Origin of the sequence: Sphingobacterium psychroaquaticum, from assembly GCF_900177625.1 — a bacterium.
Taxonomy (GTDB): Bacteria; Bacteroidota; Bacteroidia; order Sphingobacteriales; family Sphingobacteriaceae; genus Sphingobacterium; species Sphingobacterium psychroaquaticum.
This window is the reverse complement of sequence record NZ_FXAU01000008.1, coordinates 173,014-275,905: the sequence shown is the minus strand read 5'-3', so window position 1 is coordinate 275,905 and position 102,892 is coordinate 173,014. Positions and strand designations below refer to the sequence as shown.

At 41.0% G+C, this 102,892-nt stretch carries 86 protein-coding genes and 1 rRNA gene; 43 read left to right on the top strand and 44 right to left on the bottom strand.

Annotation, left to right across the window (positions count from 1 at the left end):
* The first annotated feature begins 181 nt into the window (after positions 1-181).
* From rrf to B9Y69_RS18260, 6 genes are all read left to right on the top strand, one after another.
* Positions 182-293 (top strand): 5S ribosomal RNA (gene rrf, locus B9Y69_RS18285).
* Between the two features lie 248 nt (positions 294-541).
* Entirely contained in the window at positions 542-1,612 is a 1,071-nt protein-coding gene (locus tag B9Y69_RS18280; RefSeq protein WP_085474437.1) for an efflux RND transporter periplasmic adaptor subunit, read from the top strand.
* 14 nt (positions 1,613-1,626) lie between these two features.
* On the top strand, positions 1,627-4,704 hold the full coding sequence (locus B9Y69_RS18275; protein ID WP_085474436.1) for an efflux RND transporter permease subunit: 3,078 nt from the start codon (positions 1,627-1,629) through the stop codon (positions 4,702-4,704).
* A complete protein-coding gene (locus B9Y69_RS18270; RefSeq protein WP_085474435.1) occupies positions 4,705-6,012 on the top strand; it encodes a TolC family protein in 1,308 nt (435 codons plus the stop codon).
* Positions 6,013-6,377: 365 nt separating this feature from the next.
* On the top strand, positions 6,378-7,793 hold the full coding sequence (locus B9Y69_RS18265; protein WP_085474434.1) for a Gfo/Idh/MocA family protein: 1,416 nt from the start codon (positions 6,378-6,380) through the stop codon (positions 7,791-7,793).
* A 72-nt stretch (positions 7,794-7,865) separates the two neighbouring features.
* A complete protein-coding gene (locus B9Y69_RS18260) occupies positions 7,866-8,954 on the top strand; it encodes a formylglycine-generating enzyme family protein (RefSeq protein WP_085474433.1) in 1,089 nt (362 codons plus the stop codon).
* Positions 8,955-9,007: 53 nt separating this feature from the next.
* Here B9Y69_RS18260 and carB read toward each other — a convergent pair whose 3' ends face one another.
* Together carB and B9Y69_RS18250 are read right to left on the bottom strand one after the other, a co-directional pair.
* Positions 9,008-11,827 (bottom strand): carbamoyl-phosphate synthase large subunit, encoded by a 2,820-nt coding sequence (carB, locus tag B9Y69_RS18255; protein WP_085474432.1) that lies wholly within the window; start codon positions 11,825-11,827, stop codon positions 9,008-9,010.
* A 171-nt stretch (positions 11,828-11,998) separates the two neighbouring features.
* Positions 11,999-14,251, bottom strand: coding sequence for a glycoside hydrolase family 20 protein (locus B9Y69_RS18250; protein ID WP_085474431.1), 2,253 nt, complete (start codon positions 14,249-14,251; stop codon positions 11,999-12,001).
* A 144-nt stretch (positions 14,252-14,395) separates the two neighbouring features.
* Here B9Y69_RS18250 and B9Y69_RS18245 point away from each other — a divergent pair, with 144 nt between their 5' ends.
* Positions 14,396-15,025 (top strand): porin family protein, encoded by a 630-nt coding sequence (locus B9Y69_RS18245; protein ID WP_085474430.1) that lies wholly within the window; start codon positions 14,396-14,398, stop codon positions 15,023-15,025.
* Between the two features lie 116 nt (positions 15,026-15,141).
* Complete coding sequence (lipA, locus tag B9Y69_RS18240; RefSeq protein WP_085474429.1) at positions 15,142-16,023, top strand: lipoyl synthase; 882 nt, start codon at positions 15,142-15,144, stop codon at positions 16,021-16,023.
* Between the two features lie 25 nt (positions 16,024-16,048).
* Here lipA and B9Y69_RS18235 read toward each other — a convergent pair whose 3' ends face one another.
* A complete protein-coding gene (locus tag B9Y69_RS18235; RefSeq protein ID WP_234991305.1) occupies positions 16,049-17,641 on the bottom strand; it encodes an amidohydrolase in 1,593 nt (530 codons plus the stop codon).
* Between the two features lie 193 nt (positions 17,642-17,834).
* A complete protein-coding gene (locus B9Y69_RS18230) occupies positions 17,835-18,245 on the bottom strand; it encodes a BrxA/BrxB family bacilliredoxin (protein WP_085474427.1) in 411 nt (136 codons plus the stop codon).
* A 218-nt stretch (positions 18,246-18,463) separates the two neighbouring features.
* Here B9Y69_RS18230 and ahcY point away from each other — a divergent pair, with 218 nt between their 5' ends.
* On the top strand, positions 18,464-19,780 hold the full coding sequence (gene ahcY, locus B9Y69_RS18225; RefSeq protein ID WP_085474426.1) for an adenosylhomocysteinase: 1,317 nt from the start codon (positions 18,464-18,466) through the stop codon (positions 19,778-19,780).
* A gap of 58 nt (positions 19,781-19,838) precedes the next feature.
* Here ahcY and asnS read toward each other — a convergent pair whose 3' ends face one another.
* The gene (asnS, locus tag B9Y69_RS18220; protein WP_085474425.1) at positions 19,839-21,284 is read right to left on the bottom strand and encodes an asparagine--tRNA ligase; all 1,446 of its coding nucleotides are present in this window, start codon (positions 21,282-21,284) and stop codon (positions 19,839-19,841) included.
* Positions 21,285-21,437: 153 nt separating this feature from the next.
* Entirely contained in the window at positions 21,438-22,631 is a 1,194-nt protein-coding gene (sucC, locus tag B9Y69_RS18215) for an ADP-forming succinate--CoA ligase subunit beta (protein WP_085474424.1), read from the bottom strand.
* Positions 22,632-22,784: 153 nt separating this feature from the next.
* Between sucC and B9Y69_RS18210 the strand changes: the two genes are divergently transcribed.
* From B9Y69_RS18210 to B9Y69_RS18190, 5 genes are read left to right on the top strand one after another with little or no spacing between them, the layout of a single operon-like run.
* Positions 22,785-23,438, top strand: a complete 654-nt coding sequence (locus tag B9Y69_RS18210; RefSeq protein WP_085474423.1) for an ABC transporter ATP-binding protein — start codon at positions 22,785-22,787, stop codon at positions 23,436-23,438.
* A gap of 1 nt (position 23,439) precedes the next feature.
* Positions 23,440-23,907 (top strand): hypothetical protein, encoded by a 468-nt coding sequence (locus tag B9Y69_RS18205; RefSeq protein WP_085474422.1) that lies wholly within the window; start codon positions 23,440-23,442, stop codon positions 23,905-23,907.
* A 9-nt stretch (positions 23,908-23,916) separates the two neighbouring features.
* Positions 23,917-24,462 (top strand): hypothetical protein, encoded by a 546-nt coding sequence (locus B9Y69_RS18200; protein WP_085474421.1) that lies wholly within the window; start codon positions 23,917-23,919, stop codon positions 24,460-24,462.
* 8 nt (positions 24,463-24,470) lie between these two features.
* Positions 24,471-25,988, top strand: a complete 1,518-nt coding sequence (locus B9Y69_RS18195) for a S41 family peptidase (protein WP_085474420.1) — start codon at positions 24,471-24,473, stop codon at positions 25,986-25,988.
* Positions 25,989-26,023: 35 nt separating this feature from the next.
* Positions 26,024-27,028 carry a LacI family DNA-binding transcriptional regulator gene (locus B9Y69_RS18190; RefSeq protein WP_085474419.1) on the top strand — a complete coding sequence of 335 codons (1,005 nt, stop codon included), beginning with the start codon at positions 26,024-26,026 and terminating at the stop codon, positions 27,026-27,028.
* A gap of 62 nt (positions 27,029-27,090) precedes the next feature.
* On the opposite strand, the gene lpdA (B9Y69_RS18185) is transcribed toward B9Y69_RS18190, so the two are convergent.
* Entirely contained in the window at positions 27,091-28,479 is a 1,389-nt protein-coding gene (gene lpdA, locus B9Y69_RS18185; protein WP_085474418.1) for a dihydrolipoyl dehydrogenase, read from the bottom strand.
* 320 nt (positions 28,480-28,799) lie between these two features.
* On the opposite strand from lpdA (B9Y69_RS18185), the gene B9Y69_RS18180 reads away from it, so the two are divergent.
* Entirely contained in the window at positions 28,800-29,090 is a 291-nt protein-coding gene (locus B9Y69_RS18180; RefSeq protein ID WP_234991304.1) for a DUF3817 domain-containing protein, read from the top strand.
* 5 nt (positions 29,091-29,095) lie between these two features.
* Here the strand turns inward: B9Y69_RS18180 and B9Y69_RS18175 are convergent, their stop codons facing one another.
* The 8 genes from B9Y69_RS18175 to B9Y69_RS18140 all read right to left on the bottom strand — a co-directional run bounded on the left by B9Y69_RS18175 (position 29,096) and on the right by B9Y69_RS18140 (position 39,116).
* Positions 29,096-29,494 (bottom strand): acyl-CoA thioesterase, encoded by a 399-nt coding sequence (locus B9Y69_RS18175; RefSeq protein ID WP_085474416.1) that lies wholly within the window; start codon positions 29,492-29,494, stop codon positions 29,096-29,098.
* A 53-nt stretch (positions 29,495-29,547) separates the two neighbouring features.
* Positions 29,548-30,954 carry a dihydrolipoyl dehydrogenase gene (lpdA, locus tag B9Y69_RS18170; RefSeq protein WP_085474415.1) on the bottom strand — a complete coding sequence of 469 codons (1,407 nt, stop codon included), beginning with the start codon at positions 30,952-30,954 and terminating at the stop codon, positions 29,548-29,550.
* Positions 30,955-31,076: 122 nt separating this feature from the next.
* The gene (locus tag B9Y69_RS18165; protein ID WP_085474414.1) at positions 31,077-31,610 is read right to left on the bottom strand and encodes a plastocyanin/azurin family copper-binding protein; all 534 of its coding nucleotides are present in this window, start codon (positions 31,608-31,610) and stop codon (positions 31,077-31,079) included.
* Between the two features lie 44 nt (positions 31,611-31,654).
* Positions 31,655-33,274, bottom strand: coding sequence for a response regulator (locus B9Y69_RS18160; protein ID WP_085474413.1), 1,620 nt, complete (start codon positions 33,272-33,274; stop codon positions 31,655-31,657).
* Positions 33,275-33,281: 7 nt separating this feature from the next.
* A complete protein-coding gene (locus tag B9Y69_RS18155; RefSeq protein WP_085474412.1) occupies positions 33,282-33,848 on the bottom strand; it encodes a chemotaxis protein CheB in 567 nt (188 codons plus the stop codon).
* Positions 33,848-34,678 carry a CheR family methyltransferase gene (locus B9Y69_RS18150; RefSeq protein WP_085474411.1) on the bottom strand — a complete coding sequence of 277 codons (831 nt, stop codon included), beginning with the start codon at positions 34,676-34,678 and terminating at the stop codon, positions 33,848-33,850. The genes B9Y69_RS18155 and B9Y69_RS18150 overlap by 1 nt, the downstream gene beginning before the upstream one ends.
* The gene (locus tag B9Y69_RS18145; RefSeq protein WP_085474410.1) at positions 34,666-38,109 is read right to left on the bottom strand and encodes a hybrid sensor histidine kinase/response regulator; all 3,444 of its coding nucleotides are present in this window, start codon (positions 38,107-38,109) and stop codon (positions 34,666-34,668) included. Before B9Y69_RS18145 ends, B9Y69_RS18150 begins: the two co-directional genes overlap by 13 nt.
* Positions 38,110-38,531: 422 nt before the next feature.
* Positions 38,532-39,116, bottom strand: coding sequence for a DUF1016 N-terminal domain-containing protein (locus B9Y69_RS18140; protein WP_085474409.1), 585 nt, complete (start codon positions 39,114-39,116; stop codon positions 38,532-38,534).
* A gap of 115 nt (positions 39,117-39,231) precedes the next feature.
* On the opposite strand from B9Y69_RS18140, the gene floA reads away from it, so the two are divergent.
* The 4 genes from floA (at position 39,232) to B9Y69_RS18120 (ending at position 43,111) form a co-directional block, all read left to right on the top strand.
* Complete coding sequence (floA, locus tag B9Y69_RS18135; protein WP_085474408.1) at positions 39,232-40,215, top strand: flotillin-like protein FloA; 984 nt, start codon at positions 39,232-39,234, stop codon at positions 40,213-40,215.
* A gap of 108 nt (positions 40,216-40,323) precedes the next feature.
* Positions 40,324-41,634 (top strand): DUF3472 domain-containing protein, encoded by a 1,311-nt coding sequence (locus tag B9Y69_RS18130; protein WP_234991303.1) that lies wholly within the window; start codon positions 40,324-40,326, stop codon positions 41,632-41,634.
* Between the two features lie 372 nt (positions 41,635-42,006).
* Entirely contained in the window at positions 42,007-42,525 is a 519-nt protein-coding gene (locus tag B9Y69_RS18125) for a KdsC family phosphatase (RefSeq protein ID WP_085474407.1), read from the top strand.
* Between the two features lies 1 nt (position 42,526).
* Positions 42,527-43,111 (top strand): Maf family nucleotide pyrophosphatase, encoded by a 585-nt coding sequence (locus B9Y69_RS18120; RefSeq protein WP_085474406.1) that lies wholly within the window; start codon positions 42,527-42,529, stop codon positions 43,109-43,111.
* 31 nt (positions 43,112-43,142) lie between these two features.
* Here B9Y69_RS18120 and B9Y69_RS18115 read toward each other — a convergent pair whose 3' ends face one another.
* From B9Y69_RS18115 to B9Y69_RS18050, 14 genes are all read right to left on the bottom strand, one after another.
* Complete coding sequence (locus B9Y69_RS18115; RefSeq protein ID WP_085474405.1) at positions 43,143-47,702, bottom strand: efflux RND transporter permease subunit; 4,560 nt, start codon at positions 47,700-47,702, stop codon at positions 43,143-43,145.
* A 26-nt stretch (positions 47,703-47,728) separates the two neighbouring features.
* The gene (locus B9Y69_RS18110; protein WP_085474404.1) at positions 47,729-48,832 is read right to left on the bottom strand and encodes an efflux RND transporter periplasmic adaptor subunit; all 1,104 of its coding nucleotides are present in this window, start codon (positions 48,830-48,832) and stop codon (positions 47,729-47,731) included.
* A 210-nt stretch (positions 48,833-49,042) separates the two neighbouring features.
* Positions 49,043-49,408 carry a hypothetical protein gene (locus B9Y69_RS18105; protein ID WP_085474403.1) on the bottom strand — a complete coding sequence of 122 codons (366 nt, stop codon included), beginning with the start codon at positions 49,406-49,408 and terminating at the stop codon, positions 49,043-49,045.
* Positions 49,409-49,541: 133 nt separating this feature from the next.
* On the bottom strand, positions 49,542-52,193 hold the full coding sequence (locus tag B9Y69_RS18100; RefSeq protein ID WP_085474402.1) for a TonB-dependent receptor domain-containing protein: 2,652 nt from the start codon (positions 52,191-52,193) through the stop codon (positions 49,542-49,544).
* Between the two features lie 137 nt (positions 52,194-52,330).
* The gene (locus tag B9Y69_RS18095; protein WP_144036619.1) at positions 52,331-52,765 is read right to left on the bottom strand and encodes an HYC_CC_PP family protein; all 435 of its coding nucleotides are present in this window, start codon (positions 52,763-52,765) and stop codon (positions 52,331-52,333) included.
* A 295-nt stretch (positions 52,766-53,060) separates the two neighbouring features.
* A complete protein-coding gene (gene trpA, locus B9Y69_RS18090; RefSeq protein WP_085474400.1) occupies positions 53,061-53,828 on the bottom strand; it encodes a tryptophan synthase subunit alpha in 768 nt (255 codons plus the stop codon).
* A 4-nt stretch (positions 53,829-53,832) separates the two neighbouring features.
* Entirely contained in the window at positions 53,833-55,017 is a 1,185-nt protein-coding gene (gene trpB, locus B9Y69_RS18085) for a tryptophan synthase subunit beta (protein WP_085474399.1), read from the bottom strand.
* Complete coding sequence (locus tag B9Y69_RS18080) at positions 55,014-55,631, bottom strand: phosphoribosylanthranilate isomerase (protein WP_085474398.1); 618 nt, start codon at positions 55,629-55,631, stop codon at positions 55,014-55,016. Before B9Y69_RS18080 ends, trpB begins: the two co-directional genes overlap by 4 nt.
* Position 55,632: 1 nt before the next feature.
* A complete protein-coding gene (trpD, locus tag B9Y69_RS18075; RefSeq protein WP_085474397.1) occupies positions 55,633-56,622 on the bottom strand; it encodes an anthranilate phosphoribosyltransferase in 990 nt (329 codons plus the stop codon).
* Between the two features lie 366 nt (positions 56,623-56,988).
* On the bottom strand, positions 56,989-57,408 hold the full coding sequence (locus tag B9Y69_RS18070; RefSeq protein ID WP_085474396.1) for a hypothetical protein: 420 nt from the start codon (positions 57,406-57,408) through the stop codon (positions 56,989-56,991).
* Positions 57,409-57,502: 94 nt separating this feature from the next.
* The gene (locus tag B9Y69_RS18065) at positions 57,503-57,724 is read right to left on the bottom strand and encodes a DUF2795 domain-containing protein (RefSeq protein ID WP_002996718.1); all 222 of its coding nucleotides are present in this window, start codon (positions 57,722-57,724) and stop codon (positions 57,503-57,505) included.
* A gap of 120 nt (positions 57,725-57,844) precedes the next feature.
* On the bottom strand, positions 57,845-58,603 hold the full coding sequence (locus B9Y69_RS18060; RefSeq protein WP_085474395.1) for an ABC transporter ATP-binding protein: 759 nt from the start codon (positions 58,601-58,603) through the stop codon (positions 57,845-57,847).
* A 24-nt stretch (positions 58,604-58,627) separates the two neighbouring features.
* Positions 58,628-59,371, bottom strand: a complete 744-nt coding sequence (locus B9Y69_RS18055) for a lysophospholipid acyltransferase family protein (protein WP_085474394.1) — start codon at positions 59,369-59,371, stop codon at positions 58,628-58,630.
* Between the two features lie 63 nt (positions 59,372-59,434).
* On the bottom strand, positions 59,435-60,805 hold the full coding sequence (locus B9Y69_RS18050) for a dipeptidase (RefSeq protein WP_085474393.1): 1,371 nt from the start codon (positions 60,803-60,805) through the stop codon (positions 59,435-59,437).
* Between the two features lie 339 nt (positions 60,806-61,144).
* Here B9Y69_RS18050 and B9Y69_RS18045 point away from each other — a divergent pair, with 339 nt between their 5' ends.
* The 4 genes from B9Y69_RS18045 (at position 61,145) to B9Y69_RS18030 (ending at position 68,272) form a co-directional block, all read left to right on the top strand.
* Positions 61,145-63,862, top strand: a complete 2,718-nt coding sequence (locus B9Y69_RS18045) for an outer membrane beta-barrel protein (RefSeq protein WP_159451883.1) — start codon at positions 61,145-61,147, stop codon at positions 63,860-63,862.
* On the top strand, positions 63,862-64,650 hold the full coding sequence (locus B9Y69_RS18040; protein ID WP_085474391.1) for a GLPGLI family protein: 789 nt from the start codon (positions 63,862-63,864) through the stop codon (positions 64,648-64,650). The genes B9Y69_RS18045 and B9Y69_RS18040 overlap by 1 nt, the downstream gene beginning before the upstream one ends.
* A gap of 87 nt (positions 64,651-64,737) precedes the next feature.
* Complete coding sequence (locus tag B9Y69_RS18035) at positions 64,738-67,467, top strand: outer membrane beta-barrel protein (RefSeq protein WP_085474390.1); 2,730 nt, start codon at positions 64,738-64,740, stop codon at positions 67,465-67,467.
* Between the two features lie 10 nt (positions 67,468-67,477).
* On the top strand, positions 67,478-68,272 hold the full coding sequence (locus tag B9Y69_RS18030; protein ID WP_085474389.1) for a GLPGLI family protein: 795 nt from the start codon (positions 67,478-67,480) through the stop codon (positions 68,270-68,272).
* A 123-nt stretch (positions 68,273-68,395) separates the two neighbouring features.
* On the opposite strand, the gene B9Y69_RS18025 is transcribed toward B9Y69_RS18030, so the two are convergent.
* Complete coding sequence (locus tag B9Y69_RS18025) at positions 68,396-68,575, bottom strand: histone H1 (RefSeq protein WP_085474388.1); 180 nt, start codon at positions 68,573-68,575, stop codon at positions 68,396-68,398.
* Between the two features lie 122 nt (positions 68,576-68,697).
* On the bottom strand, positions 68,698-70,836 hold the full coding sequence (locus B9Y69_RS18020; protein WP_085474387.1) for a S46 family peptidase: 2,139 nt from the start codon (positions 70,834-70,836) through the stop codon (positions 68,698-68,700).
* A gap of 145 nt (positions 70,837-70,981) precedes the next feature.
* On the opposite strand from B9Y69_RS18020, the gene B9Y69_RS18015 reads away from it, so the two are divergent.
* From B9Y69_RS18015 to B9Y69_RS18000, 4 genes are all read left to right on the top strand, one after another.
* Positions 70,982-72,337, top strand: coding sequence for a DEAD/DEAH box helicase (locus tag B9Y69_RS18015; RefSeq protein ID WP_085474386.1), 1,356 nt, complete (start codon positions 70,982-70,984; stop codon positions 72,335-72,337).
* Positions 72,334-72,570, top strand: coding sequence for a hypothetical protein (locus tag B9Y69_RS18010; RefSeq protein ID WP_085474385.1), 237 nt, complete (start codon positions 72,334-72,336; stop codon positions 72,568-72,570). Before B9Y69_RS18015 ends, B9Y69_RS18010 begins: the two co-directional genes overlap by 4 nt.
* Before the next feature lie 210 nt (positions 72,571-72,780).
* Positions 72,781-73,131, top strand: coding sequence for a gliding motility protein GldC (gldC, locus tag B9Y69_RS18005; protein WP_085474384.1), 351 nt, complete (start codon positions 72,781-72,783; stop codon positions 73,129-73,131).
* Between the two features lie 28 nt (positions 73,132-73,159).
* Complete coding sequence (locus B9Y69_RS18000) at positions 73,160-73,567, top strand: EVE domain-containing protein (RefSeq protein ID WP_085474383.1); 408 nt, start codon at positions 73,160-73,162, stop codon at positions 73,565-73,567.
* Between the two features lie 39 nt (positions 73,568-73,606).
* Here B9Y69_RS18000 and B9Y69_RS17995 read toward each other — a convergent pair whose 3' ends face one another.
* The 7 genes from B9Y69_RS17995 to B9Y69_RS17965 all read right to left on the bottom strand — a co-directional run bounded on the left by B9Y69_RS17995 (position 73,607) and on the right by B9Y69_RS17965 (position 81,032).
* The gene (locus tag B9Y69_RS17995) at positions 73,607-74,134 is read right to left on the bottom strand and encodes an acyl-CoA thioesterase (RefSeq protein ID WP_085474382.1); all 528 of its coding nucleotides are present in this window, start codon (positions 74,132-74,134) and stop codon (positions 73,607-73,609) included.
* Positions 74,131-75,042, bottom strand: a complete 912-nt coding sequence (locus B9Y69_RS17990; RefSeq protein ID WP_085474381.1) for an SDR family oxidoreductase — start codon at positions 75,040-75,042, stop codon at positions 74,131-74,133. Before B9Y69_RS17990 ends, B9Y69_RS17995 begins: the two co-directional genes overlap by 4 nt.
* Before the next feature lie 11 nt (positions 75,043-75,053).
* Positions 75,054-76,001 (bottom strand): M20/M25/M40 family metallo-hydrolase, encoded by a 948-nt coding sequence (locus B9Y69_RS17985; RefSeq protein WP_085474380.1) that lies wholly within the window; start codon positions 75,999-76,001, stop codon positions 75,054-75,056.
* 89 nt (positions 76,002-76,090) lie between these two features.
* A complete protein-coding gene (locus B9Y69_RS17980; RefSeq protein ID WP_085474379.1) occupies positions 76,091-76,741 on the bottom strand; it encodes a lipoprotein signal peptidase in 651 nt (216 codons plus the stop codon).
* A 56-nt stretch (positions 76,742-76,797) separates the two neighbouring features.
* Positions 76,798-77,184, bottom strand: coding sequence for a TraR/DksA family transcriptional regulator (locus B9Y69_RS17975; RefSeq protein ID WP_085474378.1), 387 nt, complete (start codon positions 77,182-77,184; stop codon positions 76,798-76,800).
* 3 nt (positions 77,185-77,187) lie between these two features.
* Positions 77,188-80,604 (bottom strand): isoleucine--tRNA ligase, encoded by a 3,417-nt coding sequence (gene ileS / locus B9Y69_RS17970; RefSeq protein WP_085474377.1) that lies wholly within the window; start codon positions 80,602-80,604, stop codon positions 77,188-77,190.
* A 74-nt stretch (positions 80,605-80,678) separates the two neighbouring features.
* On the bottom strand, positions 80,679-81,032 hold the full coding sequence (locus B9Y69_RS17965) for a HesB/IscA family protein (protein ID WP_085474376.1): 354 nt from the start codon (positions 81,030-81,032) through the stop codon (positions 80,679-80,681).
* Positions 81,033-81,217: 185 nt separating this feature from the next.
* Between B9Y69_RS17965 and B9Y69_RS17960 the strand changes: the two genes are divergently transcribed.
* The 11 genes from B9Y69_RS17960 to B9Y69_RS17910 all read left to right on the top strand — a co-directional run bounded on the left by B9Y69_RS17960 (position 81,218) and on the right by B9Y69_RS17910 (position 90,528).
* Complete coding sequence (locus B9Y69_RS17960; RefSeq protein WP_085474375.1) at positions 81,218-81,751, top strand: DUF7935 family protein; 534 nt, start codon at positions 81,218-81,220, stop codon at positions 81,749-81,751.
* A gap of 95 nt (positions 81,752-81,846) precedes the next feature.
* On the top strand, positions 81,847-83,118 hold the full coding sequence (locus B9Y69_RS17955; protein WP_085474374.1) for a serine hydroxymethyltransferase: 1,272 nt from the start codon (positions 81,847-81,849) through the stop codon (positions 83,116-83,118).
* Between the two features lie 270 nt (positions 83,119-83,388).
* Positions 83,389-83,979, top strand: a complete 591-nt coding sequence (locus B9Y69_RS17950) for an RNA polymerase sigma factor (RefSeq protein WP_085474373.1) — start codon at positions 83,389-83,391, stop codon at positions 83,977-83,979.
* A gap of 183 nt (positions 83,980-84,162) precedes the next feature.
* Positions 84,163-84,855 carry a zinc metallopeptidase gene (locus B9Y69_RS17945; RefSeq protein ID WP_085474372.1) on the top strand — a complete coding sequence of 231 codons (693 nt, stop codon included), beginning with the start codon at positions 84,163-84,165 and terminating at the stop codon, positions 84,853-84,855.
* A 128-nt stretch (positions 84,856-84,983) separates the two neighbouring features.
* Positions 84,984-86,324, top strand: a complete 1,341-nt coding sequence (gene ffh / locus B9Y69_RS17940; protein WP_085474371.1) for a signal recognition particle protein — start codon at positions 84,984-84,986, stop codon at positions 86,322-86,324.
* Between the two features lie 187 nt (positions 86,325-86,511).
* On the top strand, positions 86,512-87,342 hold the full coding sequence (locus B9Y69_RS17935; protein WP_085474370.1) for an AraC family transcriptional regulator: 831 nt from the start codon (positions 86,512-86,514) through the stop codon (positions 87,340-87,342).
* Positions 87,343-87,526: 184 nt separating this feature from the next.
* A complete protein-coding gene (locus tag B9Y69_RS17930) occupies positions 87,527-87,841 on the top strand; it encodes a DUF4834 family protein (RefSeq protein ID WP_085474369.1) in 315 nt (104 codons plus the stop codon).
* Between the two features lie 34 nt (positions 87,842-87,875).
* Positions 87,876-88,979 (top strand): DNA replication/repair protein RecF, encoded by a 1,104-nt coding sequence (gene recF, locus B9Y69_RS17925; RefSeq protein WP_085474368.1) that lies wholly within the window; start codon positions 87,876-87,878, stop codon positions 88,977-88,979.
* The gene (locus B9Y69_RS17920) at positions 88,969-89,286 is read left to right on the top strand and encodes a DciA family protein (RefSeq protein WP_085474367.1); all 318 of its coding nucleotides are present in this window, start codon (positions 88,969-88,971) and stop codon (positions 89,284-89,286) included. Before recF ends, B9Y69_RS17920 begins: the two co-directional genes overlap by 11 nt.
* A 152-nt stretch (positions 89,287-89,438) precedes the next feature.
* Positions 89,439-89,912, top strand: a complete 474-nt coding sequence (locus B9Y69_RS17915; protein WP_085474366.1) for a ribonuclease H-like YkuK family protein — start codon at positions 89,439-89,441, stop codon at positions 89,910-89,912.
* A gap of 79 nt (positions 89,913-89,991) precedes the next feature.
* Positions 89,992-90,528, top strand: coding sequence for an AAA family ATPase (locus B9Y69_RS17910; RefSeq protein WP_085474365.1), 537 nt, complete (start codon positions 89,992-89,994; stop codon positions 90,526-90,528).
* On the opposite strand, the gene B9Y69_RS17905 is transcribed toward B9Y69_RS17910, so the two are convergent.
* Positions 90,511-92,661, bottom strand: coding sequence for an O-antigen ligase family protein (locus B9Y69_RS17905; protein ID WP_085474364.1), 2,151 nt, complete (start codon positions 92,659-92,661; stop codon positions 90,511-90,513). The two genes, B9Y69_RS17910 and B9Y69_RS17905, sit on opposite strands and share 18 nt — an antisense overlap.
* A 133-nt stretch (positions 92,662-92,794) precedes the next feature.
* On the opposite strand from B9Y69_RS17905, the gene B9Y69_RS17900 reads away from it, so the two are divergent.
* A complete protein-coding gene (locus tag B9Y69_RS17900; protein WP_085474363.1) occupies positions 92,795-93,415 on the top strand; it encodes an L-threonylcarbamoyladenylate synthase in 621 nt (206 codons plus the stop codon).
* Between the two features lie 21 nt (positions 93,416-93,436).
* Here the strand turns inward: B9Y69_RS17900 and upp are convergent, their stop codons facing one another.
* On the bottom strand, positions 93,437-94,081 hold the full coding sequence (gene upp, locus B9Y69_RS17895; RefSeq protein WP_085474362.1) for a uracil phosphoribosyltransferase: 645 nt from the start codon (positions 94,079-94,081) through the stop codon (positions 93,437-93,439).
* A 137-nt stretch (positions 94,082-94,218) separates the two neighbouring features.
* On the opposite strand from upp, the gene uvrB reads away from it, so the two are divergent.
* Positions 94,219-96,249: an excinuclease ABC subunit UvrB gene (gene uvrB, locus B9Y69_RS17890; RefSeq protein ID WP_085474361.1), complete on the top strand. Its 2,031-nt coding sequence runs from the start codon at positions 94,219-94,221 to the stop codon at positions 96,247-96,249.
* A 44-nt stretch (positions 96,250-96,293) separates the two neighbouring features.
* On the opposite strand, the gene B9Y69_RS17885 is transcribed toward uvrB, so the two are convergent.
* Positions 96,294-96,698, bottom strand: a complete 405-nt coding sequence (locus tag B9Y69_RS17885; RefSeq protein ID WP_085474360.1) for a hypothetical protein — start codon at positions 96,696-96,698, stop codon at positions 96,294-96,296.
* A 142-nt stretch (positions 96,699-96,840) separates the two neighbouring features.
* Between B9Y69_RS17885 and proB the strand changes: the two genes are divergently transcribed.
* On the top strand, positions 96,841-97,875 hold the full coding sequence (gene proB, locus B9Y69_RS17880) for a glutamate 5-kinase (protein WP_085474359.1): 1,035 nt from the start codon (positions 96,841-96,843) through the stop codon (positions 97,873-97,875).
* Entirely contained in the window at positions 97,875-99,125 is a 1,251-nt protein-coding gene (locus B9Y69_RS17875; RefSeq protein ID WP_085474358.1) for a glutamate-5-semialdehyde dehydrogenase, read from the top strand. Before proB ends, B9Y69_RS17875 begins: the two co-directional genes overlap by 1 nt.
* A 7-nt stretch (positions 99,126-99,132) precedes the next feature.
* Here B9Y69_RS17875 and B9Y69_RS17870 read toward each other — a convergent pair whose 3' ends face one another.
* A complete protein-coding gene (locus tag B9Y69_RS17870) occupies positions 99,133-100,269 on the bottom strand; it encodes an acyl-CoA dehydrogenase (protein WP_085474357.1) in 1,137 nt (378 codons plus the stop codon).
* A gap of 159 nt (positions 100,270-100,428) precedes the next feature.
* On the opposite strand from B9Y69_RS17870, the gene B9Y69_RS17865 reads away from it, so the two are divergent.
* Positions 100,429-101,064 carry a peroxiredoxin gene (locus tag B9Y69_RS17865; RefSeq protein WP_085474356.1) on the top strand — a complete coding sequence of 212 codons (636 nt, stop codon included), beginning with the start codon at positions 100,429-100,431 and terminating at the stop codon, positions 101,062-101,064.
* A 47-nt stretch (positions 101,065-101,111) separates the two neighbouring features.
* Here B9Y69_RS17865 and B9Y69_RS17860 read toward each other — a convergent pair whose 3' ends face one another.
* Together B9Y69_RS17860 and B9Y69_RS17855 are read right to left on the bottom strand one after the other, a co-directional pair.
* Positions 101,112-102,203: a S1C family serine protease gene (locus tag B9Y69_RS17860; protein WP_085474355.1), complete on the bottom strand. Its 1,092-nt coding sequence runs from the start codon at positions 102,201-102,203 to the stop codon at positions 101,112-101,114.
* A 4-nt stretch (positions 102,204-102,207) separates the two neighbouring features.
* Positions 102,208-102,792: an RNA polymerase sigma factor gene (locus B9Y69_RS17855; protein WP_085474354.1), complete on the bottom strand. Its 585-nt coding sequence runs from the start codon at positions 102,790-102,792 to the stop codon at positions 102,208-102,210.
* Positions 102,793-102,892 lie beyond the last annotated feature (100 nt).

The following is a 102,892-nucleotide window of genomic DNA, read 5'->3' as shown; positions in this document are numbered from 1 at the left end:
AGATGACAACGTTGATAGGCTATAGGTGTAAAGGTTGAGAGACCAAAGCCGAGTAGTACTAATAGCCCGAAGCTTTCTACAGCGATAGAAACACTGTTGTTTTCTTACTTGTTTCCCTTCTTTCTTCCTGATATGTTATTTAGTTGTTTGTTTAAATTTTATAGCAAGCATATAAAGATATTCAGGTGCCTATATCGGCGGTGTCTACCTCTTCCCATTCCGAACAGAGAAGTCAAGCCCGCCAGAGCCGATGGTATTGCCGTAACAGGTGGGAGAGTAGGTCGGCGCCTAATTTTATACGAAAGCTCCTTCAGGAAACTGGAGGGGCTTTTTTGTTAATACATGATAGTTCGTAGAGCATAGAGGGTAGTTCATAGATAGTAGTCTGTAGAACTATGAACTATGAACTACCAACTAACATCTAACAACTATCAACAACGAACTGCACCCAACTACTTCCTCCTTCATCATAACATTATTACAATAACCTAGTCTATTATTTGTTAATTTTAGATTGCTAAAAGTCAGACTAAACTGTTGTATGAAAAAGAAATCAATTATTGCTATTACTGTGATGTTATTAGTGATCCTAGGGCTTGTTGGGTATCGTATTACCAAAAACAAGGAGAAGGATGCACAAAATGCAGCCAGTGGTGGGCGAGGAGGAAGTGGTAAAGGTGCTAAAGTGTATGGTATTGTTGTTCGAGGAGAGGAGTTTGCTGATTTTATTTCATTATCGGGCTCTATTGAAGCTAATGAGCAGATCGATATACATTCCGAAGTCTCAGGAATTGTAGAGTCAATCAATTTTTCGGAAGGTAATCATGTAGGACAAGGACAAGTTCTTTTTACGGTTAATGATTCAGAGCTTCGCGCGCAATTAGCGCAAGCAACAACGCGCAGTACGCTCGCTGGAGAAAATGAAAGAAGAGCCAAATTGCTCTTAGAAAAAGAGGCTATCAGTCAGGAAGAGTATGATATTGCAAGTGCAGATTTTAGAACCGCTAAAGCTCAAATTCAACTCATTCAAGCACAATTAAATAAAACGGTTGTACGTGCACCATTTTCGGGGACTATTGGTCTACGTAATATTTCGAAAGGTAGTTATGTTACGCCTGCTACAGTGGTAGCACAGCTCGTTAATCTGGCTCAAGTGAAAATCTTGTTTTCTATTCCGGAGAAATATGCGGGTATGGTAAATAAGGGGACTCGTGTCAGTTTCACCGTGAAAGGAAGCGAAGAAGCATATACAGCACGTGTTATCGCTACCGAGCCAACTATTGAAACGACAACACGGACATTATTAGTCAAAGGAGTCGCTGATAATCCTTCTAGAAAACTTATCCCTGGTACATTTGCTAGTGTTACTTTCCCATTGGAAACACTATCGGATGGTTTACTGGTGCCTGCTGAGGCTTTAATTCCTGTTCAGAATGGCAAGAAGATATTTGTTATGCGGGGTGGTAAAGCGAAGGAGATTATGGTGGAGACGGGAGGTCGAACAGATAGCCACGTGTTAATATCTGCGGGAATTATAGCGGGCGATACGGTGTTGACTTCTGGCGTTATGTCGTTACGTGATGGGGCTTCTGTTCAAGTTAATTTGCGTTAGTTTAGATCAGGAATATGAGTTTATCAACCCTAAGTATAAAGCGTCCCGTTCTAACTATCGTTATGAACTTGATGCTCATTCTTTTCGGAATTATTGGATATACCTTTTTGGGTGTCCGAGAGTATCCCTCCATTGATCCGGCACAGATCTCGGTGCGGACCAGCTATGCTGGTGCTAATCCTGATATTATTGAGTCACAAATTACCGAACCTTTGGAAAAGGCTATTAACTCCATTGATGGTATTCGGAACATCTCTTCTTCCAGTAGTCAAGGAATTAGTAATATCAATATTGAGTTCAACCTAGATAAAAATCTTGAAGAGGCAGCAAATGATGTGCGGGATAAAGTTTCACAGGCACAGCGTAGTTTACCGCAAGATATTGATGCGGCTCCGGTTGTATCCAAAGCAGATGCCGATTCAGAACCGATTATTACGTTGACTTTGCAGAGCTCTACAAAAAATGTATTAGAGCTATCTGACTATGCTGAGAATGTGGTTGCACAACGTTTACAAACTATTCCTGGAGTCAGTTCTGTTCAAATATGGGGACAAAAGAAGTTCGCGATGCGTTTGTGGATAGACCCAAGTAAGCTGGCCGCTTATGGTTTAACCGTGCTGGATGTCCGTACAGCCTTAAATGCGCAGAATGTAGAATTACCTTCCGGTAAATTGACGGGACAGAATACAGAATTAACAGTAAAAACTATTGGCAACCTTGCCACAGAAGAACAATTTAATTCAATCATCGTACGTTCGGATAACGATCGTATTGTTCGTCTTAGCGATATTGGAAATGCTGCGTTGGAAGCAGAAAACTTTGAGACCAAGATGTCTGATTCAGGTTATCCAATGGTTAGTTTAGCGGTTATCCCACAGCCGGGGACAAACTACCTGGATATAGCGAGCAAATTTTACGATGAGTTGGATAAGCTGGAAATCGACCTGCCCGAAGGTTTCGATATGAATGTAGCCATTGATAATACACAGTTTGTAAAGAAGTCTGTGCTGGAGGTGGTTGAAACATTACTTATTGCGGTGGTTCTGGTCGTAATTATTATTTATATTTTTTTCCGGAATTGGTCCATTGCTTTTCGGCCTCTTATTGACATTCCCGTTTCCTTAATAGCTACGTTCTTTGTGATGTACTTATGCGGATTTTCGATTAATGTTCTTACGTTGCTGGCTATTGTTTTGGCCACCGGATTAGTGGTAGATGACGGTATTGTTGTAACGGAGAATATATTTAAAAAGGTAGAAGAAGGTATGTCTCCGATCGAAGCAGCTGTTAAAGGCTCAAATGAGATTTTCTTCGCTGTAATTTCCATATCAGTAACCTTAGCCGCGGTATTTCTTCCGGTTGTTTTTCTGGAAGGGTTCGTGGGACGATTATTTCGAGAGTTTGGTATCGTTATCGGCGCCGCTGTGTTAATATCAGCCTTTGTTTCACTTACATTGACCCCTATGCTTAATGCATATTTGATGAAGGGAGGCGAACAAAAGCGTAGTAAGTTTTATATGCGGACGGAGCGTTATTTTGAGCTTATGAATAAGGAGTATGCCAGTTTTTTACGCGGATTCTTAAAGTATAAATGGCTAAGTTTCGTTGTGCTATTAGTTTGTTTTGGACTAATCGCCCTCTTCTATCAGCTGCTTCCGAAAGAAACAGCTCCATACGATGACCGTAGCTATGTAAGCTTACGTGCTACAGCACCAGAAGGTGTATCATACGACTATATGGATCGGTTTATGACAGACTTGACCCTGCTCATCAACGATTCTGTTCCCGAAAAGAAAGTGAGTTTAGTAATTACATCGCCAGGGTTTGGTTCAGCATCTTCTAATAGTGGTATGGTTCGTTTAGGATTGGTTCCGGCGGAAGAGAGAACCAGATCGCAAGAAGAGATCGCTAACTACCTTTCAAAAATCACAAAATCTTATTCAGAAGCGCGCGTAGCGGTTTCGCAGCAGCCTACAATTTCAGTGAATCGACGTGGTGGTTTACCTATCCAGTATATTATCCAGGCTCCCAACTTTCAGAAATTAGAGGAAAAAATTCCTGAATTTATGGAGGAATTGGCGAAGGATAATACGTTCTCGATGACCGATGTCAACCTTAAATTCAATAAACCGGAAATATATGTTACCATAGATCGGGAGAAAGCCCAATCCTTGGGAGTATCTGTTTTAGATGTCGCGCAAACGTTGCAAATGTCTCTGTCAGGACAGCGTTTCGGCTACTTTATGATGAATGGTAAACAATATCAAGTCATGGGGCAATTTGATCGTAAAGATCGTGCAACGCCAACAGATTTGGCTACGATTTATGTGAAGAATAATAGAGGGGAGTTAATCCAGCTGGATAATATTGTAGAGATGGAGGAGAAAAGCAGTCCGCCACAACTTTATCATAACAACCGGTATATGTCGGCTACAGTATCGGCAGGGTTAGCGCCCGGTCGTAGCATGGGGCAGGGGATTGAGGCGATGGAACGTATTAAAGAAAAAGTGTTGGATGAAACTTTTACAACTGATCTAGGGGGAGAATCACGTGATTTTGTGGAAAGTGGTTCCAATACTATGTTCGCTTTTGGTTTAGCAGTATTGCTTATTTTCTTAATATTAGCTGCCCAATTTGAAAGTTTTGTTGATCCTCTGATTATTATTATCACCGTTCCCTTAGCGGTTGCAGGGGCTCTGTTTTCCCTTTGGTTATTTGGTCAGTCGTGGAATATTTTCAGCCAGATAGGTACCATTATGCTTATTGGGCTCGTTACAAAGAATGGAATTTTGATTGTAGAATTTGCCAATCAGTTACGTGAGCAAGGCTTGGAGAAGTACCAAGCGGTTGTTGAGGCTTCAGAAGCTAGATTACGACCTATTTTAATGACTTCCTTGGCTATTGCCTTGGGGGCATTGCCAATCGCCTTGTCTTTGGGAGCAGCGTCCACCAGTAGGATCGGAATGGGGGTAGTTATTGTAGGAGGAACGTTGTTTTCATTGGTTTTGACACTTTTTGTTATTCCTGCTTTTTATATGATGATGTCCAGAAAAAAAGTGCATCGTCCAGAATTTGATACGATAGAGGATTAGATGAAACATAGAATTATAGGTATTTGTTGTCTGTTTTTGCTACAAGCAACAGCAAGTTTGGGACAGTCGCTATTGAGTGTTCGGACAGCGGTGGAAATTGCACTTGAAAATAATTATGCCGTTCGTTTATCACAGAATAATTTGCTTATAGCAAAAGAAAATGTGACACATGGAAATGCGGGCATGTTACCTTCTGTTACGGCAAACTTAACACAGAATAATAGTGTTCAAAATTCGCGTCAGGTGCAGAGTAATGGTGAAGAACGCTCTTTAGATAATGCGAAAAATAATAACCTTACTTATGGGGTGAGTTTAGGTTGGACAGTTTTTGACGGTTTAGGGATGTTTACCCGTTACGAAAGGTTGCAAGAAATGGAGAAGTTGGGTGATGCGGAACTAAAGCGGACTATGTTAACCACGATCGCAGATGTCATTACCCAGTATTATATGATTGTTGAGCAGGAGAATCTGTTGAGTGCCATGGATTCTAATATTATTATTTCGCAAGAACGTTTACGTACTGCAGAAAATAGATATTCTATTGGTAAGGCATCTAAACTTGAAGTCCTCAATGTACAAGTAAACCTCAATAGCGATGTATCCACAAGGTTGCGACAAGTGGAGGTTGTGAAAAACATGAAAACAAACCTGAATAGTCTTATGGCACGTGATCTGGATGAGCCGTTTCATGTCGATCGGCTAGTAAGTATTGACGAGGGATTGGTTTATGATGATTTGCTAGATAAAGCAAAACAGCTCAATCCAGATTTGCAGCTCATCATGATTAATAAACGCCTTGCAGAACTTGACTTAAAGAATATTAAAGCATCGCGTTACCCTGTCGTACGCGTGAATAGTGGTTATAATTTTTCGCGGTCCGAATCGAGCTTAGGTTTTGTCTCAAGTTCCAATGCTCGTGGCTTGAATTATGGTGTCACAGCCTCTATGAATATCTTCGACGGTTTTAATCAACGTCGGAATGAGCGTGTTGCTAAGCGGCAAATAGATCAGGTAGCGCTACAATTCGAGCAACAACAACTGTTTATAAAAACCAGTATTAAGACCGCTTATGAGACCTATCTAACCAACTTACAGCTAACGAAGTTAGAGGATAAAAATGAAGCTATAGCGCGCCAAAATTTAGATATTACTTTGGCAAAATATACCATTGGTTCTATTAGTGCGGTTGAGTTTCGCGATGCCCAGGAGAACTTTATAAATGCCGTATCGCGCTCCAATGCTGCACGTTTACAGGCAAAGTTGACAGAGATACAGTTGAAAGAGTTAATAGGTCAACTCGAACTATAACGCCTTTTATTGCGGTTTTACACCTCCTGATTTAGATAGTATACAGACATAATCAGCTTTCGTTTTTTTCGGAGGCTGATTGTGTCTTTTTTATATTAAGTCCTTTGTACCAAGTTTGTATCATTTTTGTTTGAAAAAAATTAAGCAAACGTTTGCTTTAGATTTTGGTTTTTTTTTACCTCTGAATACACCTATACTTGTAGAAGTAAAGGGAAAGAGAATCCCTCGAACAATAACCATTTGTGTCCTATTATCAGTGTCAATAGGTTATTTCAAATAGACTGTTTAGTTTGTTTTAAAATAGGTGATTTTAGAGGGGACGCTTATTTGTCCCCTTTAATGTAAAAGTAAATTTATCTAAACTTATGAGTTCTAATAGAAGAGATTTTTTAAAGAAAGCTTCACTATTGTCGAGTGTGGCTATTACCCTTCCGTCTATTAACAATGCTGCGTTTGCTGCAGCTCCAGCGTTCAATATGACGGGTTATGCGGCTCCAAAGATTGATAAAGTCCGTATAGCTGTAATTGGTTTGGGTATGCGTGGGCCAGGTGCGGTAGATCGTTTATCGTATATTGAAGGAGCTGAAATTGTTGCCCTTTGTGATAAACATGCCGATCGCGTAGAGAAAGCACAGAAAATTCTAACAAACAAAGGACTTAAGGAAGCGAAATCTTACTCCGGTGAAAACGGCTGGCAACAGATGTTGAAAGAGGTAGAGTTAGATTTAGTTTATATCTGTACACCTTGGCAATATCATGCTCCGATGTGTATTGCTGCGATGAAAGCAGGTGCGCACGCAGCGAGTGAAGTGCCAATTGGCTTGACAGTAAAAGAATGTTGGGAAGTGGTTCGAGTTTCAGAAGAAACGAAAAAACACTGTATGATGTTGGAGAACTGTTGTTATGACTTCTTCGAGATGCTGACATTAAATATGACACGTCAAGGTTTATTTGGTGAATTAGTTCACGCAGAAGGGGCATATATCCACGATTTATTAGACTTGAACTTTAATAAAAAAGGATATGATGATATGTGGCGTTTACGTCAGAACATCAAAATGAACGGTAACTTATACCCGACACATGGTGTAGGACCAATCGCACAATGTTTGAATATCAATAGAGGTGACCGCATGACACATCTTGTGGCTATGCAATCTGCAGATTTCCAAATGGGTGAAAAGGCAAAGGAATTAGCGGCAAAAGATTCTTTCTTCCAAGAATTTGTGGGACAGAGATACCGCGGAAACATGGATACTACGTTGATCAAGACAGAACACGGTAAGACTATGATGTTACAACATGACGTTACATCACCACGTCCTTACTCGAGACTTCACTTATTGAGTGGAACGAAAGGATTTGCACAAAAATATCCAAAAGAAGGCATCGCCTTTGGACACTCTTTTATTAAAGAAGACGAATTAAAAGGTTTGTACGACAAATATACACCAGAATTGATCAAGTACATCGGTGCACAGGCAAAAGAAGTTGGTGGACATGGTGGTATGGACTTTATGATGGATTGGCGTTTGATCGACTGTTTACGTAACGGTTTACCTCTTGATCAGGACGTTTACGACGGCGCGTCATGGAGTGTTATTGTGCCATTGAGCTGTGAGTCCGTAGCTAAGAACAGCAAAACGGTATTGATTCCAGACTTTACAAAAGGTGCTTGGAAAACCAACAAACCACATGATTTAACATTGAACGGTGGTGGTAATACGGGCATCCGTCCAAAAGTATCAAAAGATCAAAAGAATCAACTGAAAATAGATTAATCTATCTTTCTTAAAATATTAAAGAAAGGCTGTATCTTTAGGGTACAGCCTTTTTTGTTAAGTTCACCTGTTATGCAATTTAAACATCTCCTATACCTATCTCCCTTATTTCTATATGCCTGTCAGCTTCCGACTAATCAAGCTAAGGTCATACAAACGACAGTTTCAGACTCGGTCTCTGTATGTCATGTAGGGGCTATTCCTTCCCGTTTTGCACCACAAGATCGTAATTTGGTGCAGTACGGTGGCACAGGAAAGGATGGGGTAAAAATGGTGTTTATACAGGGAGGAACCTTTAAAATGGGATCAAATAGTTTTCCAGATGCGCAACCTATACATGATGTCGTGGTTTCTTCATTCTACATGGATGAGCATGAAGTGACCAATAGACAGTTTGCTGCTTTTGTAAAAGCAACGGGGTATGTTACTTTAGCTGAACGACCATTGGATCCCAAAGAGTTTCCTGATGCCGATCCAGCGATGTTAGTACCGGGATCAGCGGTCTTTACACCAGTAAGCGACGCCACCAGTTTGTCAGACTATTTGCAGTGGTGGAGTTATGTGCCGGGAGCAAATTGGAAGCAACCCGAAGGACCAGATCGTACGATTAAAGGACGGGAAGATCATCCCGTAACACAACTGGCATACCAAGATGCTGAAGCTTATGCGAAATGGGTTGGAAAGCGATTGCCAACAGAAGCCGAATGGGAGTATGCTGCTAAAGCTGGAAAGCATGTCAATGAAACGTATTATTGGGGCACAGAGAAAAAGGAAAAAGGGAGATGGTTGGCTAATATTTATCAGGGAGAGTTTCCGAAACAAAATAGTAAGGAAGATGGATTTGAAACTACAGCACCTGTTAAATCATTTCCGTCTAATGCTTGGGGACTGTATGATCTAGAAGGGAATGTTTGGGAATGGTGCTCGGATTACTATAAGGCCGATTATTATGCGACTAGTCCTAAAACGAATCCTAAGGGACCTGCTGAATCGCACGATCCACAAGAGCCTGGGATGGTCAAGCGTGTGCAAAGAGGTGGTTCATTTTTATGTAACGATCAGTACTGTGAACGATATAAAGCAGGAAGTAGAGGGAAAGGGGAGGTGAATAGCCCGACAAATAATGTGGGCTTTCGCTGTGTTCAAGATATAAAGCAATAGACATAAAAAAACCTATCCAATTTGGATAGGTTTTTTTATCGTTCTACGACAGCTTATTGTGCGTTTAAGAACATTGATTTTTTAGCTACAAGCTCTCTGAAATAAGGGTCGTGTAGATCCTTGATAAAGCGAATCGCTTCACCTGTTGATTTCATTTCAGGGCCTAACTGCTTGTCAACCTCAGGGAATTTAGAGAAAGAGAATACTGGCTCTTTAATTGCCCATCCGGTCAGCTTGCGCTCAATATTGAAGTCTTTAAGCTTGTTCTCACCAAGCATAATTTTTGTTGCGATCTTGATGTAAGGAACATCGTAAGCTTTTGCGATGAAAGGAACCGTACGTGATGCACGTGGATTGGCTTCGATTACGAATACATTCTCGTCTTTAACCGCAAACTGTATGTTCAATAAACCTTTTACATTTAAAGCTTTTGCTAGTTTAACGGAATACTCTTCCATTTTCTTTTGAACATTTTCGGATAAGCTAAACGGAGGAAGTACTGCCGAAGAGTCTCCAGAGTGAATACCTGCAGGCTCAATGTGTTCCATCATTCCGATGATATGTACATCATCACCGTCGCAGATGGAATCTGATTCAGATTCTTCCGCACGATCCAAGAAGTGGTCAATTAAGATTTGGTTACCTGGTAGTGTCTTTAGTAAGTTCACTACTGCTTTCTCTAGGTCTTCATCATTGATCACAATACTCATTCCTTGTCCACCTAATACATAAGACGGACGTACTAATACCGGATAACCGACTCTGTTTGCGACAACTAAAGCTTCTTCTGCAGAGGTCGCAACTCCGTATTGAGGGTAAGGAATATCTAAATCTTTTAATAGGTCTGAGAAACGGCCACGGTCTTCTGCTAAGTCCATGTTTTCAAAAGAAGTACCAATGATTTTAATACCTAATGCTTCTAATTGTTTTGCCATTTTCAAAGCTGTTTGGCCACCCAACTGAACGATTACACCTTCAGGTTTCTCGAGCTCAATGATTTCACGTACATGTTCCCAGAATACCGGCTCGAAGTATAATTTATCAGCCATGTTGAAGTCGGTAGAAACCGTCTCCGGGTTACAGTTAATCATGATCGCTTCGTAACCACATTCTTTAGCGGCTAACAGGCCATGAACACAGGAGTAATCAAACTCAATACCTTGTCCGATACGGTTAGGACCAGAGCCTAATACAACAATTTTCTTTTTGTCCGATACGATCGATTCGTTTTCATCTTCAAATGTCGAATAGTAATATGGCGTTTGTGCTGGAAATTCCGCTGCACAAGTATCTACCATTTTGTATACGCGGTTGATGCCAAGTTCTTTACGACGATCGTAAACCTCATCTTCACTCACATTACCTAATAACCAAGAGATCTGTGCATCAGAGTACCCTTTTTGTTTCAAGGTCATAAAGAAGTCACGTGGAATATTATTTAACTGATATCTACGTAATTCTGTTTCTAAGTGTACTAATTCTTGGATTTGAACTAAGAACCATTTGTCGATAAGTGTCGCTTTGCGAATAGATTCCAACGGAACACCTAATTCGAATGCATCTTTGATATGGAAGATACGGTCACCACTTGGGTGCTCCAAGCTTTCCATAATATCTTCTAAGTTGCGTAATTGACGGCCATCGGCCCCCAACCCCCAACGGTTTGTTTCCAAGGATTGACATGCTTTCTGTAACGCTTCAATGAACGTACGGCCGATTGCCATAACTTCACCTACAGCTTTCATTTGAAGGCCTAATTCTTTATTTGCGCCTTTGAACTTATCAAAGTTAAAACGAGGAATCTTAACAATTACATAGTCCAACGTAGGCTCAAAGTAAGCCGATGTTGTTTTAGTAATTTGGTTTTGAAGTTCATCCAAGTTGTAACCAATCGCTAATTTAGCGGCAATTTTTGCGATAGGGTAACCTGTCGCTTTAGAAGCTAGTGCGGAAGAACGAGATACACGCGGGTTGATTTCGATCGCGATAATTTCTTCGTTTTCTGGATTAACCGAGAACTGTACGTTACAACCGCCTGCAAAAGTACCGATAGAGCGCATCATGCGGATCGCTTGATTACGCATATCTTGGTAACACTTGTCAGATAAAGTCATACCTGGTGCTACAGTGATCGAGTCTCCCGTATGGATACCCATCGGGTCAAAGTTTTCGATCGTACAGATGATGATTACATTATCATTTGTGTCACGAAGTAACTCCAACTCAAACTCTTTCCAGCCCAATACCGCTTGTTCAACAAGCACCTCGTGGGTTGGTGAAGCGTGTAAACCTCTATTTAAAGCAGCGTCGAAATCCTCTTTGCGGTGCACAAACCCACCCCCAGTACCAGCTAGTGTATAAGAAGGACGAATAACCAGTGGGTAACCAATCTCTTGTGCGGCTTCTTTTCCTTCAAGGAAAGAGTTCGCGATTTTAGAAGTAGCTACACCTACACCGATGTCAACCATCAGCTGGCGGAATGCTTCACGATTTTCTGTTTTCTCAATCGCAGCAACGTCCACACCGATTACTTTTACATTGTACTTTTCCCAAAGGCCAAGTTCAGAAGCTTCGATACAAAGATTCAATGCTGTCTGTCCACCCATCGTAGGGAGAACAGCATCAATCTGTTGTTCTTGTAAAATCTGCTCGATACTTTCACATGTTAGGGGTAACAAGTAAACATGGTCTGCAATAACCTTATCGGTCATAATCGTTGCAGGGTTCGAATTGATGATGGATACCTTAATACCTTCTTCTTTTAAAGAAAGGGCAGCTTGAGATCCTGAATAATCAAATTCACAGGCTTGACCGATAACAATAGGTCCCGAACCAATGATTAAAACTGAATTAATGGAGGTGTTTCTAGGCATTATTTTTCTTTTTCAAAAAATTAACTTTCACTGTGTTGTGTTGGCAAAGCAAGGAAAAATGCCTTTTATTACGAGGAGGTATTCCGACTGCTTTGTCGGAGTGCAAAGTTACATTTTTTTTATTAAATGAGATGTATTTTTTTTACTTTGTTGAAAGTCGATATGACTTTCTTAATATATTATCAGCTCGTCCGTAAATAAATAACCTTTCATAGGATTCGTAGCGACCACTTTTACATAGCGTGCCATTTGTGGTTTATCCAATGTATAGGTAAAGGTTTTAAACCTTAGCTTTGGATCCTGTGTGTCCTCATAATTGGTGATGACACCTACTTCCCGGTAATTCTTGCCATTATCGGAGAGGTATACTTTGTAAACACCAGGGAAATAAACTCCCGGACCAGGCATTTGCATAAAGCGCATAGTTACCGACTTGATTTCTTCTCTGCGTTCAAAATCGACATATAGATCTATATCTTTAGTAAAGCCCTGCCATTGTTTGTCTTGATAGGTTAATCCGCCATTGATACCATTGGTCAAGGTTAGTTCTTTTTGTGCCGGATAACCTTCCCACGGGGTGTTGTAGTAGACTTTCATGCCAATCGCTTTATGGATATCCAGTCGGATATTTTCGACTGCACTGACACGGAATGAATCAATAAATGAAGCTGCTTTTATCGTGTGCGATCCTGCGAGTTCAATTGGATTTGTATAGCGTGTCGATTTACTGGTTGGAATGGCATCATTCGTCGTGTAAAAAATGACAGGGTTTGTCTGTTCTGAAGTTAAAGAGACGGTATTGCTTTTACGATCTGGGTGAAAAGTTACTTCAGATCGAACATCGTAGGAGGGCCTGTAGTAGTTGACATCCAGTTCTTGTAAAATGCGATAATGTTTTTGTAATCGCGCTTTGAAATCCACCCAACTTCTGTTCTCTTGGTTTGTCCAATTGATTTCAGCTAAGGCTAACGCGCGCGGGAATGCCATATATTCTACCTGCTGGTATGTTGGCATATATTCAGCCCATAAGTTCGCCTGCGCCCCAAGAATATGTTTCTCTTTGTCCTTTTCGATTCCTTTTGGAATAGGGTTGTAAGCGTATACCTTGTCAATAGGCAGGTAACCACCAATTGTTTCAGGTTGTGAGCGTGGGTCTGTTTGGTAACTATCAAAATAAAGGTATTCACCTGGCGTCATAATCACATCATGCCCTGCATTGGCCGCTTTGATGCCCCCTTCTTCGCCACGCCAGCTCATAACCGTAGCTCCTTTGGTCAGGCCACCTTCCAAAATCTCGTCCCATCCAATAAGTTTGCGTCCCTTCGCTTGTAAGTATTCATCCATTTGTTTTATGGCGTAACTTTGCAGTTCATGCTCATCCTTAAGGTTTTCTTTTTTCTTTAGACTTTGGCATTTATCACATGATGCCCAGTGCTTTTTTTCAGCTTCATCGCCTCCGATATGGATGTACGGTGAAGGGAAAATGGTTAATACCTCATCGAGGACATTCTTGAGAAAGACAAACGTCTCCGGGTTTCCGATACAAAATTCACCTTGCGTATACGGTTTGCCTGTACAAGCCAGGTGTGGGTATACGGCCAGCACTTCTTCGCTGTGCCCGGGCATTTCTATCTCTGGAATGACGGTGATCCCTTTACTGGCGGCGTACGCGACCAGCTCTTTGGCTTGCTCTTGTGTATAATAGCCGCCATAGGCATTCGGAGCACCCTGCTCTATGTATTGACGGCCATTATTCCACCAATCTTTCCAGGAAGCATGGGTACGCCAGGCTGCTTTTTGGGTAAGTTCGGGATACTGTTTAATTTCCAAGCGCCATCCTGCACCATCAGTCAAATGCCAATGAAACACGTTGAATTTGTACAGCGCCATAACATCGATATACTTCTTTATAAAAGAAAGCGGCATAAAATGGCGAGAAACGTCAAGGTGTAAGCCGCGGTATGAAAAGCGTGGACTATCGTCTATCGTGACCTGCGGTATATATTGAGGTTGTTCCTGCAGTAACCCGATTTGTATTAATGTGTAAAGACCAGAAAGCATAGCTTCCTTGTTGTGTGCTTTGAGTAGGATTCCGCTGTTATCTATAGTGAGCCGGTAAGCTTTAGGGCCAATTTTATCGATATCCTCTGCTTGAAAAAGTCGGATACCTTGATTATGCTTTTTACCTACTTTTTTAAGAATCTCCGTGGTAGATATCTTTAATTGAGGATATTCCGAGAGCAGCACCCCTAAATCGGTGAAGCTTTCCGTTATATAAAGAGGTGTTCCTGTTGTCACAAAGGTATAGGTCCCTTCGCCGTACGTGATTTTATTAGGTACTGGAATAAGGTCTAGCGACTGTTGTTGTGCAAAACCAAAGAATTGAAAACCTAAAAAGGACAATAAAACTAATAAATACCGCATAGCTAAAAAGAGGCTGATAGTGCAAATATCTTAATTTATTTAACATCTCGTTTCGAGAATTGTTTGTAGGATTGGAATTGACTGATGTTGTGACAATAATCTGATCTTTTTGTTATATCTTCGCTCATTATTAATTTACCGATTATGAGAAATTTATTTTTGACGTCTTCGTTTCTTTTTTTATTATTTGGAGGCGCTGTTAGTGCACAGACTACCTTTGGTGTTCGTGCGGGTTTAAACTTACCAAAATTACAGATTACCGCAGACGGTTCTGCTGCAAGCTACACTTCTGATGCTGCGGCTAACTTTTACCTGGGCGGGTATGCTAATCTCCCTGTTGGTGGGAATTTTGCTGTTCAACCGGGTGTTACCCTGCAACGAAAAGGAGGGAAATTTAAAACAGATGGCGTGGTGGAATTCCCGGGTGGTAAGGGAACAATTACTTTTACATCGATTGAAGTTCCAGTGAACCTGGTGTACACGATTCCTGTAGCGAATTCGGGCGCTTTCTTGATCAATGCGGGACCGTACGTTGGTGTGAATGTATCGGCTAAAGCAAAGGCTGGAAATGTGAGTGAGAAATTGGAATTAGGATCTAACGAAGAGCAGGCGTCACGCCTTGACTACGGTCTGAACTTTGGTGGTGGTTATCAGCTGGTGAATGGCTTAACGATAAATGTAGGTTACGGACTTGGATTACAGAATCTCCTAAATGTAGATGCGGTACAGATGAAAAACAGAGTGTGGAGCGTTGGCTTAGGTTTTTCATTTTAAATAGAATACTATAGAATTGTTAAAGGGAGTCCTTAGGACTCCTTTTGTGTTATTTATGATATTTCGTTAACAAATTATTTGTCGGGCGCTAAACAAATAATCATTAACTTTGCGTTATGATTGAACTTCCAGTAATTTCTGCTACTGAAAAACAACGTAAGCCAGATTGGTTACGTGTAAAGCTGCCTGTGGGTAAAGAATATCGTCATGTGCGTAGTCTTGTCGATGAGCATAAGCTGCATACGATATGTGAGAGTGGTAACTGTCCAAATATGGGGGAGTGTTGGGGTGCTGGAACAGCTACGTTTATGATATTAGGTAATATCTGTACGCGTTCATGTTCATTCTGTGCGGTGGCGACTGGGCGACCTTTGGCTGTTGATCTGGATGAGCCTAATCGGGTAGCAAATTCGGTTAAGCTTATGCAAGTAAAGCATTGCGTTATTACCTCGGTAGATCGTGATGATTTGAAAGATGGAGGATCTACTATCTGGGCCGAAACAATCAATGCCATCCGTCGCGAAAGCCCTGAGACAACATTAGAAACATTGATACCTGACTTCAAAGGACAGTGGGACAATCTTGACCGTGTCTTAGCTGTTCGCCCTGAGGTGGTATCTCATAACTTGGAAACCGTTCGCCGTTTGACACGGGAGGTGCGTATCCAGGCAAAATATGACCGCTCGTTGGAATGCTTAAGACGTATTTCGGAAGCAGGGGTGCGTACTAAATCAGGGATAATGCTGGGCTTTGGTGAAACGGAAGAGGATGTGGTTGAAGCTATGCAAGATCTTTACGATGTAGGTGTACATATTCTTACGATAGGGCAGTATTTACAGCCGACGAAAGCACATCATCCCGTTGTGGAATGGATTACGCCGGAACAGTTTGAGCGTTATAAACAGATTGGTCTAGAGATGGGATTCAAATATGTAGAATCGGGTCCTTTGGTACGTTCGTCGTACCATGCGGAAAAACATCTTTTCGATATGCAATAAAAAAAAGACGCCTAGGCGTCTTTTTTTATTTTAAAAATACGGTTTCCCCAGCGACTACCGTACGCATGGTTTTTATTTGTCGGAGCTCCTCAAATGGTGCCGTCATAATATCTGCCTGCAAGATTACAAAGTCAGCATCCTTACCGCGTTCAATGCTACCACGCTTTTTCTCTTGGAAGGAAGCGTATGCCGCCCATATTGTCATTCCTCGAAGTGCATCTTGCCTACTGATGGCGTCCTCCATTTGAAACCCTCCTTGAGGAAAACCAGCCTTATCGACACGAGCTACAGCCGCGTGAAATCCATAAAGAGGATTGAAATGTTCTACAGGAAAGTCGCTGCCTAGCGCTAACATTCCGTACTGTTCAAGCAGTCTTTTATAGGCATATGCTCCTTTCATGCGCTCGGCACCTAGACGCTCTTCGGCCCAGTACATATCGGATGTTGCGTGTGTGGGTTGGACCGATGGAATAATGTGAAATTGCGCAAACTTCGGAAAATCTGTCGGTGCAATAATTTGAGCATGTTCAATGCGCCATCTCCTTTGCTTACCATCTTTTAGATATTTTCCGTAGGTATCTAAAATTAGTCGATTGGCGGAATCGCCGATTGCGTGTGTGTTTACTTGAAACTCGGTATTTGCTAATTTTTTGATGACTTGGTCAAACTCCGCAGGGCTATGTAGTAAAAAGCCACGTGTCGGAGCATCGTGATAGTGATCCAAAAGGCAAGCACCGCGAGAACCCAGCGCGCCATCCGCCATAAGTTTTACGGCACGGATTGTTAGTCTGTCAGATTCAAAAATACCGTCCTTGATATACTTCTCGATGCTATGCGGGTTACCTGCAATCATCGCGTAATCTCTTATTTTGAGTTCATTTTTTTGATAGAATTTCTTTAGATCTTCCAGCTGTTCTGTGGAGAGCCCTGCATCTACAATAGAAGTTAAGCCTACTGAAAACAAAGAATCCTGTGCTTTCTGGAGCCGGGCAAGTAGTTCTTCTTCTTTCGGTTCCGGAATGTACTTGGAAACAAGTTGCATAGCGTTGTCAATAAACAAGCCATTAGGCTTCCCATCTGGACCAACACCGATTACCCCTCCCTCTACATGCACAGCACTATCTATTTTTGCAATTTTTAGTGCGGCTGAATTAGCAACAGCGGCATGATAGTCTACACGGGAAAGAAAAATAGGTGTCTCTGAAAAATATTTATCCAGGCTATCTTTGGATGGGAATGCTTTGTCTGGCCATAGATTTTGATCCCAGCCTCCACCGACGATCCATTTTTTATTCGGGTTTATCTTTTGGTAAGCTTTTAGCCTGTTTACCACCTCATCAAAAGATTTGCTACCACTAAGATCCACCTGCTCCATGAGCTCGGCCAACATGAGGAAGTGAGCATGTGCATCATAGAAACCTGGGTAGATAGGCATGCCTTGGGCATCAATAACTTCACGGGCGGTGTATTTTTTTTGCATTTCCGCATTAGTGCCGATGTCAATAAAAATACCATTCTTTACAGCAAATGCTTCCGCATTGGAAAAAGAGGAATCGACCGTATATACCTTAGCGTTGAAGACGATGAGGTCTACCTCCTTATTGGTTGTACAGCTCATAAGGAAAAAGATTATACTACATATAATAAATGCTCTAATTGGCGTCATGGTGGGGTGCGTTTGTTTATGCTAAACTTACTTAAAAATGCTGGGATTAACAAGGTGATCTGTAGTTCCTTTTTCTTTTCAATGTGATAAAAAAAGCTCTCCCTTTTGGGAGAGCTTTTGAATTCAAAAAATCAAAATACATTGATTAACAATACTCGTCAAATGCAGCGATAAGGTTATCCGCGATCATTTGTGCCGGACGGCCTTCGATCATATGTCTTTCAATCATATGTACCAACTTGCCATCTTTAAATAAAGCCATTGCTGGAGAGGATGGAGGGTAAGGTAACATATATTGACGTGCTTTATCAACAGCATCTTTTTCCATACCTGCAAAAACAGTAACCAATTTATTTGGTTTTTTGCCATTTTCAACAGCAAATTTAGCTGCAGGGCGTGCGTTTGCTGCTGCACATCCGCAAACAGAGTTCACAACAACAAATACAGTACCTTCTGAAGGAATGGCGCTGTCTACTTCTTCCGATGATTTCAACTCTTGAAATCCCGCGTCAACAAGTTCCTGACGCATTGGGGCTACTAAATATTCTGGATACATATCTCTTCTAAATTAAAGTCTTAATAACGATTGAATAAACCATACAAATGGGCTCCTCGCTCGGTGCTATCATTTGCTAGGTACAAATATAGTTTTATTCTATGCCGTCGTCAAGAGGGCACTCTCAACTGAATGTCAGATTTACAGTTAAAGAGCAACGAAAAACTTTGAATTGAGGTGTTTATCAGCTATTTTTGTAATCCATAAAAAAACATAATATGTCTTCAGTAGAAACAACGTATGTTCCTTATAAAGTTAAAGATATCTCTTTAGCAGAATGGGGAAGAAAAGAAATAGAGCTTGCCGAGGCGGAAATGCCAGGACTAATGAGCTTACGTAAAGAATTTGGTGCAACAAAACCTCTTAAAGGGGCGCGTATCGCGGGATGTTTGCACATGACAATCCAAACAGCTGTTTTGATTGAAACATTGGTAGAACTGGGAGCTGATGTATCGTGGTCTTCCTGTAATATTTTTTCTACCCAAGATCATGCAGCGGCTGCAATAGCTGCAGCGGGTATTCCTGTGTATGCGTGGAAAGGGTTAACGGAAGAGGAATTCAACTGGTGTATCGAGCAGACGCTTTATTTTGGTGAAGATCGTCAACCGTTGAATATGATTTTAGATGACGGTGGTGATTTAACAAATATGGTTTTTGATCAGTACCCGGCGTTGATCGATGGTATCCGAGGTCTTTCTGAAGAAACGACGACAGGTGTTCATCGTTTACACGAGCGTATGAAGAACGGTACCTTACATTTGCCAGCAATCAACGTGAACGATTCGGTAACCAAATCAAAATTTGATAATAAATATGGTTGTCGCGAATCTTTAGTGGATGCTATCCGTCGTGCTACAGATTTAATGTTAGCAGGTAAAGTTGCGGTAGTAGCAGGTTACGGTGATGTAGGTAAAGGTTCTGCAGAGTCTTTACGCTCAGCAGGTGTACGTGTTATCGTGACAGAGATTGACCCAATCTGTGCGCTACAAGCGGCTATGGAAGGATTTGAGGTGAAGAAAATGGCTGACGCAGTAAAAGAGGCGAATATTATCGTTACAACAACTGGAAATAAAGATATCGTGCGTGGAGAACACTTCAAAAGCATGAAAGATAAAACGGTTGTTTGTAATATCGGTCACTTCGATAATGAAATTGATATGGCTTGGTTAAACGGTAACTATGGTTCGACTAAGGTAGAAATTAAACCGCAGGTTGATAAATATACGATCGATGGTAACGATATCATTTTGTTGGCAGAAGGTCGTTTGGTAAACTTGGGTTGTGCAACGGGACACCCTTCTTTTGTGATGTCGAATTCGTTTACGAATCAAACATTAGCACAATTGGAGCTATGGTTGAACACCGATCAGTACGAAAAGCAAGTATATACTTTGCCTAAACATTTGGATGAGAAGGTTGCTCGCTTACATTTGGCACATATTGGTGTGGAGCTTGAAGTCCTTACAGAAGAGCAAGCATCTTATATCGGTGTAACAGTAGAAGGTCCTTACAAGCCAGAAGCATATCGCTACTAGGTCAGGACGTAAAGCATAAAAAAAGCCAAGATTTATAAATCTTGGCTTTTTTTATGCTTTAAAACTCAGCGTTTTTCGGTGTTCTAGGGAATGGAATAACATCACGAATGTTCGTCATTCCAGTTGTAAACAACACCAATCGTTCAAAACCAACGCCGAAACCGGAGTGTGGAGCTGAACCAAAGCGGCGTGTGTCAAGGAACCAATCCATTTCTTCTTCCGGAATTCCCACTTCAGCCATTCTGGTTAAGAGCTTTTCTAGGTTTTCTTCACGTTGGGAACCGCCGACCATCTCACCGATGCCTGGGAACAAAATATCCATAGCACGCACGGTATGTCTACCTTCTGCATCAGGGGCATTTTGTTTCATGTAGAATGATTTTATTTCACGCGGATAGTCCGTTAAGATAACCGGTTTTTTGAAATGCTTCTCCACCAAGTAACGCTCGTGCTCCGACTGTAGATCAGCTCCCCATTCTTCGATCAGATATTTAAACTGTTTCTTTTGGTTGGGTTTACTGCGCTTAAGGATTTCAATAGCATCTGTATATGTTACACGCTCGAAACTGTTTTCAAGAACAAAGTTTAATTTTTGAACTAAATCAAACTCTGAACGTTCATTCTGCGGTTTCGACTTCTCTTCCTCTAAAAGTCTATTTTTTAAGAACTCAATTTCTTCTGGACAGGTGTCTAAAGCGTACTTGATGACGTATTTCAATAAATCCTCTGCCAGATCCATATTGTCTTCCAGTTCATAGAAAGCCATCTCCGGTTCGATCATCCAAAATTCAGCCAAGTGACGCGTCGTGTTGGAGTTTTCAGCGCGGAAAGTAGGGCCAAAGGTATAAATGTTACCTAGAGCCATTGCCGCCAATTCCCCTTCCAACTGTCCCGATACAGTCAGGTTCGTCGATTTACCAAAGAAGTCTTCTTTGAAATCAATTTTACCCTCTTCGGTACGTGGAATATTGTCCAGGTCAAGTGTTGTTACGCGGAACATTTCTCCTGCTCCTTCTGCGTCCGAACCAGTGATGATTGGGGTGTGCATATACACAAACTCACGCTCTCTAAAGAAGTTATGAACGGCAAAAGAAAGGGCGTTTCTCACTTTAAATATGGCATTGAATGTTCCAGTACGGAAACGCAAGTGTGCGATTTCACGTAGAAACTCCAAGCTGTGTTTTTTGGGTTGCAATGGAAATTTCTCTGGATCCGAATCGCCAAGGATCGTCAAGTCATTCACCTTGACTTCCACACGCTGTCCTTTACCTTGCGATTCAATCAGTGTACCTTTCACGCGAATGGCAGCTCCCGTTGTCACGCGCTTCAATAAAGCCTCCTCTGTGTTTTCGAAGTCTACAACAGCTTGTATATTATTTATGGAAGAACCGTCATTAATAGCTATAAATTGGTTGTTGCGAAATGTTCTAACCCAACCTTTAACGATGACTTCCTTGCCAAATTCGTCCGATCCTAGTAATTCTTTAATCCGTGTATGTTCCATATGTAATATAATAGAGTGGTCTGATGCCGTCTTACGCCGTATCGTACAACTCTGTTGATTTAAATTGAGTTCACAAAAATAGGTTATTATTTTTAACGAACAAAGCCTGTACATGATCGATGTACAGGCTTTATTTATGCTTGGTTTAACGTATTAACCTTTTAATACTTTAGTTACCAATTCTGCAGCTTCTTTTAACAAGATTGCAGAGTATACTTTTAATCCTGATTCATCGATCAATTTCTTCGCTTCTTCCGCATTTGTACCTTGTAAGCGAACGATGATTGGCACTGGAATATTACCAATTTCTTCGTAAGCATCGATTACACCTTGAGCAACACGGTCACAACGAACAATACCACCGAAGATATTAATTAAGATCGCTTTTACGTTCGGGTCTTTCAAGATAATATTGAAACCAGCTTTCACTGTTTCAGCATTTGCTGTACCACCAACGTCCAAGAAGTTTGCAGGCTCACCACCAGCCAACTTAATGATATCCATTGTTGCCATCGCTAAACCAGCACCGTTAACCATACAACCTACGTTACCGTCAAGTTTTACATAGTTCAGGTTTGATTCACCCGCTTCAACTTCTGTAGGATCTTCTTCCGCTGTATCGCGTAATGCTAAGTAATCTGGGTGACGGTACATAGCGTTCTCGTCAAAGTTTACTTTCGCATCAACTGCTAAAATTTTATCATCAGATGTTTTTAACACCGGGTTGATTTCGAATAAAGCTGCGTCAATTGTATCGTATGCTTTGTAAAGCGCAGCGATAAATTTCACCATGTCTTTATGAGCAGCACCTGATAAACCTAAGTTGAAAGCAATCTTACGTGCTTGGAATCCTTGTAAACCTACTTTAGGATCTATTTCTTCTTTAAAGATAAGGTGTGGTGTTTTTTCAGCTACTTCCTCGATATCCATTCCACCTTCTGTAGAGTACATAATGATATTGCGACCTTTAGCACGATCTAATAAAACCGATACATAAAACTCTTTGATATCACTTTCTCCAGGGTAGTATACATCCTGTGCTACCAATACCTTGTTTACTTTTTTTCCTTCAGGACCTGTTTGTGGCGTAACCAACTGCATACCGATAATATCTGTTGCACGTTGTAAAACCTCATCGTGGTTTTTTGCTAATTTAACACCACCACCTTTTCCACGGCCACCAGCGTGAATCTGCGCTTTAACTACAACCCAGTCCGAGTTATAATCTTCCTTTAGTTTTTGTGCAGCTGCTACAGCTTGATCTGGCGTTTCTGCAAGAACTCCCTCTTGAACTCTTACCCCAAAACTTTTAAGTATTTCTTTTGCTTGATATTCGTGAATGTTCATCTTAAAAAATTTGAGGTAAAAATATGGTTTTTAAATGGAAGGGTCAAGTAAATGTTGGGTAAAAAAGTAGATTCCAATAGATGTTTGTCTTATTGGAATAAGCGACCACAATTCTAGTCCCTTATTTTGTTGCATTTTCATTACCTTCGTAAGATGATATTGAGCGCGAATAACATACATAAATCCTACGGAAATCTAGCCATCTTGAAAGGTGTAGATCTGGAGGTCGAAAGAGGAGAAATTGTATCCATCGTAGGCGCCTCTGGGGCAGGGAAAAGTACGTTACTTCATATAATCGGAACGCTGGATCGCCCCGATCAAGGCCATCTTATTATCAATGATGTTGATGTTAATCACCTGAATGAACGTAAGCTAAGTCTTTTTCGAAATCAACATATTGGTTTTATCTTTCAGTTTCATCATCTCCTGCCTGAGTTTACAGCGTTGGAAAACGTATGTATCCCTGCTTTTATTAATGGTGTCCCCAAAAAGGAAGCCGAGAAGCGCGGGATGGAGTTGCTGGAAAGACTCGGTGTGCAGGCACGTGCGGATCATAAACCAACCGCCATGTCAGGAGGAGAGCAGCAGCGGGTTTCGGTAGCACGCGCCCTAATGAATAATCCTTCGTTGATCTTGGCCGATGAACCGTCAGGAAATTTAGACTCTGAAAATGCGGCTTCATTGCACCAGTTGTTTTTTGAGCTGCGCGACTCGTTGAATCAAACATTTATTATCGTAACACACAATGAAGAGCTTGCAAGGATTTCTGATCGGACAATCCATATGCGGGACGGAAAAATATTTTAATATGAAGCGAATCTTAATAACCCATGGCACGGTCCCTTTGGCACAGCGCCTCGGTAAATTGTTGGAGGGTCAGGTCGAAGTGATTTTTGCCAGTAGTGAACCTTTTCCGGAGGTGTTAAAGAAACTTAATTATCGGAAACTTCCTCCCTTGGCGAACCCAACGTTTGTCCATGAGCTCTTAAAGCTAGGCTTGGATGAGTCGATAGACTATGTCCTTCCTCTAGGGAAAGAGGAGCTTCCTATCGTGCAACAAGCGCGCGTCTTATTTGAAGAATACGGACAGCAGTTATTGATTCCAGTATCCTTAGCGGATACGTTTCTAGTTGAAAAGCCGGAGAAGGAGCTCGCGGTGCGTATATTACATGCAGGAGTCGATATCGGGACCGGAGAGACTGTCGCGGAGGAATCCTTTTCAGGCGCAGGGATTGTGTCTGATTCCGGTGAAGAGGTTGTGTTGTGTGTGGTTTAATATTGCGTTATGAAATCGATACCATTAGATAAAGTCCTCTACCTGTTTGAGGTGGACGATATTTTATTTCCCAAGCGTGATTACTTACTACAGGTTTACTATTTGTTTGCGAATTTTGTGGAATTTACCGAAGGGCAAGCGATAGCAAAAGAGGTGGTCGACTTTATGAAGGCTAGGTATGAAGAGGAGGGAGAGGCTGCGGTGCTGCCCAAGACAAGGGCACACTTCAATCTGGGAGAAAGCTATGTCGGGAACTTTGAGCGCTTGAAAGCTAATGCGCAACTACCCTTGCGATTATATATACCCGAAGACTCGAAGGAGATGTTTCGAACATTGCTCGAGGCGGGTAAGAATATTGCCTTATTGACTCGTGGCAATCCGGTAGAGCAACTGAATAAGCTAAAACATATTGACTGGCAGGAGCTTGATCAACTACGTGGCCAACTGAAAATATACTTTACAGATGAATTATTGTTCCGAGGTATTGAACCTATTGCTTATATTGCAGAGGAGTATGGAATTCGTGCCGAGGATGTATTAGAAGCACAAGTATAATCTAAGTTATGAAAAAAGGATGGACAACCGTGGTGTTCTTTGGACTGTTAATTGGTCTGGCGAGTTGTAAAAAAGAAACCAAACAAGATGCTGATCCGGACGTTGAAGAGCCTATCGAGGTCTTGGTCAAAGAGGATAGTATCAAAGACACAATTTTCTACTACACAAAACTTCTTTCGTTGTGGCAAGATTATATGCCACCACGTAACGTCAATGATATTTTGAAATCAGAGGTTATTCGGTCCTACACGAAGTCGTATAAGACCGGTGAGGAGGTCTTGGCATGGATGCTGGGCCTAACACCGATTGATCCTGATACAAAGAAACCGATTGACCGTTACAGTTTTTTGGATCGCGCGGGCGTTATCAGTGGTGAAATATATGGTGCGGTAGCAAAAAGCTTCGGTATGTATGTTTTTTATCTGGATGACGACCTTTATGTACGGATGGTGGACAAGAATTCGCCAGCTTATATAGCCGGGGTTCGTCGCGGTGATCGAATACTGAGTATTAATGGAAATACGAAAATTGATTATCCGACCCAACTAAAAGAAAATTTTAAGACGGTCAATGGATACCTAAACGAAAGCACGATGCTTATTAAATTTGGTAAACCTTCCGGTGTAATCGAAGAGAAGCAGATTGCGAATGTCCAATATAATATCGACCCTATTTTAGATAGCCGGGTAATCAACTTTGAAGGTAAGAAAGTCGGTTATTTAGCATTTAGCTCCTTTGTTAGTATTATGGAGAAAAATGTCTTTACGCGAATGCATACCGACTTTGAAAATGTATTTAATAGTTTTGATGCGGAAGGTATCAACGATTTGATCGTTGATTTACGCTATAACGGGGGAGGATCTGTATTAACGGCTGAGTATTTGGCAGATCATATTGCTCCTTTAGCTGCGGATAAACAGCAGATGCTCTATTATGAGATGAATACGGTTTTGTCAAGAGATTGGGAATGGACCGCTGAAGGGGAGGAATTTGGTCCTGTTAAGTTTGCGAAAAAGGGGAAACTTAATCTGCCGAAAGTGTATTTTTTGGTGACCCGGTCTACGGCGTCGGCAAGCGAGTTGTTGATTAATTCGCTGAAACCCTATATGCAAGTTCATATTATCGGTACGTATGTACGGAATGAGAAGAAGGAAGCTGTAGCACAAAATACATACGGCAAACCTGTTGGATTTTTTGGCATCGAGGTGTTGGATAAAAATATAGAACTATATGTGTCCTCTTTTAAGACGTTCAATAAAAATAAAGAAGGAAATTATTACAACGGATTGATACCGCAGCACCATGTTTGGGAATACAGCAAATTTCGTGACTTTGGAGATCCTGAAGAACCGATGATTGCTGCGGCATTGGCTCACGTAAAGAACGGTAATTTTGCCGCAGAACGTACAGCACAAGCCGCATTAGGCGTTTCCAATATCCGGAAGCCACATGCCAACGATCGTTTGCAAGAAACGGGAGGCTTACAAGGGATGTTTAAGTATCCAAAGGGTAAATTGATAAAATAAATGTACCTTTGAACAAGGAGGTGTAAATCTATATTATGAAGAAAAAGCCAGCTACAATAAAAGAAATTGCTAAAAAGCTCAAAATTTCCCCATCTACTGTATCGCGGGCGCTGAATGACCACCCAAGTATTGGGTTGGTGACCACAATGCGGGTGAAAAAGGTGGCAGAGGAATTGAATTATGAGCCAAATCAAACGGCAATTTTCTTTAAGCAACGGAAGACATTTACTATTGGTGTTATCCTGCCTAGTTTATCAGAACCTTTCTTTTCGTCTGCTATTAGCGAAATTGAGAATGTGGCAGGTGCGCAGAATTATACGGTGCTCATGGGGCAGTCGCATGATGATGCAGCACGTGAATTGCAGATTATCCAGACTTTCAAGAAGCATCGTGTAGATGGTATCTTAATGTCTTTGGGGAAGAATACGGAAGATCTTTCTTTTATCGATTTATTGGAAGAGTCTGAAATTCCGATTGTATTTTTTGATTGTGTACCTAATATCGACGGTGTAAACAAGGTGTATAGTGATCTATCTTCTGGTATGCGGGAGGCAATCCATGCGTTTGCTTCGATCGGACACCAAAATATAGCGTTGATTAACGGACCAGAGAATTTATTAGCATCAACGGAACGGGTAGAGGCCTATAAGAAAGCATTGGAAGCAAATGATCTGGCTTTTGACGATAAGTATGTCGTGAATACCGACTTAACGGAGGAAGGGAATGTCGATGCCATGGAGAAGCTATTGGTATTATCGGAACGTCCTTCTGCAGTGGTTTCGTTCAATGATTTCGTAACACTTGATGTTATTAAATACGCACGGCAGAAAGGACTTGTACAGAAAAAGGATATCTATTTCATTAGCTATGCGAACTATCCATTATGGAATTATATGGAGAATCCACCGATGGGAAGTATTGAACAGTATCCAGATAAACAAGCTAGAAAAGCGGCAGAAATATTATTTGCGAATATCGGGAATAAGGAAGAAGTAAAGCCGGAGACTGTGGTCTTTGAATCGAAATTGGTATTGAAATAATACGAATAGCATACATAAAAAAAGAGAGCAATTTGCTCTCTTTTTTTATGTATGCCTTTGTCTTACAAGTGGATCACTTCACCGTAAGCATCTGCTGCTGCTTCCATAATCGCCTCACTCATGGTTGGGTGTGGGTGTACCGATTTGATAAGCTCATGACCTGTTGTTTCTAGTTTTCTAGCAACAACAATTTCAGCGATCATTTCCGTAACGTTAGCACCAATCATGTGTGCACCTAGTAACTCACCGTATTTAGCATCGAAAACTAATTTTACAAAGCCATCTTTCGCACCTGCTGCGGAAGCTTTTCCGGATGCAGAGAACGGGAATTTACCAACTTTAACTTCATAGCCTGCTTCCTTCGCTGCTTTCTCTGTGTAACCTACAGAAGCAATCTCTGGTGAACAGTATGTACATCCTGGGATGTTATTATAATCAATTGGATCCACGTGAAGACCTTTGATTTTCTCCACACATGTGATCGCTTCAGCGGAAGCAACGTGTGCCAACGCTTGTCCTTTTACGATATCTCCAATTGCGTAAACGCCTTCAATATTAGTTTTGTAGAAATCGTCAACTAAAACACGTCCTTTGTCCGTCTTAACACCAACTTCTTCTAAGCCGATGTTCTCGATGTTTGGTGCAATACCAACAGCAGAAAGAACAATCTCAGCTTCTAACGTTTCGATACCTTTAGCTGTTTTAATAGATACTTTGCTTAAAGCCCCACTTGTATCTACGGACTGAACTTCTGATTTCGTTAAGATATTGATACCTGCTTTTTTCAATGATTTTTCTAACTGCTTAGAAACTTCTTCATCTTCTACAGGGACTATACGATCCATAAACTCAACGATTGTCACTTGTGTTCCAATCGCATTGTAGAAATATGCGAACTCAACACCAATAGCGCCCGATCCAACGACAACCATCGATTTAGGTTGTTGTGGTAAGTTCATCGCTTGACGGTAGCCAATAATTTTTTTACCGTCTTGAGGTAGGTTAGGTAGTTCACGCGAACGTGCTCCTGTTGCAAGAATTGTATGTTTAGCAGTATATTCTTTTACAGAGCCATCGGCAGCCTTCACTTCAATCTTACCACCTTTTTTGATTTTAGCCGTACCCATGATGACGTCGATTTTATTCTTCTTCATCAAGAACTGGATACCTTTACTCATGCCATCTGCAACACCACGACTTCTTTTAACGATGGCAGAGAAATCTGCTTCCCCTCCTTGAACCTTGATACCGTATTCTTCAGCATGGTTCAAATATTCAAATACCTGTGCACTTTTTAGAAGTGCTTTGGTAGGGATACAGCCCCAGTTTAAACAGATACCACCTAAGGCTTCACGCTCAATAACGGCTGTTTTGAAACCTAGCTGTGCAGCTCTGATTGCTGCAACATATCCGCCTGGACCACTACCAATTACTATGATGTCGTAATTCATATCTTTGTTATTTGTTTTTTTAAGGTTGTCCGCCAGCTTGCGGATCCATATTGTTTTACCCGATTCTTGTCTTATCTACGCTACTAGATAGCGTAGGCTCCTGTGCAAAGCGTTTTAATTGAAGTGTCTACTTCAACTATAAACATCCAAAAATACATATTTTTTTAAGTATATGGCAACCGATTTTTTGGATATTGACTTGTTTTGATAAGAATCTGACCAAAAAATAGAATCCACTGTCAATGCTTGGTAAATAGATGTTTTCGGTGCACGGAATAGTTTTTAAGAATGTATGTTTGTGGATACTAATTTTTCGAACAATGTTAAGAATTTTTCAACAAGTAGCGCTTTGGGAAGCGATCTCCACGGTTGTGTTGTTTTTAGTAGCAATGCCTTTAAAGTATTTTGCTGGTGTACCCGAAGCGGTGAAAGTCGCTGGGTCTATACACGGATTCCTAGTCGTCTTATTTGTAATCCTACTCATCATGTGTTGGAGCGAATACAAGTGGACCCGTAAGCGTGTTGCTACCTACTTTGTAGTATCACTGATTCCTATCGTGTCTTTTTGGGTAGAAAAAGACCTTAAAAAGCAAATAGTCGCTAAAAAATAAAGCGACTATTTGTTTGTTTTTTCAATGCCTATATAGGCGTATGTAATTTCTGTTTTGTTGTGCGGTGTCGGGTTTCCGTCTTCATCAAGGTTTACGAAAACTAACTTATCGATAGACAGAATTGTCTTTCTTGTAATTTTGTTCCGCACTTCGCAGCGCATAGTCAGGGAGGTTGTCCCAAAGGTTACCGCCTCGATTCCCATTTCAATAATATCTCCTTGTTTGGCGGAACTCACAAAGTTGATCTCCGAGATATATTTTGTCACAACAAAAGGATTGCCCAGTTGAACAATCGCATAAATAACCGCCTCTTCATCAATCCAACGTAGCAGTGTACCACCGAATAAGGTGCCATTGGGATTTAGATCTTCGGGCTTAATCCATTTTCTGGTATAGAAATTCATAGTTAAGTATAAGGTATATGAAAAAGGCAAGAATAAATCTTGCCTTTTCTATGTTATGCGTGTATTGATCTGTTTGCTGTTGCAGCGAGAGCTGCTTCTTTAAATGCTTCCGTAAAAGTTGGATGCGCATGACAAATACGACCGATGTCTTCAGCTGAAGCACGGAATTCCATAGCAACCACTGCTTCTGCAATCATATCCGCAGCACGTGGACCAATCATATGAACACCTAATATCTCATCCGTTGTCGCATCAGCAAGCACCTTGATGAAACCATCTGTATCGCCAGACGCTTTAGCACGGCCAGATGCTTTAAAGGAGAATGATCCTGATTTATATTTCACACCAGACTCTTTCAATTGCTCTTCGGTTTGTCCAACAGATGCCACTTCAGGCCATGTATAAACCACACCTGGAATAAGGTTGTAGTCGATATGTGGTTTCTGACCCACAATTCTTTCCGCAACATAAGTTCCTTCGTCTTCCGCTTTATGCGCAAGCATAGCACCTTTAACCACATCACCAATAGCGTATACGCCTTCAACGGAAGTTTCTAAGTGTTCATTAACCGTAATCTTATTGCCTCTTTCTTCGGTTTTGATACCGATGTTTTCTAGACCTAAACCTTCGGTGTAAGCCGTTCTACCAACCGCAACAATACAGTAGTCGCCTTCAATAGATACCAACTGACCTTTTGAATCTTCTGCCGTAACCGTCACTGTTTTGCCTTTTGCAGTAGCACCTGTTACTTTGTGGCCCATAAGAAACTCCATGCCTAAAGATTTCTTAAGGACACGTTGAAGTTCTTTACCTAATCCACCGTCCATCGTGCCGATAATTGATTTAGCAAATTCTACAACCGATACTTTAGCGCCCAAACGTGCGTATACCGATCCCAATTCCAAACCAATCACACCACCACCGATAACGATAAGGTGTTTCGGAACTTCTGTTAAGTTTAAAGCCTCCGTCGAAGTAATGATGCGTTTCTTGTCGATAGGTAAGAAAGGTAAAGCCGTCGGTTTAGAACCTGTTGCAATAATTACATTCTTCGCTTTCAATTCTTCGGTTGTACCATCTTTTTTGGTAACCTTGATGGTGTTTTTATCGATGAACGATCCTACACCTTCGTAAGAGTCGATTTTATTCTTTTTGAATAGGTATGTAATACCCGCAGTGTTCTGCGCAATTACATCGTCCTTGCGGGCGATCATTTTCTTTACATCAATCTTCAGGTTACTCAAAGCGATACCATGAGTTTCGAAGTTATGAGCGGCATTATGAAAATGCTCTGAAGTATCTAATAGTGCTTTTGACGGGATACAGCCAACATTTAGACAGGTACCACCAAAAGTGCTATATTTCTCAATAACAGCCGTTTTTAATCCTAGTTGAGCACAACGGATAGCGCCTACGTAGCCTCCAGGACCGCTTCCTATTACGATTACGTCGTATTGCATAAAAATATCTTTAATGTTTCGTCCTCAAAGTTAATTAATAAAACTTAGATAAGGCTGGTTTTTATACAACAAAAGCACGCTCAAATAGGGCGTGCTTTTGCGTATAGTTTTGTTAATTCTGATTATTCAGCAACGATTTTTCCTTGCATCATACCAAAATGGCCAGGGAAACTACAGATAAAGGTATAAACACCTTTCTCTAGTGTAAAAGAAATTTTATCTTCTTCGCCAGGACCCAAAAGTTTGGTGTGCGCAGCGATGGAAGACAACGAAGTCTTAGGGATATATTCGCTATCCGCCGCACTTGTTGCTTCACCACCAAATGTGGCAATATCAACACCTGGGTTAAGGATTACTAAGTTATGTCCCATGGATTCTTTTGGTAACGTTCCCACATTTTTCAATGTCAATTCAACAGGTTCTCCTGCTTTAACACGGAATAACTCTTTGTTGAATTTCATTTGATCATTTCCTTCAATAGAAAGCGTGTTCGATAACTCAACATTTTCAATTCCCGGAACAGTTTCTGTTGCCGTGCTTACTTCTTCTGTTTTGTTTTCTTCAGTTGCGGTAGAGGTTGATTTGTTTTCATTGCCGCCACAAGCTGCCAACGATAGTGCAAGCGCTACCGCAGGTAATACAAATAATCTTTTCATATATGCTTTAAATATGTGTGCTTGAAGCAAAGCTACTAATATTTTTATAATATGGAAGTCACTTTGTTATTGTAAATCAGCTCCGTTATTTTAGCATGTAAATCCGTCGGGTTAAATGGTTTACCAACCACCGCATCGGCACCTGCTTCGTAGGCGGCAGCTTGTTCATGTTCTAGTACCGATGCCGAAATGGTAATGATCGGTGTTGAACGTTTGCTGGTTTCCGGGTGGTTGCGAATTTCACGAATAGCTTCAAAACCAGACATGATCGGCATATGTGTGTCCATCATGATCAGGTCATAGTTATTCCGGGTTGTATATTCGACAGCTTGCTTTCCGTTTTTAACGGTATCTACTGCACAGCCCCAAGATTCTAGCATATGGACCAGCATAAAGCTATTCAGATCATTGTCTTCAGCGACCAACACCTTTTTGCCTGAAAAATTGTCGAGCTTGAGCATAATCTGTTTGTCGATTTGCTTGGCTGTTGTTAATTCTTCGCCATTATCAAAATCGGCTTCAAACGAAAATTCTGAGCCTTCTCCAAAGACACTTTTCGCGGTAACTTGTCCGCCTAAGAGATGAGCCAGTCGTTTTACAATGGCTAATCCCAAACCGGTACCGCCAAATTTCTTGGTAATTCCGTCGTCTCCTTGTTCGAAAGCAAGGAAGATCTTTTGCAGGGCTTCTTCTTTGATTCCGATGCCCGTATCCTTCACTGTAAATTTTATGCGATGTTTATTATCGCGCTGGTCCACCACATCTACACGGAGGGTTATTTTTCCAGTTTCCGTGAATTTGAGACTGTTCGATATAAAATTGAAAATGATTTGTTGTAACCGAAGGGGGTCACTTTTAATATGATCCGGTAGTTTCGGATCAACCTCTACTTCAAAACTCAGTTTTTTGTCCTCAGCCTTGATCTTAAAAAGATCATTGATGTCGAGTAACTTTTGTTTTATGGAGAAGCTTTCCTGCTCTATTTTCATCATCCCAGAATCGATTTTGGAGATATCCAAAATGTCATTCACGATCAATAAAAGGGAGTCCGAAACATTGTCCAGCCGGTTTAACCAATCACGTTGTTGTTCGTCAAGATTAGACTCTTTAAGGATATGAATAATTCCCATGATACCATTTATTGGTGTTCGTATTTCATGACTCATATTCGCGAGAAAAATCTCTTTGGATTTACGTGCTTCTTCGGCTTCTTCTTTTGCAATAATTAGTTGCTTCTTGGACTCTTCGAGTGCAATATTTTTTTGCTTGATTTCTTCCTGGATATGTATCTGCTTCACAAAAGAGGTGACCTTTGCTATGGTTATCTCCGGGTTTAAGGGTTTGTATAAATAATCTACAGCTCCACTTTCTAGTCCTTTAAGGAGATATTTATCCTCTTTGGAAATGGCGGTTACCATAATGGCCGTAATATGGCTGGTCTTTGGATTAGACTTGAGCAATGAAACAAATTCGAAACCGTTTATTTCCGGCATCTGTACATCGACCAATGCGATCGAAATATCGTTTTTCCAACAGATCTTAAGTGCCTCATTGGGGTCGGTTGAACTAATGATATTGATGTGATCTATCTGAGAAAGAAGAGCTGATAGACTGATGATGTTTTCCTCTTTGTCATCCAGCACAAGGAGATTGACATTTTTCATATCGCAATTATTTTAATCTGCTAAAATAAGATAATATTTCTTGGTTGTTGTATACCGTTGCTTCCTTATTTACATCGATTGCACTTTCCGGCATGGTAGCTATTAAGGCTTCATCGGGTGATTGCACATATACTTTACCACCTTGATATTGGATGTGTAAAAGACCATTTGTACCATCCTTATTCGCACCGGAGAGAAGAAATCCAACACACTCTTTGCCATACGAATCCGCGGCCGACTCGAACAAGACATCGATCGAGGGGCGGGAAAACTGGATGAAATCAGAAAGATCTAACGAAAATGTGTGATCTGGCTCCACCAGTAAATGATAGCCTGGGCCAGCAAAATAAATCGTGTTGGATAGAATCGCTTCCTTATCTGTTGCTTGCAAAATAGTGCGATTAAGCCTGTTGGATAGGAGTTCTTCAATGCGCGTACTGTACTTTGGGTTGCGATGAATAATAACGACTATAGCTGGTTTAAAAACCAGCGGTAGTGCTTCGATAATGTCAACAATCAGATTGTAAGACCCCGCACTGCCACCAATCAATATAATTTGATCTGCTTTAGGCATTATTTAATCTTTTGGTATATGTTGAATTCTTTATTTATGACTTTAAATTTAGAAATAATGTCATGATTTACGAGTCTTTCTTTTGAACCAAGACATAAGAAACCAAATTCACTGAGCGATTCATAGAAAAGGTCAAATACCTTTTTCTGAAGCTCTAGATCAAAGTATATAAGTACATTTCTGCAGGAGATGAATTGAAACTCGTTGAACGTGTAATCGCTCACTAAGTTGTGTTGTGAGAACAGGATGTTCTTTCGGATATCAGCATTGATAATCGCCGCATCGTAGCGTGCCGTGTAATAATCTGATAAGCTATTTTTAGCGCCGCTGGCGATATAGTTTTCGGAATATGTTTTTATTTTTTTTAATGGATATATCGCTTTCCGTGCGGTCTCTAGGACGACACTATTGATATCTGTGCCATAGATAAAGCTGCGGTTATAAAGACCGTACTCTTCGAGTAAGATAGCGAGTGAGTAAACTTCTTCTCCTGTGGAGCAGCCAGCACTCCAGAATTTAAGTCGAGGATAGGTTTCCAAGTAAGGGAAGACCTCTGAAACAAGCGTCGCATAGTATTTGGGATCACGGAACATTTCCGTTACATTAACCGTTATCTCATTGATTAGGAAACCTTGAAAAGATTCGACATTAATAATCGCATTTTTAAGATCTACAACATCCATCCGTTCCAGATCCATGATACGTTGTATCCTTCTTTTTAAAGAGGACTTGCTGTACCCGGAAAAATCAAAACCTGAAGCATTTTGTAGGAGTACTACGATTTCTTCAAGTTCCGCAAAACTTATTAAGGACGTTGTTAACTTAACCATACGCGCATTAATGATACTAACTTATCGATGTCAATAGGCTTACTTATATAATCATTAGCCCCCATCTGGATGGATTTCTCACGATCTCCTTTCATGGCTTTTGCTGTGACCGCAATAATAGGTAATTTTCCATTATCTGGATTTTCGCGAATTTTACTGATCGCTTCATAACCATCCATTTCTGGCATCATGATATCCATGAGGATAATGTCGATCAGCTCTGGGTTGTTATTTACAATTTCAAGGGCCTCTAAACCGTTGTTCGCAATCTCAATTTCCATGTCGTATGCTTGCAGTACGGTTGTTAATGCAAAAACGTTACGCATATCATCGTCAGCAATCAAAACTCGCTTACCACTTAAGCTGTCTTTGTGCTTACTGATGGTGTCAAGTTTTGCCATGTTGCGAACAGGAGAGTAGTTTTCTGAGCTGATTTTGTTCAGAAAAAGATTAACCTCATCAATTAATCGATTATTGCTCTTGCTTGATTTAACAATCATAGCCTTGGTATGCTGATGTACGTGATTCAGCTGTTCTTTGGTCAGCTCGGACGCGGTATTGATAATGATAGGGGTTTCTTGATACTTCGGAAGTGCCTTGATTTCATCCAGTAGGTCGAAACCGTTCGCATCAGGAAGTTTTATGTCCAAGATAATGCAGTCTATATTATCTTCCTCATCGAGCTTGTGCATCGCTGTTTGTGCAGAGAAAGCTTGAATAACATTGATATCTTTTTCGGCAAAGGCTGATTTTATGATCTGACTTTGAAACTCCTGATCTTCAATTAACAATACCTTTTTAATCCCTTCTCTGATATTGAGGTTTATATTTTCAAAAGCCTTTTTTAAAGATTCCTCGGTCATCGGTTTGGATAAGAAGCCGATGGCGCCACTTTCTATAAAATCGCGTTGGTTGAAATTTGCACCCGACATCATGTGTACAGGGATGTGTTTTGTTTCCGGGGAACCTTTTAACGTTCGTAAAACTTCCCATCCATCAGATATAGGCAGCATGACGTCGAGAATTACCGCGTGCGGCCGGTGTGCTTTTGCTTTTTCTATCGCCTCAGCTCCATCATGCGCAAGCATCACATTAAAACCATACTCCTCGGCAAAATTCTTTAATATATCAGCAAAATTATTGTCGTCCTCTACGATAAGGAGGGTTTTATTATCTCCTCTTTTCTGGTCAGTAGGTGCCGGGGTTTTCTCTGCGACGGTGCTATAGGTAACAGGGCGTGGATGATGTACTCGCTGATCCATAGCTTCAACATTCGAGCTATCACTTATTTCAGGAGACTGCGAATGTGGAATAATGAGTGTAAAAGTACTTCCCTCACCCAAGGTGCTATCTAAGGTGATGCGACCACCTAGCAAACTCGCTATTTCTCGGCTTATAGAAAGACCAAGACCCGTGCCTCCGTACTTTCTGCTTGTGGAACCATCCTCTTGATGAAAAGCTTCAAAGATCAAGTCTTGTTTTTCAGCAGATATCCCTTTTCCATTATCTTTAACAATAAAGCGCAGATGCTCGTCATCGGCGTTGATATTGAATTCGATTTTGCCTTTTTTATCGGTGAATTTGAAGGCATTGGAGATGAAGTTTTTTACCACTTGTTCCAAGCGGTATTCATCGGTAATGAAAGATGCCGGCACCTGGTCAGAAACATTGATGGTAAAATCGATTTCTTTCTCCCTCGCATTCTCTTGGAACAGACTATCCAAGTTGTTTACAAAGTCTTTAATATTTACCGTTTCAATGTTTAATTCTACTTTGCCGGATTCGATCTTTGCTAAATCTAATAATTCATTGATCAACTGAAGCAAGTCGCTACCTGCACTGTGGATGACGGAAGCATATTTGATCTGCTCAGGGTTTAATGTTTTGTTATCTTGCAGCAACTTGGCCAAGATCAGGATACTGTTGAGCGGCGTGCGGAGTTCATGACTCATATTAGCCATAAATTCAGACTTATACTTACTCGCCAATTCTACTTCATTGATCTTTTCTTCGACGATACGCTGTGTAACATTCAGTTCCTCATTGCGCACCTCCAGTTGTTTGGCTTTATCTTCAAGTTCTGTATTTGATTGTTGAAGCTCTTCTTGCTGAACGCGTAACTCTTCTTCGGAAGCTTCCAACAGGTTTGTCTTGTAGATCAGTTCTTCATTTGTAATTCGTAATTCCTCTTGTTGTGCTTCCAGTTCCTCTGTCTGCTGTTGCGTTTCCTCTAACAGGTTTTCGACCAATGTTCTGCTTTGCCCAAACTTTATGGATACCGCGATTGTTCTAGAAATCCGTAACAAATATTTGAGTGTTCTCGCTAAAGTGGCTTGGTCGGCAAAGTCCCCACCGATTTCTATTAAGCCAAAGGTATGGTGCTCGTAAACCAACGGCACAAGGATGATATCCTTAATTGCATCTTTCGTTAAGGAGGTGGAAGATGTAAAGTTTTGTTCATTATTAGCAGCAATCACCTTGATTTCCTGCTGTTCTGTAACATGACCAAGAAGTCCTTCGTTGTCGACGAATTGGCGAACAGGCTGATGTGATTTGTCTATTCCTATTTGCTGCTTAAGATGGTATTCATGGGAGTCAGATTTTCTAATGTATATGGTTCCGGCGTAAAAATCCAATGACTGTAGAACAGTGTTAAAACTAATTTTTGCAATCTGATCCTCATTATCCACTCCGTTGAGCGCTTCATTAAGTTTACTCGATTCTTGGAGTATCCAATTCGAGTTCTCAATATCTACTCGAGTTTCCTGTAATTCTTTATTTAGTAAATGCGTTTGTTTGGAACGAAGGCTTAACTCTTTAAATATTTGTAGAATTCGATAAAAAATAAACAGAATAAATAGAAAAGGCAAGGTCACTAATACGTACCCTGTTTTCTTGAGGTTGTCAATTTTCTCAAAAATAGCTTTGGTAACGACTGATTTGTTTTGAACGAGTAATTTTCGAACTTCAATTATTTCACGATTGATAACATCATGCTCCTTACTGAGAATACCCATTTTCTCCACGGTAGGCTTGTTGTTGATCGCGGAGAGACTATCGGTCGATAGAAACCGTTGTAGATCTTTATCTAATTTATTGATTTTTGGTAAGATCGTATGGTTGTCTGCTAGGCTTTTTTTGAGAAGCATAAAAGTGCCATCCATGGTATGGCCAATATTTGATAAGGAGTCGTAAGGAAGTTTTCCCGTTACAAAAAAGTAGGTGCTCTTTTGCTCCATTGCATGTTGGAAACTTTGGTTTAGCCCGTCAAGAGCACTGATCTTTATTTGGGTTTTTTCCGTAACATCTCTAATTTCTTCTACCCGATGAACCAGGTTGTTGAAAAAATAGATCACAATACTGAGTACTATTAAATAAGCAACTAAAATACTTATAAAAATATTCCATCGTTGGATAGTCTCTTTTCTCATCTTATCTGTTTACTGCAAAAATAAAATCATACTATAAAATGCACTCTTCAGCGCGAAAAGGCATCTGTTAAAAAATAATCCTACCTAACTCATGCTTTTTTCGCCATGAAGAATAGGTATAGGTTGCTATAAAGTAGTATCAAGAATGCTTATTGCTGTATGCAATTACAGTGCCTTTTTGCTTTAGTCGTGGTTCAAAAAGAGAACTGTAACGCGATATCGAAGCTTTTCAAGATAGATGTTCAATAGAAAGGGCTTTTTATTATGCCATAACTAAAATTTGTTTTCGGATGCAAAAATAACTATTAATTTATTTATATGTATATATAGCTAATGAAAATAAAATTTATTGTTTAACGACAAATAACCAAGTGCTTAACCCGTGTCTTTAAGAGGAGCTAAATAGTTTAATCTCATAAGTGCTAAGTGGATGAGATTTGTGTGTGTGCCGGTCCATCTGTACTCATATCCTCAAAACGAAGGAAAGCAAGCTGATGTGTATCAAGCTTGGGCTGTGCTTTAATAACAGCGTAATTTGTTTTCGGGAGGTTTTGGAGGAACTCTGCTTTATCGATACTTTTTACAAATTTTTCAAACAGCGACTGATTAATGCGTGTCTCCAAAGTCGGCACATCCCAGTTCTCTTTTTCGGCTTGTTTGAGGTAGAATGCACGAGCTAGATCATCTGTTATTTCCAGCAGCACGAGGTAATGTGCCCAAGATAAGGTCAAGGAGATACGTTGGAACACCGGGAATAACGTATAGAATCTGCTGTATAGCCTCAGATTTTCCGGGTTTAACAATAGATCCTGTATTGGTGTTAATGTTAAGGCAATTTTCTCCATCGCAGCACACTCATTATCGAGGTTTTGGTGCTTTTTCTCTAGCGAAATTTGCTTTCCAATTTCCCAAATACAAGTCAACATAAGACTATTAATCTCTTGGAGGGCTTTCATGCGTGCTGAACGAAGTACTGTATCTATATCTTCGACGAATCTATTTGTCATGCGCTTAACTTAAGGCTATTTGGTTTTCTTGATTAAGATACAAAATAATCGTCCACTTCTATCTCTTTTATGAAAGAAAACAATATCTTTAAGGAAATTAATGAAATAATATTCTATGGAACCAGGAATTAGCTTAATCTTAATTATTATTGGTAGCGTTATCGCTTTTTTCTTTTTATTGTACTTATTACCGGTGAACCTCTGGTTTACAGCACAATTGTCAAATGTAAAGATTAGTCTTTTGAACCTTGTTTTAATGCGGCTTCGGAAAGTGCCACCATCCTTGGTGACCAATGCGATGATTACCTCTACGAAAGCCGGTTTACGTATAACAAGTAACGAAATCGAAACACATTATCTCGCAGGCGGTAATGTAAATAAAGTAATTAAGGCGTTGATATCGGCAGATAAAGCAAATATCCCCTTAGATTTTAAATTAGCTACCGCAATTGATCTAGCTGGTCGTGATGTATTCGATGCCGTTCAGTTATCTGTAAATCCACAGGTAATTAATACGCCGCCCGTGGCTGCAGTAGCGAAAGATGGTATTCAGTTGATTGCGAAAGCTCGTGTAACGGTGCGCGCCAATATAAACCAATTAGTCGGTGGTGCGGGAGAAGAAACAATCTTGGCGCGTGTTGGCGAAGGGATTGTAACGACGATCGGTTCGTCCACCAACCACAAGGAAGTATTAGAGAATCCGGATCGTATTTCGAAAACTGTGCTTTCGAAGGGATTGGACTCTGGGACAGCCTTTGAGATTCTCTCGATTGATATTGCAGATATTGATATCGGTGAAAACGTGGGCGCTAAGTTGCAGACAGATCAAGCGGAAGCCGATCTTAAAGTTGCGAATGCTAGAGCAGAGGAACGTCGTGCAATGGCTGTTGCTACCGAACAAGAGATGAAAGCGAAAGCACAGGATGCCAAAGCGAAGGTAATCGAGGCTGAAGCACAGGTCCCGTTGGCGATGGCTGAGGCTTTTAGAAATGGCAATCTGGGTGTAATGGACTACTATAAGATGCAAAATATTCAAGCGGATACGGATATGAGATCTTCGATCTCTAAACCAGGCGGTGCCGGTAAAGACAAAAGCTAATATTTAGTAATATTTAAAATACACAACCGATTGATTCTTTTAGGGTCAATCGGTTTTTTGTTTTTACTGCTTTTTTATGCCTAAAATTAAGGGTATAAAACAATATTTATGTTAATCAAATCTATGAAACCACAGATGCAAAGCTTGATGCTTTTAGTGCTGTTTATGGCTTTTTTGAATCCGGTTCGAGCACAGAAAAACGTCAATCAAGCGACTATTCATATTCCCGTTTCCGGGAATACATGGCAATCCCCACAAGAGACTAACACGTTGCACCGCACGGATGGTATTATTGGCGGAAAAAGTAGCAGTACCTTTACCACTTATATACGCTTTGGAAAAGCGGGTAAGTTTGTCGTAGGGGCAGAACTCGGAGCCGTTGAAAAGGCCGGGAAGTTGGTCTTTGATATTGAAGGAGAGAAACGTACGATTGCTGTTTCTACATCTAATACTACGGTCGAAGTTGGTACGTTTACAGTGAAAGATAGCGGGTATGTTGCTATCCGTGTAAAAAGCTTATCGGGGGAGATTCCTGCTATTCGTGCCTATCAGATACGTGGAGAAAGTGATTTTATGAAGACCAGTTCTTATGTCGCGAGCAATGATGATAATTACTTCTATTGGGGACGACGAGGACCATCTGTGCATTTAGGTTACCAGGTGCCTACATCAAAAGACGTCGAGTACTACTACAATGAAGTAACGGTGCCTGTCGGTTCAGATGTTATTGGCTCTTATTTTATGGCGAATGGTTTTTCACAAGGTTACTTTGGGATGCAGGTGAACAGTGCACAAGAGCGTCGTATTTTATTTTCTGTGTGGAGTCCTTTTCATACTGATGATCCAAAAGCTATTCCGGATGAGCAAAAGATTGTGATGACCAAGAAAGGAAAGGATGTGTATACAGGAGAATTTGGTAATGAAGGATCCGGTGGACAATCGTTCTTGAAGTACAATTGGAAGGCAGGTAATACGTATAAGTTTATGTTACGTGGCCGACCGGTTGAAAATAACATGACTGAATTTACAGCTTGGTTTTTTGCCGCAGAAGAAGGGCATTGGCGTTTGATTGCACAATTTTTACGCCCAGCCACACACACCTATTTAAAAGGATTTCATTCATTCTTAGAAAACTTCAGTCCGTCGCAAGGTTATATCACACGTGAGGTCAGTTTTAATAACCAATGGGCCAGAGATATTGATGGAGAATGGCATGACTGCAAACAGGCACGATTCACCGCGGATGCGACAGCAAGAAAAGGATATCGATTAGATTATCAAGGAGGTTTGAAAGCAGGCGTATTTTATCTTAAAAACTGCGGTTTCTTTGGTGAACGTACAGCTATAGGTAGCATGTTTGTGCGCGAGTCTTCTAAGAATAAGCCTACTGTAGCAGTGTCAGATTTACCGGTGCAGTAGAAGGTTGTTTCAAAAACAAAACCCTGACGATGGGCGCCAGGGTTTGCTACTAACCAATTATAAACCTAAATTATGAAAAGACAATTTTAATTCGTAATATTGGAATCTGCTGTTGTTTGCAGCTCTATTCCCTAATTACACCACAAAGATAAGGCAAATAATTGTATTTGCAAACCTTTTTTAGGCTTAGTTGTGAAAACAACTACTTTCTGACATTTTTTTGATGCACTGTCTTTTCTTGATAATTCTATGTCTTTTTTGAATCAACGATGTGTTGTTAATCAATAAATATATGTATTGTTGCGTGTTTTCTTTTTGTGCGTGTAGGTTTGCCGAACTTGTAAGACTTCTTGAATTTATCTAAGTTTGAATATGATTTTGAAAGACTTTTCACGTGTTAAAGCTGTTTTTCTTGATGTTGATGGTGTGCTGACGGATGGTACGGTACAGGTTACGGAACAGGGGGAACAGTTACGCACATTTTCTATTAAGGATGGTTATGCTATTCAGTTGGCTATTAAAAGAGGATTATTTATTGCTGTCATTACGGGCGGAAATTCGCAGGGGGTTCTACGCCGTTTGCAAGGACTGGGGGTTACAGAAATTTTCTGGGGGATATCCGACAAAGAGGAGCTGATGTTGAAGAAGATAACAGAATATGGCTTTTCTTTGTCCGACGTTGTTTTCGTTGGAGATGATATACCAGATTTAGCCTGTATGAAAAAGGTCGGCATTGCAGCTTGTCCTCATGACGCCGTTGAAGAAATTAAACAAATTTCGGCTTATATTTCACCGCGAAAGGGAGGAGAAGGGTGCGTGCGTGATATTTTAGAGAAAATCCTGAAATTACAAGGGAAATGGGGTGAAGATATAACGGTAAAAAGTATATAACATGCTGCTAGATAGATTGAAAAATATACGGATCGTGTTAGGGTCACAGTCGCCCCGCCGAAAGGAACTTTTAGCAAAGATGGGTGTCTCTTTCGAAGTTATTGTAAAGGAAACCGATGAGGCCTTTGATGTGACTTTGTCGCCGGAGGACATCGTGACGCACATTGCCATGAATAAATTAGCGGGCTTTGTAGGGGGGGGATTTGAATCGGCTCTTGTGATTACGGCGGATACGATTGTGGTCAATGATGGGGTGATTTTAAATAAACCAGGTAATGATGCGGAAGCGATGGCGATGTTGACTGCTTTACAAGGGAAAACGCATCAGGTGATGACGGCTGTAGGTATTTTGTATAAGGGAGAGAAACAGTCTTTTGTGGAAACGACAACGGTTACTTTTGAAGCGCTCGATTTGGCTGAAATAGGCTATTATGTGGAAAATTTTAAACCCATGGATAAGGCCGGGGCGTATGGTATTCAAGAATGGATTGGATTGGTCGGTGTGGAAAAGATTATTGGAGCTTTTGAAAATGTGGTAGGTTTGCCAACAGCGCGGCTGTATAAAGAACTGAAAAAAATAGTATAACAAAAAAGGGGAGTTTGCTCCCCCTTTTTTGTTATTTCCAGCCTCCACCAAGGGCTTTATAAATTACGACTTGGTTTAGAATTCGTTCTTTTTGAATTTCAACTTCGTTTATCTGTGCTTCCAATGCATCTTTCTGGGCGGTAATAATATCGAGATAGGATACGCGACCCGCGATAAACAATTCGCCTGCTGCTTCCACAGCTCCATTTAGTGCTTCCACCTGTTCGGTGATATGCACCTGCCGCTCCTGGATATGATCTTGTAGCTGAATCGCACTTGACACCTCGTTGTAAGCATTCAATACGCGTTTTTCGTACTCTAAGAAATTAATGCCGTAGCTTGCTTTGTAATTATTGTATTGCGCTTTAAGCTGCTGTTGGTTGATAATAGGGGCTGTTAATCCTCCGAAAATGCCGTAAGTCAATGATTTTTCCAGACTAACGAGTTTATTAAAACTGAAGGTTTGCAGCCCCAGGTATGGAGATAACACGACTGAAGGAAGAAAGGCTGCGCGAACAGATTTCAGCTCATGCTCTGCGGAGAGCAAGTGGAATGCTGCCTCTCTAATATCAGGGCGTTGTGCCAGTAATAGCATCGGTGTGCCTACCTGCAAGGTGTCAAAAAGGGAAACATGTTCTACCTCTCTTACTTCCCGTTTAATTGGCTTATTGAAACGCCCCGACAAGTAGTTGATATGATTCTCTAGAATACTAATCTCCTGTTTTGTTTGTGCTCGCTGACTTTTTGAGTTCGCTAGAAAAGCTTTGAACTGCTGGACGCCCAAGAGGGAAGAACGGCCTGCGTCCTTCTGGAGTTGTGTAATTTCCAGAGCTTTCTCGTTCAGTATAATATTATTATCGAACACTTTTATTTTGGCATCTAAACTTAATAGTTCATAATATGCTGAGGCAATATTTGCTACAATCTCTGTCTCAATAAGTCGACGTGCTTCATTACTAGCTAGAAGTTCATTGAAGGCTGCTTGTTTTTGATTTTTCAGTTTTCCCCATAAATCCAGCTCCCATGAGGCACGTACACCGATAAAGTAATCTGGTACGACCGGTTCTGGGATTTTTTCGTCTGCTTTGAGGTTCTCCGAAAAGTTAGAGTCGTAGTTTCCGATTCCAGACTCGGTGTAAAAACCATATTTGCGTAACCCCGCTTCTGCGGCAAGATCTAAGTTAGGAAGCAAGGCTGCTTTTTTCTGCCTAAAACTGGACTGTGCCATTTCAATACGTTTGATGGCTTGTTGTAGGTCATAGTTGTAGAGGAGTGCAGAATCGATCAGCATCTTTAGTTCGGGATCTTGAAATACATCCTGCCATTGTTGATGGGCTAAAGAGTTTGTATCTGGCGCTGCGTCTGCCAACTTCTCTTGATAAGTAGCTGGTAGTGCTTTCGGCTCCGGGCGCTCCATCTGCTTAGGGACGCTGCAGGAGACAAAAAACAAAAGGAGTGCAATTACGGCTGTCGCTTTAACAGGAACTTTTTTCTTTTTGCTTTTGGAGAATAATACGAATAAACCTGGAATAACAATAACACCAAGGACCGTACCTATTAACATTCCGCCTACCGAAGCTGTACCAATGGTACGGTTTCCAATAGCACCGGCCCCGGAGGCAAGCATAAGAGGAATCAAGCCCGCAATAAAGGCAAATGAGGTCATTAGGATGGGTCTCAAACGTGCATATGCGCCTTCAATGGATGCCTCCACAATTCCCATTCCTTGTTTTTGTTTTAACACGGCATACTCGACAATTAGAATCGCATTTTTACCTAATAGACCAATCAACATAACCAGTGCAACTTGCGCATAGATATTGTTCTCGAGTCCGAACAACTTTAAGAATAAGAAGGATCCGAAAATACCAGCAGGTAAACATAAAATTACTGGTAATGGAAGAAGGAAGCTTTCATATTGGGCTGCCAATAATAAGTATACGAAGACCAAACACAGTGCAAAGATGTAAATAGCTTGGTCCCCTGAGATTACCTGCTCGCGCGTCATTCCTGCCCATTCAATGGAGTATCCTTGTGGTAGATTCTTGGTTAACTTTTGTACGGCTTCGATAGCCTGCCCGGTACTGTATCCAGGAGCGGGTTGTCCGGTAACCATTGCGGAGGTAAACATATTGTAACGTGTAATCTGCTCCGGGCCATATATTTTATTCATGCGAACAAAGGAGGAGTAGGGAACCATTTCACCATCCTTGGTTTTTACAAACAGATTCAGGACGTCCTCTGGTTTTTTTCTGTAATGTGCATCGGCTTGAACCATAACTTTATACATCTGACCGTAGCGAATGAAATTCGTTGCATAGAAACTTCCCATCAATGTTTGAAGGGTGTTCATTGCATTTTCTACAGAAATACCTTTTTTTGCGGCCAAGTCGTAATCTATTTCCAACATGTATTGTGGGAAACTGACATCAAAGCTGGAGGTGGCATTCTCAATGGCAGGATCATTGGCGAGATCGGTCAGGAATTTTTGAACGACCTCATCCGTTTTACCAAGATCTTCATTGCCACTGCGGTCCAATAAACGCAGTTCGAAACCAGCAGCATTACCAAAGCCTGGTACGGTTGGTGGTGGGAAAAATTCAATCTCTGCATCCGCGATATGTGCTGTTTTCGCACGGAGTTCACGGATGATATCATCTACGCTCTGGGAACGATCTTCCCAAGCCTTCAGGTTAATCATCCCCATTCCATAGGATGCGCCTGAAACTTCTGTTAAAATACTATATCCGGCCAACGTAGAGACGGTTTCGACCGCTTCTAAATCGCGTGAAATAGCATCGACCTCATCCAAAATACGTTCCGTTCGATCGACTGTAGCACCCGGAGGTGTCGTTACGCTTAAGTAAACCATACCTTGGTCTTCAGTTGGGATAAATCCCGAAGGAAGAATTGCACTGGTTCCCCAGGTGGCGACAAAGAAAATGGTTAGCATGATTAAGGTCAGCGAGCGGCGGCCCACAATACGAGCGAGTAATGCTTTATAACCGTTAGCCAGTTTGTCGTACCTTTTATTGAATTGTCGGAAAAAGCGATCCAGCCAATTGTTAGATTCCTTCTTGTCGTGCGGTGATCGTAAGATAAGCGCACATAAAGCAGGTGTTAAAGTCAATGCATTAATACCGGAAATTACAATTGCTGAGGCTAGCGTTAAGGAGAATTGACGATAGAAAATACCGACCGGTCCAGAGAGGAATGCGACGGGAATAAATACCGCTGACATGACCAGTGTAATTGCAATTACGGCCGTCCCCACTTCCTTAATAGCGGCCAAGGTTGCTTCTAGCGGAGGAAGATGTTCTTCTTCCATCTTCGCATACACGGCCTCGACGACGACAATACCGTTATCGACGACAATACCTATCGCTAGTACCAGCGCGAAAAGCGTCAGTAAATTGATGGAGAATCCCATCATTTGCATAAAAAATAAGGCGCCGATTAGACTCACCGGGACAGCAAGAATTGGAATTATGGTTGCCCGGAAATTTTGCAAGAAAATGAAAACGACAAGAAAAACTAGAATAAAAGCTTCGATAAGGGTTTTTATAACGCTGGAAATGGAAGCATCTAAAAAACGAGATACATCATACCCCATAGTGTAGGTCATCCCTGCAGGAAAGTTTGCCGTCTTCAACTCTTCCATTCGATCTTTAACACGCTGGATTACATCCTGTGCATTAGATCCTGGAAGCTGCTTGAGCATGATCGATGCCGAAGGACGACCGTCGGTTTTGGAGACCATCTCGTAGTCGAGGGAACCAAATTCTACTTCGGCAATATCTTTGATACGGACAATGGATCCATCAACGTTTGCTCGAATAGGCACATTTTCATACTGTTCGGGCTCAGAGAATTTTCCTGGATAGCGCAGTACGTACTGTTGCATGTTCACCGTTTTATCCGAGCTGATTCCTGTCTGTCCGGGCGCTGCTTCAATATTTTGTCGACGGAGTGACTCGATAACTTCATCGGTAGAAATCTGGTAGGCCGCTAAACGATCCGGTTTTAACCACACCCGCATAGCGTAGTCACGCATCCCCATGATTTGAGCAAAACCAACACCCTCGATACGCTTGAGTTCTTTTAAGATATTGATATCCGTGAAATTGTAGATGAAGCGTTCATCAGCGGTCTTGTCATCGGTGTAAATGTTCAGATACATCAACATACTGTTGACTTCTTTTTCCGTTGTTACACCCGCACGGATTACCTCCTCAGGAAGTTCATCCAACACAGTAGTAACCCTGTTTTGTACGTTTACAGCTGCAATATCCGGGTCGACACCTACTTTAAAAGAAACCTGAATCAGTGTCGTACCATTATTGGTCGTAACGGTATTCATGGATGTCATACCGGCAACACCGTTGATGGCCTTCTCGAGTGGGATAGCAACAGCATTTGTACTCACCTCAGCATTTGCTCCTGTATAATTTGCCGTAACAACAACAGAGGGCGGAACGATATCGGGAAACTGCGTGATCGGCAGCGTAAACAGGGCTAAAAGACCCAGCAAGGTAATGAAGATGGATATGACCAATGATAATATTGGTCTCTTTATATAAGTTTCAAACATAAGTTCTAGTATTTGTTAACGGGCTTTTATCTTTTAGTGATTGCCCTTACTTTCATTCCGTCGCGAAGACTTTGAATACCTTCGTAAACAATTTTGCTGTCTACATCAAGGCCATCCTCCACAATATAATAATGCCCTACGCGTGGCCCAGCCTGAAAGGGATGCATCTTGATCCTACCATCTGTATTATAGAGGAAGGCATACGTCTTATCTTGGATTTCTAGCACTGACTTTTGATGAATGAACATGGTTTCTCCTGTAGAGATCGGAACACCAATCTTACCTGAAGCACCATGTTTTAAAATAGCCTCGCTGTTCGGGAATTTAGCTCGCAGTGATATGGAACCTGTATTACGTTCGAATTCACTCTCCACAATTTGTGCGATTCCCCTGTATGGGTATTCTTGTCCATTGGCCAACATGAGTTTCACTTCTTTCTGCATCGTATTGGTGTTGATGCTGGAGTCATTGGCCATGTCGAGATACTCTGATTCCGAAATGTCAAAGTATACATTCAGGTTGTTTAGATCTGAAATATTTGTCAGCAAGGCACCTTCGGTAAGGAGGGATCCCTCTTTTAAAAGGATGCGATCCAAACGGCCATTAAATGGGGCACGGATTAATGTTTGGGATAATTGGGTGCGTGCTTGATTGAGTACGGCTCGCGCTTCCTCTACTTTCGAAAGGGCTGCTTTGTGTTGTACGGCAATCAGCTCTTCTTCAGTTTCCGAAACGATATTTTTTTCGACTAATCTTTTCGTGCGTTCTTTCTCAAGTTCTACTTTTTTTGCTTCCGCAATAGCAATATTAAGGGCTGCTTCCGCACGCGCACAATCAGCTTTATACTCCGTGTCATTTAGTTTAAATAACACTTGTCCGGTTTTTACCGCGGCACCTTCATCGACATATATGCGTTCTAAGAAGCCGGTAAGCCGGGAACGAATCTCTACATTTTTGGTGGCTTGGATATCGGCGATATATTCTTTATAGATTGTGGTGTCCATAACGGTCAGTCCTGTAACAGGGACCTGCTTTACGCTCTCATTAGTGGTTTCGGAGCTTTTACTAACACAGCTGCTCGCGCCAAGGAGAATAGCCAATGCTGGGAAGGCGAATGAAATCGATTTCATGTACTTAATTGTTAATGGTAAATGATTGAAAAAATACAACCAGCAAGGGTGAAGCATAATTTGATAGCGCTACCAATTGGCTACTACGCATGGTATAGCTGTTGACCCAATAGGGGGCAATACCTATAATTAAAGCATAGTAAGGCTATTACTTCATCGCTTACTGTGACAAAGGAATCCTATGATTTAGGAAATTATTAGGAAAGGAAATTAAAAGGGCTTATACCGATATAAAAATGCGTAATAGCCTGGGAAAATCTGTCTCTTTTTACCATCGTACTTGGGATGCTTCGGTTGCTCCATAACACTGGCAATAGCGAAGGAGATGGTAATAAGAAAAACAAACAGGGGAATAAGATACGATTGGTGTGACATGGATCTGTACTCATCGTATGGGATGGTCACATCTTCACTTGTTTTACTAATAGGTATGTCTAACACGTCGTCCAGTACAAACTCTAGTATTGATTCACCATTGAGAATGCCCTCATGCGTATGCGCATTAACGCCGACTTCGTAGGCGAGAATGTTGACATAGCATAGCAAGACAAAAAAATGAATCAGTTTAAGTATCATTCAGGGCAAAGCTACTAAGCCGAATTTGCGTAACCAATTAAGTATTGTAAAAAACCTGTTAGAATAGGCCTTTAAATATATAGGGTGCTTCAACATCCGCTGAAGCACCCTATATATTACTTTCGTGTGACGCTTACTTGATGTTAAAGCGAACACCCGTGTAGAAAAGTCTACCTGCAACCGGCCCCCATAATAAGTTGGTGTCAAAATGTTCACCAAATGGTTGGTCAAAAGCAAGGATTGGATCTTTTTGGTAGAAGTTCGTTAAGTTTTCCCCTCCAACATAGATCGTAAAGTTCTTGTTTGCGCCAAAGCTCTTGCTCACTTGTGCATTCATGGTTACATAAGCGTCGGAATAATCTCCACGCTGGTACTCCACTGGATTACTTGCTGTTGATGGCAGACGTTTTTTACCTGTTACGTTGAATACGTAATCAAAGCTCCATCCACTGTGAAGGTTATAGCCTAGGTTCACAAAACCTCTATGTTTTGCTGTCAAAGGTTTTTGTAATCTACCCGCTTCATAATCCGTTTGTACATCCAATAAACGGTACGCTAATTTTGCTTCGAAATGCTGCATAGGCATAAAGCGGAATTCTGCTTGTACGCTGTTAGAGAATGATTTTCCTGCTAAGTTATAGAAAGATACCGCACGAGGGTCTTCATAGTCTACGACAACCTGATTAGAGAAGTTGTTGTGAAACAACTCTACAGAGAAGCCTGATTCTCTACCAAAGAGTTTAAAATCTTGGTCTAAGGTCAGTCCAGTATTCCAAGATACTTCTGGTTTTAGGCCGTATGCTGTACCATCTGTATTCGATAGTTTGGTGTAATCGATCAATCTGCTGGAAGCAAAAATTCCCATATTTTCGGCGAAGATATTTGCGGTACGTTGGCCACGACCCGAGCTAAGACGTAAAGTCGTTGTGGTCGTTGGCGCATAGCGCAACACCGCTCTTGGTGTCGTAAACCAACCGTAGATACTGTTGTAGTCCTGGCGTAACCCCAAAACGGCATCAAACTTTTCGTTGGGCGCATAGGTATACTCTACAAAAGCACCAGAGACTGTTTCTGTACGATCGAATTTATTCGTTAGGATCGATTCGTTGTATTTATCGTACGCGACTGAGACTCCAGCTTTATACTTATGTTTTACACTGCCGATCACATCTTGGAATAAGAGGTTGGCATATCCACTATTCTGTTCGTTATTGTAGGTGGTTAACCCAAAGTAGCTATCTTGCTTGTAATGTGAACCTGATAACTGCAAACCAATACTACGTAGTTTGTGATTTGGGAAAATGTAACCAATTTTTGCAAAACCTTCGATTCGCTCGATATCAAATGCTAAACCGTATTTATTTGTCGTCAGTTTGTCTGTCTTTTCGTTAAAATCAATCTCACCACCTACACGATCGTCATTTAGATATTTGATACCAAATTGTGCGATTAATCCTTTGCCGTTTTCATAATGCCAACGGTTAATGCCGGAGAACGTGTTACCTACAGGCATGTCGCGAAACCCATTGTTACTGAAGTTCATCGTTTTATTGTACATGAAGTTATCATGTAACAACATACCAACAGACCATTTGTCATTGATCTTTTGCGAAAGATTAAGGTTTACATCTGTACGCCCCATATTGTTGGCATATGCATTGAAATATAAGCGATCACTGTTGTGCGGTTTTTTTAATTCAACGTTAATCTGTCCCGACATACTTTCAAAACCATTCGCTACAGATCCCATCCCTTTACTGATTTGAATGGATTCAATCCATGGTCCAGCCATGCTGTTCAGTCCTAAGGGTGCAGCAAAGCCACGGGGACCGGGTAGGTTTTCCACAGTTAGCTGTGTATATACCCCGCTTAATCCTAACAATTGTATTTGTTTTGCACCGGTTACAGCGTCACTACTAACAACATCAACAGAGGCATTCGTTGTAAAGCTTTCACTTAGGTCACAACATGCCGCCTTAAATAGTTCTTTTGCCGTGATCATCTCCACCCGGTTAGGTGTCATTTTTGAAATATAGCTAGATTTTTGTTTACGAGAAACAACAACCTCTTCCAGTACGTTATTCTTCGCATGTATAACCAAAATATCGTGTAGATTTTTAACCGTTATTGTGTCCGATTTCATACCTACAAAACTTACAACCAATTGCTTGTATCCTTTTTCGTGCTTGATGTCAAAGACACCGTTTTCGTTACTCTGAAGTTGTTTTTTAGGGTCATCTAACCAATGTACATTGACACCAGGGATTGGTGTTAATTCGCCTTTTTCATTTTCTCTAACCACTACACCGCGTACCACATGTTCGTGGTCGTGCGCATGGTGATCATCTTCTTCCTCCGTTTTTTTGTTGTTGCCCTCTTTTGCGTGATCATGACCCGCGTGGTCACCGTGGTCATGGCCTGCGTGATCGTCGTGATCTTCCTCACCTATACGATCGTACAAGCAACATTCATGGAGCTTTGCATAGACTTCATCTTTGGCACGTACTTCGTCTGTATCGTGTCCAGCATTAGCAATGGACTGTTTGATGGCCTTAGCATTCGTAGATTTACTGTCGAAGGCAACTGTTATTTTTCCAGTTTCGGCATTCCATGTTGCTTCGGAAACGCCTTTAACCTTTGCGGCTTTTTCGATTCGTTGTTTACACATACCGCAATTTCCAGCGACATCAAAGGTTAGTGTAGTGGCTTTTTGTGCAAATGTGGTGCTATATATTGAGATTAGTACAAGCGTAAAAATCCCTTTAAGTAATGTTTTTATCTTCATTATGTTTGATTAAAATTAAATAATAGTATGTCAAACTTCATTTTATACCGACACTCGCTGAGCTTATGGAAGGTAAAAAGTGTTGACAGCCTAGGTAAAAAGAACGTTAATACCTATAAATAATCAAAAAGAAGAAATCAAATTCTGAAATTACAGTGTTTGAGATAGGTCGGAGAGGACGAGACCAACAGCTTGGCCGCATCAATTTCTTGTGGAAGTAGTTCCTGTTCCTGATTATATTGAACGGATAATATCCAGTGCAATGTTATCGTAGCAGGAGAAAGACTTAAAAAGGTTAAAGAAGCATGCGCATTTTCTGCATCGTCTTTACTTTTCTTAAGGTCTAGTTTAATGTCTTTACAACAATCTGCTTTTCCTTTATCACAGGCATGCGGCTTAGTTTCGCCTTCTGCGTTGCAAAGTGGACAGTTTTTGTGGTGCTCTTCGATATTATCTTGTGTTACAAGAACTGTTCCTCCATGACACTGGTGCATATACACAGAAGCTCCTGTGCTTGTCAGCGCATAGAAAAATAGTAATAGATATGTAACGAAGGTTTTCACTGCTGGCAAATATAATGAATTAAAGATGGTTCGGTTGAACTCACGATTGTAATTATTTTGTTAAAAAGCGAAAAAAAAAGTTGTAATTTCATGTTACAACAGTTATTTTTAACGTAATAAAATTATGAAACCTTAAAATTATTACCTAAAGATGGATCAGCTCAATCTAAATCCGGAAATCTCGCTCTCTATTGCGGCGATACTTATCATTACAGCCATTGCTGTGTTTAAAGTATATTCAAAATATGTAAATCATCTGTAATATGAAGGGAGTAAAAACTCCCTTCATATTAAGTATTTGAAGTTATTTTAAAGCTTTTATAAAAGCAGGAATCTTTTCAGCGTAATTCTCTTCAGCTAACAGGCGAACAAACGCAGTTCCTACAATAGCCCCTTTTGCATGGTCTGTTGCTTTTCGAAACGTATCAGCATTAGAAATACCAAAGCCGATAACTAACGGGTTTTTCAACTTCATCGAAGCGAGACGTGTAAAGTAATCACTTGCCGAGTTGTTTACCTCGAGTTGTTTCCCGGTGGTCGCATTGGATGAGAGGACGTAGATAAAGCTGGTCGAAAGTTGATCTATCTTTCGTATCCGTTCTTCTGAAGTTTGTGGCGTGATCAAGAATATATTGCTAATGCCATTACTTTCGAAGACATCCCGATAGAGTTCCTCATACTCATACATGGGAAGATCGGGGATGATTACGCCATTTACGCCGACCTCTTTACAGGCGATACAGAATTTTTCGACTCCAAATTGAAGGACAGGATTAAAATAACCCATCAAGAAAATAGGAATAGAAACACGTTGACGTAACTCCCGTAGCTGCGTGAAGAGGATTTCCAGCGTCATTCCGTTTTTAAGCGCTTCTTCCGAACTGTGTTGGATGACCGGGCCATCTGCTACGGGATCCGAATACGGGAAACCTATTTCTAAAAAATCGGCTCCTGCTTTTTCTAAGCTCTCTGCAATATCAATAGTGCTACCTAAGGTTGGATATCCGGCTGTAAAATAGATGGATAAGAGCCTTGATTTTTCTGGGTCAGTAAATATATTGTTCGTTGTCATGCTATTAAAAACCAAAATATTTCATGTAATTATCTAAATCCTTATCGCCACGGCCGGACAGGCATACGACGACATTATCCTCGGGTTGGAACGCCATTTTTTCGAGCTGTGCTAAAGCATGGGAGCTTTCGATTGCAGGGATAATTCCTTCGAGACGTGTTAACTGTAGCCCCGCTTCCATCGCTTCGTTATCCGTAATACTCACATACGTGCCGCGCCCACTTTTGTACAACCAGGCATGTTGAGGCCCGATTCCTGGATAATCTAATCCGGCAGAGATAGAGTAGGGTTCAATAACCTGACCATCCGGAGTCTGCATTAAAATGGATCTACTACCATGTAGTACACCTTCGTGGCCGAGAGCAGTAGTTGCCGCTGATTCACCACTGTCCACCCCATGTCCTGCTGCTTCAACCGCAATTAATTGCACCGAAGGCTCATCGAGAAAGTGGTAAAACATCCCTGCAGCATTTGACCCACCGCCAACACATGCCAAGACGTAGTCTGGCAATTCTTTACCTGTTTTTTCATTCAGCTGTTTTCTTGTTTCTTCAGAAATGATGGATTGAAAGCGTGCCACTAAATCGGGGTAGGGATGAGGCCCCACGACTGACCCAATAATATAATGCGTGTCTACGGGGTTATTAATCCAATCTCGCAAAGCTTCATTTGTGGCATCTTTTAGGGTTTTACTGCCTGACTGTGCTGCAACAACTGTCGCCCCCATCATTTTCATACGGGCAACATTTGGTGCCTGCCGCTGAATATCAATCTCGCCCATATAGACAACACATTCCAATCCTTTCAGCGCACATACTGTTGCGGTAGCGACACCATGCTGGCCAGCTCCTGTTTCAGCAATAATGCGCTTTTTCCCCAGACGTTCTGCTAACAGGATCTGACCGATTGTATTATTGATTTTATGTGCTCCAGTATGATTTAAGTCTTCCCGTTTCAGGAAAACATTGGTTTTATATTTCTCCGATAAACGTTTCGCATAGTATAGGGGAGAAGGACGGCCGACATAATCCCGCAGCAATTCATTGAATTCAGCCTTAAAGCTGTCTTCTTCCATGATTGCTAGGTATTTCTGTTGCAACTCCTCTACATTGGGGTACAACATTTCAGGGACATAAGCGCCGCCAAAAGGTCCATAATAGCCTTTTTCGTTTACATGGTACTTGCTCATCTTTTTATGATTTTCAAAGCTTCTTTAATTCGGTTGATATTTTTCAGTCCTGGTTCAATTTCGAACCGAGAATTTAAGTCTAGTCCTACCAATCTAGGATCTGTTATTTGTTGGGCGGTTGGAATATTATCGATATCGAGACCGCCGCTTAAAAAGTAAGGTGTATCATAGGGATATTCTTTTAATATCTGCCAGTCAAAGGTAATCCCCGTTCCGCCGTATTGTGCACTACTGGTGTCAAACAAAAAATAGTCTACAACGGTGGTGTAAGGTTCAAGTTGCTTCCAATCCATAACGGACCCAATACCAAAAGCTTTGATGACCTCCACTCCGGTGTCTTTAATGGACTGGCAGTAGGCAGCAGATTCATCGCCGTGAAGTTGTACCGCTTGGAGTCCATGCGCAATCTCCGTTTTAACGTCTTCGATGGTGCTATTTACGAAAACCCCTACTTTCTTAATCGTATCGGGCATTTCTACTAATGGCAGTGTCGACACAAAACGTTTCGATTTTTTATAGAAAATAAAACCGATGTAGTTTATTGGTAACTGCGTCAATTCCTCGATATTATGCGGGATACGCATGCCACATACTTTGACCAAAGAGATTGCCATATTAATTTTGCGTAATTTTTTTGAATGAACGTAACGCATTGCCCCGAAGTAAGGATTCTTCTGCCTCATAGAAGCAGTCGGCAAAACTCTTTTCGGGGTGGATCGTCTTTATTGCAAATGCCGCATTGGTAAGGACAACATTGTTCTGGGCATCGTCGCCCTGCCCTTGGATAATCGTGGTGAATATTTTGGCCGCTTCTTCTACGGTATCACCGCCTTTGATGCGGTTCGCCGCAAGTGGTTCGAAACCTAATTGTGTCACTTCGTAGGCATTTTCTCCGGCATTACTTATAATTTTAAAATCACCTGTCAGTGATATTTCATCGTAACCATCTAAGGCATGAATAATACTATACTGCTTTTCGGTTTGTTGATACAGATAGTTGTATAATCGGGCAAGCTCTAAACTGAAAACACCAACGGCTTGATATTTTGGGCTTGCAGGATTTGTCAAGGGACCCAACATATTAAAGAAAGTTTTTACGCCAAGTGCACGGCGAATAGGAGCGACTGTCTTCATGGCGGGGTGAAATAGAGGCGCATGTAAGAAACATATATTTGCTTCATCCAGTTGGCTGTTCAAGATACTCTTATCATTCGTAAAAGTATAGCCTAAATATTCCATAACATTGGAAGATCCACAGCCCGATGAAACGCCTACGTTCCCGTGTTTCGCTACATGGTATCCGGCGCCAGCGACAACAAAAGAGGCCAGTGTTGAGATGTTAAATGTATTTTTTCCATCGCCACCTGTACCACATAAGTCGATAAGATCGTATCCTGGAAACTCCATTTTAAGACATAGATCGTACATGGCGTCACGGAAGCCACTGAGCTCCTCCACGCGAATGCTACGCATCCCATATATGGTCATAAAGGCCGCTATTTGGTGTGCATCATATTTGCCCGTCGCCATATTCGTGAGGATATTGTAAGCCTCTTCTTTTGTAAATGTTTTGTACTCAAATAAATGAGCTAGTATTTCTTTCATAACAGAATAAAGAAAATAAATAAACTAATGTACGCTACGCTGCTTCCACATAATGGGTACAGTTGATGGGTATATTGTTTTAGCGAACACGCAGGTTTTTTCTACAAAAAAAGGCTCGCCAAAACGGCAAGCCCACTATTTTTTGATGTAAATATTTCAAGCAATAGGATTTCGCCACAACATTAACTGTTGTGCCACCACCATGCTTTATTTACGATTGAAAATATCATTTTTGTTGTTGATTAAAGCAAATATCAAAAATTAAATAATGAACTGCAAATTTTTATAAAAAACTTTTATAATTAAATAGTGAGAACGGAACGGATGAATATTTTTTTACCATTGAATAACCGTTTGCAACAGCATCTAGTAGGTTACAAAATGTGCCATATTATTGCCTTTGGATACCAGTGTAAAAGAAGCGATTTTATCCGCTTCGATATAAACCGCGAGTAACTGACGGTCTTTGTATCGCAAGAAGTACATTTTGTCTGTTGGTTTCCCTTCCGGATCTATATCTTTTGTTTCTTTACGTGGTAATTTATTGAAGGGAATGTATTGAATATCTTCTAGCTTTCTGTTTTGTAAGTTCAATCGGATCTCCTGCACACTCGCTTCCAGGTAATCGTAGGTGTCATTAGACAGTTCCCCTTTTAGGAGCAGATGTTGACTTAAGATGACATCCGCACGGACTTCCTCATCCGCAACACTAGTAACAAAGTTTTTTATGATCGATATATCTTTGTCTACTTCGTTAGTGCTTTGTTGAGCAGATACCGTAAGCACAGTTAGAAGGATTATAATAGTGCAAATGTATTGTCGCATGATAAAAATGGATTTACACATAAAAAACGCCTCGGGGAGGCGTTTTTTATAATACTTAATACTCGTCTTCGTTAAAAAAGAAATCGTCTTTCGTCGGATAGTCAGGCCAAATCTCTTCAATGTTTTCATATGGCTCGCCATCGTCTTCCAAAGCTTGGAGATTTTCTATCACCTCAACTGGAGCTCCTGAACGAATAGCATAGTCGATTAACTCGTCTTTAGTTGCTGGCCATGGTGCATCTTCTAAGTGTGATGCTAGTTCTAGTGTCCAATACATATCTAATAATTTATATTTGCTATTTTCGCAAAAATAACATAATTATTAACTAAATCAAGTCAAAAGAATGTTATGTTACCGCGCTGTTGGTAATTTGTTGATTTTGAGTGATTTAAAAAGTTATAAATTTTCAAAGTCTGAACCCTTTTCTCGTAATGCTTCCAATCGGGGCTTTACGGACTTTATGCTAGGGTTCGTATAATCATCTTCAATTAATCCGTCACGCATTCTTACAATACGGTGCGCATGTTGTGCGATATCTTCCTCATGGGTAACGAGGATAATGGTATTTCCTTTTGCATGGATATCCTCAATCAATCCCATAATTTCAATAGAAGTCTTAGTATCGAGGTTTCCTGTTGGCTCATCCGCTAAGATAATGGATGGTTCATTAATTAAAGCCCGTGCAACGGCAACACGCTGACGTTGTCCTCCCGACAGTTCATTAGGACGGTGATCGACCCTATTTCCTAAGCCTACGTTCTCCAAGGTCCGCTGTGCCCGTTCTTCCCGCACCTTTTTACTATAACCCGCATAAATTAATGGAAGGGCTACGTTTTCTAAGGCCGTACTTTTAGGGAGTAGGTTGAACGTTTGAAAAACAAAACCAATTTCCTTATTGCGGATCGCCGCAAGGTCATTTTCGCTCATATCCGAAACATCGTGGCCGTTCAACACATATCGTCCTTTGGTCGGTGTATCCAAACACCCTAAGATATTCATTAAGGTTGATTTTCCTGATCCGGAGGGACCCATTAAGGCGACAAATTCACCTTTTTTGATCTTTAATGTAACAGATTTGAGGGCGTCTATTTCTTGATTACCAACAATATACTGTCTGCCGATGTCATCAATCTCAATTAAGTATTCATTGTTCATGTAGTTCGCAATATGTAGGTTAAGTTACGATTTATTATACATTTGCCAAGAAAAATTCATCTGTTTGTAAACAGAGTCTGCTAAATCTTTATCTTTTTCGTGCCCCTCTAAATGCGGAGATATGGGATCTAGAATCGATAGATATAGGGTGCCAGATTTCATGCCAAATCTAAAACCATCGTCCCACAAAAGTTCCCAAGCATTGTGTATAACGACTGGAAGAATAGCCTTATTATTATCTGTTGCGAGTCGAAATGGCCCTGCCTTGAAAGGATGCATAATTGGTGGATATTCATCGTCAATTTTTCCTTCGGGAAAGATAACGAGGGATTTCCCTTCCTTGAGTAAGGTGTCTCCTTGTTTGAAAGCTTTGAAAGAAGATACTTTACTGTTCCGATCAACAGCAATATCAATAGTTTTGAAAAATATACGGGTTACTGGATTGCTGAGCAATTCTACCTTGCCCATAAAGGAAAAGTTGGGTGGCACAATATAGTTTAATATACTGATGTCTAAGATGGAGGTATGGTTCGGGCAGATAATATAGTTCTGAGACCAATCCAGGTCAGGCTGATGGAGAACTTGGATACGAATGCCTGCTAAGCGAAGAGAGGATAAGCTGATCCACCTTCTGATTTGTGCAATGCGTTGGTAGTTTTTTTGTGGTTTACGTGCTAAGAACGCCAATCTAGGGTATGCTAGTGCGAAAAAAAAGAGAACAAAACCGTAGTACGCATATAGATGCATTTTTCGCAGAAGCTTATTCATGCACCAAACATAGCTAAAAAAGAGAAAAGCTCCAATGTCGTGGAGCTTTTCTCTTTTATGAAATTATTTACTTAATTCAGCAAAATACTTGAAGAAAGAAGGAATGGTCTCGATCCCTTTTAAGTAGTTTTCAATACCATACTTCTCATTCGGAGAGTGTAAGTTATCGCTGTCTAAGCCGAAGCCTAGTAGTACCGTTTTTACATTAAGCTCTTTTTCGAAAAGGGCTACAATAGGAATTGAACCTCCTCCTCTTGTTGGAATTGGTTTCTTGTTGAAAGCTTCTTCCAACGCTTTTTCCGCCGCTTTGTAGGCAATACTATCCGTTGGTGTAACTACTGGTTCACCGCCGTGGTGTGGTTTTACCTCAACTTTAACATAGGCCGGAGCAATACCTTCAAAATGTTTTTTGAACAGTTCGGTCACTCTTTCCGAATTCTGATTTGGGACCAAACGCATTGATATTTTTGCAAATGCTTTAGACGGTAATACCGTTTTGGCACCCTCACCAATGTACCCACCCCAGATACCATTTACCTCTAGAGTTGGACGGATACCTGTTCTTTCGATCGTAGTGAAACCTTTTTCCCCAAAAATATCACCAACGCCTAAATCTTGTTTGTATTCTTCAATATCAAAAGGAGCTTTATTTAATGCTTCTCTTTCTGCGGGAGATAATTCCAATACATCATCATAAAATCCAGGAATTGCGATATGGTTGTTCTCATCGTGTAAAGACGCAATAAGTTTCGCGAGGATCGTCGCTGGATTGGCTACAGCACCCCCATACACCCCTGAGTGTAAATCACGGTTCGGTCCTGTTACCTCCACCTCTACGTAGGACAAGCCGCGCAAGCCTGTTTCAATGGAAGGTTGTTCCAGACTAATCATAGAGGTATCAGAGATAACAATTACATCGCTTTTTAAGCGTTCTGTGTTTTCTTTTACGAATGTGCCTAAGTTTACAGAACCTACCTCTTCTTCTCCTTCAATCATAAACTTGATATTACATGACAGTGCTTGGTTGGCAATCATGTATTCAAAAGCTTTAACATGCATGTAAAATTGCCCTTTGTCGTCCGCTGCTCCGCGCGCATAGATTTTGCCATCACGTACGGTTGGTTCAAAAGGAGGTGTTTCCCATAGCTCTAATGGATCAGCAGGTTGTACATCATAATGCCCATACACTAAAACGGTAGGAAGTGCTGGGTCAATAATCTTTTCTCCATACACAATCGGATTGCCAGCTGTTGGGCAAACCTCCACTTTATCCGCGCCAGCATCTTTAAGTTTTTGCGCAACGAATTCAGCTGTTTTGACAACATCATTCTTGTATTTAGGATCAGCACTAACCGATGGAAAACGTAATAAGGCGAACAATTCCTCTAAAAATCTATCCTTATTGGATTGAACATATTCTTTTATCGTTTGCATATATTTTAAGTTTTTACAAAGTTACATAATTAATATTTCATAAAACGGCTTTGCGAGGGTAAAGGTTTGGCAAATATGATTGTTTGGTATACGTGTTTAACGTGTGTGTTTAAGTGTAATAAATAGGAGATTAAACGCGATATAAAAATATTTTTTCCCTTTGTATGGAAAATTCTAATATTTGCATCATTCTCTGTGTACGTGTTAATTAAGTGTTAAATAGTTTTGCCTTGTATGTAACTCATATTTAATTATGATATTTTCGTAGTACTTAGATACAACCTTTACTTTTTTATGAGAAGACTAACCTTTATGTTATGTTGTTTTTTGTTCTGTAGCATGGATTTACTTGGCCAAACCAAAGTTGTTGGAGAGGTCGTGGATGATGGTGAGCGGACTACGAAACTTGTACATGCAACTGTTATGTTATTGCAGGCAAAAGACTCTATCCTGGTGGCGCATACACGTGTCGATCTTGAGGGTCGATTTTCATTAATGCGACCCGATACGGCCGATTATTTGCTGGTCGTAAGCTACCCTAAATTTGGGGCTGTTGTAAAAAATGTCATTGGAAATAAAGATTTAAATCTGGGTCAAGTTGCCTTAACGAGTGTTAGCCATTTATTAGAGGAGATTGTCGTTACAGGAAAAATACCTATTGTTATTAAGGGAGACACCACGGAATATAACGCCTCAAGTTTTACGGTTGAGAAGAATGCGAAAGTACAAGATCTGCTTCGCGTATTGCCTGGTATCACCGTGGATGCCAATGGTCAAATAACCGCGCAAGGAAAAAAAGTAGAGAAGGTGCTGGTCGATGGGGAGGAATTTTTTGGCAACGACCCGACCTTGGTAACGAAGAATATCCGTTCGGATATGGTGGATAAAGTACAGGTGTATGAGAAAAAAACGGAGGAGGCAGAGCGTACGGGGGTGGATGATGGACAGCGCCTTCAAACGATAAACCTGAAGCTAAAAGAAGACGCAAAGAAAGGCGTCTTTGGTAAGATTGATGCTGGTGGCGGTGGAGACAAGTCTGCCGGGTACTACACGGGAAAAGTTGCGGTCAATAAATTTTCGGGTTCGCAAAAGATTGGATTTTATGCGCTGGGAAGTAATGACGGTACGGTCTCTCTGAATTGGGAAGACAGTGATAAATTTGGTTTTTCCAATATGTCGACTGAGGTCGGGGATGATGGGGGAATGTATTTTTCTTGGTCTGGTGATGAAATGGATTATTGGGATGGACGAGGTAAGCCAAAGGCATGGAGCACGGGCGTTTCTTTCGCTGATAGCTGGAAGGGTGGGAAGCACAAAGTAAATATGAGTTACAAGCTTGGACATACGGAGAAGGATGAAGTGGCTGCTGTGCTCTCACAAGAGAATGCGAAAGATTCTATATTAAACAGCAATGACAATAGTACTAATTTTTCAAGTAATGATAAGCATCGTTTTAATGGACGTTATGATTTGAATATTGATTCTCTTACGACAGCAACTTTTTCGATGGGTGCTTCGAAAGGGAAATCGGAATCCGATCGGACCAGGAAAGCAAGAAATTCTGATGGAGATGATGTGACATTGAATGATAATACTTCTTCTCAGCATACGACAACCGATAAACAGGGGTTTAATTATAGCGTGTACCTGACGCGTAAATTTCGAAAAGAAGGACGATCCTTTTCGTTGCGTGCAAATGGAGAGGTAAACGAGGATAAGGGGAATGGCTTTTTACAATCAACGACTAATCTTTATAATGCTGGGGAATTACATTCCAAACAAGAAATTGACCAGCGTAAAGAGATGATTAGTAAAAGGACAGGTTTCCGTTCGTCCCTTACTTATTCGGAACCAATCACGAAGAAGCTAACAAGCAGCTTGCAGTACGAGTTTAGTCGGAGCAACGCTTCTTCCGTTAATAATTCATATAATAAAATCGATGGAGAATACGATGATCTAGATCTTGAGTTTAGTAATGATTTTGATTTTAATACGACAAGGCACGGAGCCAACCTATCGTTTAATTACCGTTCGGATTTGTTGGATGCAGGTGTGACCAATTCGTTTCGAAATGATAACCTCTATCAGGTTAATAACTATCAGAAACTAGATTTAAATAGGGATTATTTCACCTATAGTCCTTCGGTCTTTTTGCGTTATAAATTATCGAAAAGTAAAAGTGTAGGCCTTCGTTTTAATCGGTACAATAATTTACCGTCGTTGTCACAGGTACAACCCTTGAAACAAAATACGGACCCCCTCAATATTATTGTTGGAAATGAAAACTTGAAGCCGTCCCAGTCCAACGAATACGGCTTGAGCTATAATGCATACAATCCGTTAAAAGATCGTTATTCGTATGCTAATGTAGGATGGAGCCAACAATTCAATAATATTCAGCAAAATATAACGATTGCCGAAGGTATCCGTACATTTTTCTACACCAATTTGGAGGATGTAGGACAAACGTTTCGATTTTATGGAGGAACCGGAATGAACGTCTGGAAAAAGAAAAAAGTGCGCATTAACCTGGAGCTTTCGGGAGGTTATAACAACTATTTCAATTATATCAATGGAGATCTAAGTGAAAATAATAATATGAACTATGCCTTTAGCCTTGGTTTCAATCGATATGCAAAGAAAGGGCTTGACTTTGATGTTGGCTTCAGACCGAGATACAATGTGTTAAAGAATTCGCTACAGCCGAACTTAAATAGCAATGGTTTTGAATATGGATTAACAGGGAACCTTGCTTATTTTTTACCCTTAAAGATAAAGGTATATTCTGATATGGATTATACGTATCAGGCTCCAACCGGGGTGTTTAACGAGAAATTTGATCGTCTGTTGTGGAAACCAGGGGTGAGTAAAAAGTTCTTGAAAAATGAATCATTAACCATGGACTTTTATGTTCAGGATGCATTGAATCAAAATGTTGGTTTTTCCAGAAGACAAAATGGAAGTACGTTGGTACAAGAAAGATATAATACAATAGGACGTTTTTTTATGTTACAAGTTAGTTGGGATTTTACATCGATGAAAGGAGGTGCTGAATAATGCGTATTCGAATCGTAATTTTATGGATAGTCATTTTGTGTTCTCACACATTATCCGCACAGTATGCTTATTTTCCGCAGGGCGGAACCATACACTTTGAGAAGACGGTCCATGTCAAAAATTTCTTAAAAACACTGACGTCCGTCGGAAAGAACGATAATTTTGATAAGACCTATATGGAGCAGATGATGTCCAAAGCTCCAGAAACCTACATATTTAAAAGTAAGTTATTGTTTTCTGATGAAAAATCGCGTTATGAGCCAGTAAAGCAAGAGCTAACGGGCTTTATGCGGAGTTTAATTTGGTTCGGCTTAGATTATGAGGGCATCTTTTATCAGGATATGAAAAAGAAGCAGATGCACAGTCTTATGGACTACCAGGGGACGAATATGTGGACTCAGGATTCGCTATTAAACGTGAAGTGGAAGATAACGGATGAGTATCGGGAGATAGCAGGTTACAATTGTCGGCGTGCGAATGGGGTTATCATGGATTCAGTGTATGTCGTTGCGTTCTATACAGACGATATTCCTCTATCCTCCGGACCGACTACCTTTCATGGCCTACCGGGAATGATCCTCGGCGCGGTCATTCCCGATCGGCATACTAGTATCTATGCAACAAAAGTTGAAATTGGACAACCGGAGGTGACTCAAGTCGTTGGAAAGAAAAGAGATAAACCTATGACGCGTAAAGAGATTCAAAGTTTTCTGCGAGAAAGTATGAGTGTCGGTGAATGGACTACGGAGAAGCAGTTTAAGATACAGATGCTGGGCTTGTTTTTATAGATTTTAGAGACACTTAAAAAAAATACAATAAAGTTGTAACAAAAGGGCGTGATGTACGACTTATTTATAGAAACCCAAACTTATAAGATGAAGCGATTATTCCTCCTGTTTGCCTTTTTTGTATGCTGTAGTTTTACAGTCATTCATGGACAAACAAAAATTACGGGTCGGGTCAGCGATGAAGCAGATCAGTCCATAAAATTAAAAGATGCGCTAGCTATGTTGCTACGGGCCAAAGATTCTATTTTAGTCGATTTTGCGCGTGCCGATGAAAACGGACAATTTTCCTTGCCTCAAAGAGATGATCAGGATTATATCTTGGTGGTGAGCTATCCGAAGTATGCCGATTTCTATCGTATTGTGAATGGCAAAACAGATACAAATCTGGGCGATGTTAAACTTTCTAGTATTAGCCATCTTTTAGAAGAAATTGTGGTTACAGGTCGGATGCCGATTACGATTAAAGGCGATACGACCGAATATGATGCCGGTAGTTTTAAGGTGGAAAAGAATGCGAAGGTGGAGGATCTGTTAAAGGTGCTTCCAGGAATCTCGGTAGATGCTTCGGGAAAGATTACGGCACAGGGTAAGACCGTGAAAAAAGTGTTGGTCGATGGGGAAGAATTTTTTGGGGATGATCCGACTTTGGTGACGCGTAATATCCGTTCGGATATGGTGGATAAGGTACAAGTCTATGAGAAAAAATCTGATGTGGCTGAACGAACGGGAGTGGATGATGGGCAGCGGGAGCAGACCATCAATGTGAAGTTGAAAGAAGATGCCAAGAACGGTATGTTTGGAAAGGCGCTAGGTGGCGTTGGGACAGATAAATATTATATGGGGCAGTTGATGCTCAATAAGTTTAAAGGAAGTCAGAAAATATCGGCGTATGGACTGTTTGGTAATAATGGGACCACAAGTATGAACTGGCAGGATGCACAAAAATTTGGTGGTGATTCGGGCGTTAGTTATGGCGATGATGGTGCAACAATGATGGTCGGATCTAGTGACCCATTCTCTGGGGAGGGTGTCGTTGGTATACCACGGGCCATCAATACGGGGGTTAATTTTTCGGATAAGTTTAAAGGCGATAAGCATAAACTGAATTTGAACTATAAATATGGACGTATTGAGAGCGATGGTACCGAAGAGACTATCCAAACAGGAATTATTAACCAGAATTCGTCAAGGAATGTAGATTCTGAAAATGATCTACACCGGGTTAACCTGCGTTATGATCTGGCTTTTGATTCGTTAAACTCTTTGCTGGTTTCGGGAGGTGCTAGCCGTAAGAATCTTTGGACAAATACGGAGCGGAAAGCGCAGCTGTTTAATGATACGCAGGATACGGTTATGCGTGAAAAGACGAATGAATTGGTGGAAAATAAGATTAATTCGTACGATGTTAATGCCTTGTTTACGCATAAGTTCTTGAAAAAAGGGCGTTCACTATCGTTCTATGGGAAATACACCAACGATGAAACGAGCGGAGGCGGTTCGTTGTATTCTGAGGTGCACAATTTCTTGCTATCCAAGGATACTATTACGGATCAGATGAAAAACAGGTTACAAAAGAGCAGCTTGGTACAGGGGCAAGTGACGTATACCGAGCCCCTTTCGAAGGTACTTACCTTATCAGCCGTAGTGGGGCTTGTGGGAAGTAAAAACAGTTCACTGTTGGAATCCTATAATAAATCAGGAAGTGGTAATTACGATGAGTTAGACCGTCGCTTCAGTAACAACTATGATTTCAATCGCAATAGCAACAATTATAAATTGTCTTTGCAATACATCACAGAGAAACTTCGCTTGAATTTAGCGAATAGTTTGAATAATGATAATCTACATCAGTTGAATAATTATACACAATCAGATTTGAAACGTAATTTCTTGACGTATAATCCTTCATTAGGTGGTAATTATAATATCTCTAAGAGCAAGAATTTATGGTTCAATTATAACGGAACGAATCGCTTGCCGTCGCTCTCGCAGATTCAACCGATCCAAGATAATGCGGATCCTTTGAACCGTTACTTGGGAAATGAAAATCTGAAACCTGCCTTTTCAAATTCCGTTAATCTTGGTTACAATACCTTTAAAGCATTATCGGGAAGTTATACGTACATTGGTGGTTACGCCGAATTAACGAAAGATCCAATTGCGCAGAATATTACGGTTGATAAGTCGATTAACTATTACGAGTGGCAGAATATTGATGGAAAGACTAATTCGAGCTTTAATATGTGGGCTGGTCATTATGAAAAAATTTCTAAGAAACTAGGCTTGGCACATTCTCCTCAGTTTAGCTTGTCGGGATCTAAAAGTTACAACTTTTTTAATGGAGAATTGAACAAAGTGAATACGACGAACTATAATTTCACCTATCAGTTTATGCGCGATACCAAGACCGGGTTGAATTTTAATATCAACCTAAGTCCGCAATACCGGGTGATGAAATCCAGCTTGCAGAAAGAGATAAATAGCAATGGTTTTGTATTTGGGTCAAATGGAAACGTGGAGTATTTCGTGACGAAGACATTTAAGGTCTACGTGAATTACAATTATACGTATGAGGCTCCGACGGATGCTTTTGGGGAAAAATTTGAGCAGTTTTTAGTACACCCGGGAGTGAGTAAGAAGTTCTTTAAAAATGAGTCTTTGGTGGTTGATTTTACGGTTAACGACCTTTTGAATGAGAATAAAGGGTTTAGTAGATCGGCCAGAAATTCTGTCTTTACACAACAACGCTTTGAAACGATCCGTCGCTACTATATGTTAAAGGTATCCTGGGACTTCACAAAAATGTTTATCAAGTAATCAAGAAAGAATGAACTTAAAATCTATTATAGTAACAGTTGTGGCGGTTTGTGTGCTGCAACTTGTCCAGGCGCAATATGCTCACTTTGGACGTACGGGGGTTATCACATTTGATAAGACCATGTATATGAAAAATATTGTGGCGAAGAAGTTTATTGATAAGGCCGACGAACGTTCGCGCGGACAGTTTGAGCAGATGTTGCCGAGTATTCCTGAGAATGTAGTATTGAAAAAAACGCTGAAGTTCACGCCAGAGGAGACTTATTTTGAGCCTTTAAAAGGGGCCGAAATAGAGCCTCGTACACGTCAGTACATGATGATGTTTGCGCTGGACTTTGATGCACAGACGTTATCCAGCCTATCAGATCGATCGTACAAACGCTTTAATGATATCGTTGGAGATAAGGTAATTATCCAAGATACGATGAAACGAATTACTTGGCGTATGACCGACGAGTATCGCGAAATTGCCGGATATAATTGTCGTCGCGCCAACGGCCTGACTCCGGATTCGATTTATGTGGTTGCTTACTACGCTAATGAATTACCTGTATCTGGAGGACCAGAGTCTATAAACGGTCTTCCGGGAATGATCCTCGGGCTGGTCGTGCCGAGTCAACACGTCTCTTATTTTGCGAATAAAGTAGAGCTTAGCAACCAAGTCGTGATGGATAAAAAGGTATTTGAGAATAAAAAGACGAAGGTAATGTCGCGTCAACAGATCGCTGAGTTATTCACTTCAACCATGTCGAACTGGTTGAATAAAGAAACGTTGAAGTATATAATTGAGCTCAGTTTATTGTAAGGGTTCGAGCGTATTGTCTCGTAAAGTTGTGCCCAATATCTTGTCGTACTGATCTTGTTGAGACACATAAAAAATCCCGGTTTAGTAAGCTAAAGCGGGATTTTTTATAAATGAAAAGTAAGATTACTTTACGTCGTTTTTCTTAGAAGTAACTTCGTTACGAATCTCTTGTGCTAACGTTTTGATTTCTTGTAAACCTTTACGTACACGAGTACCTGCAGCAGAATTACCGTTGTTAAAGAACTTGTCTGCATCAGCTTCGATAGAAGCTACTAAGCTTTTTAATTTGTTGTAGTTTTCCATTTTTACTTATATAATTTTAGTTTCTATTAATTAATATTCTAAGATATCATAAATATACAAAAACAATGAAATAAAGCATAATTTTTGCATTTTATTTAATAAATAAATTTGTTCTGTGGCCTTTACTCCACGATTTTAAGCTCATTGATGATATTTTGAGCACCAGCGAACTTATCAATCACGAATAATACATAACGGATGTCCACCGAGATGGTACGTTGCAATACAGGGTCAAAAATCACATCACCTGCCATCGCTTCGATATTACCATCAAAAGCTAGGCCAATAAGTTCACCTTTTGCATTTAAAACGGGTGAACCAGAGTTACCGCCTGTGATATCTTGATCACTCAAGAAGTTAACAGGCATATACCCATCCTTATCAGCATAACGTCCATAATCTTTAGTTTCGTATAGTTCCATTAAACGTTTTGGTAAATCAAACTCTTCATCGTTTGGTTTATACTTCGCGATTGTACCTTTTAGCGTGGTATAGTTGTTTACTTTTGCATCGTTTCTAGGATCCGCCGGTAAAGCTCTAATGGTTCCATATGTTAAGCGCAGTGTCGAATTGGCATCCGGGTAGTATTTACCTTTTGGATTAGAGGCAAGAACACCTGCGATGTATTTACGGTGTGCGGCCTGGAATTCACCATTCATCTTTTCAGTCTCGGGCGAGCTTTCACGGTACTTCGTCATCAATGCGGATGAGATAAGGTATAAAGGATCTTCTTCCACGTTGTTTAACGTAGGGTTGTCAAGGAAGCTTTTCGCATGAGCTGCAGATCCGAATATACTGCTTGAGAAAGCATTATGGATGTCCTGCTGAAAATTACCACCATTTTTTGTGGCTAATTCGGCAATGTAAGGTGCAATTTTACCTGCTTTTTTAGCGTATAGGTTTAACTCATCCGAAAGGACATCCACTTCCAATGGAATGTATGCTTTTTCGTACGTGTCTGCAATAATAGTCTCTAAGCGCGGGCGGATTTCATTACGTTTCGCCTCATTTGCAGCAGCATATTGTTTGAATGCGTTACCTAGGTTCGCTGGTAAGGCAGCAAATGTAGAAGAGCGTAACATACCGATTAGGTAGTTGTCGTGGCGTGCCTTATCGTTGGTCGCACTGTAGTAAGAATTGATCGTTTGAATCACGTTCCCGTACTGCGCTTTATTTTCCTTTTTGTTGGCCCACTTATCAAAAGATGCTTCTTGCTTACGTTTGGTATCTGCTGTTTTGTGTTTCGTCAAAGCATCGATCATACCTTGGCGGTTTTTCCAGTAGTTGGCCACGCCGGAGTATTGTGAAGCATAGTTCAATTTTACGGCTTGATCCTTATCCATGTGTTTTTTCATGGCATCCATACCTACTTTGGATGCTTCCACCCAAGCGGGATACGCGAAGTTTACATTTTGATCAATACCCGCAGCAGGCATCCAACGGTTTGTACGACCTGGGTATCCTAAAATCATAGAGAAGTCGCCTTCTTTGATTCCTTTGATACTTACAGGTAAAAAGTGTTTTGGTTTTAGTGGTACGTTGCTCTCTGAATAGGCTGCTGGGTTACCGTCTTTATCACCATATACACGGAAGATAGAGAAATCACCTGTATGTCTCGGCCATTCCCAGTTGTCGGTATCACCACCAAATTTACCAATGCTGTTTGGGGGAGTTCCTACTAAACGAACGTCTGTGTAATCTTGGTAAACGAAATAGTAGTACTCGTTCCCATTATAGAATGATTTTACAGAAACTACATATTTACCACCTTCGCTATTTTCTTTTTCGATTTTAGCAATTTCTTGGTTGATAACACGTTCCCGTTCTTTTTCGCTCATTTTGTCATTTACCAAACCTAAGATGCGTTTTGATACATCGTCCATACGCACAAAGAAGCGGACATACAATGATTTTGGTTTCAATTCTTCCTTAAAAGATTTTGCCCAGAAACCGTTTGTCAAGTGATCGTTCTCTGGTGTCGAGAGTTCAGCGATCGCGCCATATCCACAGTGGTGGTTGGTGAAAACCAAACCTTGCCCGGATACGATTTCCGCTGTACATCCACCGTCAAATTGTACGATAGCATCTTTTAGGGAAGAGTTGTTGATGCTATAAATTTCTTCGGCCGTTAATTTCAAGCCTTTTTTCTGCATATCGGCTTCGTTGAGACGCTTCAAATGCATTAAAAACCACATCCCCTCATCGGCAAAGGTGGTCATACTTACTACACTAAGAAGTAAGAAAATCAATATTTTTTTCATATTCAACCTTATTATTATACCCACAAATTTGACTTAATTCCTGCTCAAATCAAAATTATGCCGCAATAAAATGCTTTGTGCTTCGATTATGTCATATATCTGGGAAAAATAAACTGATGTAGTTGCTTTTATTTATCTTTGTCGAATGGCATCATTTGAAGATTTCAAGTTTAACAAACAAATATTAAATGCAATTGCGGAGGCGGGCTACGATGCGCCGACGGAAATTCAGCAGAAAGCAATTACACCAATCCTGGCAGGGCAAGATGTGATGGGAATCGCGCAGACAGGAACAGGAAAGACTGCTGCTTTTGTACTTCCGTTATTGATGAAACTCAAATATGCGCAAGGGAATGATCCGCGGGCACTGATTCTCTCCCCTACACGGGAACTTGCGATGCAGATTGAAGAGCATATTCGATTGTTTTCGACGTATCTGGATTTGCGTACTGTTTTGCTGTACGGCGGTTTAGGACCTAAGACACAAAAAGAACAGTTACAAAAGGGCTGCGATATTATTGTAGCAACTCCTGGACGTTTCTTAGAGTTATATCTTGAAGGCGAAATCAATACCAAGTCCTTAAAGTTTTTGGTTATGGATGAGGCCGATAAGATGATGGACATGGGTTTTATCAGTAAGATTCACCGCATTTTGGAAATTGTACCGCGCAAACGTCAGAATTTGCTTTTCTCGGCGACGATGAGTGAGTTGGTGCGAAAAATTTCAGGTGACTTTTTATTGTTCCCGACGGTTGTTGAAGTTACAGAACAAGCTACGCCGGCCAAAACGGTTACACAATCGCTCTACCATGTACCCAACCTAAAGACCAAGCTCAATCTTTTACAACATTTGCTGAAGGATGATGAATCCTTTCATCGGATTATTGTTTTTTGTAAGACGAAGCAGGTCGCAGATAATGTGTTTCATTTCTTGGAGCGGAAATATGGGGAAGATAATGTGCGGGTGATTCATGCGAATAAAGGTCAAAATACGCGGATTAATTCGATCAATGCTTTTAAGGAGGGGTCGATTCGTATTTTGGTTGCCACGGATGTGGCTGCACGTGGGCTTGATGTCTCGAATGTAAGCCATGTCTTTAATTTTGATGTACCTATCGTGATCGAGGATTATGTGCACCGTATCGGTCGTACTGGACGCGCATTTAATGAAGGTGATGCTATAACATTTGCGAACCCGGCAGAAGAGTATTTTATTGGTAAGATTGAAAAGCTTATTCGTCAACAAATTCCGGTGATGGAATTGCCGGAGGATGTATTTGTAGAGAAGACTGGGTTTGATGAAAAACAAGCAATAGCACGAGAGATAGATAACCAGAAGAAGAAAGATAATCCTGATTTTAAAGGTGCTTTCCATGATAAAAAATGGATGATTAAGCAACAAGAGTCTGGTCAGCGCAAACCTGCTGCCAAGAAGTCTGGTGGAAAGAAATCGGGAGGGAAGAAACCCGTAGGTAAAAAACCAACGCAACGCTACCGATGAAATTAACACCCTTGAATATTGCATTGGCTGTCGTGATAGCTTGGTTTGTAACGGAGTGGGGAAATGATCAATTTGAATTTGCGGTATGGCGGTTCATTTTGTTTATCGTTTTTTTACTTGTAACCGATATTGTTTTTCGGCTGCTGGTCAAGGATATGCAAAAGCTCTGGATGGGGGAGATCGGGTTTATCTTGGTCACGGGAATTCTAGCTGTTTTGATACGTATAATGTAGGTTATTCGTAAATGATGTCCATTCTGGACTGTTCTAGGATTAAAAAGACTTACCCGCTTAAAAGAACGTCGTTTGGAGAGTGATTATACGAGGGAGGATATCTCGGGAAAATAGAATCATGTAGCGGCCTAATCTTTTACGTCGTTCATTAAATCAGGTCCCGGTAGAAACGGAGACGATAAAATATACAGAAAAAGTAACTATTGAGAAATGAAAAAAGCAGAGATAAAACTAAATGTAGTACTGGATGAGCAAAATGTGCCGGACACGATCGATTGGTCTTCTACCGATGGAGAGACCTCAGATGAGATGCCCGCGAAGGCGATGTTTTTAGCCCTGTGGGATGCTCAATACAAAAACTCATTGCGTATTGATTTGTGGACAAAAGATATGCCGTATGACGAGATGAAGCGTTTCTTTTATGAAACGTTGCAAACGCTTGGCGATTCTTTTTTACGTGCTTCTGGGGGGGACCCGATGGCCGATAAGGTGATTGGTGACTTACGGGATTACTGTGCACACTTTGCCGATAAGATGGAAGTACTAGAGCCGGAGAACTAATCTTTAGGACTATTAATTATTATAAGCTATGAACTATTTTTTGGTAAAATCTGAACCTTTCAAATACAGCTGGGAGCAGTTTAATAAAGATGGCGAAACATTTTGGGATGGTGTCCGTAATTATCAAGCACGCAATAACCTAAAGGCGATGCAAAAGGGAGATTTGGTGTTGTTCTACCATAGCAATGAAGGAAAAGAAGTGGTTGGGATTGCAAAAGTGGTTAAGGAATTCTACCAAGATCCAACAACGGATGATGCCCGTTGGGTGGTGGTTGATTTGGCACCGGTTGAAACATTTAAAACACCCGTGACCTTGGAGAAAATTAAGGAAGACGAATTGCTACAAGATGTAGCCTTAGTACGTCAAGGTCGTTTGTCGGTGATGCCACTAAAAGTAGAAGAGTTTGATCGTATTGTCGCATTAGGCAATGAATAATAAAAACGGGGGGCACTGCCCCCCGTTTTTATATATGGACTAACCTTTCTCACTAAATAGGTTAACCAAATCTTTTAATGTCGAGGCGTGTTCAGGCTTCATCTTCCCACCCAATATAAGGCGTAATTCCCGACGACGTAGTGCGCCATCGAATATTTGTTTCTCTTCTTCCGTTTCAGGAACTAACTCCGCTACTTTGCGTGGTCTTGTTTGCTCATCAATGGCGACAAATGTGTAGTAGGCTTCATTTGTTTTTACACGTGTACCTTCCGGTAAATTATGGGCGAATATCTCCATGCGTACTTCCATAGAAGTAGAGAAAGCACGTGAAACCTTCGCTTGGATCGTAACCACTTCACCTAATTTGATGGAGCGTGTGAAGGAAACATTATCAACAGATACGGTGACAACAGGGCTATTCGAGTGTTTCTGTGCCGCCATTGCCGAGCAGATATCCATCCAATATAAAAGACGTCCTCCCATTAGGTTTCCGAAGGTATTGGTGTCATTCGGTAGAACGAGCTCATTCATTTCGGTATAGGAGTCTTTGGCAAATTTCTTGATCATGATTGCTGTAATTTTAAGAGTTGAATATCCATCTGTCGAAAAGTCTCTTCAAGTGGAGTGGGGGTATAGCCCAGTTGTGTTTTGGCCTTATCGAGGATAAAACCTGTTGTACGCGGTCTGTTTTTAGCTTGTCCGATTGTTTCGGCAGCTATAGGTCGGATAAGACTCTTATCCAGTTGCCAGTAATCAGCGACCTGTTGGACAACCTCGATGATACTATATAAGGTATCGCCTGATATGTGATAAAGACCGGCAGCTTGTTTTTCAGCCGCTAGTATACAAGCACGTGCTAAGTCATCTACCCAAGTGGGCATACGCCATTGATCGCTTACCACCTGAATCGGTTCTTTGTTTTCTAATTTGCTTTTTGCCCACAGGATAAGGTTGGACCTGTTTTTGTCAGCTATCACCCCATAAACTAATATGGTACGAAGAATAGCTGCTTGAGGATTGGCCGCTAGAACGGCTGTTTCAGCCTTTATTTTGCTATTTCCGTATGCATTGCAAGGACCGGTAGGATCTGTTTCTCGGTAAGGACCATTTTGGCCATCAAACACAAAGTCGGTCGAAATAAAGGTGTAATGAATATGGTGCTGTGCTGCGATTTCAGCAAGTAAGCGTGGCGTTTCAACGTTGACTTGTTGGCAGCGTTCGGGCTCTTGCTCACAGGCTTCCACGCTGCTCATCGCTGCGGTGTGAATGATGTGTGTCGGCTTAAAAGAAGTGATGGCTTGGCGCAAATCCTCCCTATCTTCTAACGCTATTTGTTGAAAGGCATAGCCACTTTGGTTGGGGTTTCTGTTCGGACTTTTAGAGGTGCAAAATAACGACACATCGTTACGATCTAAAAGCATATCGGTTAACTTTTGTCCCAAAAAACCATTCGACCCCGTTAGTAGTATACGCATCGCAGTTGTTGTTAGTTTGTCCAGATAAAATCCATCGATGGGTATTTCATGGAATTATTAACCACATCAATCTCTAGCTGAAGGATCGCTGCCAAGTCTGGATAATTAATTTTTTCCGGATCATCACCAGGCTTGTGGTAATCATCGTGACCGCCGGTATGAAAAAATAAGACAGGAATATTTTTTTTGTAAAAAGATGTCTGATCCGATCCTCCGTTACCATCTTTGCTCAAGTTAAATTTGATGGTGCTGGTAATTCCTTCAAAGATTAAAGGGAATTTACTGCTTGTGCCATAGCCAATCACCGCGACGCCATTTGGGTTGTATCGGCCAATCATATCCATGTTGAGCATCCAGTGTATATCGGAAAGTGGAATCGTTGGGTTCTCCGTGAAATATTTAGAACCGACCAGGCCGAGCTCTTCCGCTCCAAAGGCAATAAAAAGAATATTAAAAGGTTCGATTTCCTTGTTTGTCGTATAGTGACGCGCCAATTCAAGCAGTCCGGCCACACCCGAAGCATTGTCATCGGCTCCATTATGGATCTTACCAACCCCTAAGGAATCTCTTGAGCTTCCTTGGTGTCCCATTCCGAGGTGATCATAGTGCGCGCCAATCACAATGGTTTTGCGGGCGCCGTTATCCAGTAAACCTATAATATTATCGGCCTGCCTGATGCTGTCTGGAACAACAACACGACGCACCTTCGCTTGAAAAGATTGTCTATAGCCCACTTCACCTTGCGGCTTGAGACCGTATTTTTTGAAATGCTTTTCCACATAGTCGGCCGCTTTACGGACTTCTTTAGAGCCTGTTCCGCGTCCTTTCATTTTGTCGGAAGCGAGAAAATAGATGTGTTTTTTTAATTGCTTTTGATCAATCTGTGCAATAGCAGTAGCAGACCATGCTAAAAGAAACAGACAAAGGAAAAAAGAAACTGATGTCGCTTTATTTTTCATATGTAGTATAGCTGAGGTTAGGGATTTGATACCTTGTTGCAGCTTTTACTACAACAAGGGGATCGCGATAAGGTTTTTGAGAGGTGTGTTTAGTCTTCTAAGACCTCACTGTTTATGCTTTCTTTTTCCACCCGTTCTTCTTTGAAATAACGTTTTTGGAAAATAAGAATCAAGAACACGCCAACTGATATCGCGGAGTCAGCAATGTTGAAAACGGGTCTAAAAAATAAGAAATGTTCGCCTCCCCATACCGGAAACCAATCAGGGAAATTCCCTTCGATAAGTGGGAAGTACAACATATCCACTACTTTTCCATGAAAGAGCGAGGCATAGCCACCTCCCGTTGGAAAAAGAGATGCTTTTTCATAAAAAGTACTTTCGCTGAAAATAACACCATAAAAGGTCGAGTCGATAATATTCCCTAAGGCACCTGCAAAAATAAGCGCTACATTTAGGATAAAGCCACGATGATACTTGTTTTTGACCATGTAGTACAGGCCATATCCAATACCGCCAACAGCAATGATGCGGAATAGGGTTAGAAATAGTTTACCGAACTCTCCGCCAAACTCCATACCATATGCCATTCCATTGTTTTCTATAAAATGAATCAGAAATTTATTGCCGATGATGTTAAAGTCTTGACCGATGGTCATATTTAGTTTAACCCAAAATTTAGATAATTGGTCCACTAATAAGACAAGAGAGATAAGGAGTAAGGGTTTAGTGTAGCCTTTCATAAATGTATAAAAATGGTCTTTGTTTATGCAAAGACCATTTTAAGAATCTTCAAAAATTAATACTGTTTGTTTTTTGCTTCAATACTTAACGTGGTATGCGGTACAGCTTTCAATCTTTCTTTCTGGATCAGCTTTCCTGTTTCACGGCAAATACCGTATGTTTTGTTTTCAATACGTACCAACGCAGCCTCTAAGTTGTCGATGAATTTCTTTTGGCGAGCAGCCAATTGATTGGTTTGCTCTTTCTCCAAGGTTGCAGATCCATCTTCTAGTGTCTTATAGGTACCTGCAGTATCATCTGTTCCATTCGCATTGCTATTGCTCAACGTGGAAGTAAGTGCGCCTAATTCCTCCTTAGCGATGCGTAGCTTCTCCAAGATAATGTCTTTAAATTCTTGAAGCTCTACATCACTGTAGCGTGTTTTCTCATTCGTGGTTCCCATAATCTAAATTTTATCAATTAATACTCTTAATTCTGTGCCATCAATCTCGATGGTATCAGCTAACTTATCCAGTGTATCCTTGAATTCTAAAGAGTCAGCCAATGTTTCGCTGCAAATATACGATAAATTATCGCTAGCAGCTTCTTGTATATCAGCGTTTTGACTTATTATGACTTTAATCCGATCTGTAACTTCAAATCCCTTCTCTTTACGGAGGTTTTGAATGCGGTTGATCAATTCCCTAGATAATCCTTCTTTCTTGAGCTCCGGGCTTATATGCACATCCAATGCGACCGTTAATTTACCCAAGTTAGCGACTTGCCATCCCGCTACATCTTCGGCGATGATTTCGACATCTTCCGGGGTGATACTGTATGCGGTTCCTGATAGTGCAAGCGTTCCTGCTTGTTCTAAGCGATTGATGTCTTCATCGGTCAAGGATTGGATTGCAGCAGCAACGACTTTCATATCCTTACCAACTTTCGCGCCAAGAATTTTAAAATTTGGTTTTATTTTTTTCTTAATAATACCTGTGGTATCAGAAATAAATTCGATCGACTTGATGTTTGTTTCTGATAAAATTAATTCTTTAACTTTTTCAACGCGCTCTTGAAACGCAGTATCTAATACGGGTACTAAAATTTTATTTAGCGGCTGACGGACATTGATACTTGTTTTCTTACGCAATGATAAAGCGAGCGAAGAGATGTCTTGTGCCAAAGCCATACGTTCTTCCAATTCTTTGTCTACTAGATCAGCGTGATAAACCGGGAAGTCCGCTAAGTGAACCGATTCAAAGTTCTCTTTTTTCGATGCGCTGTTTAAGTCTAGATATAGCTGATCGGCAAAGAAAGGGGAGATTGGGGCTATCAACTTCGCAATGGTATCCAAGCAGGTGTACAACGTTTGGTACGCTGAAATCTTATCTTCACTATATTCACCTTTCCAGAAACGACGGCGACATAGACGAACGTACCAATTGCTTAAATGTTCATCCACAAAGTTCTGAATGGCGCGTGCAGCCTTCGTTGGTTCGTAATCCGCATAATAGTTATCGACCTCCGCAGTAAGACTATTTAGTAGAGAAATAATCCATCGATCGATTTCTGGACGTTGATCGATGGCGATATCTGCTTCCGCATAACTAAATTTGTCAATGTTTGCATATAGAGCAAAGAAAGCGTAGGTGTTATATAGGGTGCCGAAGAATTTACGACGTACTTCGTCTAAACCTTCCACATTAAACTTAAGGTTATCCCAAGGTGCCGCGTTACTGATCATATACCAACGGGTCGCGTCGGCGCTGTATTGCTCAATCGTCGAAAATGGATCTACACCATTTCCAAGACGTTTGGACATTTTATTTCCGTTCTTATCTAAGACAAGACCATTTGAAACGACATTTTTAAAGGCTACGGAGCCTTGTATCATCGTTGAAATGGCATGTAATGTGAAAAACCAACCCCGTGTTTGATCGACACCTTCCGCAATAAAGTCTGCCGGGAAAGCGCTATTGTACCCCTCCTTGAACGGATAGGCATCACCGTTTGCTAATTTTTCATGGTCTAATCCCCATTGTGCATAAGGCATAGCTCCGGAATCAAACCAAACATCGATTAGATCCGGTTCACGGAACATCTTTTGGTTGTTGATAGACACCAACACAATATCATCTACATACGGACGGTGCAAATCGAGACTGTCGGTGTCAAACTTTGCTAAGTAAGCTTCGTTTGTAGCTTTTTCCTCAGCTGACAACACCCCCGAGTTAATCGCTTCTTCTAGTAGCTTTTTCATTTCCGGTAAGGAACCGATACAGATTTCCTCGTTTTCGTCTTCTGAACGCCAGATTGGTAAAGGCGTACCCCAGTAGCGAGATCGAGATAAGTTCCAGTCTACTAGATTTTCCAGCCAGTTCCCAAAACGACCAGTGCCTGTTGCTTCTGGCTTCCAGTTGATTGTTTTGTTCAGGGCCACCATCTCGTCTTTCACAGCTGTAGTTTTGATAAACCAGCTATCTAACGGGTAGTATAGAACCGGTTTATCTGTGCGCCAACAGTGTGGGTAGCTGTGTTCGTATTTTTTTACGTCGAATGCCTTATTATCCTCCTTTAGTTTAATGGCAATAAGCACATCTGTAGGGCGGAAGTCTGGGGATTCTCTCTCTTCATTGCTGTAGTATTCTTCTTTAACAAAGCGATGCGCAAAGTCTGTGATCTCCGCTACAAAACGACCTGTACGGTCTACCGTTGGAACATCTTTGCCATTCTCATCTTTTACCAAGATGGCTGGTACATCGTTCTCTTTACATACTCTAAAGTCATCTGCGCCGTAGGTTGGTGCAGCATGAACGATACCTGTACCATCTTCCGTGGTAACAAAGTCGCCTGGGATAATACGGAAGGCTTTCTCTAAAAGCTCTTCGCTGGTAATGTACGGCATCAGTTGAATGTAGCGTAAGCCAATCAATGATTCGCCTTTAAATTCTGCTGCAACTTCCCAAGGAACAATTTTATCACCTACTTGGTAATCTTGGAAAGAGGCGCCTTGACCTTCTGCTTTAAAATGTTTAGCAAGTAGGTTTTTTGCTAGTATTACCGATACCGGAGCGCCTGTATATTGGTTGAACGTTTTGACCTTGACGTAGTCGATATTCTTTCCGATAACCAAAGCCGTGTTGCTTGGTAGCGTCCATGGCGTAGTTGTCCACGCTAAAAAAGCAACATCTTCATCGCCAGACTCCACGAGGGTAGAGATCAGCGGATGCACCTGTTTTTTATCTAAGCGGAACTGCGCGACAATGGTCGTGTCTTTCACATCTTTATAGGTGCCCGGTTGGTTAAGCTCGTGTGAGCTTAATCCTGTACCTGCAGCAGGTGAATAAGGTTGGATCGTATAACCTTTATAAAGAAGATTCTTTTTATATAACTCTTTTAGTAAGTACCAAAGCGTTTCAATGTATTCATTTTCGTAGGTAATGTATGGGTTTTCCAGGTCTACCCAATACCCCATTTTTTGGGTAAGGTCATTCCAAACATCGGTGTACTTCATGACCTCCTTGCGGCAGGCTTCATTGTAGGCTTCGACGGATATCTTCTTTCCGATATCTTCTTTTGTAATGCCTAAGGTTTTTTCTACGGCAAGTTCAATAGGAAGGCCGTGCGTATCCCAGCCTCCTTTACGTTTTACTTGGAACCCTTTAAGTGTTTTATAGCGGCAAAAAATATCTTTAATAGAGCGCGCCATCACGTGGTGTATACCCGGCATACCATTTGCCGAAGGTGGCCCTTCGTAAAAGGTGTACGGTTTACTTGCTGGACGGTTCGAAATACTCTTTGCAAAGATGTTATTCGATTCCCAACGTTTCAATATCTCTTGCCCTATCTCAGGTAAATTTAACTGCTTATATTCCTTGTACATCCGAAAATTGCTATTGTTTTTCTAAAGGTCGCTAATTTAAGCAATTTCAGCGAAAGGATGAAAGAAGAAGTAATCTATGCCGAGAAAGAACTTCCGCAACCACATGTACTGGTCGCATTTGGGTTATTAAATGTGAATCCACGTGCATCTAAGCCATTTTTGAAGTCAACCTCCATGCCGGCCAAGTACATGCCGTGTGCCTTATTCATAAACATACGGATCCCGGAAACAAGATACTCATTATCACCCTCTTTCTTTTGATCAAAACCAAGAAGGTAGCTCATGCCCGAACAGCCGCCACCTTCGACGCCGATGCGCAGACCGAAATCTTCGCCAATTTCTTGCTGGTCAATTAGTTTTTTTAACTCTTTTACAGCACCTTCGGTAAAGGTTACTGGAGCTACTGCTGTAATGCTATCTGTACTCATCGTCTTAAATTTAAAGCTATAAACAAAACAAAATTACATAGTTTTTTGAGGAAAAACTAGTGTTGCTATTGCGAACGAGTGTGTTCCTGCTGTAACTGGCATAAATTTACTTTGGTATGGCATGTTCACGGCTTTGTAATCAAAACGAATTTTTTTAAGTTTGGGAACACGTAATATAGGAGATAATGAGTAAAGAATTTGTTGATTTTTTTATCCAACTTTTTGTGATTGCATTTGGTGTTTTGGCGGGAGGTTTGGTTCTTTTTTGGCTGGTATGGCCTAAGGTAGAATCGTTTTTATTGCGCTTAAATGCAATTAATCAAAATCGACAATTCACCAAGGAAATGCAGCAACTGCGATTTGGGGCGTACGAGCGGTTGTTGTTGTTTACACACCGTGTTGAGCCCCAACAACTGATGTTACGGAACCACAGTGCTGATATTTCAACAGATCGTTTTGTGCGTCAAATCTTGAATGAAGTAGAGAGTGAATATCAACATAATCTCACACAGCAACTGTATGTAACAGATACTGCTTGGACTTTTGTGGGTGAGCTGAAAGACAATACATTAAGTTTGCTGCGTAATGCGAAAGAGGGGCTGCCTAAGGATGCGCCAGTAGATCAATATATAAGTGCGGTACTGCAACATGTGAAGAATTTGGAGCAGAATCCTTATGCAGCTGTACAGCTGATACTTAAAAAGGAATTGTCTGTATAGAAATATCCGGCTTTTGCTCGTTGTTTTGCTGTTTTTATACTATATTTGCAGCAAAATCATAAGAATTTTAAAATTTACTCCTTAAGAATAAAATAATGGAAAGAGATCAGATCGTTTTTAACCTAATAGCTGAAGAGCTAAAGCGCCAAGAGGAAGGGATTGAATTAATTGCTTCTGAAAACTTTGTTAGTAAACAAGTAATGGAAGCTGCAGGTTCAGTATTGACCAACAAGTATGCTGAAGGCCTTCCGGGAAAGCGTTACTACGGCGGATGTGAAGTTGTTGATCAAATTGAAACATTAGCGATTGACCGTGCAAAGCAATTATTTGGTGCGGAATGGGTGAATGTTCAGCCTCACTCTGGAGCACAAGCAAATGCAGCAGTATTCTTAGCTATCTTGAAGCCAGGTGATAAAATTTTAGGTTTTGATTTGTCGCACGGTGGTCACTTGACACACGGTTCGCCAGCAAACTTCTCTGGTAAACTTTACCAACCATTATTTTACGGTGTAAAACAAGATACAGGATTATTAGATTACGAACAATTAGAAGAAACGGCACGTGCAGAAAAGCCTAAAGTAATCATCTGTGGTGCGTCAGCTTACTCACGGGACTGGGATTATGCACGTATCCGTAAAGTAGCAGACGAAATCGGCGCTCTAGTTGTTGCTGATATTTCTCACCCAGCAGGTCTTATTGCACGTGGTTTATTAAATGATCCACTTCCGCATTGTCATATCGTGACGACTACAACACACAAAACATTACGTGGTCCACGTGGTGGTATGATTATGGTCGGTAAAGATTTCGAAAACCCTTGGGGTATCAAAACACCTAAAGGTGAAATCCGTACGATTACACAATTGTTAGATTTAGCGGTATTCCCAGGTATTCAGGGTGGCCCATTGGAGCATACTATTGCGGCAAAAGCAATTGCTTACGGTGAAGCATTGAGCGATGACTATTTAGCATACGTTAAACAAGTACAAAAGAACGCGGCTGTTTTAGCACAGTTTTTTGTTGAGAGAGATTACCAAATTATCTCTGGTGGTACAGATAATCACTTGATGTTGGTTGATCTTCGTAATAAAGATATTTCAGGTAAAGAGGCAGAGGCTGTTTTAGGTCAGGCTGGTATTACGACGAATAAGAACATGGTTCCTTTTGATACCCGTTCACCATTTGTAACATCAGGTGTTCGTTTCGGTACGGCGGCGATTACTACAAGAGGTGTGAAAGAAGCTGAAATGATTCAGATCGGTGAGTTGATTCACGAAGCAATCAATAATCGTTCGGATGCAGCAGCTTTAGCGAAGATCCATGGAAAAGTAAATGCAATGATGGCGCAGTTCCCATTATATAAATAAACTGTAAATCATGTGATATAGCTATTTTAATAACGAAAATAGTTATACAGACATAAAAGTAAAGAAAACCTGTTTGTGCTTCGGTCAAACAGGTTTTTTTGCGTTTAAAGGGTTTGTTAAATATGTAAAGAAATGTTAAAAAAGGGCCTTTTAATTTGATTTTCCAGTATTTTTTGGTTGTTTTGAGGTATAAATCAACAAAACGAAGGAGCGCCTATAAAACACTATTACTCTTAAAAAAATTGTTCTACTAAATCGCGGAGATTTATTATGAAAACATGGAAAGAAAAGAGTGATCTTGAACTCATCCAAGCTTATGTAGCGGGTAATGAGTTAGGCATCGAAGTTTTATTGAATAGGTATAAAACCAAAATTTATACCTCCATCTATCTGCAAGTCAAAGATGAATACTTGGCCGAAGATATATTTCAAGAAACTTTCATAAAAGTAATTAAAACGCTGAAATCTGGTCGGTATAACGACGAGGGTAAGTTTTTGCCTTGGGTAGTACGTATTGCTCAGAATATGGTTATCGATCATTTTAGGAAAGAAAAGCGTAGTCCGACGGTTGTCAGCAGTGATGGCTATGATATTTTCGGCGTGCTGGAATTTGCCGATGAGAGCCCGGAGTCTAAGTTGTCCATCAATCAGCGCGATTTGGATCTAAAGAAGATAATCCAACGGTTACCGGATGATCAAAAGGAGGTGCTTATCATGCGTCACTTCTGTGATATGAGTTTTAAAGATATTGCCGATGTAACGGGGGTGAGTATTAACACGGCGTTGGGACGGATGCGTTATGCCTTGAATAATTTGAGGAAGATGATCGAGGATCATAATTTGATGTTGAATGTGATATAGACTAGATGTCGGTCTTGTCTTCATCGGAGGCTGTCCCGCTTGAACATATATGTAAAACTGTCATGGAAAGGAGTGCGTGGGAAGTGATGAAATGACAAAACGTACTATTTTAGTCTCTTTTGGGTGATTTGTAAGCGAGTGGAATGAGATTTGATGGTATAAGAGAAAAAGAAGAAAAAAATTATGGGATTATATTGGATTATATTTATTGGGATTGCATTAATCAGTTGGATTGTTCAGTCTCGTTTTAAGAATAAGTTTAAGAAATATTCGGAGATGCCTTTGTCTTCGGGACTATCGGGTGCAGAAATTGCACAAAAGATGTTGAATGAAAATGGTATTTATGATGTACAGATTTTAGTCGCAAACGAAGGTCAGTTATCAGATCACTATAATCCGAGCAATAAAACGGTTAACCTAAGTCAGGAAGTTTATTATGGACGTAGTGTTGCGGCAGCGGCTGTGGCGTCTCACGAATGTGGACACGCCGTGCAACATGCCACCGCTTACTCTTGGCTTCAATTCCGTTCGGCGATGGTGCCTGTAGTGAGTATCGCTTCGCGTCTGACCTCGTGGGTATTGATGGCGGGTGTCTTGATGATGGCATTTACACAAAGTCCATGGCTTTTAGGTATTGGTGTTGCTGCTTTGTTTTTGACAACGTTGTTTTCATTCATTACCTTGCCCGTAGAGTTCGACGCCTCAAACCGAGCACTAGCATGGTTGGATAAAGCAAATGTAACACACAGCACGGGTGAACATGACGGCGCTAAAGATGCTTTGAAATGGGCTGCTATGACGTATGTAGTTGCTGCATTATCTGCTCTTGTAACGTTGTTGTATTACGCTTATATATTATTTGGACGTAGGGACTAATCTCACGGACAATTGACATACGAAAGCGGCATCAGATGATGCCGCTTTTTTTGTTCCGTCAAACTACTGTTCGTTTCAGCAGTATTTTGTAACTTTGGCACTTAAGATAATAAAGACGAAAGATTAACATGTTTCAGAACCTTCAAGATAAACTGGATAGAGCCTTTAAAGTATTAAAAGGGCAGGGAAGTATCACCGAGATAAACGTTGCAGAGACGATGAAAGAAATTCGTAAGGCTCTTTTGGATGCCGATGTGAATTATAAAACTGCAAAGACGTTTACAGATGATGTGAAGCAAAAGGCATTGGGTGAAAATGTACTAACAAGCATTTCTCCAGGTCAATTGTTAACCAAAATCATGAACGATGAACTAACCGCACTAATGGGTGGTTCGGTGACAGAATTAGAAACATCAAAGAATCCAACTATTATCTTAATTGCAGGTTTGAATGGTGCGGGTAAGACCACGTTTTCCGGTAAGCTAGCAAATTATCTACGGGAGAAAAAGGGAAAGAAACCTCTTTTAGTGGCAGGTGACGTTTACCGTCCCGCAGCGATCGATCAGTTGCAGGTATTGGGTGAACAGGTTGATGTCCCGGTTTATGTAAATAGAGAATCAACAGATCCTATCGCTATAGCAAAAGAAGGTGTGGAAGAGGCGAAACGGAACGGAAATAATATCGTTATCATCGATACGGCTGGTCGTCTAGCGATCGATGAGGCATTAATGACAGAAATTACGGCTGTCAAAGAAGCGACACAACCACATGAGATTCTTTTTGTAGTAGATTCTATGACGGGTCAGGATGCGGTGAATACAGCAAAAGCTTTTAATGACCGCCTCGATTTTACGGGGGTTGTCCTAACAAAACTAGATGGGGATACCCGCGGTGGTGCTGCGCTTTCGATTAAGTCTGTTGTTGATAAGCCAATCAAATTTATCGGTACCGGTGAGAAGATGGATGCATTGGACGTTTTTCACCCGGATCGTATGGCGTCCCGTATCTTAGGAATGGGGGATGTAGTATCTCTTGTGGAGCGCGCGCAGCAGCAGTTTGATGAAAGAGAAGCGGCAGAACTACAAAAGAAAATTCGTAAGAATAAATTTGATTTTAATGACTTTAAAACCCAGATTCAGCAGATTAAGAAGATGGGTAATATGAAAGACTTAATGGGGATGATTCCAGGAGTTGGTAAGGCATTGAAAGATGTGGAGGTCGATGATAATGCTTTCAAGCCTATTGAAGCCATTATTGATTCGATGACACCTTTTGAACGGGAAAATCCAGATGCCATTGATCAACGTAGACGTATACGTATCGCTAACGGATCAGGCACAAATATCAATGAAGTAAACAAGTTGATGAAGCAGTTCTCGGATATGCGTAAAGTGATGAAGCAGATGTCTAACCCAGGAATGGCTGCAAAGATGATGCGAAATATGCCGAAGATGCCAGGCAAGTTCTAGAGTCGGATATAGCTGAAATTTATATGAAATAGTTGTAGACGAAAGTCTACAACTATTTTTTTTGCCCTTTTTTGTCCTTCGCTTAATTTCCATCTTTGTTGGAGGATTCTAGACAGGGTAAAAACCTTGTTTTGTGTTTTTTGTTAATCTTTTACGGCTAGGCAGTAATACGCAATATCTGTCAAATATGAAGTTTGGAATTTTAGAAATAAAATATAGTTTTGAGCCCCTTCCAAGTTCTCCAGTCTCTGATAACGCTTCATTGTATCGAGCATTAATAACAGATACGGAGGAGATTACGTTACAGATCGATTCGCATCCAGTAACTATTCCCCCTTTCTCTATTCTGTATATATCTGCCGAAGCGGTGATATCTTTTGTGTCGGGGCATGACTGTCATTTTTACTTCCTATATTTCTCTGAGGTTTTTTATCGACGTACTTCTTTTGACGAGGATTTACTAAAAAGCGAGCTTACCTTTAATGCGGCCCGGGGGTTTAATATCGTTACTATAGAGCCGGAATTACAGCCTTATTTTATTTCGCAGGTACGTTTTCTCAACGAAATCTATACCACAAAGAATCTTGTCGTTTTCAACGATTTAATTCATAGTGTAATAAAGCAGTTGCTTTTGGTAGGAACCCTTATGGGGACTAAGGATGAATCTATGAACGACTATGTAGATTTGGATCATGAAATTGTTCGATCGTTCCGCCTGCTTGTTGAGGAACATCTTTCAACCGAGAAGTCGGTTGCATTTTATGCCGAAAAACTAGGCGTATCTTCTCGTCGTCTTTCTCATGCGTGTAAGACCGTTTTGGAGACGACACCCAAGCAGTTTATTTCACGTTGTATAATTAAGGAAGCAAAACGCAGGCTATTATATACGAGTGAGAGTGTACGTGAAATTGCTTGGAAACTTGGTTATGAAGAAGAGAATAATTTTAGTGCCTTCTTTATGAAAGAGACAAAGCTTTCACCAAGTACCTATCGTAAAGCCTATCACAAAGGGGCATAAGCGCATGTTGTGTCGCGTTAAAATGTGTTAACGAATTTCATGCTGACAATTTATTGACCAAATGCTGTATAATATTTTATAAATTTGAGGAAAGCAGCACAGAAGCGGCTTGATGATATAAAAGCATATATGGCCTAATGCGTATGAAGAAGTAGGTAGGCATGTGCGTAAATAAAAAGAAGAGATGGAAGCAATATTGAAATTTGTTATTATACTTTTTGCTGTATATTATGGTGTAAAATACATTTTTCGTTTATTGATGCCCTTTGCCTTGCGCAAGATGACGGAGCGTTTAATGCAAAAAGCACAACAAGGGGCTTCTCAAGGTAGACCAGGATCGTATCAATACACACAGAATAATCCTTTTGATCAGTTCAAACAACAGGGGCGTAAGCATGAAGGAGAGATTAAGGTTGATTATATTCCAGAAGAGGAGTCTAAGCCAAGAAAAGGGACGCAGACGGCGGGTGAGTTTGTAGACTTCGAAGAAATAAAATAAGTGTTTCTTGCTGTAAGAAGCGTATCTTTGAGGTATGTGGCTAAAGCACCTTTCTGTCTTAAATTTTAAGAATTATACAGAGTCTACTGTAACATTTCTTCCGCAAGTAAATGCCTTTGCGGGTGAAAATGGAGCCGGAAAAACCAATTTACTGGATGCTATACACTACTTGGCTCTATGTAAATCATACTTCAACCCAATCGATTCACAACATATCAAAAAAGGTGAAGATTGGTTTATGGTACAGGGCGAGTTTGAGCGCGATGACATTCCCGATGTTGTCTCCTGTAGCCTAAAGAAAAATCAAAAAAAACAATTCAAAAAAAATAAGAAGGATTATCAGCGGTTAGCCGATCATATTGGACAATTTCCGCTGGTCATGATTTCTCCGAATGATAGTAGTATTATTCTCGATGGTAGTGAAGAACGCCGTAAGTTTATGGATAATGTTATCTCGCAAACAGACAACCATTACCTGGATACGTTGATTCTATATAATAAGCTCTTGTTGCAACGTAATATGCTGCTGAAGCAGGCTAAGCAAACCTATGTGTTGGATTTGGGATTGCTAGAGGTCTTGAACATGCAGTTGGTGGATGTTGGAGAACAGATTTTTCAGCGAAGAAAAGATTTTATGGCGGAGTTTTTACCTGAATTTTCGAGGTACTATAACTTCTTGACCGATGGGGCTGAAGAGGTGTCGTTGGTGTATGAGTCGCCTCTTATGCAGCACGATTTCACGACCCTTCTGGAAATGAATCTGGACCGAGACCGAGCGATGGAACGCACGACACAAGGGGTACATAAGGATGATATGCTCTTTACCATTCACGAAGAAATGCCTTTGAAGAAGTTTGGTTCACAGGGGCAACAGAAATCTTTCCTTATCGCATTAAAACTGGCGCAGTACAGTTTTCTACGTTTAAAAAGGAAGCTTAAACCTTTACTTTTATTAGATGATATCTTTGATAAACTAGATGAAAGTAGAACGAGAAAGTTAATGCAATTGGTGTCGGAGGATGAGTTTGGTCAGATTTTTTTGACAGATACAGACGCATCGCGTGTGCAAAGAATTTTTGATGAGATTGTACAACCGATTCGTATTTTTGAAATAAAAGGAGGAAGCGTTGAAGTATAAGAAGAAAATTGATGAGATTCCGACACGGGATGATATCGGGATTAAGCAGGCGATTGAGAAATGGCTTGAGGTGTATCGCTTGCGTTCGAAATACGATGAATCATCCATTGTTACGGCATGGCCACATATCATCGGAAAAGCGATTGCTAATCGCACGCAAAAGATATATATATACGACAAAAAGCTTTTTGTGAAGGTGGAGTCTGCTGTGATTAAACATGAATTAGCGATGATGCGCCGGCAGATTATTGGTCGGGTGAACGAGTATGTTGGGCACGTTATTATAGAGGAATTCGTTATTTTGTAGCATTTTTGTTTTATGCCAAAGGGTTAATTTAGTGGGTATTGTGTGTTATTAGTTAACAATTATTTATTCTTGCCTGCTGATATTTCTCACGTACAATAACTATATTTATATCATTATAGTATTGTTCTTTTTCACCATTAAAAGTTTTTTTTATGGAATGGCAAAAATACAATGGCGAATTTATTCGTATTCCAATTGCAAGTGCTGTAGAGGAGATCATTAGCCGAGAGACCCATCTCGGGAATAAACTCAAAGTCTACATCGGTACCGATTCACAGGTCAAACGTGGTGTGATAGACTTTGCGACAGTTATCGTGTTTCTCCGGGAACATAAGGGTGGTTTCATGTTTATCTGTAAGGATAGGCGGCTCCACCGGATGGGAATCAAAGAGCGAATGCTGCTGGAAGTCCAAAAATCCATCGAAATCGCCTATAGCCTCTGCCCCCTCTTAGACCAATACCATGTGGATCTCGAAGTCCATGCCGACATTAACACCAATCCAAATTTCAAATCTAATGTAGCGCTAAAAGAAGCGATGGGCTATATTATGGGTATGGGGTTTCAGTTTAAGGCTAAACCCGAATCCTTTGCGAGCACAAACTGTGCGAATAAGGTTGTGCAGTAATAGGAGGTCTGCTCGGGAATCTGTTGTTGATAGCTGTTCTTTATTTTGTTATTATTGCAAGACAAAAACAGCTGTATAGGTGAGTGAGTATTTGAAGAAAATAGCCGTTGTCGGCCCAGAGTCAACCGGAAAGTCTACGATGGCGCAGCACCTCGCTGCACAATTGGGTACGGTATGCGTGCCAGAGTATGCGCGCTATTACTGTGCGAATCTCAATAACGTATATACCTTGCAGGATGAGGTAAATATGTATTACGGTCAGCTAGCACTTGAAGAGGCGCTGATAACCAAAGCACAAAACAACATCTTGGTTTGTGATACGACCATTATGACAATAAAGATTTGGTGCGACCATCTTTTTGGAGCGACTCCGTCAGAGGTTACAGAGGAGATTGCGCGCCGCCAATATGACCTTTACTTGGTGATGGATATCGATCTACCTTGGGAAGATGACCCTTTGCGTGATTTCCCTGAACAGCGGGATCACTTTCTCGAGGTATGGGTTCAAGAGCTTGAAACGCTCGGAGCAAACTATAGTGTCGTTTCAGGGTTAGGGCCCGATCGCCTTACGAATGGCGAACGGGCTGTGGAGCGACTTTTAGGACTCCGTTTTTGACGGTTTAAAGTTTAAATTTATTTTTGAAGGATCTAAATTATGTTCCTTTAAATAGTCGTAGTATTTTTTTATACCCACCAATAATTTGGATTTAGGGTATTCTTTAAGACCTTCCGATAAAATTGTAGCGTCCTTATTAAAGTCGTATTTGTTGGCCGCCAATTGCTTTACACACAGTTCATAAGCCTCTTGGTTAGAGCCATAGGAATTGAATTGGTTAAAAGCTTTTTTGACATCGTCCACTTGACCGAACTTTCCGGCCAATTGAATTCGCATCTTAAAATCAGATTGGCTAAAAGGCCGGTGCTCGTGTATTATTTTGCTGTATTTATAGGTGGAGTCCATGTCTCCCTTGCGGGAGTAGATTAATAGTTTTACGCGCTCCCCATGAATGGAATAAGGCATCTCTTTCGATGCGACATCAGCCAGTTTTAATGCTTCGGCATCGCGGTTTTCAAAAAACAAGTATTTTGCTTTTTTTACACTGATTGGTTCTCCGCCTTGGGCACCAATAAGAGGAACTTTACTCGCAAACATTTTATCCACCTGTGCATAGGTGAAACGCGGATGTGGGTCGCTTAGTTTTTGTTTGATTACATCAGAATCAACTAAGTATTGGTTTTTTCCGGAGATGTAACTTTGATAGTTAATATAGGAAGCAACGAGGCCAAGTGCAAAGATTGTAATATACGCATAGCTGGTAAGGTTTTGTTTTGTTTTATGCTCGTTCTCCAACGGTTCCACTTTTCGTCCGCCTAAGTAATTAATAACAATAAGCGAGAGAATCAATACAAACAAGACGTTCATATAAGTGCGAGGTAGTGGGAAATTGAAGAATGAATCGACCAAGAACCCGATACCAGCACCAAGTAGTATAATCGCAACAAATTTACGTTCCCGACTGTATTCGGAACGGAACAAAATCCGGATACTGAAGAATAGCCCCAATAAGAAAAGACCTACGTACGATAAGAATGCAATGGGTCCGCTTTCAAACAAGACCTCTACAAAGTCATTGTGTGCGTGTCTAAAATAAACATTGGTTGTATAGTGTTTCTTGGTAATCCCTTCCGAATAGATGCGGTAATTTCCTACACCATATCCTAAAAAAGGTTTCTGACTGTATGCATGTAGGGCTTCTTTCCACATGGCAACCCGGATGCTGTTGGACGCGTTGTCATCGTCGGCAATACTCGCAATTCGTCCCGTTACAAAGGAGTCCGCTGCTTCTGTTTCAATTCCGGGAGTTTTAGCAGCCTGTAATGTTTGGTACTTCGTGAGGGTATTGTTAGCCAGCAGTAAACCGACAATAAAGAGAACCAATAAACTGGAGCTTTCAACGATGGCTGATTTTCGCTTTTCTATATCTTTCCAGTAAATCCAAATATTGCCGATCACAATTAATAATATAAGGGTACCTAAACTGATGTAAGCAGCGCGTGCACTAACAAAGAAGAGCATCACGATGGTTAAAAAAACGGTTAAGTAAGAAAAAATGCGGAGGAAACCACGTGTGCGAAAACTGCTATAGATTGCAAAAGACAGCTTGATGACAATCGTTGCTGCAAAAATATTCTTGTTCCCGGTATTCCATTTTAAGCTCCCTATAAGGCTGTCAAGTGATGTGGTACCTAGTTCTTGTACAAAGCGGTATAACTCCATACTCACTTGATAAAACAGTGTAAATGTGATGACGAGAGCGACGGCCTTTATGTTGTTGCGCGCGGCATAGAGTAACATGAAAAGATTGGCAAAGATCCAGAAATTGGAAACATAGCCGGCGAGTGTCACTAACCCTTCGAGCGGACTGTAGGCTGCAAAGAGTGACAGCATCGCAAAGCAGATAAAACCGGCGTATAAAATCGGGATTATATTGGTAAAAAAGCGCTCAGAATTACTCCGGTACTTAGCGAAATTTCGAAAGATAAATATCGAGGCAAGTACGTTTATGATGTCCAGATAGAAACGATGTTGATATGAAGTATCAATAATTTGCTCCCGCGGGAGGATGTCAACGAGGAGATAAAATGCAATGAAAATCAAATATAAATAATTGCTGTAATCTGTCTTTTCCTTTACTTCTTTTGCTATTGGGGTTGCTTTTTTCTCCTGCGTAACTTTACGTTTTGCCATCTGAATGGGGGTATTATGTTTATTCAATATTTAGTTAACCTTTTTAACTACTAATATACGCAGTTTTATTTGATTTATAAACTTTGGTAACAAACTTTACTTAGTTAGATTTGTAGTTATACAAAAGAATACTATGCTGATAAAAATATATGAGGATAACCCGCAAGAGAAAGCAATACAGCAGGCGGTGGAAATCTTGAAAAAAGGTGGCGTAATTATTTATCCCACGGACACGATCTACGGTATTGGTTGTGATATCACGAATCAGAAAGCGATAGAAAGGGTTTGTCAAATTCGTGGGTTAAAACCTGATAAGTCAAATCTTTCATTTATATGTTATGATTTGACAGATATATCACAATATACACGGCCTTTTGATACATCGGTGTTTAGGGTATTAAAAAAAGCGTTGCCCGGCCCGTTTACCTTTATCTTTAATGCGAGTGGTCAAGTGCCTAAACTGTTGAGTTCTAAGAAAAAGACAGTGGGTATTCGTGTCCCTGATAATAATATTGTAAGAGCCATCGTAAAAGAGTTAGGTAATCCCATTGTTACGGCTTCGATCCGCGATGAAGACGATATCTTGGAGTATTCTACAGATCCAGAACTGATCTACGAAAAATACGCCGATTTGGTCGATCTGGTAATCGATGGCGGTTATGGTGATAATGTGCCTTCTACTGTGGTGGATGTTACGACAGGTGATTTTGAGGTTATTCGGGAAGGTAAAGGTGATTTGTCCGATTTTTTATAGACCACCGTCACGCTACATCCGTTATTCCTTATTGCCGTAAGCGAGATCGCCAGCATCACCCAATCCGGGAACGATATATGCTTTCGAGGTCATCTCATTATCTACAGCACCTACCCATAAGGTCGCTTCAGGAAGAAATGCTTGGACATGTTGTAATCCCTCTTCCGAAGCGATCACCACAGCGATATGTAGCTCCTTGATGTTATATTCCGCGAGAAGGTCGCGGCAGCAAAGTACTAAGCTGCGTCCTGTGGCCAGCATGGGATCTGCTATAATAACAATTCTTTCATCGAGATTTGGGGTGTTGCTGTACTTCTTATGTATTTCAAATTCACCACTTTTTTTAGTATGCCGGTAAGCCGCAATGAACGCATTGTCTGCACGATCAAATACATTTAAAAAACCTTGGTGAAAGGGAAGACCAGCGCGGATGATAGTTCCCAAGACCGGCTGCTCGGTCAGTTGGTTAACGGTTGCAATACCGAGCGGAGTTTCTACTGTTTGTGGTTCATATGTTAGTGTTTTGCTAATTTCATATGCCATAATTTCGCCCAAACGCTCTAAGTTTCGACGGAAGCGCATCCGATCCTGCTGGATATTGACATCTCTTAATTCTGCCAAAAAGTGGTTGGCTATACTGTTTTCTTTGGTGAGAATCGTTACCATAATATTAAATCGTATAGGATGTTATCTGTACTAAGGTAATACAATTAATTGATACTTTGTTTGGATAATCGTGACGGTAAGGCGATAAAAATATCTATTTTTTTTAGTATTTTTATAGCTTATTGAAAGCGGGTTACATGAAATTCAATTTAACATCAGATTATAAGCCTACGGGGGATCAACCACAGGCTATTAAAGAGTTGGTGGCAGGTTTGGAGCAGGGCGAGCAGTACCAGAACCTTCTGGGCGTGACGGGATCGGGGAAAACTTTTACGATTGCTAACGTTATTCAAGAGACACAAAGACCAACATTGATATTGAGTCATAATAAAACGTTGGCGGCACAACTCTACGGTGAGTTCAAGCAGTTTTTTCCAGAGAATGCGGTGAACTATTTTGTTTCTTACTATGATTACTACCAACCCGAAGCTTTTATCGCTTCATCCAATACATATATTGAAAAGGATTTAGCCATCAATGAGGAGATCGAAAAACTTCGATTAGCAACTACATCGTCGCTGATGTCAGGACGTCGTGATATTGTGGTGGTATCGTCGGTATCTTGTATTTATGGTATGGGGAATCCCGAAGATTTTTCACGATCGATCTTTCGTTTTGCTGTAGGGATGACCATTTCACGAAACGCTTTTTTACACCGATTAGTTGAAATTTTGTACGCACGTACAACGGCTGACTTTAAGCGAGGAACTTTCCGGGTGAAAGGGGATACCGTTGATATCTATCCGGCCTATTTAGACTGTGCTTTCCGCATTTCATTTTTTGGAGATGAGATTGATGAAATCAGTGAGATTGATCCCGTCTCGGCTAAGACCTTAAATAAAGTGGCGGATATAGCTTTGTTTCCTGCAAACTTATTTGTGACACCCAAAGAGAAATTTACGGAGTCAATATGGGCGATTCAGGATGAGCTGGTACAGCGCACAGCGCAGTTGGAGGAGGAAGGAAAAATGTTGGAAGCAAAACGTCTTGAGGAACGTGTAAATTACGATTTGGAGATGATGCGTGAACTCGGCTATTGCTCAGGAATTGAGAACTACTCCCGATTCTTTGACGGTAGAAAACCGGGGATGCGCCCCTTCTGTTTAATCGATTATTTCCCGGACGATTACCTGATGATTATTGATGAGAGCCATGTTACGCTACCGCAATTACGTGCGATGTATGGTGGTGACCGTTCCCGAAAGGTCTCTTTGGTTGAACATGGTTTCCGATTGCCGGCCGCTATGGATAATAGACCGCTTAACTTCTCTGAATTTGAATCTCTCACGAATCAAACGATCTACGTATCAGCGACGCCCGGGGATTATGAACTACAACAGACCGAAGGGGTTGTTGTAGAGCAAGTGATTCGCCCGACTGGTTTATTGGATCCTATAATTGAGGTGCATCCGGCGGTAAATCAGGTCGATGATTTTCTGGAAGAGGTTGACAAAACAATTAAAGAAGGTGGGCGAATTCTGGCAACGACGTTAACGAAACGGATGGCGGAGGAGCTGACTAAATATATGACGCGATTAAACGTTAAAGTGCGTTATATCCACTCCGAAATTAAAACATTGGAACGCGTAGAGATTTTGCGGGGACTTCGTTTGGGCGAGTTTGATGTACTGGTGGGCGTGAACTTGTTGCGTGAAGGGTTGGATCTTCCGGAGGTGACGTTAGTTGCGATTCTAGATGCGGATAAAGAGGGGTTCTTACGCTCGGAGCGTTCGTTGATCCAAACGATTGGCCGGGCCGCTCGGAATGATAAAGGGCGTGTAATTATGTATGCTGATAACATGACGCAGAGCATGCGTGTTACGATCGACGAAACAAACCGGAGACGCGAGAAACAGATTGCTTATAATACGGAGCATGGCATTATTCCGCGTACAGTCGGTAAGAGTCGCGAAGAGATTATGGAACAGACATCTGTTGCTGACTTTAAACCGGGCGAAGCGAAGGCGTATGTTGAACCGGATAGAGCATCGCTCTTGGCTGCGGATCCTGTCATGGAATACTTGGGCGAGAAAGATCTACGCAAAGCGATTGAGGTTGTCCGTAAGAAAATGGACAAAGCGGCGAAGGATATGGATTTCTTGGCTGCCGCTAAGTTCCGGGACGAAATGTATGCGATGGAACAATTGTTTAAAGAACGATTTGAATAAGATAAAGAAACGGGTTGAGACAAAGGTTTCAACCCGTTTCTTTATTATTTACGCTCTTCATATACTTTTTGACCATTATGCACCAAAGACCAGCAATGGGCTTCTTCAATAAACTGATATTCTTCATTTGAATATAAGAAATTAGCAACCCGATCCAGGATCATATTCTCGGTTTCCGGAATAAAAATCTCTGCTTTTTGCTTAGAGGGATCGATCAGCGCATATACGGCTTTTTCTTGTTGATCGCTTGGCGCATTCGCTAAAAGCATTTTTACACCACCTTCCCAAGGGCGGACACACTTTTGTTGAACAACAGACCATTGGTATCCGGCAGAGGGTATGCACCCCTGGCTATCCCTATCGTTGCCAACCACGGAGGAGCCTGTTTTACCATTTTGACAAGCAGCGAAAAACAAAGCTGCGAGAGGCAGTAGTACGTATAACTTCATAATTTGCTTTTAATAAGGCTGTTTCATAAATCGTACCAAAAAAGAGGTAAAAACAGCGGTGATAATTCATTTTTAAAGAAATGGTTGTTACTTTTACAATAATCTAAATAAAAGCTATTTGTTTTGATATTTTTGTAATTCTATGAAGAAGCCTATACTTGTTATAAAATTTGGTTCCGCCTCTATTACCGCAAAAGATGGGGAGATTGATGAACGTGTAGTCCTGGAGATTGCGCGACAAACGGCCATGTTGCAACCCAAGTATAACATTGTATTGGTCTCTTCTGGTGCTGTTGCAGCGGGAAAAAAATATTTGAAACAATATACAGGAACGTTGTCCGAGCGAAAAGCGGCAGCTGCTATCGGTAACCCCATGTTGGTAACGACGTATAGCAATTATTTTAGAGCTTTTAAGATCGCCTTGGCACAAAGTCTGTGTGAACGGCAACACTTTGCGAATAGAGATCAGTTTTTACAACTGAAAGACACGTATGAGGAGTTGTGGAAGAACAATGTTATTCCGATAGCGAATGAGAATGATGTAGTTAGTAACAAAGAATTGAAATTTTCGGATAACGATGAACTAGCTACATTGATTGCAGTTGGCTTTGGAGCAGAAAAGATCTTGTTTAGCACATCGGTTCCTGGTGTTTTGGATGCGAGTGGAAAGGTAGTGCCGGAAATCGCTGTTATCGACAAACAAGCACTTTCTTTGGCGCGTAAGGATAAATCGTCGGTAGGGTTAGGTGGTATGACCTCGAAGCTCAATTTTGCACGTCTGGCAAACCAAATGGGGATTGAGGCTGTGATCTTCAGTATGCAGACCGAAGATGGTATATTGAAAGCCGTGCAGGGACAAACAGGGACACGATGCCATGCACAGGCGAAGAAGATTTCCTCTCGAAATAAGTGGCTGGCTAGCGGGGGCTTGATCAAAGCTTTGGTGACGGTTGATCAAGGAGCAGAACAAGCCTTACTAAATCGGAAAAGTCTTTTAGCGGTTGGCGTTTTGCATATTAATCAAATTTTGGAAACAGGCGAGGTCTTTCAAATTGCGAATGAGCAAGGGGAGATTGTAGCTGTAGCGAAAGCGAAAGTAGATGTTATCGATGTAGCAGGTATCAAGGAGCAGAAGAATTTGGCCATTGCACATGCAGACGATATCGTATTATTGTAATGAAAAGTATTGAAAAACAATTGCATGACGCCAAAGAGGCGAGACATGCACTTCGAGGTAGTACCGATGCGGTAAAGACAACGTTTTTACTCGAACTTGGAGCGCGCTTGAAAGCAAGTGTAGCCGTGATCCTGGAGGAAAATAAAAAAGATCTAGAGCGGATGGATCCGGAAGATCCGAAGTATGACCGTTTGCTGTTGACCGAGGAGCGCATTGTTGCTTTGGCGGATAGTGTGTGCGGTATTGCTAAGCTATCAGATCCGACAGGTGTCATCCTTTCTTCAAAAATATTGGATAATGGATTGCACATCGAGAAGAAAACGGTGGCGTTGGGAGTGGTCGGCGTGATTTATGAATCTCGTCCGAATGTTACGATCGATGTCGCAGCGCTTTGCGTACGCTCAGGGAACGTTTGTGTACTTCGGGGAGGTACAGATGCCTGGTTTACCAATAATGCGCTGGTACGCCTTATTCAAGATGCTTTAGCAGATAGTGGATTGGATCGTCATATTGTACAGCTTTTGCCTACGGATCGTGCTTTTGTACAAGAACTTTTGACTGCGACGAAGTATGTGGATATAATCATCCCTCGTGGTTCACAATCCTTGATTAATTTTGTGCGCGAAAATGCGAAAGTGCCCGTTATTGAGACAGGAGCGGGAGTCTGCCATACGTATGTCGAGCGAACCGCCGATTTGAACAAAGCGGCACGCATAGTTGCCAATGCGAAGATTTCCAGACCATCGGTTTGCAACTCATTGGATACCGTACTTGTGGACAAGCTGGTTGCCATTGATTTTTTACGACTTTTACAGCCCTATTTTGCGGCGGATAATGTTGATGTTTTTGCTGATTATTATGCGTATAGTGCATTAGAGGAACTTGGTTACCCGACGCTACAGAGGGCTACGCCTGAAGATTTTGGGCGGGAATTCCTGGCGTTAGCTTGCTCTATCCGTGTGGTCGATAATATGGAGGAAGCTTTAACACATATTGGAGAATACTCCTCCAAACACTCGGAATGTATTGTGTCACAAGATGAGCTGCAAATTGACCGTTTTTTAGCAGCTGTCGACGCGGCAGCAGTCTATGCTAATGCATCCACTCGTTTTACCGATGGCGGAGAGTTTGGTTTAGGTGCAGAAATAGGTATTTCCACGCAGAAACTGCATGCACGGGGACCTTTTGCTTTGGAAAAGCTGGTAACCGAGAAATGGTTTGTGCGTGGAAATGGACAAATTCGTGCATAATAAAATGTTACTTCAGGATATCTCGTGCGATTACTAAACGTTGTATCTCTGAAGTGCCTTCATATATCTGGGTGATTTTAGCGTCACGCATGAGGCGTTCCACGTGATACTCCTTTACGTAGCCATAGCCACCGTGTATTTGAACTGCCTCAACGGTGGTCTTCATCGCGACCTCCGAAGCAAAAAGTTTCGCCATTGCGGCTTCTTTGCTATATGGTAGGCCTTGGTCTTTTAGCCACGCTGCTTTATACGTAAGTAAACGAGCCGCTTCAATTTCAACCTCCATATCGGCGAGCTTAAATTGAATAGCTTGATGCTCACTAATCGGCTTCCCAAACGTTTTACGTTCCTTAGAATAGGCCAAGGCAAGATCATATGCCCCCGCTGCAATTCCCAACGCTTGTGCCGCAATGCCAATACGGCCGCCATCTAAGGTTTTCATCGCAAACTTAAATCCGAATCCATCTGCTCCAATTCGGTTTTCCTTCGGCACTTTTACATCTGAAAAGAGGAGTGAGTGTGTATCGGAACTGCGAATGCCTAGTTTATTTTCTTTTGGACCAATGGTAAATCCATCCATTCCCTTTTCCACGATGAAAACATTAATACCGCGATGGGCCTTTTCTACATGGGTCTGTGCGATAATCAGGTAAATATCTGCGTTGCCACCATTGGTAATCCAATTTTTGGTGCCGTTAATGAGGTAATGGTCACCTTTATCTATCGCGGTAGTATGCTGTGAAGTTGCATCCGAACCCGCTTCTGGTTCGGATAACGCAAAAGCACCAAGCTTTTGACCGCTGGCCAGTGGTTTTAGATATTTCTCCTTTTGTTCTTCGGTACCAAATTCCTGCAGACCGTAAAGTACAAGAGAGTTGTGTGCGGACATAATTACACCGGCGGAGGCATCGATCTTGGAAATCTCTTCAATTGCGATCGCATAAGCTAGTGTATCCATGCCAGCACCATGATAAGCCGTTTCTACCATCATGCCCATAAAACCTAATTCGCCCATTTGCTTAACAAATTCAGTAGGAAAAATAGCGTGTTCATCGCGCTCAATAACGCCTGCTTTTAGGGTTTTTGCGAACTCGCGTGCAGCTTCTCGCAGGAGTTGATGGTCTTCGTTCAATTGGAATTGCATAACCTGTCTATATTGATATATTCAAATATACATTTATTTATTATGCAAGCATAGTAAATAAAACTTTTTTTTGTCATATCTGTTATTTAGTTATCGATATAAAATAAAATCTACTATATTAGTAGTATTAAATAAGTATCAACATTAAATTTAAAGACAATGAGTTTAAGACTAGGAGACGAAGCGCCTAACTTTCAGGCGAAAACAACAATAGGAGATATCGATTTTTATAATTATATCGATGGTAGCTGGGCGGTTCTTTATTCTCACCCTTCTGATTACACCCCTGTTTGCACGACTGAGTTAGGACGGACTGCACAGTTGAAAGGTGAGTTTGAAAAGCGTAACGTGAAGGTATTGGCATTGAGTGTCGATTCTGTTGCCGATCACCTGGATTGGATTAAAGATATTAACGAAACACAAAATACAACAGTGGATTTCCCTATTATTGCAGACGAGGATAAGAAGGTAGCTGAGTTGTATGACATGATCCATCCGAACGCTTTAGCGACGGCAACTGTACGTTCTGTCTTCGTAATTGGTCCCGATAAAAAGATTAAATTGACACTGACATACCCGGCTTCAACAGGGCGTAACTTTAATGAAATTCTTCGTGTGATCGATTCGTTACAGCTGACGGCTGATTATTCTGTAGCAACACCTGCTGATTGGAAAGATGGGGAGGATGTAATTGTCGTTCCTGCTATTAAAACGGAGGATATCGCTGGTAAGTTTCCAAAAGGGTTTAAAGAAATAAAACCTTATTTACGTACGACTCCACAACCGAACAAATAAAAAAACGGGCATCTAATTAGATGCCCGTTTTTTATTACTTAGATTTATTAATACACCTTAACTATATAAATGTAGTCTTGAAGTTTCTTGATCTGATCTGTCCGTGATAGGTGGTTTAAACTGTTTTTGTTCGTCAGGACCACATTACCACGTAATATATCTGCGGGGATACTATTGAGCGTCTCTATTAGGGCCTTTGTTTTTATGGCAAAGGCGGCACCGTCAATTCCTTTTTGTTTACCGCTAATGATACCGATGATATTACCTTCTTTATCCAGCACAGGTCCACCGCTATTTCCAGGGTTAACCGGAATGGATATTTGATAAGCCAATGTATCTCCTGCATACCCTGTGGAAGAGCTTAGGTAACCTTGTCCATACACCGCTTCATCCCGAGGGAAACCTATGGTGTAGATATCTTCTCCAAGTTCTGAATCTTGCTTTTTAAAGGTATAAGGTACATTTTTATGCGATTTAAATGTCGAATCGTTAATATGTAAGATTGCTAAATCTTTTTCCGCATTGGTAAAAATGATATCAGCCTTATAGGATTGTCCTTTATGGTTTTGCAGATGAATAGAATCGGCTCCGCTGATGACGTGATAGTTTGTGACAACATAACCGTCCTTGGTGATCATAAAACCGGTCGCTCCGTAATGAATAGCTTCGTTACTGGTGTTGCTATTGATATTCTTTATGGCATCGTTATGGGCGTTAACATTCCGTTTTACGGTATTCATATCTCGACGGAGCGCACTATAGTCGGATGACGTTTTTCGTAAATTGGAGTAATATCCCGTCAGCCATAAGGTGGAGAAAACAGAGATAATAGCAATCGCAGCAGCAACAGCAGCATTGAATTTATAGCGGTCCCAAAGTGAGACTACTTTAGTGGGCGCTTTAGGTTTTTCTTCCTGATGGAATGCCTCGGCGGCCGACTGTAGTGTCGCTTTGAAAGCAAGCCGATCTGCTGTAACTTGGATATTTTCTATTAAAGATTTGTGCTCCTCAAATCGGGCACGATATGGGGGATTCTCTGCGCAAAAAGACTCAAACCGTTCATTATCTTCCGGCGTAAGCTCTTTCCGCAGATACAAATCTGCCCAATCTATAAACTCTTGTTGACTTAAACTCCTCATTCTTCTAACTAACACTTTTGAAAAAAAACTTCTTCAGTCGCTGTAGGCATTTGTACTTTTGGGTCTTTGCGTTATCGGTATTGGTATAACCGAATTTTTCGCAAATATCTGCCATCGATTTGTTCAAGATATAGAAATCATAGAGAATCGTTTTACACGGTTCGCCTAATCCGGCTAAAGCCTGCTCCATTTGCAGCAGATTTTTTTCTATGGTTTCATGCTCCTGGACTGCATCTCCAGCCTCATCAGCAACCAGGGAGTCCTCATAGTCATCGATTGAATCTTTGCGATATTTGGACTCGCCTCGAGTAAGTTGTTTCAGCCACAAACGCTTAGAAACAGCATAAAGAAATGTTTTTAGCTTGCTTGAAAGTTCAAAGTCTCCTTTATTGATTTTGTCGTACAGGACCATAACGGTTTCCTGAAAGATATCTTGCGCTTCCTCCGAACTTCCACTATTGTTGATGATCATCTTCAATACTGGCGGGTAATACAGTTTATACAATTTCTGTACCGCCAAATTGTTCCCCTCTCGGATCCCTAGGATGATTTCCTCATCAATGCCAATGTCGCTTTTCTCCTTACTCACTTATTAATACCTTTTTAATCAAATAGTAACCTTGTTTCACAGAGGAATTTTTATTTTGTGAAATTTAGTCGGTACTAGGGGCTAATATATTCAAAAAAAA

Coding starts and splice junctions, on each gene's coding strand:
- B9Y69_RS18280 (WP_085474437.1), top strand. CDS start 542: ATGAAAAAGAAATCAATTATTGCTATTACTGTGATGTTATTAGTGATC.
- B9Y69_RS18275 (WP_085474436.1), top strand. CDS start 1,627: ATGAGTTTATCAACCCTAAGTATAAAGCGTCCCGTTCTAACTATCGTT.
- B9Y69_RS18270 (WP_085474435.1), top strand. CDS start 4,705: ATGAAACATAGAATTATAGGTATTTGTTGTCTGTTTTTGCTACAAGCA.
- B9Y69_RS18265 (WP_085474434.1), top strand. CDS start 6,378: ATGAGTTCTAATAGAAGAGATTTTTTAAAGAAAGCTTCACTATTGTCG.
- B9Y69_RS18260 (WP_085474433.1), top strand. CDS start 7,866: ATGCAATTTAAACATCTCCTATACCTATCTCCCTTATTTCTATATGCC.
- carB (WP_085474432.1), bottom strand. CDS start 11,827: ATGCCTAGAAACACCTCCATTAATTCAGTTTTAATCATTGGTTCGGGA.
- B9Y69_RS18250 (WP_085474431.1), bottom strand. CDS start 14,251: ATGCGGTATTTATTAGTTTTATTGTCCTTTTTAGGTTTTCAATTCTTT.
- B9Y69_RS18245 (WP_085474430.1), top strand. CDS start 14,396: ATGAGAAATTTATTTTTGACGTCTTCGTTTCTTTTTTTATTATTTGGA.
- lipA (WP_085474429.1), top strand. CDS start 15,142: ATGATTGAACTTCCAGTAATTTCTGCTACTGAAAAACAACGTAAGCCA.
- B9Y69_RS18235 (WP_234991305.1), bottom strand. CDS start 17,641: ATGAGCTGTACAACCAATAAGGAGGTAGACCTCATCGTCTTCAACGCT.
- B9Y69_RS18230 (WP_085474427.1), bottom strand. CDS start 18,245: ATGTATCCAGAATATTTAGTAGCCCCAATGCGTCAGGAACTTGTTGAC.
- ahcY (WP_085474426.1), top strand. CDS start 18,464: ATGTCTTCAGTAGAAACAACGTATGTTCCTTATAAAGTTAAAGATATC.
- asnS (WP_085474425.1), bottom strand. CDS start 21,284: ATGGAACATACACGGATTAAAGAATTACTAGGATCGGACGAATTTGGC.
- sucC (WP_085474424.1), bottom strand. CDS start 22,631: ATGAACATTCACGAATATCAAGCAAAAGAAATACTTAAAAGTTTTGGG.
- B9Y69_RS18210 (WP_085474423.1), top strand. CDS start 22,785: ATGATATTGAGCGCGAATAACATACATAAATCCTACGGAAATCTAGCC.
- B9Y69_RS18205 (WP_085474422.1), top strand. CDS start 23,440: ATGAAGCGAATCTTAATAACCCATGGCACGGTCCCTTTGGCACAGCGC.
- B9Y69_RS18200 (WP_085474421.1), top strand. CDS start 23,917: ATGAAATCGATACCATTAGATAAAGTCCTCTACCTGTTTGAGGTGGAC.
- B9Y69_RS18195 (WP_085474420.1), top strand. CDS start 24,471: ATGAAAAAAGGATGGACAACCGTGGTGTTCTTTGGACTGTTAATTGGT.
- B9Y69_RS18190 (WP_085474419.1), top strand. CDS start 26,024: ATGAAGAAAAAGCCAGCTACAATAAAAGAAATTGCTAAAAAGCTCAAA.
- lpdA (WP_085474418.1), bottom strand. CDS start 28,479: ATGAATTACGACATCATAGTAATTGGTAGTGGTCCAGGCGGATATGTT.
- B9Y69_RS18180 (WP_234991304.1), top strand. CDS start 28,800: ATGTTAAGAATTTTTCAACAAGTAGCGCTTTGGGAAGCGATCTCCACG.
- B9Y69_RS18175 (WP_085474416.1), bottom strand. CDS start 29,494: ATGAATTTCTATACCAGAAAATGGATTAAGCCCGAAGATCTAAATCCC.
- lpdA (WP_085474415.1), bottom strand. CDS start 30,954: ATGCAATACGACGTAATCGTAATAGGAAGCGGTCCTGGAGGCTACGTA.
- B9Y69_RS18165 (WP_085474414.1), bottom strand. CDS start 31,610: ATGAAAAGATTATTTGTATTACCTGCGGTAGCGCTTGCACTATCGTTG.
- B9Y69_RS18160 (WP_085474413.1), bottom strand. CDS start 33,274: ATGAAAAATGTCAATCTCCTTGTGCTGGATGACAAAGAGGAAAACATC.
- B9Y69_RS18155 (WP_085474412.1), bottom strand. CDS start 33,848: ATGCCTAAAGCAGATCAAATTATATTGATTGGTGGCAGTGCGGGGTCT.
- B9Y69_RS18150 (WP_085474411.1), bottom strand. CDS start 34,678: ATGGTTAAGTTAACAACGTCCTTAATAAGTTTTGCGGAACTTGAAGAA.
- B9Y69_RS18145 (WP_085474410.1), bottom strand. CDS start 38,109: ATGAGAAAAGAGACTATCCAACGATGGAATATTTTTATAAGTATTTTA.
- B9Y69_RS18140 (WP_085474409.1), bottom strand. CDS start 39,116: ATGACAAATAGATTCGTCGAAGATATAGATACAGTACTTCGTTCAGCA.
- floA (WP_085474408.1), top strand. CDS start 39,232: ATGGAACCAGGAATTAGCTTAATCTTAATTATTATTGGTAGCGTTATC.
- B9Y69_RS18130 (WP_234991303.1), top strand. CDS start 40,324: ATGTTAATCAAATCTATGAAACCACAGATGCAAAGCTTGATGCTTTTA.
- B9Y69_RS18125 (WP_085474407.1), top strand. CDS start 42,007: ATGATTTTGAAAGACTTTTCACGTGTTAAAGCTGTTTTTCTTGATGTT.
- B9Y69_RS18120 (WP_085474406.1), top strand. CDS start 42,527: ATGCTGCTAGATAGATTGAAAAATATACGGATCGTGTTAGGGTCACAG.
- B9Y69_RS18115 (WP_085474405.1), bottom strand. CDS start 47,702: ATGTTTGAAACTTATATAAAGAGACCAATATTATCATTGGTCATATCC.
- B9Y69_RS18110 (WP_085474404.1), bottom strand. CDS start 48,832: ATGAAATCGATTTCATTCGCCTTCCCAGCATTGGCTATTCTCCTTGGC.
- B9Y69_RS18105 (WP_085474403.1), bottom strand. CDS start 49,408: ATGATACTTAAACTGATTCATTTTTTTGTCTTGCTATGCTATGTCAAC.
- B9Y69_RS18100 (WP_085474402.1), bottom strand. CDS start 52,193: ATGAAGATAAAAACATTACTTAAAGGGATTTTTACGCTTGTACTAATC.
- trpA (WP_085474400.1), bottom strand. CDS start 53,828: ATGACAACGAACAATATATTTACTGACCCAGAAAAATCAAGGCTCTTA.
- trpB (WP_085474399.1), bottom strand. CDS start 55,017: ATGAGCAAGTACCATGTAAACGAAAAAGGCTATTATGGACCTTTTGGC.
- B9Y69_RS18080 (WP_085474398.1), bottom strand. CDS start 55,631: ATGGCAATCTCTTTGGTCAAAGTATGTGGCATGCGTATCCCGCATAAT.
- trpD (WP_085474397.1), bottom strand. CDS start 56,622: ATGAAAGAAATACTAGCTCATTTATTTGAGTACAAAACATTTACAAAA.
- B9Y69_RS18065 (WP_002996718.1), bottom strand. CDS start 57,724: ATGTATTGGACACTAGAACTAGCATCACACTTAGAAGATGCACCATGG.
- B9Y69_RS18060 (WP_085474395.1), bottom strand. CDS start 58,603: ATGAACAATGAATACTTAATTGAGATTGATGACATCGGCAGACAGTAT.
- B9Y69_RS18055 (WP_085474394.1), bottom strand. CDS start 59,371: ATGAATAAGCTTCTGCGAAAAATGCATCTATATGCGTACTACGGTTTT.
- B9Y69_RS18050 (WP_085474393.1), bottom strand. CDS start 60,805: ATGCAAACGATAAAAGAATATGTTCAATCCAATAAGGATAGATTTTTA.
- B9Y69_RS18045 (WP_159451883.1), top strand. CDS start 61,145: ATGGATTTACTTGGCCAAACCAAAGTTGTTGGAGAGGTCGTGGATGAT.
- B9Y69_RS18040 (WP_085474391.1), top strand. CDS start 63,862: ATGCGTATTCGAATCGTAATTTTATGGATAGTCATTTTGTGTTCTCAC.
- B9Y69_RS18035 (WP_085474390.1), top strand. CDS start 64,738: ATGAAGCGATTATTCCTCCTGTTTGCCTTTTTTGTATGCTGTAGTTTT.
- B9Y69_RS18030 (WP_085474389.1), top strand. CDS start 67,478: ATGAACTTAAAATCTATTATAGTAACAGTTGTGGCGGTTTGTGTGCTG.
- B9Y69_RS18025 (WP_085474388.1), bottom strand. CDS start 68,575: ATGGAAAACTACAACAAATTAAAAAGCTTAGTAGCTTCTATCGAAGCT.
- B9Y69_RS18020 (WP_085474387.1), bottom strand. CDS start 70,836: ATGAAAAAAATATTGATTTTCTTACTTCTTAGTGTAGTAAGTATGACC.
- B9Y69_RS18015 (WP_085474386.1), top strand. CDS start 70,982: ATGGCATCATTTGAAGATTTCAAGTTTAACAAACAAATATTAAATGCA.
- B9Y69_RS18010 (WP_085474385.1), top strand. CDS start 72,334: ATGAAATTAACACCCTTGAATATTGCATTGGCTGTCGTGATAGCTTGG.
- gldC (WP_085474384.1), top strand. CDS start 72,781: ATGAAAAAAGCAGAGATAAAACTAAATGTAGTACTGGATGAGCAAAAT.
- B9Y69_RS18000 (WP_085474383.1), top strand. CDS start 73,160: ATGAACTATTTTTTGGTAAAATCTGAACCTTTCAAATACAGCTGGGAG.
- B9Y69_RS17995 (WP_085474382.1), bottom strand. CDS start 74,134: ATGATCAAGAAATTTGCCAAAGACTCCTATACCGAAATGAATGAGCTC.
- B9Y69_RS17990 (WP_085474381.1), bottom strand. CDS start 75,042: ATGCGTATACTACTAACGGGGTCGAATGGTTTTTTGGGACAAAAGTTA.
- B9Y69_RS17985 (WP_085474380.1), bottom strand. CDS start 76,001: ATGAAAAATAAAGCGACATCAGTTTCTTTTTTCCTTTGTCTGTTTCTT.
- B9Y69_RS17980 (WP_085474379.1), bottom strand. CDS start 76,741: ATGAAAGGCTACACTAAACCCTTACTCCTTATCTCTCTTGTCTTATTA.
- B9Y69_RS17975 (WP_085474378.1), bottom strand. CDS start 77,184: ATGGGAACCACGAATGAGAAAACACGCTACAGTGATGTAGAGCTTCAA.
- ileS (WP_085474377.1), bottom strand. CDS start 80,604: ATGTACAAGGAATATAAGCAGTTAAATTTACCTGAGATAGGGCAAGAG.
- B9Y69_RS17965 (WP_085474376.1), bottom strand. CDS start 81,032: ATGAGTACAGATAGCATTACAGCAGTAGCTCCAGTAACCTTTACCGAA.
- B9Y69_RS17960 (WP_085474375.1), top strand. CDS start 81,218: ATGAGTAAAGAATTTGTTGATTTTTTTATCCAACTTTTTGTGATTGCA.
- B9Y69_RS17955 (WP_085474374.1), top strand. CDS start 81,847: ATGGAAAGAGATCAGATCGTTTTTAACCTAATAGCTGAAGAGCTAAAG.
- B9Y69_RS17950 (WP_085474373.1), top strand. CDS start 83,389: ATGAAAACATGGAAAGAAAAGAGTGATCTTGAACTCATCCAAGCTTAT.
- B9Y69_RS17945 (WP_085474372.1), top strand. CDS start 84,163: ATGGGATTATATTGGATTATATTTATTGGGATTGCATTAATCAGTTGG.
- ffh (WP_085474371.1), top strand. CDS start 84,984: ATGTTTCAGAACCTTCAAGATAAACTGGATAGAGCCTTTAAAGTATTA.
- B9Y69_RS17935 (WP_085474370.1), top strand. CDS start 86,512: ATGAAGTTTGGAATTTTAGAAATAAAATATAGTTTTGAGCCCCTTCCA.
- B9Y69_RS17930 (WP_085474369.1), top strand. CDS start 87,527: ATGGAAGCAATATTGAAATTTGTTATTATACTTTTTGCTGTATATTAT.
- recF (WP_085474368.1), top strand. CDS start 87,876: ATGTGGCTAAAGCACCTTTCTGTCTTAAATTTTAAGAATTATACAGAG.
- B9Y69_RS17915 (WP_085474366.1), top strand. CDS start 89,439: ATGGAATGGCAAAAATACAATGGCGAATTTATTCGTATTCCAATTGCA.
- B9Y69_RS17905 (WP_085474364.1), bottom strand. CDS start 92,661: ATGGCAAAACGTAAAGTTACGCAGGAGAAAAAAGCAACCCCAATAGCA.
- B9Y69_RS17900 (WP_085474363.1), top strand. CDS start 92,795: ATGCTGATAAAAATATATGAGGATAACCCGCAAGAGAAAGCAATACAG.
- upp (WP_085474362.1), bottom strand. CDS start 94,081: ATGGTAACGATTCTCACCAAAGAAAACAGTATAGCCAACCACTTTTTG.
- uvrB (WP_085474361.1), top strand. CDS start 94,219: ATGAAATTCAATTTAACATCAGATTATAAGCCTACGGGGGATCAACCA.
- B9Y69_RS17885 (WP_085474360.1), bottom strand. CDS start 96,698: ATGAAGTTATACGTACTACTGCCTCTCGCAGCTTTGTTTTTCGCTGCT.
- proB (WP_085474359.1), top strand. CDS start 96,841: ATGAAGAAGCCTATACTTGTTATAAAATTTGGTTCCGCCTCTATTACC.
- B9Y69_RS17875 (WP_085474358.1), top strand. CDS start 97,875: ATGAAAAGTATTGAAAAACAATTGCATGACGCCAAAGAGGCGAGACAT.
- B9Y69_RS17870 (WP_085474357.1), bottom strand. CDS start 100,269: ATGCAATTCCAATTGAACGAAGACCATCAACTCCTGCGAGAAGCTGCA.
- B9Y69_RS17865 (WP_085474356.1), top strand. CDS start 100,429: ATGAGTTTAAGACTAGGAGACGAAGCGCCTAACTTTCAGGCGAAAACA.
- B9Y69_RS17860 (WP_085474355.1), bottom strand. CDS start 102,203: ATGAGGAGTTTAAGTCAACAAGAGTTTATAGATTGGGCAGATTTGTAT.